Origin of the sequence: Ralstonia mannitolilytica (assembly GCF_905397375.1) — a bacterium.
In the GTDB taxonomy this organism is placed as follows: Bacteria; Pseudomonadota; Gammaproteobacteria; order Burkholderiales; family Burkholderiaceae; genus Ralstonia; species Ralstonia mannitolilytica.
Window position 1 is genome coordinate 114,151 of record NZ_CAJPVG010000003.1, and the last position, 111,737, is coordinate 225,887.

Consider the following 111,737-nt stretch of genomic DNA (forward strand, 5'->3'; position numbering starts at 1 on the left):
GTGTCGACCTGGGTGCCCAGGGCTATGCGCTGTACCGCATCAACAAGGTGCTGCCGCCGGCCAACGCAGATCAGGCGCGCCGTGCTGCCGATGCGCAGCAACTGGGGCAGGTGGCAGGTCAGGCCGAGTTCAACGCTTACTACGAAGCGTTGAAAGCCCGCTCGAAGGTGAAGATCAACAATAGCGTGATCGACGCCGCCAAGCCCGCCAACACGGCAGACGACGCGTCCTGAAAGCACGCTGCTGCGCCTAGCAGAAAAGCCCCCGTCGCAGGGGGCTTTTTCTTTTATGACGCGGCGGGTCCGGGCGCGCAAATCAATGGCCGCGTCCTCGCTTGAGCAGCGGCTCGAGCTTGGGCCACACGTTGTCGAGCATCACCGGCTGTGCCGCGGCAACCGGATGGATGCGGTCTTCCTGGAACCAGTCCTGGCGCTGCACAACACCGTCGAGCAGGAACGGGACGAGCGGCACATGGTATTGCTGGGCCAGCTTGCCGAACGTGGCGAAGAATCGCTCGCTGTAATCGGGCCCGTAGTTCGGCGGGATGCGCATGCCAACCAGCAGCACCTTGGCGCCAGCCGCCTGCGACGCCTCGATCATGGCCTTCAGATTGGTCTCGCTGGAGGCGAGCGACAGGCCGCGCAACGCATCGTTGGCGCCCAGCTCGAGGATGACGATGGCAGGCCTTTCGCGCGCCAGCACGGCGGGCAGCCGGGAGCGGCCGCCCGCCGTGGTGTCGCCGCTGATGCTGGCATTGGCGACGCTATAATCGAGCTTCCGTTCTTTGATGCGCTTGTCGAGCAACGCAACCCAGCCGGTGCCCTGAGCCAGGCCGTATCCAGCCGACAGGCTGTCGCCCAGCACCACGATTCGGCGCGATGTTGTCGCCTCCTGTGCTGCTGCAGGCTGCCCGACCGGCAGCACGCCAAACGCCATGCAGCCGAGCGCCGCTACCAACGCCTTCACGCTGCGCCTCTTACTTCCCACTCGTTCCATCATGTCGTCTTCCGCTACCTGGGTGATTGAAGTCGATTCGCTGCACAAGACCGTGCGCGATGCCACCGGTGAGTTGCCTATTCTGAGCGATGTTGCTTTCCGGGTGGAAGCCGGCGAGACGCTGGCCATCGTCGGTGCCTCGGGCTCGGGCAAGTCGACGCTGCTCGGTCTGCTGGCGGGACTGGATCTGCCGACCTCTGGCAGCGTCAAGCTGCTCGGCCACGAGCTCTTCAGCCTCGATGAAGACGGCCGGGCGGCCGTGCGGGGCAGCCATGTGGGATTCGTATTCCAGTCGTTCCAGCTGCTGCCGCACCTGACGGCGCTCGAAAACGTGATGCTGCCGCTGGAGCTGCAGGGCAGTGCAAGCGGCCCCGAGATGCGTCGGCGCGCCACCGTCCTGCTGGAGCGCGTGGGCCTCGGGGCGCGGCTGTCGCATTATCCGAAGACGCTGTCCGGCGGCGAGCAGCAGCGCGTGGCGTTGGCCCGCGCGTTCGTGACCGAGCCCGACATCCTGTTTGCCGACGAGCCGACGGGCAGCCTCGACACGGCCACCGGCGAGGCCGTCATCGCGCTGATGTTCGAACTGAACCGCAGCGCCGGTTCCACGCTCGTGCTGGTGACGCACGACCGCTCCGTGGCCGCGCGCTGCAGCCGCATTCTGACCATCGAGGCGGGGCACCTGATCGGCGACGAAACCGTCACCGAGCTCTGACCAATCAGAGCGCGGCCTTGGCGCGGCGGATCAGCGCGGCCGTGGACGCGTCATGCGCCACCGAAGCGGGCGCGCCTTCCAGTTCGGCCTGGATCGGCTTGGCGAGTTTCTTGCCGAGCTCTACGCCCCATTGGTCGAACGAGTTGATGTTCCATACCGCGCCTTGCACGAAGGTGCGGTGTTCTGCGCAGGCGATGAGCGCGCCCAGTGAGGCGGCATCGAGCCGCTCCATCAGGATGGTCGTGCTTGGGCGATTGCCCTCGAACACCATGTGCGGTACCAGGGCCTCGTCCGTGACGCCGCCCGCACGGACTTCATCGGCGGTCCGTCCGCGCAGCAGCGCCTCGCCCTGGGCGAAGCAGTTGGCGAGCAGCTTGGCGTGATGGCCGGGCAGGCTGCGCACCGGCTCCAGCGTGGTGATGAAATCGACCGGCACAATCTGCGAGCCCTGGTGGATCAGCTGGAAATACGCATGCTGGCCGTTGGTGCCGGCCGTGCCCCAGACGATGGGGCCGGTGTCTGTGTCGATCGTGGCGCCATTGCGCTGCACCGACTTGCCGTTGCTCTCCATCTCCAGTTGCTGCATGAAGTCGGTCAGCAATTCCAGCGGCGCACAGTAGGGCACCGTGCAGGCGCTTGCTGCATTGAAGAAGCCGCGATACCACACCGACAGCATCCCGAGAATGAGCGGCAGGTTCTCGCGCGGGGCGGCGGTGGCAAAGTGACGGTCCATCGCACGGGCGCCGTCGAGCATCGCCTCGAACTGCTGCGGCCCGATCGCCAGCACGATCGACAGCCCCACCGCCGACCACAGCGAGAAACGCCCGCCGACCCAATCCCAGAACGTAAACATGTTCTCCGGATCGATGCCGAACTGGACGACCGCCTCCCGGTTGGTGGAAACGGCCACGAAATGCTGCTTCAGCTTGTCTTCGGCCACGCCGTGCTCGACGAACCAGCGGCGCATGCTGTGCGCGTTGGCCATCGTCTCGAGCGTGGTGAACGTCTTGGAGCAGACGATGGCGAGCGTGGTGTCCGGGTTCAGGTGGTCCAGCGTTTCGGCCAGGTCCGTGCCGTCGACATTGGAGACGAAATGCACGCGCACCTGGGGCACAGCCAGATGCGCCAGCGCGCGGCACACCATGCGCGGGCCGAGGTCCGATCCGCCGATGCCGATGTTGACGATGTCGGTGATGCGCTGGCCGGAGTGGCCGGTCCACGCGCCGCTGTGCACGCGGTCTGCAAAGTCGCGCATCTGGGCGCGCACACGCAGGACCTCAGGCATGACGGCTTCACCGTCGGCGCGGTAGTCGTCTTCGGCGTGGCCGCGCAGCGCGACGTGCAGCACCGAGCGATGCTCCGTGTTGTTGATGCGCTCGCCGCGCAGCATGGCGTCGCGCAACGCGAGCACGCCGGCTTCGTCCGCGAGTTGCAGCAGAAGGGCGAGCGTGTCTTGCGTGATGCGGTTCTTCGAATAGTCGACCGTGAGGCCCGCGGCTTGCAGTGTGAAGGCGTGCACGCGCTGCTCGGCGTCCGGCGCGGCAAACCAGTCGCGCAGATGCGCCGCGCGGATCGATTCTGCATGTTGCGTCAGGGATTGCCAGGCGGGGAGGGCGATGGGCATACGGCGTGATATCGGCGTAAGGGAGAACGAAGGGGAATGCGCAGTATAGCGGCGCGATGGGACCGGTTCTATCGGCGAGCGTCCGACGCCACCAGCGCATTCAGCGCCCGGCGCGCGGGGGCGCAGAGTTCGCTCGCGTGCAGGCCGATGGGTCCGACGCCGGCTTGGACGAGGTCATCCGCTGCGCGGCCATGCAGCCACACGGCGGCGAGTGCAGCCTCGCGCGCGCCCATGCCCTGGGCCAGCAGCGCGCCGATCATGCCGGTCAGCACGTCGCCCGTGCCGCCGGTCGCCAGGCCGCCGTTGCCGGTCGGGTTGACGGCGGGCGGCATGTCGGGCGCCGCAATGATCGAGCCCGAACCCTTGAGCACCACGACGGCGCCCGTCCGGTTGACGAGGGCCTTGGCTGTTGCGAGACGATCTTGCTGGACGGTGCGCGCATCGCTGTGCTGCAGCCGTGCCGCCTCCAGCGGATGCGGCGTCAGGACCATCGGCACGCCACTTTCAGCAAGCTGCGTGAGCCGGGCCAGCAGAGCCGGCGCCTTGGCAAAAAGGTTCAGCGCATCGGCGTCGAATACGGCAGGCGTGCGGGTCGACAGCATGCGATCCAGCAGATGGGCCAGGGCCGCCTCCGACTCCTTGCCGGTGCCCATGCCCGGGCCGATGGCAAGCGCCTGCATGTCGGCCGCGTCGACCGTGCCCCATGTGTGCAGCATCAGTTCCGGCTGCGCGGGATCAACGCGGGGCGCATCGGCGGCAAGCGACACCACGTGCACTTTCCCGGCACCCAGGTACAACGCACCGCGCGCCGACAGCAGCGGCGCGCCCACCATGCCCTGCGCGCCGCCCACGACCGCCACGCTACCGTATGTGCCCTTGTGGCCATTGTGGCGCCGGCGCGGCACATGCGTGAGCCAGCGCGCCGGCGCGTTGATGCATGCATCGGCTTCGATCACGCCGTCGTGGGCCGGTTGTGCGGCCTGCAGGTCCGCCAAGGCGATATCGCCGGAGGCGTCGCGGCCGCTGCCGGTGAGCAGCCCCGGTTTGGGCGCCAGAAACGTGATCGTGCCGCGCGCTGCAATGACGGGAGAATCCGGCGCGGGCGGCTGCCCCGTGTCGCCATTGAGCCCGGACGGGATGTCGAGCGCGTAGACGGGCAGGCCGCTGGCATTGATGGTGTCGACCAGCGCGGCATGCAGCCCCGTCAGCGGCCGCGCCAACCCGACACCGAAGAGCCCATCGACGATGGCGGCTGCCGTCGCGGGCACCGAGGCGGGCGTGTGGAGCGTTTCGATCGGCACATTCGCTGCGCAGGCTTCGGTCCAGGCGCGGCGGGCGTCGTCGGGCAGCCGGGCCGGGTCCGCAGCCAGCCACACGGTCACGGCGCGGCCGCCCAGATGCAGCACGGTGGCGGCCACGAGCGCATCCCCGCCGTTGTTGCCTGGGCCGGCAACGAACAGCAGGTGGCCGTGCGGGGCACGCGTCTGCAGCCAGTCGGCGGCGGCTTCACCGGCCCGCGCCATCAGTGTGAAAGGCTCCAATGTGCGGTAGGCGGCAGCCTCCAGCGCGCGGATGCCGGCGGTGCCGAAGAGCAGGTCGGCGCCATGGTGCGCGGCCAGCGCGCCGTCGATGAGGATTTCCCGCCAAGTGCGGTGTTCAGGCATGAGAACTACGGATCCACCAAGACAGACATGACGATCTATTCTCTTACAATAGCCCGCGTTTTCCTTCCTTTCCCAGCTCCGTTGCAATGTCCAAGCCGCCGACCACCTCGAAAGCCGATGTCCCGCAAGCCGCCAGCCAGGGTGGAAAAGGTGGTCCGATCGTGTCTTCGTCGCACCTTGTATCGCTGCGCAGTCCGGAGCTGTCGGAGTTCGAATTTGCGCTGAACACGGCCTACAACGCCTACAACCGCTGGTGCGTGCGCTGCATGGCGGCGGCCGGGGTGCGCGACCTGACCTTCCTGGACGTGCTGGTGGTGCACCACGTCAACCACCGGGGCCGCGCCAAGCGGCTGGCCGACATCTGCTTCGTGCTGAATGTGGAAGACACCCACCTCGTCACGTATTCGCTCAAGAAACTGCAGGGCATGGGGCTGGTGGAGGGCACGCGCAACGGAAAGGAAGTCACATACACCACCACCGAGGCCGGCGAGACGGCCTGCTCCCGCTACCGCGAGATCCGCGAGCAGTGCCTGACCAGCAATATCTCGCCCGGCGGCGAAGAAAATGCCGAGATTGGCGAACTCGCGCGCCTGCTGCGCGTGCTGACCGGGCTCTACGAACAGGCAGCGCGCTCCGCAACGTCGCTGTGAAACGCGCGTTCCAGCCGCGGCAACGGCTGTTCATGGGCGATTTCAGGGTGATTTGACGGTCGGTAACAACGCTTGGGCAAGGTACAATAGCGGTTTTCCCGCGCACGCCGGGAAACCTCCTCTTCCTGCTACTGCCTGCCTTGCCCACCATGGCGCATTTCTCGTGCTTCCCCGGCGCTCTCGCGCTGTCCGCCTTCCGCCAGCAACGCCTGCTTTCCACCCTTAAGCGCATCGATCCGGACATCGATGCCGTCAGTGCCCAATACCTGCATTTCGTCGCCGCCGACACGCCGTTGTCGGCCGATGAGGCTGCCCGTGTGCAAGCGCTGCTGACCTACGGTTCGCCCGCCCCGGCCGATGTCGAGGGTGACCGCTTCGTGGTCATCCCGCGCTTCGGCACGATCTCGCCGTGGGCCAGCAAGGCGACGGAAATCGCCCGCCACTGCGCGCTGCCGCAGATCCACCGGATCGAGCGGGGCGTCGAATTCACCGTGACGTGCAGGAAGGGGCTGATCCGCAGCCTGACCGGTACTGCCAGGCACCTGGACGACGCCACCCGCGCCGCCGTCGCCGCACACCTGCACGATCGCATGACCGAAACCGTGGTCGACACGCGCGAGGCCGGCTACGGCCTGTTCGACGTGCTGCCGGCCAAGCCGCTGCGCTTTGTGGACATCGCCGGCGGTCGCCAGGCGCTGGAAGCCGCCAACGTCGAGATGGGCCTGGCCCTCTCCGACGACGAAATCGACTACCTCGTCGATGCTTACCGCAAGCTCGAACGCAACCCGACCGACGTCGAGCTGATGATGTTCGCGCAGGCCAACAGCGAGCACTGCCGCCACAAGATCTTCAACGCCGACTGGACGATCGACGGCGAGCAGCAGGACAAGTCGCTCTTCGCGATGATCCGCAACACGCACCAGCTTGCGCCGCAGGGCACGATCGTCGCGTATTCGGACAACGCCGCCATCATGGAAGGCGGCATGGCCGAGCGCTGGTTCCCGCGCGCAGGCACGGAAGGCGAGACGGGTGTGCCGCAGTACGGCCGCCGCGAAGCCCTCACGCACACGCTGATGAAGGTGGAGACGCACAACCACCCGACAGCCATCTCGCCGTTCCCCGGTGCGTCGACCGGCGCGGGCGGTGAGATCCGCGACGAAGGCGCGACCGGCCGTGGCGCCAAGCCCAAGGCCGGGCTGACGGGCTTCACCGTGTCAAACCTGCTGCTGCCCGACGCCGTGCAGCCGTGGGAAAACGCCCGCGATGCGGCCCAGCCCATGGCGCACCGCAATCCCGATGAAGCGGCACCGGGCCCCGTCGGCAAGCCCGAGCGGATCGCCTCGCCGCTGCAGATCATGATCGAAGGCCCGATCGGCGGCGCTGCGTTCAACAACGAATTCGGCCGGCCCAACCTCGGCGGCTATTTCCGCGTCTATGAGCAGAACGTGGGCGGCACCGTGCGCGGTTATCACAAGCCGATCATGATCGCCGGCGGCATTGGCAACATCGATGCCGGGCACACGCACAAGCATGGCCTGCCTGCCGGCACGCTGCTGGTGCAGCTGGGCGGCCCCGGCATGCGCATCGGCATGGGCGGCGGCGCGGCCAGCTCGATGGCCACCGGCACCAATACCGCCGACCTGGACTTCGACTCCGTCCAGCGCGGCAACCCCGAAATGCAGCGTCGCGCGCAGGAAGTCATCAACGCGTGCTGGGCGCTGGGCGAAGACAACCCGATCCTGTCGATCCACGACGTCGGTGCGGGCGGCATCTCGAACGCCTTCCCGGAACTGGTGGACGGCGCAGACAAGGGCGCACGGTTCGACCTGCGCCAGGTGCATCTGGAAGAATCGGGGCTCTCCCCGGCCGAAATCTGGTGCAACGAATCGCAGGAGCGCTACACGCTGGCCATCGCCCCGGGCGATTTCCCGCGCTTCCAGGCGATGTGCGAGCGCGAGCGCGCGCCATTCTCGGTGGTCGGCTTTGCGACCGACGAACAGCAGCTGCAAGTGGTCGACAGCAGCGCCCCGGCCGACAGCCCCGAGCACTTCCCGGTCAACATGCCGATGGACGTGTTGCTCGGCAAGCCGCCGCGCATGCACCGCGACGTTCGCCGCGTCGCGCAGGAGCTACCAGAAGTCGATGTCACCGGCCTGGACCTGGAAGTCGTCGCACGCGACGTGCTGCGCCATCCGACGGTGGCCAGCAAGTCGTTCCTCATCACCATTGGCGACCGCACCGTCGGTGGCCTGAACACGCGTGACCAGATGGTCGGCCCGTGGCAGGTGCCGGTGGCCGACGTGGCCGTCACGACGCTCGACTACAAGGGTTATGCCGGCGAGGCGATGACGATGGGCGAGCGCACGCCGCTGGCCGTCATCAACGCACCGGCATCGGGCCGCATGGCGATCGGCGAGGCCATCACGAACATCGCGGCCGCACCGATCGATTCGCTCACGCAGCTGAAGCTGTCCGCCAACTGGATGGCCGCCTGCGGCGTGAACGGCGAAGACGCCCGCCTGTACGACACCGTGAAGGCCGTCGGCATGGAGCTGTGCCCGGCGCTCGGCATCAGCATTCCGGTGGGCAAGGATTCGCTGTCGATGCGCACCAAGTGGGAAGACGACGGCGTTGCCAAGGAAGTCGTCGCGCCGGTCTCGCTGATCGTCTCGGCGTTCGCGCCGGTGACGGACGTGCGCAAGACGCTCACGCCGCAGCTCAAGCAGGTCGAATCGGCCAACGCGCCGGCAGACAGCACGCTGATCCTGATCGACCTGGGCCGCGGCAAGAACCGCATGGGCGGCAGCATCCTGGCCCAGGTCACGCAGCAGATCGGCAACAGCGTGCCCGACGTGGACGACGCCGAAGACCTCAAGCGCTTCTTCGCCGCCATCCAGCAACTGAACGCCAGCGGTTCGCTGCTGGCGTACCACGACCGCTCCGACGGCGGCCTGTGGGCAACCGTCTGCGAAATGGCCTTCGCCGGCCACTGCGGTGTGTCGATCAACGTCGACATGCTGACGCTCGACGGCGCGCATGAATCCGACTACGGCGACGCCAAGAACTGGGCGCAGCAGATCTCCGGCCGCCGCGCCGACCTGACGCTGCGCGCGCTGTTTGCCGAAGAACTCGGTGCCGTCATTCAGGTGCCGCTGGCGCAGCGCGATGCCGTCTTCGCGGTGCTGCGCGAGCACGGCCTGGCCGCCTGCAGCCACGTCATCGGCGCACCGAACGCCAACGACCACATCGAGATCTGGCGCGACGCCAGGAAGGTGTTCAGCGCCTCCCGCATCGAACTGCAACGCACCTGGACGGATGTCTCCTGGCGCATCGCCAGCCTGCGCGACAACCCGGAGTGCACGCAGAGCGAATACGACCGCATCCTCGACGCTGAAGACCCGGGCATCTCGCCCAAGCTCACGTTCGACATTGCCGAAGACGTGGCCGCGCCGTTCATCGCCACGGGCGCCCGCCCGCGCATGGCGATCCTGCGCGAGCAGGGCGTGAACTCGCAGATCGAAATGGCCTATGCGATGGACAAGGCCGGTTTCGACACCTACGACGTCCACATGAGCGACCTGCTGGCCGGCCGCACGAACCTCGCCAGCTTCAAGGGCTTCGTCGCCTGCGGCGGTTTCAGCTACGGCGATGTGCTGGGCGCGGGCGAAGGCTGGGCGAAGACGATCCTCTTCAACAGCATGCTTGCCGAGCAGTTCGCGGCTTTCTTCAACCGCACCGATTCGATCGCGCTGGGTGTGTGCAACGGTTGCCAGATGATGGCGAACCTCGCCCCGATCATCCCGGGCGCCGGCGCATGGCCGAAGTTCACGCGCAACCAGTCGGAGCAATACGAAGGCCGCCTGGTGACCGTGCAGGTGGAGGCATCCCCGTCGATCTTCTACGCGGGCATGGAAGGCAGCCGCATCCCCATCGTCGTCGCGCACGGCGAAGGCTATGCCGACTTCTCGCAGCAGGGCGACATCGGCAAGGTGGCCGTGGGCCTGCGCTACGTCGACAACCGTGGCGAAGTCACGCAGACGTATCCGCTGAACCCGAACGGCTCGCCGCAGGGCATTGCGTCGGTGACGACGCACGACGGCCGCTTCACCGTGCTGATGCCGCATCCGGAGCGCGTGTTCCGGGCCGTGCAGATGAGCTGGCATCCGAAGGAATGGGAGACCGCCGGCGACGGCAGCAGCCCGTGGATGCGGATGTTCCGCAACGCGCGGAAGTGGATGGGCTGACCTGTTCTGCCGCAGCAATGCAAAACGCGCCGGGGCCACTCGGCGCGTTTTTTTTGGCCCGTCGCCACGGGTACGCATCCACGCGGCCGGCCTGAGATGGCCGCGGCAATATTCCTTAGGCAAGTGTTATATTGCGCCCGCATGCGCCACGCTCTATCAGCCGAAGAATGCATCCACCCGGCGGCGCACCGGAAAGCGACAACACAAGAACGGGTCAACCGCGCCACGGTCATGCCTCTCCAAGATCAGCGCCGGGCCCATGGGTCTATGCAACGAGGGGATCGACATGAACCGGGTCTATCGGCTGGTCTGGAGCCGCACCTTGCGTGCGCCGCAGGTGGTGTCCGAATGCACAAAGGCGTCGCACGGGGGCGTTGACGCCGGTACCCACACAGCGCATGCGCGTCGGCGCGCTTCGCTCATTTCCATCGGTGTGTCGGTCGGCCTGGCGGGCACGGCGCTCCCAGGCTGGGCCGCCACGTGCTCGCCGACCACGATCGCCAATTGCAGCGCCGCGGGCGGCAACGGCATCCCGGATCGCAGCGGCAACGGCGGCAGCGGCAATGGCGGAGGCGGCGGTTCTTCGACGCTGGGCGGAGGCACTGCCACTGTCCAAGTCCCCGGCGGGCCAACCTCAGGCGGCACGGGTGGCACCGGTGCCACGAACGACAGCGGGCAGGGCGGCGTTGGAGGCTCGCCGGCCGTCGTACTCGCTGGCGATGCCGTGGTCAACGCAAACGCGCAGGGCGGCGCGGGCCAAGCGTACGACGGATTCAACTTTGCAGCCGGTGGGGGTGGCGGCGGTGCGGGCGTGTATTCCACGGGCACCAGCGTCACTGTCAGCAATGGCGCAACTGTGCAGGGCGGCGCGGGCGGAAACGGGGGGGCCGGCACATCGGGGGCCGCTTCCAACGGTGGAGGCGGCGGCGGTGGCGGCGCAGGCCTGGTGATGGTGACGCCGGTCGGCGAAGTGAACAACCAAGGCACGCTGGTTGGTGGCAATGGTGGCAACGGAGGCGGCGGCGGAAACCCGGGTGGCGGTGGAGGCGGCGGCGATGGGTTGCTGACCTTGGGGTCCGGCTCGCAGGTGACCAACATCGGGACGATCGTCGGCGGTGTTGGCGGCGCTGCCGGTGGCGCGGGCAGCACGGCCGGTGCCAGTGGCGCGGGCGTCAACCTGGCCGCCGCGTTCAACGTGCTGACCAACGTCGGCACGATTACCGGCGGCGCGGGCAACGGCGGTGCCGCGGGCGCGGGTGTCATTGCCAACGGCGCCGTCATCGTCAATGGCGGCACGATCAGCGGCGGATTGTCCAGCGACGGCGTGACGCGTGCGGCAGCCATCCAGTTCAACGGGACGAACAACACGCTGCAACTGGTGACGGGTTCCAACATCATCGGCAACCTCGAGGTGGCCGCGGGGGCGGCAGCCAAGATCACTGCCGGCACTGCAGGCCTCTCGCTCTCCAACAACGTCACGCTGGGCGACGCCACGTCGCGCGTCACGCTCGATTCGACCACGACGAACCTCGTGGTGTCAGGCGTCATATCGGGCGCGGGCGGCGTGGGCGTCACCGGCAGTCGAACGATCACGCTGACGGGCGACAACACCTACACCGGCGCGACCACCATCACCACGGGCACGCTGCAGATCGGCAACGGCGGCACCACTGGTTCGGTGGCCGGCAACATCGTCAACAACGGCACACTGGCTTTCAATCGCAGCGACGCGGTGACGTACGCCGGCACCATCAGCGGCGCCGGCAATCTGGTGCAGGCCGGGGCCGGCACGTTGACCCTCTCGGGCACGGCGGGCTATGCCGGCAGCACGACCATCAATGCGGGCACGCTCGCGTTGTCTGGCGCCGGCAGCATCGCGGCTTCGAGCGGCGTGGTGAACAACGGCACGTTTGATATTTCGGGGACGACCTCGGGCGCGACCATCAACGCATTGACCGGCTCCGGCATCGTCGCCCTCGGTGGCCGGACGCTCACGCTTGCGAACGCAGCCGGCACGTTCAGCGGCACGATCGGGGGGACGGGCGGCCTCACGGTCAGCGGTGGCGCGCAAACGCTGTCGGGCGTCAACGGCTTTACCGGCGCAACGACGATCGGCGGCGGCACACTCGCGCTGTCCGGCGCTGGCAGCATCGCGGCCTCCAGCGGCGTGGTGAACAACGGCACCTTCGATATTTCGGGGACGACGTCCGGCGCCACGATCAACGCACTGACGGGTTCGGGCATCGTCGCCCTTGGTGGCAGGTCGCTGACGCTCGCCAACGCAGCCGGCACCTTCAGCGGCGCAATCGGCGGCACGGGCGGCCTCACGTTGAATGGCGGCACGCAAACTCTGTCCGGCGTGAACACCTATGGCGGTGCAACGACGATCAACGCCGGCACGCTGGCGTTGACGGGTGCCGGCCGCCTGGCCTCGGGCACGACCGTCACGCTCACGGGCGCAACGTCGGCACTCGATCTGTCCGCAGGAGCCAGCCAGACGGTCGCCCATCTGTCTGGCGTCGCTGGCAGCCGCGTGGTGCTGAATGGCAGCGCGCTGACGCTGGCCGACGACTCGTCCCAAGCCTTCGGTGGCAGCCTGAGCGGCAACGGATCGTTGATCAAGCAGGGCACGGGCACGCTCACGTTGAACGGTGTCAGCAGCGGCTTCTCTGGGTCGACCACGGTGGCAGGCGGCACGCTGGCCGTCGGCGATGCGGCAAACGCCAGTGCCGTGCTTGGCGGCAATGTCCTGGTGAACGCGCTGGGCACGCTGCGCGGCCACGGCACGGTTTCGGGCGATGTGAGCAGCAGCGGGGTGGTGGCGCCGGGCGGCTCCATCGGCACGCTGTCCGTTGGGGGCAATTACACGCAAGCGTCGGGCGGGACGCTCGCCATCGAGGTCAGCCCGACGGACGCCTCGCAACTGCGCGTGGGCGGTGCCGCGGCGCTCGGCGGGTCGCTTGCCATCGTGTTCGATCCGGGCACCTACACCGCGCGCCGCTACACCGTGCTGAGCGCGGCCAACGGCGTGACGGGCCGCTTCGCCAACGTCAGCACCGCCACGGCCGGCGCCAGCCTCGGCACGCTGCAGACCTCGGTGGACTACGGAACGAATGCGGTCGATCTGCTGCTCGCGGAAGCAACGGCGCCCGGTGCACCCGGCGGCGGGACCGTCGTCGCCCCGACAAAAACCTCCATCTACACGGCGCTTGGCACGACGGCGCTGCTGCAGGCGCAAGGCGCCAACGCCGCGCTGCTCGGCCGGCTGTCCGGGCCGCAAGACGCGCTGGGCGGCGCCACCAACGTCTGGGCTACGGCCAGCGGATCCAGCACGAAGGTGGGCGGCACAGGCAATGCGCCGGGCTTCCTCACGCACGCCTACGGGTTCCTGGCGGGAGCGGAGGGCCGCATGGGCGCGGCCACCGTCGGCGCGGCGGGCGGCTACACGCACACCACGCTCGGCGAGGACACGACCGGCGCATCGGGCGCCATCGACACGTTGCGCGTGGCACTTTACGGCGCGCAGCCGATGGGCGCCATCAACCTGTCGGCCACGGTCGGCTATGGGCTCGATTTCTTCTCGCAGAAGCGGCCGTTCGGCAGCGTGGGCACCGCCGAGGGCGACCATCTCGCGCACGAATTCACGGCTGCCACGCAAGCCAGCTTGCCCCTGGAGATCGGCGGCCTCCGCCTCGCGCCGCACCTGGGCCTGCGCTACGCCTACGTGCGCGGCAGCGGCTTCGGAGAGGACGGCGCCCACGGCCAGAACCTCCAGGTCGGCCCGGACAGCGCGCGCAGCCTCCAGCCGTATGTGGGCGTCACGCTCGACAAGGCCTTCGGAGACGTGCGCCCCGTCAACGTGCAACTTCGCTTGGGCTATGCGCATGAGCTGATGAACGCCGGCCGTGTCGTCCAGGTGCAGAGCCAGGACGGCACCGTGTTCGCGGCCCCGGGCACCGATCTGCCGCGTTCGTTCCTGACGACGGGTGCGAGCGTCACGCTCCAGGCAGCCAAGGCGACCACGGTGTCCTTGGGTGTGGATACCACCATCAATACGAGCCACGTGTCTGCGCAGTCTGCGTACGTGCGGGTCAACCATCGGTTCTAACGGAAGCCGCGTGCTGAAAGAAAAAACGCGCCGACGTGATCTCGGCGCGTTTTTTTACCAGCACCAGCGGAGCGTCTAGCGGCCAAACTTCTCGACAACGCCGCGCCACAACGCATCACGCTCGGCGCCCAGGTGCGCGCCGCTTGCATCGCCCGACGCGTCCTGGCCCACCGCAAGATGGACCATGGTGAGCCCGGATTGCGGGTCCACGTAGATCGCCTGCCCATGGATGCCGAGCAGCACGAATCGCCGTGCTTGTCCCGGCAAAAGCCAGACCTGATAGCCGTAGCCGTAATAGCGGCTGCCGAGATACGTCATCTGCCCCGGGCGAAACGCATCGGGCTGGCGCGCTGCGTCGGTCATGTCGAGCAGGAAGTCGCGCGGCACGACTTGCCGGCCTTGCACCACGCCATCGTTGGCCAGCATCGAGCCGAGGCGCGCGTAGTCCCGCGCCGTTGCATTGAAGCCGCCCTGGGCAAACGCCGATCCGTCGGATTGGCGCAGGAGGTAGGTCGCCTTGCCTTCGGCCCCCATCGGCTTCCATAGCTTGTCGTCAACGAAGTCGCACAGGCTGCGGTGCGTCGCCGCTTGCAGCACGAGCGCCAACACTTCGGTTTGCGCGCCCGCGTAGTTGAAACGCGTGCCCGGCGCATCGGCGCGCTCGTTGACCTGGGCCGCGGCCGCGAGCACGCCTTGCTTTGCTGCCGTCTTGAGAAAACGTGCACGGTCGTCGGTGGGGGTGTAGTCCTCGACGTACTTCGCGCCGGAGGCCATGCGCAGCAGATCGACGATGCGCGTTTCACCGTACAGCGTGCCTGCAAGGTCCGGCACGTACTGGTCAACACGGTCGTCCAGCAAGTGCAGGCTTCCATCCTCCAGCGCCTTGCCGATGGCCAGTGCAACCAGCGTCTTGGCCATCGAGTTGGACAGCATGCGCATGTCGCGCGTGCGGTCGTAGCCGTAATGCTCGGCCAGGATGACGCCGTCCTGAACGATCAGCACAGCGGTCGCGCGCTGATGCTCCATGTAGTCGGCCAGCGTGTAGTCATGGTTGCGGAAGCGATACCGGACATCCGCCTCCTTGTCTGCGATCTTGAGCTGCACCGGTTGGTCGGCCGGCGCCAGTTCGCAAGACGGCGAGATGCGGTCCATGCCGCTGAAGGCCCCCACGATGTACTGGGCCTCGTGGATGCGTGCGGCGCTTGGCGCGAGCGGATAGCCTTGCGCCTTGCCGAGTCGATCTTCATCGGGCGAAGCGACGGCGACGCTGCAGGCGAGCAGCGCGCACATCGCGCAGTGTTGGAGAGCGTTCATTGGCTGGGTCGGGGGTGAGATTGCGGGCGGCGGCAAGCCGTGAGACTACACCGGCCGCAAGGCGGAGCGCCTACGCATTCGTGCCCAGCGGTTCCAGATACGGCTCCAGCAACTCGCTCATCCAGTTCATGAAGACCTGCACCCGAACCGGCAGGTTTCGCCGGTTGGGATACACCAGCGAAACCGGCATCGGCGGCGGCCGGAAGTCGGGCATGACGTCAAGGAGCGTACCGTCCGCAATCGCCGACGACAGCCCCGCGTACACCGGTGCCTGGATCATTCCGAGCCCCGCGCGGCACGCTGCATCGTAGCTCTCGGCCGAGCTGACGGTCACCGCGCCTTTCATCGGCCGGAACGCCGAGCGGCCGTCCACCGTGTATTCCCACCCCGGCGACTTCGTCCCCAGCGTCTGCACGTAATGGACGATGCGATGGTGGTCGAGGTCGTCGAGCGTTTTCGGCATGCCATAGCGCGCGATGTAACTGGGGCTCGCGCAGTTCACCTGATGCAGCTGGCCGAGCGGGCGGGCGATCAGGCTGCTGTCGGCCAGGTTGCCGATGCGCAGGACGCAGTCGAAGCCTTCGCGCACGGGGTCTACGCGGCGGTCGGTGCTGGACAGCTCGATCTCGAGGTCGGGATGCATCTCCAGAAACGCGGGCAGGGCCGGGATGACGATGCGGCGCGCCACGCCCACCGGCATGTCGACGCGCAGCCGGCCGCGCAGCGCCTGCGGGCTCTGGCGGAACATGGTCTGCAGTTCGTCCATGTCGGCCAGCAGATCCTGGCAGCGCTCGTAGAACGTCTGGCCGTCCTGCGTGAGCTGCACCTTGCGGGTGGTCCGGTGCAGCAGGCGCGTGCCGAGCATCGTCTCCAGCTGCTGCACCGCCACCGAGGCGGCCGGCTTGGGAATGCTCAAGGCTTCTGCCGCGCGCGTGAAGCTGGCAAGTTCAGCCACGCGCACAAAAACCTGCATGGCTTCGAGTTGGTTGGTGGACATGGCGGGCGGGCTAATTGTTATCTGTGAGCAAACACAGCGATAGGATAAGCGAGATTTATTCTTTGTTTGTCGCCCAATACCATGCTCTCACGGTGTTCGACAGCCATCCCAAACCCAACCGGAGAGCAAACATGACACAGACCCACACCCCCATTGCGATCGTCACCGGCGGTAGCCGCGGCCTTGGCAAGAACATGGTGCAGAAGCTGGCCCAGCGCGGCACCGACGTGATCTTCACCTACCGCACCAACCGAGCGGAAGCCGATGCCCTCGTCGCTGAACTGACTGCCCAGGGCCGCCGCGCCGCCGCCTTGCAGCTGGACGTCGGCAAGATCGCCACGTTCCCGGCTTTTGCCGAGGCCGTGCGCGGCGTGCTGGCGCAGTGGAAGGCCGAGCGCTTCGATTACCTCGTCAACAACGCCGGCGTTGGCGTGCATGCCACGGTGGCCGAAACCACCGAAGCGCAGTTCGACGAACTGATGAACGTGCATTTCAAGGGCGTGTTCTTCCTCACGCAGATCCTGCTGCCACTCATGGCGGACGGCGGGCGCATCGTGAATATCTCGTCGGGGCTGGCGCGCTTTGCGCTGCCGGGCTACGGCGCGTATGCGGCAATGAAGGGCGCGGTGGAGGTGCTGACGCGCTATCTAGCGAAGGAACTCGGCCCGCGCGGCATTGCCGTGAACGTGGTGGCGCCGGGCGCCATCGAGACGGACTTTGGCGGCGGTGCGGTGCGCGACAACGCGAGCCTCAATGCGATGGTGGCGTCCAATACGGCACTGGGGCGCGCTGGCCTGCCGGACGATATTGGCGGCGTGGTGGCCTCGTTGCTGTCGCCGGATAACCGGTGGATCAATGCGCAGCGGATTGAGGCGTCGGGCGGGATGTTCCTGTAAGCAGCGGCAGACCGCGACACTTGGCGGTCTGCCGTCCCGCTGTCGAGCTCTGAGCTCGGGGCGCCGAGGAAATAGATCTGCGTGTTGCGTTCGGAATTTGGAACTGGTGGCTTGATGGGTTGGCGCGGCGGCGCTGCGCTTGTTTCTCCCCCTGCCGGGGCTGAAACAAGGGATGCACCACAAGAAACAACCCAAACCCAACAACCCTTACGCCACCGCCTTAGCCGCAGCCCGCCCCCGCAGCCATTCAAACGTCAACAGCAGACACGTCGAAAACACAATCAGAATCGTCGCCAGCGCCGCAATCGTCGGCGAGATGTTTTCGCGAATCCCGGTAAACATCTGGCGCGGCAGCGTCACCTGATCGGCCCCCGCCAGGAAGAGCGTCACCACCACTTCGTCAAACGACGTGGCAAACGCAAACAGCGCGCCGGAAATCACGCCCGGTGCGATGACGGGCAGCGTAATGCGGAAGAACGTCATGACCGGGTTGGCACCCAGCGACAGGCTCGCCCGCACGAGGTTGTGATTGAAGCCCTGCAGCGTCGCCAGTACTGTCGTCACCACAAACGGCACGCCCAGCGCCGCATGCGCGAGGATCAGCCCGATATACGTGTTGGCCAGGCCCAGCGGGGCAAAGAACAGGTACATGCCGACGCCTACGACGACCACTGGCACGATCATCGGCGACACCAGCACCGCCATCAGCAGGCCCTTGCCGCGGAAGTCCGCCTTGTTCAGCCCGATGGCGGCCAGGGTGCCGAGCACCGTTGCGACGATCGTGGCGGCGGGCGCGACGATGAAGCTGTTCTTGGCCGCCATGCGCCATTCATCCGACGTGACGAGGTTCTGATACCAGCGCAGCGAATAGCTTGGAATCGGATACGACAGGAACGTGCTCGACGAGAACGACAGCGGCACGATCACCAGCACCGGCAGCACGAGGTACAGCAGGGTCAGCACGGCCAGGCCGCGCAGTGCGAAGTACCACAGGCGCTCGATGAGGGAGGTGTGCGGGGCGAACATCGGTTTGGCGAGTTTCATGTTCGATGGGCTCCGTTCAACCAACGCGGACCTTGGGCCGCGTGAAGCGTCCATACACGGCGTACAGCACCAGCGTGGCCAGCAACAGCAGCGCACCCAGCGCGCATGCCATGCCCCAGTTGATCGTGACGTTGGTGAAGTACGCCACGTAGTAGCTGACCATCTGGTCGTTTGGCCCGCCCAGCAGCGCGGGGGTGATGTAGTAGCCGAGCGCCAGGATGAACACCAGCAGCGCACCGGCGCCGATGCCCGGATACGTCTGCGGCACATACACGCGCCAGAAGGCGGCAAACGGATGGCTGCCCAGCGACACGGCCGCGCGCTGGTACGTCGGCGGGATCGACTTCATCACGCTGTAGAGCGGCAGGATCATGAACGGCAGCAGGATGTGCGTCATCGAGATGTACACGCCCACGCGGTTGAACAGCAGCGCCAGCGGCTCCTTGATGATGCCGAGGTCGATCAGGCCGTGGTTGATCAGGCCTTCGGTCTGCAGCAGCACGATCCACGCCGCCACGCGCACGAGGATGGACGTCCAGAACGGGATCAGCACCATCACCATGACGAGGTTGGCGCGGCGCTCCGGCAGCGAGGCGATCCAGTACGACAGCGGATAGCCCAGCAGCAGTGCGAACAGCGTCACCATCGCGCTGATGACGAAGGTGCGCACGAACACCGTCACGTAGATCTGCTCGTCGGGGTCGGTGGCTTCGATGTGGCCGAAGGCGTCTTGCCGGTGGTCCAGCGCGGCCAGCAGGTAGAACGGCGACGTGCGGCTGCTGTTCTTGGCAATGGCCTGCCAATACGCGACATCGCCCCAGCGCTCGTCGACTTCAAGCAGCTTGGCGCGGGTCTGGCTGGGCGTGAGCGTCGATGCCTTGCCCTGGTCATCGGCCAGCGGCATGGCGCGCGCGGTCTTGGCCACCAGCGAGCGGAAGCCTGAAATTTCTGTGTTGAGGCGGCGGGCCAGTGCGCCCATCGCTTCGCCTTCGCTCACGGTCGTGAGGTCGGCGGCGAGCGCGGCGTAGGCGGCGTCGGTCGGCGGGCTCTTGCGGTCCCAGCCCTTCAGGGCGACGACGGTTTTGGGCAGCGCGTCGGCCACCTCGGGGTTCTGCACGGCGCGTGTGAGCAGGGCGCCGATCGGCACGACAAAGATCAGCAGCAGGAAGATCGCGAGCGGCGCCACCAGCGCCAGCGCCATGGCACGCCTGCGCGCCTCAGCGCTCTTCAATTCGCGTTTGAGTTTGGCCGTCGATTCCGGAACCGATTCAGCCGCGATCGTCATGGTCTTCAATGCTGCCTCGCCATCGCTACGGGAATTCGTCCGGCGGATGCCTCGCCAAACCTGCAGGGCATCCGCGCGGTCACTGCGTTACACCGCGATGCGGTTACTTCGACGCCCAAGAAGCGAAGCGCTGCTCCAGCTCGTCGCCGTGGTCGGTCCAGAACTGCAGGTTCTGCAGCACCGCGTTCTTGCTGTTCTCGGGCGAGTTCGGCATGTTGGCCTGCGTCTTGGCATCGAGCGCCTTGATGGCGGCCACGTTGGCCGGGCCGTACGCGATGTGCTTGGCGTATTCCTGCTGCGGCTTCTGCGACAGCGTGTAGGCGATGTACTGCTCGGCCAGCGCCTTGTTGGGCGAGCCCTTCGGGATGGCCCAGTAGTCGAGGTCGTAGATGCTGCCGTTCCACACCACCTTGAGGTTCTTGCCTTCGCGTTGCGCGGCATCGATGCGGCCGTTGAAGGCGGTGGACATCACCACGTCACCCGCCACCAGGAACTGCGGCGGCTGTGCGCCGGCTTCCCACCACTGGATGTACGGCTTGAGCTGATCGAGCTTCTTGAACGCGCGGTGCTGGCCATCCTTGGTGGCCAGCACCTTGTAGACATCCTTGACCGGCACGCCGTCGGCCATCAGCGCGAATTCCAGGTTGTAGCGCGCGCCCTTGCGCATGCCACGCTTGCCCGGGAAGGTCTTCACGTCCCAGAAATCGGCCCAGCCCTTGGGGGCGGTCTTGAGCTTGTCGGCGTTGTAGGCCAGCGCGGTGGACCACACGAAGAAGCCCACGCCGCAGGTTTGCGGTGCTTCCGGGATCAGGTCGGTCTTCTTGGCGATCTTGCTCCAGTCGAGCTTCTCGAACAGGCCTTCGTCACAGCCGCGGCCGATGTCGCCGGATTCGACTTCCACTACGTCCCAGTTGACGTGCTTGGCTTCGACCATGGCCTTGATCTTGGCCTGCTCGCCGTTGTACTCGACCACGGTGACCTTGTTGCCGGTCTGCGCCTCGAACGGCTTGTTGAAGGCGGCCTTCTGCGCATCGCCGTTGGCACCGCCAAAGTTGACGACGGTGAGTTCCGCCGCATGGGCGCCCGACTGCGCACCGAATGCAATGGCGAACGCGCCGGCAAGTACGCTCAGACGCGTCTTCGTGATGTGTTTCATGTTGGCTCCTCTTTTGGCTTTAGCGTGTGGATACGGCTTTGTGGTCGTGTTACGGCTCAGACAAAAACGCGCAGGTGTTCAGGCGCGAACTCGAGCTGGATCGGCGCGCCGGGCGTAAAGCCTTCGAGCGCGCGCGTGCCCAGCGGCACCTTGACGAAGCATTCGGGTTGGTCTGGCAGGGCGCAGCGCATGCGCACGTGGTCGCCAAAGTAGACGAGGCCGCGCGTCTGCCCGGTGATCGCGTTGCCGGCGGCGGAGGTGCCCTCGGCCAGCCGCATGCGCTCGGGGCGGATGCAGCCCGTGGCCGTGGCCCCGACGTTGGCGCCGGCCACGTTGCGGCCGACCACGCGGGCGCCGTCGTTGAGTTGCAGTTCGCAGTACTCGCCGTCAACGCGGATGACGGTGCCGCGCAGCGTGTTGCTGTCGCCGATGAAGTTGGCGACGAACTCGTTGCAGGGGCGCTCGTAGAGGCTGTCCACCGTGTCGAGCTGCTGCACGATGCCCTTGTCGAACACGGCGACGCGGTCGGACATGGTGAGCGCCTCGCCCTGGTCGTGCGTCACGTAGACGAAGGTCACGCCCAGCTTTTCGTGCAGCGATTTCAACTCGTACTGCATGTGTTCACGCAGTTGCTTGTCGAGCGCGCCCAGCGGTTCGTCCATCAGCACGAGCTTGGGCTCGAACACCAGCGCGCGGGCCAGTGCAATGCGCTGCTGCTGGCCGCCCGAGAGCTGCGCGGGGTAGCGCTTGGCAAAGCCTTCCATGCGGACCATCTGCAGGGCCTTGTGCACGCGCTCGGCACGTTCGGCGGCGGGCAGCTTGCGCACGGTCAGCGGGTATTCCACGTTCTGCGCCACTGTCATGTGCGGAAACAGCGCGTAGTTCTGGAACACCATGCCGATGTTGCGCTTGTGCGGCGGCACGTTGTTCAGCAGCGCGCCTTCGAGGCGGATCTCGCCGCTGGTCGGGAATTCGAACCCGGCCAGCATCATCAGGCACGTGGTCTTGCCCGAGCCGGACGGACCGAGCAGGGTGAGGAACTCGCCCTGGTAGATGTCCAGGTCCAGGTGCTTGACCACGAGGGTCTCGCCGTCATACGTCTTGCGTACACCGCGAAAGCTGACGATCACGTCGTCGGTCTTCATTGCTGCTCCTCCGTCAACCGGTCGTGTTGTGACGATTTGTGAATGGACTATAGCGGCTCATGGTTTTATCAAGTGGACCCAATTCTGGCTATTTGATGGAGCCAATTTATGCGAGCTGAGCACCGCCCCAGTGAGCGCGGTACGCGTGGGCACCACAATAGGGAAAACCCCCGATGCCTTGCTCTAGCAGGCATCGCAGCCGATCAGCCTGGGGCACGCGCGCCGGCTCCTGGTCGCTGGCAATCTGTGGCGAACCGGCGGGCGTAACAGCGTCCGGATGGAACCAATTTGGCCGGAACAGGCCCGCGCGCCGTCTGCCTGGAAATGGTGCGCCGCGTCGTCACGCAAACGGTGCACGGGTGATCGGCGGACGGGGCACGGTGCAGTTGCCGATGTTGTCTTGCAGCAACCGCTGGCGTGTCGGATCAGGACGCCGCTTCGTCCGCAGGGGCGAGCGCCAGGCAGACGGTGACGGTCAGCCCGCCGCCAGGCGTGTCGGACAGCGCGACCGTGCCGCCATGCATGCGGGCGATCTCGCGCACGATGGCGAGGCCCAGGCCGCTGCCTTCGTGGCCCGCTGCCGCGGCTCCGCGGTAAAAGCGGCCGAACACCGCGTCACGTTCGAGCACGGCAATGCCGGGGCCGTCGTCTTCGACCTGGAGCACCCCCTGCTCGCCAAACGTCGCCATGGCGCGCCGGCTGACGCGCACAGTCACGCGTGAGCCATGGCCGGCGTAGCGCAGGGCGTTGTCAAGCAGGTTGCCGACCAGCTCCTGCAGCCATTGCGGGTCGCCAGCCACGATCACGGGCTCGCCTTCGAAGCCGAGATCGATACCAGCCTTGCGGGCCACGGGCGCGAGTTCGAGTGCAACGTCGCCGGCCAGCGCATCGAAGCGCAGCGGTTGCAACTGCGGTGTGTAGCCGCTGTCGGGCTCCAGGCGCGAGAGCGACAGCAGCTGCTGGACGCCCTTGGCTGCTTCGCGGACCGTGCCGTGCAGCGGTTGCAGATGGCGGCGGATGCGCTCGCCGTCGGGCTCGCGCAGGGCCAGTTCCGACTGCGCCTGGATCACGGCCAGCGGCGTCTTCAGTTGATGTGCGGCGTCGGCAAAGAAGCGCTTGCGGGCCTGCACCATGCGCAGCAGGCGCGCCACGTACTGATTGATGGCTTCGACGAGCGGCGCGACCTCTGCTGGCAGGCCTTGCTGCGGTAGCGGTGCAAGCTCATCGGTGCCGCGGCTGGCCACGGTTTCGCTCAACTGGCGCAGCGGCCGCAGGCCGCGCCGCACGCCCAGCCAGACGATGCCCACGGCCAGCACCACCAGCAGCACTTCCTGCTGCAATGAACCCGCCAGGATCTCGTGCGCCAGCGCCTCGCGCGGCTCCAGCGTTTCACCCACCAGCAGCCAGATGACCTGCGTTTGGCCCGACTGCGCATCGCGCACCGGCAGCGGTTGCACGGCCATGCGCACCTGCATGCCGCGAAACTGCGTGTCGTAGAACAGCGTGCGATAGGGCGTGGCGCGCTGCCCGCCGGGCATGGGCAGATCGTCGTAGCCGGTGAGCGTGCTGCCGCCGGCATCGACGATCCGGTAGAAGATGCTGCTGCCGGTTTCCGATTCGAGAATGTCCAGCGCGAGGTAGGGCAGGTCGATGGCGAATTGCTTGTTGCGCAGTCGCACGCCTTCGCGCATGGCCTTGAGCGAGGCCTCGAGCGTGCGGTCGAACGCGGCGTTGGCGGCTGTCATGGCGCGCGTGTAAGTCAGCCACGCATCGAGCGCGAGCAACCCCAGCAGCGGCAGCAGCAGCCAGAACGAAAGCTGCCGGCGCAGGCTCGACGGGTTCATGGGGCGGCGCCTTCCGTGGCTTCCAGCAGATACCCTAGGCCGCGCAGCATGACGATGGCGACGCCGCTGCCATCGAGCTTCTTGCGCAGGCGGTGCACATAGATCTCGATGGCGTCGGCGTTGACGGATTCGTTGATGCTGAAGATCTTTTCCGAGATGGCGGCCTTGTTGACGGCGCGACCGTCGCGCAGCATCAGGACTTCCAGCACGGCGCGCTCGCGGCCGGTGAGGGCGAGCAGTTCGCCATGGAGCGTGAAGGCGCCGCTGATGCCGTCGTAGTGCAGCGGGCCGCATTGCAGCTGCGTGCTTTCGTGGCCGTGGCTGCGTCGGATGAGCGCCCGGGCGCGGGCTTCGACTTCGGTCAGGTCGAACGGTTTCGCAAGGTAATCGTCAGCCCCGAGGTTGAGGCCGCGCACGCGCTCTTCCACGGCGCCATGTGCGGTCAGGATCATCACCGGCAGCGGGTTCTTGCGGGCGCGCAGGCGGCGCAGCACTTCCAGTCCGTCCAGGCGGGGCAGACCAATGTCGAGAATGGCCAGCGCGTAGTCCTGCGTGGAGAGCAGCAAGTCCGCCGCGTGGCCGTCATGCACGCAATCGACCGTGAAGCCGGCCTGGCCGAGGGCTTCTTCCAGCGTGCTGGCCAGCTTCAGGTTGTCTTCCACCAACAGGATGCGCATATCGGGACGTCTCTCAATCAGCCGCAGAGGAATACAGACATCGCCGCATGTTTTGAAGCTAGGGAAACCCCCGAGAACGCCGCGACACAGCCCCGCAATTTCCCGTCAATCGAAAGTGAACTGAAAGTGCATCCCTCATACGATCCGTCCCGCCCAACGGCCCTGTGACTGGGCCTTTGCGCAAGGACAACGAATAAGGGAGACCCGATGAACAAGACTTCGATGGCGCTGGCCGTGGTGGCGCTCGCCACCGCGACGACGGCTGGCACGGCCGCCGCACAATCCTCCAACGTGACCCTGTACGGGATCATGGATTCGGGCATCGAGTATGTGAACCACGCCGGTCCGAACGGCGGCAGCGCCACGCGCCTCGTCTCGGGCGGCAAGAACACATCGCGCTGGGGCATGCGCGGCACCGAAGACCTGGGCGGCGGCCTGAAGGCCGTGTTCAACCTGGAAAGCGGCATCGCCATCGACACCGGCAAGCTCGACACCGACAACACGCTGTTCGACCGCCGCGCGGTGGTGGGGCTGGCGGGCGGCTTCGGCCAGGTGGTCGCCGGTCGCACCTTCACCACGACGTACGACTTCATGCTGCCGTACGACCCGATGGGCTATGCGCCGAACTATTCGTGGGCCACATCGTCCACGGCAACGGGTGACCGCAAGGACGGCCTGTTCTCGCGCGCTTCCAACGCCGTGCGTTATGACGGCACGTTTGCCGGCCTGAAGCTCGGTGCCACCGTGGGCTTTGGCGAGGCAGCGGGCAACTTCAAGAGCAGCTCCAAGTACGACCTGGGCGTTGGCTACAGCGTGGGCGGCTTCTCGGCAGCCGTCACGTGGGATCGCCAGAACGGCGCAGGCACCAGCACCACGCCGGCAGACACGACTGATTACATCCAGGGCATTCACGCCGGCGCCAGCTACGACTTCGGCGCACTGAAGCTGTTCGCGGGCTACCGCAATTACAAGCGCGCGTTCACCACGGCCACCGCCAGCCTGCGCAGCGACATGTATTGGGCGGGTGCCAGCTACGACGTGACGCCGGCCTTCACGCTGTACGGCGCGGTGTACAAGCAGAACATCAAGGACGGCACGGATGCCGATCCGATCCTGTTCTCCGTGCGCGGCCAGTACGCGCTGTCCAAGCGCACGACGGCGTATCTGTCTGCCGGTTATGCCAAGGCCAAGAACGGCCAGAACGTGAGCCTGTCGCGCGACGTGGTGGGTTATGGCAACAACCAGGTCGGCGTGACGATGGGCCTGCAGCACCGCTTCTGATCGACGGCAGGCGCATCCAAGGAAAACGGGCACCCGAAGGTGCCCGTTTTTCATGGTGCGTTGAAACGCTGCGTGCGGCTTAGCCGAGGAGCAGGGCGTCGTCGTCCACCTTGGCGCCGCGCGTTTCCTCGAACTTCTGCAGCAGGTGCGGCACGTCCAGGCCACGGCGTTCCTCGCCTTGCACGTCGAGGATCACGTTGCCCTGGTGCAGCATCACCGTGCGGTCGCCGTAGTCGAGCGCCTGGCGCATGGAGTGCGTCACCATCATCGTCGTCAGCTTGCTCTCCGAGACGATCTTGGCGGTCAGCTCCAGCACGAAGGCGGCCGTTTTCGGGTCGAGCGCGGCAGTGTGCTCATCCAGCAGCAGGATGCGCGACGGCTGCAGCGAGGCCATCAGCAGGCTCACCGCCTGGCGCTGACCGCCCGAGAGCAGACCGATGCGGTCGGTCAGGCGGTTCTCGAGGCCGAGGTCGAGCCGGCGCAGCTGCTCGCGGAAGATCTCGCGCCACTTGCGATTGGTCGCAAACCTGAAGCCGCGACGCTGGCCGCGGCACATGGCCAGCGACATGTTCTCTTCGATCGTCAGGTTTTCGCAGGTGCCGGCCATCGGGTCCTGGAACACGCGGGCGACCTTGTCGGCGCGCTGCCATGCGGTCTTGCGCGTGACGTCTTCACCGTCGATCGTGATGCGGCCCGAGTCGACCATCTGGTCGCCGCTGATGGAGTTCAGGAACGTCGACTTGCCGGCCCCGTTGGAGCCGATCACGGCGACGAACTGGCCCGCCGGAATGTCCAGCGACAGACCGCGCAGCGCGCGCGTCTCGATGGGCGTGCCGGGGTTGAAGGTGAGGGTGAGTCCTTGTGCGCTCAGCATGTCAGTTCCCCTTGGTACCGTTCTTGGCCAGCTTGCCGAACACCTTGCGGCGCACACCGGGAAGCACGAGCGCGATCACCACCAGCGCGGCGGTCACCATGTTCAGGTCCTGCGCCTGCAGGCCGATGAAATCACTGTTGAGCGCCAGCGCGATGAAGAAGCGATACAGGATCGCACCCACCACCACGGCCAGCGTGGTCAGCACCAGGCGGCGTGCCGGGAGCACGGTCTCGCCGATGATGACGGCGGCCAGGCCGATCACGATCGTGCCGATCCCCATGGAGACATCGGCGCCGCCCTGCGTCTGCGCATACAGCGCGCCTGCAAGCGCCACGAGGGCGTTGGAAATGGCCATGCCCGCCAGCGTGGCCGCCCCGGTGGCGACACCCTGCGCGCGCGCCATGCGCGGGTTGGCGCCGGTCGCGCGCAGCGACAGGCCGATCTGCGTGGAGAAGAACCAGTCCACCAGCAGCTTGACGATCACCACGACCACGCCCAGCAGCACCGGGCGGAACACATAGTCGGGCATCCATTCGGGCTGCAGCAGCGAGAACACGGTCGGCTCGGAGATGAGCGGCACGTTTGGCTTGCCCATGATGCGCAGGTTGACCGAGTACAGCGCGATCATCATCAGGATGCTGGCGAGCAGATCCATGATCTTCAGGCGCACGTTGAGCCAGCCCGTGATGAACCCCGCCACGGCGCCGGCCAGCGTGCCGCCCAGCGTCGCCATGAACGGATCGTGTCCGCCGGCGATGAGGGTGGCCGCCACCGCGCCGCCCATCGGGAAGCTGCCGTCAACGGTGAGGTCGGGGAAATTGAGGATGCGGAAGGAGATCAGCACCCCGAGCGCCACGAGGCTGAAGATCAGACCGATCTCCAGGGCGCCGAGCAATGAAAACAGTGACATGGCAGAGGTGGGCGCGGTGGTTGGGTACCGGCCTGTAGGCAATGAACGGGGACGCTTGAGGGTAAAGCGCAGGCGCCCGAGCTTGATGCGGCGGATAGCCGCGTTCGGGCTCGGGCTGCCAGACCCGCGCCGGGACGGCTCCCTCGGGCGGAAGCCGACCCCGGCGCCTGCGCGTTACTTGATGACTTCCTTGGCGTCCTTCAGCAGGTCGGCCGTCAGCGTCGCGCCTTGCTGCTTCGCCGCCTTTTCGTTCACGAACAGTTCCAGGTCGGAGCTGCCGGCCGAGGCGATCGCGCCCGGCTTTTCGCCCTTCAGGATGCGCGCGACAACCTTGCCGGTCTGCTGCCCGAGCTTGTAGTAGTTGATGCCCAGCGCTGCGATGGCGCCGCGCTTGACGCTGTCGGTATCGCCGGCCACCAGCGGGATCTTCGCTTCGTTGGCCACCTTCACCAGCGACTCATACGCCGACACCACGTTGTTGTCGGTGTTCGTGTAGATCACGTCGACCTTGCCGATCAGGTTCTTGGCCGCGGGGGCGATGTCCACGGTGCGCGGCGCAGCCGATTCCACCAGCGTCATGCCTTGCGCCAACAGCAGCTTCTTCAGCTCGGTGACCACCACGACCGAGTTGGCCTCGCCCGGGTTGTAGACCATGCCCACGCGCTTGGCATTCGGCACCACGCGCTTGATCAGGGCAATCTGCTTGTCCAGCGGCAGCTTGTCGGACACGCCCGTCACGTTGGTGCCCGACGGCTCCCAGCTCTTCACCAGTTGTGCGGCCACCGGGTCCGTCACGCCCGAATAGACCACCGGGATGGTCTTCGTGGCAGCCACGACAGCCTGCGCCGACGGCGTGGCGATGGCGATGATGGCGTCCGGCTTGTCGCCGATGAACTTGCGGGCGATCTGCGCGGCGGTGGCGGTGCTGCCTTGCGCGCTCTGGTATTCCCACTTCAGGTTCTTGCCGGCGTCGAAGCCTTCGGCCTTGAGCTGCTCCTTGGCGCCGTCGCGGATGGCGTCGAGCGCCGGGTGCTCAACGATGGCGAGCACTTCGACCGTCTTGGTGGCCTGGGCCAGTGCCGGTGCGGCTTGCAGAAGCGCCATCGGGATGACGGCAAGCGCGGCAAGGCGGAAGGCGTGCTTGAGGCTGGACATAAGGATCTCCTGTTTCCTTTTGGGTGGTTTCGCTCTGGTGCAGGGCGGGATAGGCCCGTGCTGGCGCGGTTGGTCTTTCAAAGACTATTGACTCTTGAATGCACCGAAGCAGTGCAATGCCGGCGCATGTGGGCGCACATTATCCGGCAAATCGCCATGCTTTTCAGCAAACACTTCAAAAGAACATGGGGGGTGTCGGCGGGGGAGGACGGCGTGCAGCGCAGGCAGCGCCGCATCAAATCAAAAAGGGGCACGCGGCCCCCTTTTCTGATTGCCCCAACGGGCCGCTGCTTACTGGATCTTTGCCTTGTCGCGCAGGTCCTTGAGCATGGCCTGGAACTTGGTGCGTTGCCAGTTCTGGTCGCCCATCATCATCTCGAGCAGTTGCGGCTTGATCTCCTCGAACGACGGGATCTTGGCGTCGCGCGTGTCGTCCAGACGGATCACGTGCCAGCCGAACTGCGTCTTGACCGGCGTCTGGGTGATCTCACCCTTCTTCAGCGCCGTCAGGGCCGCCGAGAACTCCGGCACGTAGGTGCCCGGGTTCGCCCAGTCCAGGTCGCCGCCGTTGGCGCCCGATCCCTTGTCCTTCGATTGGGCCTTGGCGATGTCTTCAAACTTGGCGCCGGCCTTCAGCTTGGCGATGATGGCCTTCGCGTCGGCTTCCTTGTCCACGAGGATGTGGTGCGCGTGGTATTCCTTGCCGTTGCCGAATTGCGACTTGATCTTGTCGTATTGCTTGCGCAGTTCTTCCTCGGTGGCGGGGCTGTTCTTGACGTAGTCTTCGAACTCGGCTGCCACCAGCACGTTCAGTCGCGCCTGCGTCAGTTGTTCCTGCACGTCCTCGCGCTGCAGCAGGCCCCGCTTGAGCGCATCCTGCTCGAGCAGTTCGCGGTCAATCAGCATCTCGCGGGCGCGGTTGCGCAGCTCCGGCGATTCGGGCTGGCCCGACTTCTTGATCAGCGCGTCCACCTTGGCGCTCGGGATGGCTTTGCCGTTGACCACGGCGGCGTTCTGGGCCATGGCGGGAACAACGGTCGCGGCAAGGGCAACAGCCAGCAGGCTGGCGGTGAGGCTGGAAATCTTCATGGGATTGCGTTCGAGGGAAGGACTCAGACGTTTTCTTCGGGTGTGACCGCACGGATCGCCAAGGCATGGATGGCGGCCGGCCACAGCGTGCGCAGCGCATCATACACCATGCGATGGCGGGCAACGCGGCTCTTGCCGGCAAAGGCCTGGCTGACGATATCGACGTTGTAGTGCCCGCCGCCGGAAGCCGCGCCGGCATGGCCTGCGTGCCTGGCGCTGTCGTCTTCAACGACGAGGTGGATGGGCTGGAAGGCCTCGCGCAGGAGGCGTTCGATTTCGCGTGGATCGGCAGCCATCAGCGGTCGTCCCGGATGTTGGAATCGTTGGCCGCGCCGGCCGGGCGTTCCTGCATGTGGCGCGCCAGCCAGACGCTCTGTACGAGGATGAAGACCACCATCAGGCCCATCGAACCGAACAGCTTGAAATTGACCCAGACGTCGGTGTCGAAGTTGTAGGCCACGTACAGGTTCAGGCAACCCATGGCGAGGAAGAACAGCGCCCAGACCAGGTTCAGCCGGCCCCACATCGCCTCGGGCAGCGAGACCTGCTGCTCCATCATGGCGCGGATGAGGTTCTTGCGGACGAACACCGCGCTGCCCAGCAGAACGACGCCAAACAGCCAGTACAGCACCGTCGGCTTCCATTTGATGAAGGTGTCGTTGTGGAAGACGAGCGTTGCACCGCCAAACACGCCAATGATGAGCAGCGACAGCCACTGCATGGCGTCGACCTTGCGGTGCCTGAACCACACCCACGCGATCTGCAGGACGGTGGCGACCATCGCGACGGTGGTCGCCACATAAATGCCGGCCACCTTGAAGGCAGCAAAAAAGAGGATGACCGGGAACAGATCGAACAGGAATTTCATGCAGGACGCACTTGCGGCGGAAAGATCAAGCCTTGAAGTTTAGCGCAGCCGAGTTGATGCAATACCGCAGGCCGGTCGGCGCAGGGCCGTCCTCGAACACATGGCCCAGGTGCGCGCCGCAGTTCTTGCACTGCACCTCGATGCGCACCATGCCGTGCGAGTAATCGGTCTTCTCGGCGATCACCTCGCCGTTGATGGGCTGGAAATAGCTCGGCCAGCCGCAGCCGGCGTCGAACTTGGTCGACGATTCAAAGAGCGGCGTGCCGCAGCACACGCAGTTGTAGACCCCGCGGTCCCAGTGGTTCCAGTACTTGCCGGTGAAGGGGCGTTCGGTGGCGGCTTCGCGGGTGACGCGGTATTCGATGTCGGAGAGCTGGTCGCGCCATTCGGCGTCGGTCTTCTTGACGGTCATGGTGATGAGACTCCTGGTTGGTATTGCCGGCGGCCTCGTGGGCGGCCGGTGTGCGTTTGTCGTGCGCGGGCGGCGATCCTGACAGGCGCGGATTAGAGCATGGCCTCGCGCATCACGACGAGCAGCTCACCTCCAGCGACGAGGCCCAGTCCGGCGCCGGCTGCGCGTAGTGCTCGAACCCGGGATGCTCGTCGAACGGCCGGGCCAGCACGGCGCGCAGGTTCTCGACTTCGGAGAAATCCCTCTCCTTGGCGCGGCGGATGGCGATCTCGGCCAGGTGGTTGCGCAGCACGTATTTCGGGTTGACGCGGCGCATGGCGGCCGCGCGCTCGTCGTCGGATTGCGGCTCGGCCTGCAGGCGCTGTCGATAGGCCGCCAGCCACACGTCGGCGGCCGCGCGGTCGAAGAAATAGTCGCGCACGGTGCGCGCTTCGGCGGTGGCCGGCGTGTCGTCACGGCGCACCTGAGCAAGGTGGCGGAAGAACAGCGTGTAGTCGGTGCGCTGGTTGTGCAGCAGTTTGAAGAGGTCGCCGAAGAGCGTTTCGTCTTCGTCGTGCGCGGTCGTCAGGCCGAGCTTGGCGCGATAGCGCGCGTAGAACGCGGCGCTATAGACGTCGCGATAGGTCAGCAGCACGTTCTGCGCTGCATCGATGGCGGGCTGGGCCTGCGCTTCATCGGTCAAGTCGACGAAACGGGCGGGATCGTCGCCGAACAGCGGCAGCAGCGCCTGGGCGAGGCAGAAGAGGTTCCAGTAGCCGATCTGCGGCTGCTGGGCGTAGGCGTAGCGGCCGCCGGTGTCGGAGTGGTTGCAGATGTGGTTGGCGTTGAAGCCGTCCAGGAAGCCGAACGGGCCGTAATCGAGCGTGAGGCCGAGGATCGACATGTTGTCGGTGTTCATCACGCCGTGGCAGAAGCCGACGGCCTGCCAGTCGGCCATGAGTTCAGCGGTGCGGCGGGCGACTTCGCGCAGCAGCGCGAGGTAGGGCTGGGGCTCGGCGCGGCAGGTGCGGTAGAAGCGGTCGATGACGTAATCGGCGAGGGCGCGCAGCTGGGGCAGTTGCTCGCTGGCGGCAAAGTGCTCGAAGTGGCCGAAGCGCACGAACGACGGCGCCAGGCGCGTCACGACGGCGGCGGTCTCGATCTCTTCGCGGCGCACGGGGGCGTCGGTGCCCGTTACACACAAGGCGCGTGTGGTCGGGATGCCGAGGCCGGCCATGGCTTCAGAGCAAAGAAATTCGCGGATGGACGAGCGCAGCACGGCGCGCCCGTCGCCCATGCGCGAATACGGCGTGCGGCCGGCGCCCTTGAGTTGCACTTCGCACGGGCCGTCCGCGGTTTGCAGTTCGGCCAGCAGCAGCGCGCGGCCATCCCCCAATTGGCCGGCCCACACGCCGAACTGGTGACCCGAATAGACGGTGGCGAGCGGATCGCTCCACGCGGCGACGGCGTTGCCGCTGAAGACGGCCAGCCCGGCCGGCGTATCCAGCGCCTCGCGGGTAAGGCCCAGGGGCGCCGCGGCCTCGGGGGAAAAACCCACGAGGTAGGGCGCCCACGTTGCCGGCATGGGCATAGGCGGCAAGCGCGTCAGGAAACGCTCGCCCAGCGCGGAGAAGCCGGGGGCTGCCGCGGGCCGGCCGGGCCAGTCGAAGGCGCTCGCAAGGGAATCGTCAGGCAGAACGGCAGGGGAGGCGGACATAGGGCGGGGATCGATTAGCACAGGAGACGGCGCAAAAACAGTGCCGAATGGTCAAATCCTGGGCCTGTTGAAGTGCGGAAAAAGGCGCTCAGCGTAGGGGAAAACGCCATGTTGAGACGCAGCAACGCTATCGCGTATTGTACTTGCCAGTAAAGAAAGCTGCAGCCTGCGAAGCCTTGCACTACAACGGTTCGCAGAGTTTTTCAGATGGCCGGGTAAACATGGGGGCCGATGTGGCAGCGCACAACAATATCCCGTTGACGCGCTAGACGATCACGGGAACAATCGGCCAAAAAATAGAACGGTTGTTCAGTTTTTTCTAGGAGACACCATGGCCCTGATGGGACAAATGATGAGCACCCCTTTGCTCATCTCGACCATCATCGAACATGCAGCGCGCAATTCCGGTTCGACTGAAGTCGTGTCGCGCCGTGTCGAGGGCGATATCCATCGCACCACGTACCGGCAAGTGCGAGACCGTTCCAAGCAACTGGCAAATGCGCTGGCCGCGCTGGGCGTGCAGCCTGGCGAGCGCATCGGCACGCTGGCCTGGAACGGCTACCGTCACCTTGAAATCTATTACGGCGTGTCTGGCTCGGGGTCGGTGTGCCACACCATCAACCCGCGGCTGTTTCCGGACCAGATCGCCTACATCATCAACCACGCAGACGACCAGTACGTCTTCTTCGACCTGACCTTCGTGCCGCTGGTCGAAGGCCTCGCACCGCATTGCCCGAACGTCAAAGGCTGGGTGGCGATGACCGATCGCGCCCACATGCCGGCGTCGTCCAGCGTGCCCATGCTCTGCTACGAAGAGCTGCTCGATGCGCAGAGCGCCGACTACACCTGGCCGCAGTTCGACGAGAACACCGCGTCCAGCCTCTGCTACACGTCGGGCACGACGGGCAACCCCAAGGGAGCGCTGTATTCGCATCGCTCCACGGTGCTGCATTCGTATGCGTCGGCCATGCCCGATGCGCTGGGGTGCTCGGCGCAGGACGTGATCCTGCCGGTGGTGCCGATGTTCCACGTCAATGCATGGGGACTGCCGTATTCGGTGCCGCTGGTGGGCGCCAAGCTGGTCTTTCCGGGGCCGAAGCTGGACGGCGCCTCGCTGTACGACCTCTTCGAGCAGGAGAAGGTGACCTTCTCCGCAGGCGTGCCGACGGTGTGGCTCGGCCTGCTGCAGCACGTGCAGGCGAACAACCTGAAGTTCTCGACCTTCCGCAAGACGGTGATCGGCGGATCGGCCGCGCCGCCGGCCATGATCCGCACGCTCAAGGCGCTGGGCGTGGAGACGATCCACGCGTGGGGCATGACCGAGATGTCGCCGCTAGGCACCACGTGCAAGCTGATGAGCAAGCATGCCGACCTGCCCGATGAGGCCAAGCAGCAGGTGCTGGAGCGCCAGGGCCGCGCCATCTACGGCGTCGAGATGAAGATCGTCGATGCCGAGGGCCGCGAGCTGCCGTGGGACGGCAAGGCCTTCGGCGATCTCTATGTCCGTGGCCCGTGGACGATCCAGAGCTACTACCGCAACGACGTGTCGCCGCTCGTGGACGGCTGGTTCCCGACCGGCGACGTCGCCAACATCGACGCCGACGGCTACATGCAGATCACCGATCGCAGCAAGGACGTGATCAAGTCCGGCGGCGAGTGGATCTCGTCCATCGATGTGGAGAACGTAGCCGCTGCCCACCCCGCCGTACACATGGCGGCGTGCATTGCCTGTCATCACCCGAAGTGGGACGAGCGCCCGCTGCTGGTGGTGATGAAGAAGCCCGGCGTCGAGCTCACGCGGGAAGACATGCTGAAGTTCTTCGAGGGCAAGGTCGCGAAGTGGTGGATTCCGGACGACGTGGTGTTCGTCACCGAGATCCCGCTGACGGCCACCGGCAAGATGCAGAAACTCAAGCTGCGCGAGCAGTTCAAGGACTACCAGCTCCCGGCCGCGCAGGCGTAGGACCGACACACAACAAACAGAAACCGCCGCCCGTGCACCGGCACCCTGCCGGGCAACGAGGACGGCGGACGCAAGACAACCGGATCAGGGCCGGCCGCCGCGCGTTCGCGATGACGATGCAGCGGGATGAAGCCCGGACGCGTTGCAACCTGGAGACGCAAGCAGCCGCATGTCAGCTCTGACAGGCGGAGAGTGACTCGCCGGCGCCTCCACCACATGAAGGAGACACGCATGACGAAGTTCCGTCCGTTGGTTGTGGCTGTTGCATGTGTCGCGGCGATCGGTGGGGCGGCTGTGCCCGCTGCAGCGTCTGCCGCCGAAACCGTCAAGATCGCCTGGATCGACCCGTTGTCGGGGCTGATGGGCGCGCTGGGCCAGAACCAGCTGCGCAGCTGGCAGTACATCGCCGATATGGCCACGCAGAAGAACTGGGCCGGCGACGGCACGAAGTTCGAAGTCGTGGGCTTCGACAACAAGCTCTCGCCGCAGGAAAGCCTGACCGTGCTCAAGCAGGTGGCCGATCAGGGCATCCACTACATCGTGCAGGGCAACGGCTCGAGCGTGGGCATGGCGCTGGAAGACGCCGTGGGCAAGTACAACGAGCGCAATCCGGGCAAGGAGATCATCTACCTCAACTACGCGGCGGTGGATCCGGACATGACCAACGGCAAGTGCAACTACTGGCACTTCCGCCTGGACGCCAACTCGGACATGAAGATGGAGGCTCTGACCAGCTACCTGGCCAAGGATCCGAAGGTCAAGAAGATCTATCTGATCAACCAGAACTACTCGTTCGGCCACCAGGTCGCGCGTGCGGCCAAGGAATACCTCAAGCGCAAGCGCCCGGACATCGAGATCGTCGGTGAAGACCTGCATCCGCTGGCCCAGGTGAAGGATTTCTCGCCGTACGTGGCGAAGATCAAGTCGTCGGGGGCGGACACCGTCATCACCGGCAACTGGGGAAGCGATCTTGCGCTGCTCATCAAGGCCGGCAAGGACGCGGGCCTGAACGCCAACTTCTACACCTACTACGCCTCCACCACCGGCGTGCCGACGGCCATGGGCTCGGCCGGCGCCGATCACGTGAAGTACGTCGGCTACTGGAACGTCAACAACAACGGCTTCAAGGGCGCCGACATCGTCGAGGGCTACAAAAAGAAGTACAACGACGACTTCTACCTGATGGCCTCGTACACCGGCATCGCCCTGCTGGCCAAGGCCATCAAGGACACCAAGTCGGCCGAGCCGGCCAAGGTCGCCAAGGCCTTCGAGGGCATGAAGGTCGACAGCCTGAACGGCACGTTCGAGATGCGCGCGTCCGACCATCAGGGCCAGCAGCCGCTCTACATCGCCACCTGGAAGAAGGTCGACGGCAAGGACGTCAAGTTCGACCAGGAAAATACCGGCTATGGCTGGAAGACCGATGCCGTGCTGGATGCCTACGTGGCATCGCAGCCCACTTCCTGCCAGATGAAGCGTCCTCACTGAGCACGGCAGGTGGTGCGCCGAAGGGCCGCCCGATGCTATCGTGCGGCGGTGTTTTAAACGGGGCCATGGGCCGGCGCGTCCGGTTCATGCCCCGCTGAAAGGGCTGTAGCGTGGAATTCCTAGTCATCAATCTCTTGAACGGCATCAGCTACGGGCTGCTGCTGTTCATGCTGTCTTCAGGCCTGACGCTGATCTTCAGCATGATGGGCGTTCTCAACTTTGCGCATGCCAGCTTCTACATGCTGGGCGCGTATTTCGCCTACGTCGTCAGCGGCCATCTGGGCTTCTGGGCGGCGCTCATCGTGGCGCCGCTGCTGGTGGGGGCGCTGGGTGCGGTGGTCGAGCGCTTCGGCCTGCGCACGGTGCACCGCTACGGCCACGTCGCCGAACTGCTGTTCACCTTCGGCCTGGCCTATCTGATTGAAGAAGGCGTGAAGCTGGTGTGGGGCCTGCCGGCCGTGCCGTACCGCGTGCCGGAGGCACTGGATGGGCCGCTGTTCACGCTGTTCACCTCGTCGTTTCCGAAGTACCGCGCGTTCATGATGCTGGTGTCGCTGCTGATGCTGGTCGGCATCTTCCTGCTGCTCACCCGCACGCGCATCGGCCTCGTCATCCAGGCTGCGCTCACCCATCCGGACATGGTCGAGGCGCTGGGCCACAACGTGCCGCGCGTGTTCATGCTCGTGTTTGGCGGCGGCTGTGCGCTGGCCGGCCTGGCCGGGGTCATCGGCGGCAATGCCTTCGTGACCGAGCCGTCGATGGCGGCGGCGGTCGGCTCCATCGTGTTCGTGGTGGCGGTGGTGGGCGGCATGGGCTCGCTGGTGGGCGCGTTCATCGCGTCGCTGCTCATCGGCTGCATCCAGACCTTTGCCGTCACGCTGGACATCTCGGTGACGAGCATGCTCCAGAAGATCGGCGTCACGCTCAACCCCGACGTGCCGCTGATCTCGGTCTGGAACCTCACGATTGCGCAGGTTGCACCGGTGTTGCCGTATCTGCTGCTGGTGCTGATGCTGATCTTCCGCCCACGCGGGCTGATGGGTACGCGGGAGAGCTAAATGGAACGCGCCATGCCACAACAACAAACGCTGCCGCCCAACGATCGCGCGCGCACCATGAAGTTCAAGCCGGTCAACCTCGCGCGCTGGCTGATCTGGGGCGCGACCGCACTGGTGATGATCGTGCTGCCCCTAATCTGGCCGCAGGGCTTTGCCATCACGCTGCTCTCGCAGATGGGCATCATGATCATCTTCGCGCTGTCGTACAACATGCTGCTGGGCCAGTCCGGCATGCTGTCGTTCGGGCACGCGGTGTATTCGGGCCTCGGTGCCTTCATGGCCGTGCACCTGCTCAACAAGATCGGCGCGATGCAGACGCTCGGCATCGCGGGGCCGCTTGCGGTAGCGTTGCTGCCGATCGCCGGCGGGCTGGGCGGTGCGCTCTTCGGCGTGATCTTCGGTTACGTCACCACCAAGAAGTCCGGCACCACGTTTGCCATGATCACGCTCGGCATCGGAGAGATGGTCTTCGCCAGTGCGTTGATGTTCCCGGATTTCTTTGGCGGCGAGGGCGGTGTCTCGACCAACCGCAGCATCGGCGATGCGCTGCTGGGCGTCACCTTCGGGCCGGCGCGGCAGGTGTATTACCTGATCGCCGCGTGGTGCCTGATCTCCATGGCGCTCATGTACGCCTGGACGCAGACGCCGCTGGGCCGTATTGCCAACGCCGTGCGCGACAACCCCGAACGGGTGGAGTTCATCGGCTACAACACGCAGCGCGTGCGGTACCTCGTGGTGATCCTGTCGGCGTTCTTTGCGGGCATTGCCGGCGCGCTGTCGTGCATCAACTTTGAGATCGTGACGGCGGAGAACGTGTCGGCCGTACGCTCGGGCTCGGTGCTGCTGGCGGCGTTCATCGGCGGCATGGGCAGCTTCTTCGGGCCGATCATCGGCGCGGTGCTGACGGTGTTCTTCACCGTGGCGCTGTCGGGCATCACCAAGGCGTGGCTGTTGTACCTGGGCCTGTTCTTCGTGCTGATGGTCATGTACGCGCCGGGCGGCATCGCGAGCCTGCTGATGATGCACGTGCCGATCCTGCGGCGCGGCAAGCTCAAGACACTGTTGCCGGCCTACGGCATGGCGATCGTGCCGGCGGCCATTCTCCTGGTGGCGCTGATCTCCACCGTGGAGATGATCTACGCGGTGCAGGACGACAGCTCGGGTGGTGTGGCCACGCTGTTCGGCCTGGCCGTCGAACCCACGACCTTGAAGCCGTGGGCCATCACCGCCGTGCTGTGGCTGGTGGGCGCCTTCGGTCTGCGTGCGGCAGCGGGCAGGCTGCGCACGTCCTGGGACAACGCATTGCAGGAGCCGCAACCATGAGCCAACCGACCGCAGCACTGGAGTTGCGCGACGTCCGCAAGCGCTTCGGCGCGACTGAGATCATTCGCGGCGTCAACCTGACCATCGGCAAGGGCGAGCGCCATGCGCTCATCGGGCCGAACGGCGCCGGCAAGTCGACCACGTTCAACCTGATCTCTGGCCGCTTCCCCGCCACCTCGGGCAGCGTGAAGCTCAATGGCGAAGAGATCAGCGGCCTGGCGCCGTTCGAGATCAACCGCAAGGGCCTGTCGCGCAGCTTCCAGATCACCAACATCTTCCATCGGCTCTCGGTGTTCGAGAACCTGCGCTGCGCGGTGCTCTGGTCGCTCGGCTACAAGTATTCGTTCTGGCACAAGCTCGCCGAGCTGCGGGATGCGCGCGAACGTGCCGAGGAGGTGCTCGAGCAGATCGGCATGACGCACCGGCGCGATGCCGCCGCGGGCCTGCTGACGTATGCCGAGCAGCGCGCGCTGGAGATCGGCATCACCATCGCCGGCGGCGCCGACGTGATCCTGCTCGACGAGCCGACGGCCGGCATGAGCCGCTCAGAATCCGACCACGCGGTGGACCTCATCCGCAAGGTCACCGTCGGCAAGACGCTGGTGATGGTCGAGCACGACATGAGCGTCGTCTTCGGCCTGGCGGACCGCATCTCGGTGCTGGTCTACGGCGAGGTGATCGCCACCGACACCCCCGAGGCCATTCGCAACAACCGCCGCGTGAAGGAGGCTTACCTCGGCACCACGCTGGACGAACCTGCAGGAGCGCACTGATGGCGACCAATACTCCGATGCTGGAGGTGCGCGGCCTCCACGCGTATTACGGCAAGAGCCACATCCTGCACGGCGTCGACATGCACGTCGGCGAAGGCGAGATCGTCTCGCTGCTGGGGCGCAACGGGGTGGGACGCTCGACGCTGGCCAAGTCGATCATGGGCATGGTTCGGCACGAAGGCGAGATCCTGCTGCGCGGCAAGAACGTCAGCGGCCTGCGCACGTTCGAGGTGGCGCACCAGGGCATCGGCTACGTGCCCGAGAACCGCGACATCTTTCCCACGCTCACGGTGCGGCAGAACCTGCTGCTGGGCGAGAAGCGCAACCCGAACAGCCCCAAGCCGCGCTGGCAGATCGACGACATGTACCAGATGTTCCCGCGCCTGAAGGAGCGCGAGAACACCGCCGCGGGCGTGCTCTCGGGCGGCGAGCAGCAGATGCTGACGCTGTGCCGCACGCTGATGGGCGACCCGGATTTCATCATCATCGACGAGCCCACGGAAGGCTTGGCGCCGCTGATCGTCACGCTGGTGGGCGAATACCTGAAGACGCTCAAGGAGCGGGGGATTTCCGTGCTGCTCGTCGAGCAGAAGCTGGCGATTGCGCTGGACATCTCACAGCGTGTCTATGTGATGGGGCACGGGCAGATCGTGTTTGAAGGCACGCCCGCGCAGTTGAAGGCCGACGCCAAGGTGCGGCAGGAGTGGTTGGAAGTCTGACCCGGCAAGGCGCAGGATGGGCGCGGGCGTCCGTCCTTGCGCGCTAGCCGGTGGCTTCCTCGATGAGCAGGTCGAGCTGGGCGATGACGTTGCTGGTGTCGGGCTCGCCGCGCGTCTTGGCAAGTGCCGCCTTGAGCGTTTCGCGCAGCGCGATCAGCTCGCTGATGCTGCCGGCCTTCTCGACCTTCATTTCCAGCAGATAGCCGCGCAGGCCCAGATAGCGGCTGATGGTTTCGGTATAGAAGCGGTAGAGACGCTGATAGCCTTCGACACCCTGATCGCCCGGCGCCGCTACAACTGGCGTAGGGGCCGGCGCCGCCTTCGCCGCCACTGGGCTTCCGACATGGATGCGGATGTAGCCGCCTTGTTCCAGCTCGTCGAACACCGCCTGCGTCATGCCGAGCGGCTGCAGCTGGAGGAGGATGTCGTCGCAGGTCTTTTCGCCGTTGACCATCAGCAGCACCGCGCGATGCCGCTGGTCGAGACGGTTCGCGCGCGTGCGGATCTCGTCCTGGCCCTTTTCGGTCTTTTGGTAGATCGTGGTGGTCATGCTGTCTCCCTCGGCTGGCGCGTCTGCAAGGCACGCTCTGGCTCTACAATAGATCGATCATAACCGCCCGGGCGCGGCATGCGGCTCCGTCGCAACCCGGATAGCACAACGCGCAAGATCGCGCATCCACCAGAGCGAGACAAGCAACGATGCAGCAACGCGACAAGCTTTTCATCAATGGCAAGTGGGTGGCGCCGCAAGGCAAGGGCGTCATTGAAGTGATTCATTCGGCCACCGAAGAGGTGATGGGAATGATTCCCGAAGGCAGCGCCGCCGACGCGGAGGCCGCCGTGGCCGCCGCACGCACCGCATTCGACGCGTGGGCCGCCACGCCGGTGGCCAAGCGCGCCGAATACGTTCAGAAGATCGCTGATGGCCTCAAGGCCCGCAGCGAAGAACTCGCCCAGCTGATTGCCGGCGAAGTCGGCATGCCGATCAAGCTGGCGCGCGCGATCCAGGTGGGCGGCCCGGTCTACAACTGGGGCAATTTCGCCAAGTTGCTCGGCACGTTCGAGTTTGAAGAGCGCGTCGGCAATTCGCTGGTGGTGCGCGAGCCCGTGGGCGTGGTGGGCGCCATCACGCCGTGGAACTATCCGCTCAACCAGATCACGCTGAAGGTCGCCCCCGCGCTCGCGGCCGGCTGCACCGTGGTGCTCAAGCCGTCGGAAGTGGCGCCGCTCAACGCCTTCGTGCTTGCCGAAGTGATTGAGGAAGCGGGCCTGCCGCCCGGTGTGTTCAACCTCGTCACCGGCTATGGCCCCGTCGTGGGCGAGGTGCTGGCGAGCCACCCGGATGTCGACATGGTGTCGTTCACGGGCTCTACGCGCGCAGGCAAGCGTGTGGCCGAACTGGCCGCGCAGACGGTCAAGCGCGTCGCGCTGGAGCTTGGCGGCAAGTCGGCCTCGGTGATCCTGGATGACGCGGATCTGGCCGCGGCGGTGAAGGGCACGCTGTCGGCATGTTTCCTCAACTCGGGGCAGACGTGCTCGGCCCACACGCGCATGCTGGTGCCGCGCGCCAAGTATGAAGAAGTGAAGGCGCTGGCCGCGCAGTTCGCCGCCAGCTACATGCCGGGCGACCCCGCGCAGGAAACGACGCGCCTCGGACCGCTGATCTCCGCCGTGCAGCGCGATCGCGTGCTGGGTTACATCCGCAAGGGGCTGGAAGAGGGCGCGGAACTCATCGCCGGCGGGCCCGAGACTCCGGACGGTTTCGCCAAGGGCTTCTTCGTCAAGCCGACGATACTCGGCAACGTCAAGACCACCGACACCGTTGCGCGCGAAGAGATCTTCGGCCCCGTGCTGACCGTGATCTGCTACGACGACGAGGAAGACGCCATCCGCATCGCCAACGACAGCATCTACGGGCTGGGCGGCGGCGTGTGGTCGGGCGACGAGGCGCGGGCGATCCGCGTGGCGCGGCGCATCCGCACCGGGCAGGTCGACATCAATGGCGGGCCGTTCAACATGCAGGCGCCGTTTGGCGGCTACAAGCAGTCGGGCAACGGGCGCGAAAACGGCAAGTACGGGCTCGAGGAGTTCCTCGAGTACAAGGCGCTGCAGCTCAAACCAGTGCAGGCGTCCTGACGGCCCTGCGCCCAAACGAAAACCCGGCTTCGGCCGGGTTTTTTGCTTACTTGCGGCTGCCGTCGCGGTTGTAGCCCTGCGCGGTGCCCTCGGCCAGGATGCGCGTCCAGACCGCGTTGCGCTCTTCGTCGGTCATGAAGACCCAGTTGCTGACTTCGAGCTGGGTGCGCCCGCAGCCCTGGCAGACCTCGTCGAACAGGGTCGAGCAGATGCCGATGCACGGGCTGTCGGGGCGGCCGAGCAAGGTGCTGCCGGAAGCACGGGTTTCGTCGTCGGACATGGGAGTGAGCGCGGTCGATTCGGTCATGGGCGCGATTTTACCGGCTTCCGTCCAGCGCTCAGCCGGTGGTGCGCTGGCTGACATGGTCGGCCGCCGCCGACAGCGACAGCGCTGAATTCACCAGCGCAATATGCGAGAACGCCTGCGGAAAGTTGCCAACCAGCCGGCGCGCGCGCGGATCGTATTCTTCGGCCAGCAGGCCCACGTCGTTGCGCAGCGCGAGCAGCTTCGTGAACAGCGCGCGCCCCTCGTCGTGGCGCCCCTGCATGACGAGGTTGTCCACGTACCAGAAGCTGCAGGCGAGGAACACGCCTTCGCCCTGGGGCAGGCCATCGGCGACGGCCTCGGTGCGGTATCGGCGGACGAGCCCATCGACGAGCAGGTCTTCTTCGACCGCCTTGACCGTGCCGAGGATGCGCGGGTCGGAGGCGGGCAGGAAGCCCACCAGCGGCAGCATGAGCAGGGCGGCGTCGAGCTCCTCGCTGCCGTAGCTCTGCACGAAGCAGTTGCGCCGGGTGTTGTAGCCGTGCGCGCAGACCTCGGCGTGGATGCGATCGCGCTCGCCGCGCCAGCGCTCCACGGGGCCGTCCAGCTTGAATTGCTCGATGGTCTTGACGGCGCGGTCGAATGCCACCCACGCCATCACCTTGGAATGCGTGAAGTGCCGCGACGGGCCGCGGACTTCCCAGATGCCTTCGTCGGGCGTCTGCCAGATGCTCTCCAGGTGCGTCATCAGCGCAACCTGCAGGCGCCAGGACGCCTCGTCGCCATCCAGGCCGCCCTTGCGTGCGAGGTACAGCGCGTCCATCAGTTCGCCGTACACGTCCAGCTGAAGCTGCAGCGCCGCCGCGTTGCCCACGCGCACGGGCTGCGCGCCCTCGTAGCCCGGCAGCCACGGGACGACCCATTCGCCCAACCGCCGTTCGCCTGCAATCCCGTACATGATCTGCACCTGCGCGGGGCTGCCGGCAATGGCGCGCTCAAGCCATTCGCGCCAGGCGCGCGCTTCGTTGTAGTAGCCGGCGTTCATGAGGGCAAGCAGGGTGAGCGTGGCGTCGCGCAGCCAGCAGTAGCGGTAATCCCAGTTGCGCACGCCGCCGAGCTGTTCGGGCAGCGAAGTCGTGGGCGCGGCCACCACGCCGCCGGTGCGGTAGTAGGTGAGCGCCTTGAGCGTGATCAGCGAGCGCTCGACGGCTTCCGTCCACTCGCCCGCGCCCTTGCAGCGGCCGGACCACGCACGCCAGCGCGCTTCCACGTCGACCTGCGCTTCGATGGCATCGATGGAGCCCGGCAGCGGCAGGTGCGATGGCGAATGCGTCAGCACAAACGGCATCGCTTCGCCCTCGCTGACGGAGAAATCGGCCACGGTGGAGAGGTTCTCGCCGCGGATCGGCGCGGGCGTGCGCAAGGTCGTCATGTCGGGCCCGGCGATGGCTCGCAGCACGCAGTCCGGCATGTCGCACGGGCCGTCGGCCGGCACGCCGGTCGCCTCCGAGACGCGGCTGACCCACGGCACCGAGGCCCCGTAGTCGAAACGCAGCGTGAGGTCCATGCGCATGTCAACGGTGCCAGACAGGCCGCGGACGATGCGCACGAGGTCAGAGGTGTCGTCCCGCGCGCTGGTGGTGCCGGGCAGGCGGGCCGTCATGAAGTCGGTCAGGCTGACGGTGCCGGTGGCCGTTTCGAACACCGTTTCCAGCACCAGCGTGCCGGGCAGGTAGCGGCGGCGCACGGCGCGCACCTCGCCCTGCGGGGCGATGCGCCAGCGGCCGTGGTCGGGCGTGCCGAGCAGGGCGGCAAAACAGGCGCCGGAATCAAAGCGCGGCCAGCACAGCCAGTCGATCGACCCATCGCGCGAGACCAAGGCAGCGGTTTCACAGTCGCCAATCAACGCGTAATCTTCGATTTTCGAGGGCATTGCACTCCACTCCCAGCACTTTGACGAGGCCGTGACCATGCATGACAGCACCCGCATCCTGCTTGAATACAACGCCGGGCGCGATCCTGAAAGGCTCATCCGGAAGCTGGATGCCATCGCGGCCGACCCGTTTGCCTTCTTTCGCGGCACCAACAACCTGTATGCGGCCTCGCTGGCCGACGCTGCGCTGCTGCACGAAGCGCCGCGCACGCTCGTCTGCGGCGACTTGCATCTCGACAACTTCGGCAGCTTCAAGGGCGACAACGGCCTCGTCTATTTCGACATGAACGATTTTGACGAGGCCCTGGCCGCGCCGTTCACGGTCGATCTCGTGCGCGTGCTCTCGAGCCTGCAGGTCGCGGCCTACGGCTGGAAGCTCGCCGACGAAGACGCGCACAACCTGTGCCGCCGTTTCCTGGATACGTATGCAACCACGCTGGTGGACGGCAAGGCGCGCTGGGTGGAGCGCGCCACGGCCAGCGGCATCGTGCGAGACCTGCTGCGCGGCCTGCGCAAGCGCAACCGCGCCGCCTATCTCGCCGAGCGCACGGAGCGCAGCGGCAACCGGGTCCGCCTGCGCATCGACGGCCGCCGCACCCTGCGCGCAAGCAAAGACGAGGCCCGCCGCGCGCGCCGTATCCTGCAGGCCTACGGCGGGCAGGGCAACGGCCATGGCCAGCGTTTCGTCGCCGTGGACGTGGCGCGCCGCATCGCCGGCACGGGCAGCCTGGGGCTGGAGCGCTACACGGTGCTGGCGCGCCCGGAAGACGACCCCGCCACGCTGCGCCTGATCGACATCAAGCTCGCCGTGCCAAGCGTGTGGGCCGGCGTACTCGGCAGCGCGGGCAGCGTGGCGCCGTGGCCCAGCGAGGCGGCGCGCGTGGTCGGCATCCAGCGTATCTCGCAGGCCATCTCGCCGGCGCTGCTGCGTGGCGTGGTCTGTGGGGCCAAGCGGGAGGCGGCCAAGTCGTACGTGGTCAAAAGCCTGCAGCCGACGGCCGACCGCGTGGCGCTGGGCTCGGGCAAGCGCGTGGTGGCCGACCTGGACGACGCGCTCCAGACCATGGCCCGCGTGGCGGCCTGGTGCCATCTGCGCGGTTGCGGCCGGCGCGGCACCGATCTCGTCGACACGCTGCAGGACTATGCCGCCGGCACGGCGTGGCGAAAATCGGCACTGGAGCTGGCTGCGCATGGGCGCAAGGTATCGCTGCGGCAATGGGCGGACTACGCCGAGGACTACCGCGCGGCGCGCGGCACGAGCGGCCGCAAGGCGCGCTGAAAGCGGCTGGCCGGCCACGGCCATGCGCTGCAGCGCACATCAGCCCTCAAGTTCGGCCCGGCACGAACCGATAGTGCAGGTAGCCGGCCGCCCGGCGCGATGGTCGCGCCTGCGTGAAGCGCCGTGCACGCCACTCTCCCGCGCCCATGTCCGCTCGCCTGACCATCCGCACCCGACTGGTGCTTTCGGTTTCCGTCCTCTTCCTGCTTGCCTTGTTGATCGGTGTGACTGGCTTGCTGGGCCTGCGCGGTGCCAACCTGGCACACGAGGAAACCTTCACCAATCAATTCCCGTCTGCGCTTGCGCTGGGCGAATCGGATCTGAGCCTGACGCGTGCCCGCACCGCGCTCGACAAGGCGATGCTGTATCCGAATGACAAGGGCGCGATGAAGCTGCTCGATCGCACCGAAGAGCTGATCGCGCGGTCGGATGAAGCGTGGAAGACCTACCTGACGCTGCCCCGCAGCGAGGAAGAAGACCGCCTCGCCAAGGAGGTCGCCACCGCGCGCGAAGCCGCGGCGGGCAGCCTGCGTGACATCATCAAGGCACTGCGCGCGGGCGATCGCGCGACGGCTGACGACATCATGGAAAAGCGCGTGTCCAACGCCTTCCGCGATTCCAACGACAAGAGCCTGGCGCTGAGCAAGAAGCAACTGGCCTTCTCCAAGGCCAACTATGACGCGTCGCAGGAGGCGTATGCGCGCTTTCGTGTGATCGTGGCGGCGGCTATTGTCGTCGCGCTGGTGGTGGCGCTGTGGTGTGCGTGGTCGCTGCTGCGCGCGATCGTCGGGCCGCTGGATGCCGCGCTGGCACAGTTCGATCGCATTGCTGCGGGCGACTTGACCCAGCCCGTGCGCGTGGATCGCCACGACGAGATGGGCCGCCTGCTCGAAGGCCTGGCCCGCATGCAGGGCGCGCTCACCGACACCGTGCGCCGCGTGCGCTCGGGCTCCGAGTCGATCGGCGCGGCCACCAAGCAGATTGCCGCGGGCAATGCCGATCTGTCGCAGCGCACCGAAGAGCAGGCCAGCTCGCTGGAAGAGACCGCATCGAGTATGGAGGAGATGACCTCCATCGTCCGCCAGAACGCCGACAACGCACGCCAGGCCAGCCAGTTGGCCGACAGCGCTTCCGAAGTCGCCGCGCAGGGCGGGGCCGTGGTGACCGACGTGGTGGCGACCATGCGCGAGATCAGCGCGTCGTCGCGCACGGTCTCGGAGATCATCGGCGTGATCGATGGCATTGCGTTCCAGACCAACATTCTTGCGCTCAACGCCGCCGTGGAAGCGGCGCGTGCGGGCGAGCAGGGCCGCGGCTTTGCGGTGGTGGCCGGCGAGGTGCGCAACCTGGCGCAGCGCAGCGCCGCCGCTGCCAAGGAAATCAAGGAGATGATCGAGGCGTCGCTCTCCAAGGTGGAGGCCGGCAGCGCGCTGGCGGAGCGCGCGGGCAGCACGATGGAAGACATCGTGTCGTCCATCCGCCGCGTGACCGACATCATGGGCGAGATCGCGGCCGCCTCGAACGAGCAGAGCTCCGGCATCGAGCAAGTCAACAAGGCCGTCACGCTCATGGACGAAGCCACGCAGCAGAACGCCGCGCTGGTGGAGCAAGCCGCAGCGGCCGCTGAATCGCTGGAAGAGCAGGCGCAGGCGCTGAACGCCGCCATCGCGGCATTCCGGCTGGCCTGATCGCGTCGCATCGCTACGTTGCGTCGCCTGGAAGGGGACGGACGGGTACGGCAATCGCTTGCCTTGAACGCCGTTTTGGTGGATATCACCGGCTGGCTCATTCAAGGAATCGCACCATGCCGTTCATCCTTGCCGCGTTCGCGCTCGTCGGTCTGCTGGTTTATGGCGCGGCCCGCTTGTATCTCCAGGTCGCTTCAGCGTATGGGGCGGTGGTTGGGGCCGCGGCCGTGCTGCTGGCGGCTGGGTTGCTCGTGGCGCTCGCCCTGGCGCTGGTTCGGCGCCATCGCGCCATCCATGGCGTCAATGTGAAGGGGCAGCGCGTCGTCTCGCTCAGCGGCAGCTGGGGCCAGGTTGCCGTCGATGCCGAACAGAAGCGCGGCACGCTGAGCCTGCATGGGCAGAACGCCCGCTTTCTCTTTGCCGATATTGCCGGCGCCGATGCGGTCGAGCGCGAAGGCGCCTGGACGTTGGCGCTGCGGCTGAAGCATCAAGCGCAGCCAGAATGGCCGATCCCGATGCACAGTCGCCAGGAAGCGAAGCGCTGGGCGCGGATCTTCGACCTTGCGGCGGCCCAGGAGCTGTGACCGCTTATTCCGTCGTGCTCGGGTTCCAGAACGCCTGGGCCACGTGCGGCTGCGCCTGCAGCGACGCCACGATGCGGTCGAGTTCGGCCGCGTTCACCGCGGTCGACATCAGCATGGCTTCGATCTCCACGTGGTCTTCGCCAAACGGCTCGACCGACAGGTCGCTGATCGGGTAGCTGGCTTCTTCCAGCAGACGTTCCAGGTCGGCCAGCACTTCTTTCTGGCGCTCGCCGGTGGAGATGACGCACATCGTGTACGTGACTTCACTGGCCTGGTTGTCGAGTGGCGTACGGTTGATTCGGTCCACCACGGGCCGTAGCAGGATGTTCGATGCCAGCACAAATAGCGTAATGAGGATGGCCTGGCCCACCAGGTCCGACCCCGCCGCGGCACCCACCGCGGCCGAGCCCCACAGCGTGGCGGCGGTATTCAGCCCGCGCACGTTCAGCCCTTCCTTCATGATGGTGCCGGCACCCAGGAAGCCGACGCCCGACACCACGTAGGCGATCACGCGCGTGGTGTCCGATGCGGTGCCGATCTGCGCAGCCATGTCGACGAACGCCGATGCCGCGACCGCCACCAGCGCGTTGGTGCGCAGCCCCGCAGTCCGCTGCCTGACCTGCCGCTCGAAGCCGATCAACGACCCGAGCGCAAAGGCCGAGGCAAGGCTGATGAACGAATCGACCAGCGTGGCGACATTGAGATGGACGAGGGCTTGCAGCGTCATCGGCGGCTCCTTGTTCTTGGTTTTGCAGACCGGAGTCTTGGTAAAAGCGCCGATGGTTATAGCACGGCGCCATGACACGCCGTGCGGGCCGGGGAGGCCGGACGGCTACTTATAGTCCCACTGCATCTGCTCGGGAATCGGCACGTCGTCCGACGTCTCGAGGCAGCGGTCGAGGTAGGCCAGCAGCGAGCGCGGCTGGAAGCCCGTCTCCTGCACCAGCCGCGTGTTGTCGAACACGTAGCTCATGCTGGCGAACTTGGCATACAGGTGGATGCAGCGCGCGACCAGGCGCACATTGCCGTCGCCGGTCATGCTCAGGAATTTGCGGGCCAGCGCCTTTTCCGCGATCTTTTCCTGGTACACGTAGCCGGCCAGCGCCTGGGCGTCTTCTTCCGGCGTCTTGCAGCGCTTGAAGCGCGGATACAGGGTCTCAATGCGCTCGGAGTTCGCATCGCCCGCGCTGATGTGATACAGGTCGTACGCCAGCGTGGGCTTGGTCGACAGTTGCACGATGGCCTCGGCGCAGTCGTCCACGGGCAGGATGTCGACGCGGTCGCTCAGGCGGCAGCTGAACGTCTCGAGCATCGCCACCATGCGCAGCATCCAGAAGATGCTGCCCGACGGCTCGCACCCCAGCGTGCTGTGGCCGACCACGATGGACGGCCGCACCACCACCAGCGGCAGTTCGGGCACGGCCTCGCGCAGCTTCAGTTCGGCCATCCCCTTGGAGTACGTATACGGCACCGCGTGCTGCTCGATGGGCGGCACCTGCCAGCTTTCGCTGACGTGCCGATCGGCCAGCTGGCCGCACGACATGGCCGTGCCGATCTGCACGAAACGCTTCAGGCGTGAGCCCTGCGCCGCCAGCTTGCCCAGCGCCAATACGCCACCTACGTTGGTTTCCCACAACGACGGATGGTTCGAGAACGTGGCCAGCGCCGCGCAGTTGATGATGATTTCTGGATCGCCCAGCCTGGCTGCGCCAGCATCGCGCAGGTCGAACGGCACGATCTGCGATTCCGTGATGGCGTCCAGCGTGCCCGCGTCGAACTCGAACCGGCGCAGGTTGCTGCGCAGCCGCGCCAGCCCTTCGGCCGGGGTGTCACCGCGCACTGCAAAGCGTGTATCGGCCAGCAAACCTTTGGCAGCGAGGTTGGCGGCAATGGCGCCGCCCACAAAACCGGTCGCGCCGGTCAGCAAAATGCTCATGCGAGAAAACTCGAATTTCCTGAGTGCAAAGCGGGCGACCGACCCGCGTGCGAACAACGCTACCGCGCCCGCGCCGGCAAGCTCGCTGACAGCGCAGCCAGGGCCGGGGACGGACGATGGCGTCAGATGAAGGCGCGCATGCAAAACGGGCTTCGAGCCGCATGAACGGCCTGGTGCCGTACGGCCCGAAACGTGCGCAGAATCGGCGATTTATAAGAATGTAACCTTTCACGCGCCTTTCAGGCTCCCCCTCCGGCCAGAGGGTTGACTTCAGGCGGGCGGTACGGCGCAGTTCGACGCGGCATTGGCGGCGATCTCGCGCGCCGCCTTGGCGCCTTCCACCTGCAGGATCGTCGGCAGCGAGACGCCGTTCTTGGCTGCCGTCACCTCGGCCAGGATGGAGATGGCGATCTCGGGCGGCGTGCGGCTGCCGATGTAGATGCCGACCGGGCCGTGCAGGCGTGCCAGTTCCGCGTCGCTCAGGTCGAACTCCTTCAGGCGCTCGCGGCGGTTGGCGTTGTTGCGACGGCTGCCGAGCGCACCGACGTAGAACGCGGGCGTCTTGAGCGCCTCCATGAGCGCGAGGTCGTCGAGCTTCGGGTCATGCGTGAGCGCGATGACGGCGCTGCGCTCATCGAGCTTCATGGCCATCACCGTGTCGTCGGGCATGGTGCGCACCATCGTGACGCCCGGGATCGACCATTCCTCGCTGTATTCCTCGCGCGGGTCGCAGACGGTGACCTGGTAGTCGAGCCCCACGGCGATCTGGCACAGGTAGCGCGAGAGCTGCCCCGCACCGATGACGAGCATCCGGTAGCGCGGCCCATGGATCGTCACCAGGCGTCGTCCGTCGAACTGCAGGCCGTCGGTGGCGTTGGCGTGTTGCAGCACGGTGGCGCCGGTGGCCATGTCGAGCGTGCGCGCGACGAGCTGGCCGGCTTCCACGGCGTGCAGCAGCGCGTCGATGCCGCTGGCGGCGCTCAGCGGCTCCAGCACGAGTTGCAGCGTGCCGCCGCAGGGCAGCCCGAAGCGGTGGGCCTCTTCTGCGCTGATGCCGTATTTGACGGCTTCCGGCCTGGTTTGCTGCAGGCCCTCGCGGCGCACGCGGTCGATGAGGTCGTCTTCGATGCAGCCGCCCGACACCGAGCCGACGACCACGCCGTCATCGCGCAGCGCAAGCATGGCGCCCTCGGGCCGCGGCGACGACCCCCAGGTCTTGACAACGGTGACGAGCAGCACCCGGCGCCCTTGTTCCAGCCAGCGCGCGCTGGTTTTCAAGACTTCAAGATCGACGCTGTCCATGATGCGTTGGCTGCGCTTTCGCGCGCTTGAGTAATGTGTTGCGGGGGAAGGGCTCCGATTATGCCCCGTGATGCAGAAACAGGTAGGCCGCCGCCACGGCCACCACCGCAACGATGATCCACGGCCACGGGTTGCGCGTCTGCAGCGCCGGGCTGACCGCAGGCGCGGCCTCCCGCGCACCGTGCGCGCGCAGCTCGCCGCCGGCAAGATCAGGGATGGCCTGCTCCGCCGGCATGCCGTCGAGAGCGGGTGTCGCGCCGGCAGTGGAGCCGAACTCCGCCGAGAAACGCTGGAAGAACTCGTCGGCCAGCTTGCGCGCTGCCCCGTCGACCAAGCGCGAACCGATCTGCGCAAGCTTGCCGCCCACCTGCGCCGTGGCGGTGTAGGACAGCCGGGTGACGGTCGGGCCCTCGGGCGTGAGCTCGACTTTCGCCGTGCCCTTGCCGAAACCCGCTGCGCCGCCCTGGCCGTCGAAGTGCAGCGTGTAGCTGCGCGGCGGGGTGATGTCGGCCAGCTGCATGCGCCCCTTGAAGCGCGCCTTGACCGGGCCGACGGCGGCCTGCATGGCGATCTCGTAGGCGTGTTCGCCGGCGGCGGTCAGGCTCTCGCAGCCGGGAATGCAGCGCTGCAGCACGGCCGGATCGTTCAGGGCATCCCAGGCGGTCTGCAGGGGCACGGGCAGGAGGTGAGTCTGGGTCAGTTCCATGGTGCGAGAGCTGTGGCGTGGGCGGGGTGAGGGCGTGGTACGCGGCTGCGGCGGGCATGCGCCAGTTCCTGCTCCAGCGCGGCGAGGCTGTCGAAATGGTGCGCCGGCACCATCGCATCGACATGCGGCAGGATGGCTCGCACGCCGCGTGCCCGTGGCTCGAAGCCGGCGAAGCGCAGCAGCGGGTTGAGCCAGACGATGCGGTGGGCGAAGCGGGCCAGGCGGGCCATCTCTGCGTCGAGCACGTCGATGTGTTCGTGGTCGAGGCCGTCCGTCACCAGGAGCACGGTGGCGCGGCACGAGAGCGTGCGGCGGGCCCAGCGGCGGTTGAACTCGGCCAGCGCCGCGCCGATGCGCGTGCCGCCCGACCAGTCCGGCACGAGTTGCGCGATGGCCTGCACGGCGACATCCGGATCGCGCTCGCGCAGTTGCCGCGAGACGTTGGTCAGCCGCGTCCCGAACAGGAATGCCTGGATGCGCTCGCGCGACTGCACCAGGGCGTGGCAGTAGTACAGCACCGCGCGCGAGTAGCGGCTCATCGATCCGGAAATGTCCAGCAGCAGGACGAGTGGCGGCGTGCGGTCCACGGGCTGGCGGTACTTCCACCCGACCCATTCGCCGCCCGCGCGTACGGCCTGGGCGGCCGTGGCGCGCAGGTCCGGATGGCGGCCACGCGAGGCCGCCTTCAGCCGGCGCGTGCGTTCCTGCGCCAGATGCACGCGGCGCTGGCGGATCATGTGCTGCAGCGTGCGCCACTCGGCGGCGTCGAGCGTGTCGAAGTCACGCGTGCGCAGCGCTTCGTTGGCGGAAAACGCCAGCGGCGCGACGATGCCGTGGCGCTCGCCGTCGGGCGCGACAGCAGGCGGCAGGCTGCCCGAGGGCTGTGCCCGCAGGGCGTCGGCCAGGCGGTTGTTGCGCGGGGGCGGGATGCCGCCGCGCACCTTGGGCAGCAGCAGCGCGCGCAGCTTGCCTTCCCAGTCGGGGTCGCGCCAGAACACGTTGAAGGCCGCGTCAAACAGCATGCCCTCATCCGGGTGCGAGACGAGCAGGGCAGCGAGAGCCGCCTTCACGTCGCCGCGGCGGCCGATATCGACATGGCCCAACGCTTCAATGGCGTCCACCGCGCGCGACGGCGCCAGCGGCATGCCGGCGTTGCGCAGCAGGCGCACGAAGTGCGTCACGTTGCGGGCCAGCATCGGTAACGGCGTCGACACGGCGTCCATGGCTACTCCGGCAACGCAGGTGCGGCCAGCAGTTGCTCGATGGTCGGCGCATCCACGCGGCTGAGGTCATCCTGGTACTTGAGCAGTACGCCGAGCGTGTCATGCACCGATTGCGGATCGAGCTCCGTGACATTCAGGGCGGCCAGCGCGCGGCACCAGTCGATGGCCTCCGCAATGCCCGGAGCCTTGAAGAGGTCGATGCCGCGCAGACGGTGGACAAAATCCACGGCGCGCTGCTGCAGGCGGGCGGCGGTTTCGGGCGCGCGTTGCGCCACGATCTGCAGCTCGCGCGCCTTGTCGGGATAGCCGATCCATTGATACAGGCAGCGCCGCTTGAGCGCGTCGTGCACCTCGCGCGTGCGGTTGGACGTCATGATGACCAGCGGCACCACCTGAGCCCGCACGATGCCGAACTCCGGAATCGACACCTGGAAATCCGACAGCAGTTCCAGCAGGAAGGCCTCGAACGGCTCGTCGGCGCGGTCGATTTCGTCGATCAGCAGAACGCGCGGCGTATCGGGGCGGCCGGGGTTGACGGCATCAGGCAGCAGCGCCTGCAGCAGCGGGCGCTTGAGCAGGAATTCGTCGCGGTACAGCGTGTCGGCGCGCGGCGTCTCGCCGGCGGCTTCAGCCAGGCGCAGCGCCATGATCTGCCGCGGGTAATCCCACTCGTAGAGCGCACTGGCCGTGTCGAGCCCCTCGTAGCACTGCAGCCGCAGCAGCGACGTGCCGAGCAGCCCGGCCGCCGCCTTCGCGAGTTCGGTCTTGCCGACGCCGGGCTCGCCCTCCAGGAACAGCGGCCGCTGCATGCGCAACGCGAGGAACACGGCCGTCGCCAGCTCGCGGCTGGCGAAGTAGCCCTGGCCCTGCAACTGCGCGAGGCAGTCGTCGATGGAGTCAACCGGCATGCAGTTCCCCGCAGATGCGGCTAGTGATGCCGCGCCAATGCCTGCTCCACCGCGCGCGCCGCCAGCACCGGAATCAGGTGCGCCCGATACTCCGGCGACGCATGCAGATCGCCGAGCAGATCATCGGCCGGCACCACGACCTTGCGCGCCGCCTCGGAGGTGAAGCTGGCGGCCAGCGCCTGCTCCAGCGGCGTGCAACGGAACACGCACGGCGCCGCGCCCGTCACCGCCACGCGCACGTTGTTGCCCTTGCGGCTGATGAATACACCCACCAGCGCAAAGCGCGACGCGGGGTTGCGGAATTTCAAGTAGGCCGCCTGGTCCGGCACGGGAAACTGCACCTCGGTGATGAGTTCATCCGCAGCCAGCGCCGTCTCGTACATGCCGAGGAAGAAATCGTCCGCCGCAATATCGCGCCGCTCGGTGACGATGGTGGCGTTCAGGCCGAGCACGGCCGCCGGATAGCACGCGGCCGGGTCGTTGTTGGCAAGCGATCCGCCGAGCGTGCCCATGGCGCGCACCTGCCTGTCGCCGATGCCGCCGGCCAGCTCGGCCAGCGCGGGGAGCATGCGCCGCACCTCGTCGCTTTCGGCTACATCGGCGTGGCGCGTGGCGGCGCCCACGGTGATCACACCCGGCTGCGACCGGATGCCCGTCATGCCCGGAATCTGCGTGACATCCACCAGGGCAGACGGCTGCGCGAGCCGGAGCTTCATCGCCGCGAGCAGGCTCTGGCCGCCTCCGAGGTATTTGGCGTCCGCATGCGTCTTCAATGCCGTGACGGCGGTCTGGGCGTCGGTGGCTTTCTGGTACTCGAAGTCGTACATGGTGGGCTCCTCTGCCTAGGCCTTGGCCGCTTGAATGGCTTGCCAGACGCGGTGCGGCGTCGCGGGCATCTGGATGTCCTTCACGCCCAGTGGTGCAAGCGCGTCGACGATGGCGTTGATGAGCGCCGGCGGGGAGCCGATGGCGCCGGCTTCCCCGCAGCCCTTCACGCCGAGCGGATTGTGCGTGCACGGCGTGCCCTTGGCGGTTTCCACCGTGAAGCTGGGCAGGTCGTTGGCGCGCGGCATGGCGTAGTCCATGTACGAGCCGGTCAGCAGCTGGCCGTTTTCGTCGTACACGCACGCTTCGAGCAACGCCTGGCCGATCCCCTGGCCAAGCCCGCCGTGCACCTGGCCCTCGACGATCATCGGATTGATGATGTTGCCGAAGTCGTCCACCGCAACGAAGCGGTCGATGTGCACCTCGCCGGTGTCGGGGTCGACTTCCACCTCGCAGATGTATGCGCCGGCCGGGTAGGTGAAGTTAGTCGGATCGTAAAAAGCGTTTTCGTCCAGCCCGGGTTCGAGTTTGTCGAGCGGATAGTTGTGCGGCACGTAGGCGGTGAGCGCAACTTCGCCAAAGGTCTTGGTGCGGTCGGTGCCGGCCACGCGGAAGACGCCATCCTTGAACTCGATGTCTTCCGCCGATGCCTCCAGCAGATGCGCGGCGATCTTCTTGGCCTTGGCCTCGATCTTGTCGAGCGCCTTCATGATGGCCGAGCCGCCCACGGCAATCGAGCGCGAGCCGTACGTGCCCATGCCGAACGGAATGCGGCCGGTGTCGCCGTGCACGATCTCGATGTTGTCGATGGGCACGCCCAGGCGATCGGCCACCACTTGCGCGAACGTCGTCTCGTGGCCCTGGCCGTGGCTGTGCGAGCCGGTGAAGACGGTGACGGAGCCGGTCGGGTGCACGCGAATTTCGCCGGCTTCAAACAGGCCGGCCCGCGCGCCCAATGCCCCCGCGATGTTCGACGGCGCGAGCCCACAGGCCTCGATGTAGCAGGAATAGCCCATGCCGCGCAGCCGGCCCTTGGCGCGGGAGGCATCGCGTCGGGCGGCAAAGCCTTTTACGTCGGCCAGCTCAATGGCGCGGTCCAGGCACGGTTCGTAGTCGCCCGTGTCATACGTCAGGCCCACCGGCGTGGCATACGGGAACGTGCGGATGAAGTTGCGGCGGCGCAGCTCAGCCGGGTCGATCTGCAATTCGCGCGCGGCGGTTTCCACGAGGCGTTCGACCACATACGTCGCCTCGGGCCGCCCGGCACCGCGATACGCATCGACGGGCGCCGTGTTCGTGAAGACCGCTTTCACTTCGGCATAGATGGCTGGCGTCTTGTACTGGCCGGCCAGCAACGTTGCATACAGGATGGTCGGCACGCTGCTGGCGAACGTCGACAGATACGCGCCCATGTTGGCCGTCGTATGCACGCGCATGGCGAGGAAATTGCCCTGCGCATCGAGCGCCAGTTCCGCATGCGTGACGTGGTCGCGGCCATGCGCATCGGTCAGGAAGGATTCGGAGCGCTCGGCCGTCCACTTGATCGGTCGCCCGACCTTTTTCGATGCCCACGTGAGCGCCACGTCTTCCGGGTACAGGAAGATCTTCGAGCCGAATCCGCCGCCCACATCCGGCGCAATCACGCGCACCTTGGCTTCGGTCAGGCCCAGCACGAACGCCGACATCAGCAGGCGTTCGACGTGCGGGTTCTGGTTGGCGACGTAGAGCGTGTAGCTGTCGTCCTGGCGCGAATAGCTGGCATTGACGGCGCGCGGCTCGATGGCATTCGGGATCAGCCGGTTATTGACGATGTCGAGCTGCGTCACGTGCGCGGCTTTGGCAAATGCCGCGTCGGTGGCCGCCTTGTCGCCGTGGCCCCATGTGTAGCAGGTGTTGTTCGGCACGTCGTCGTGGACGGCGGTGCCGGCGGTATCCGCGGTGGCGGTGTCCACCACGGCGGGCAGTTCGTCGTATTCGACGTCGATCATCTCGACGGCGTCCTTGGCGATCTTCACCGATTCAGCCACCACCAGCGCGACCTGGTCGCCCACGTGGCGCACCTTGCCTTGCGCGAGCACAGGGTGGGGCGGCTCCTTCATCGGCGTGCCGTCGAGGCTGTGGATGAGCCAGCCGCACGGCAGGCCGTTCACCTTGTCGGCGGCCAGATCGTCGCCCGTGAGCACGGCCAGCACGCCCGGATGATTGCGTGCCGCATCCGCATTGATGTGCTTGATACGGGCATGCGCATACGGCGAGCGCAGGAATGCCGCATACGACTGGTGCGCCTGGACGACGTCGTCCGTGTACTGCCCGGCGCCGGTCAGGAAGCGGAAGTCTTCCTTGCGCTTGACGGCCGCGCCGATCAGCTGGTGGTTCGGTTCTGCGGGAGCGTTCATGGTGGTGTCCTCGCCTCGTCGGTCGCCTGATCAGGCAGCATGCGCGCGCGCGGCGGCCAGGCTCTGCACGGAGACGTCGTCGCCTTCGGCCTCGGCCATGGCTTCGGCGCCTTTCATGACGGCGCGCACGATGTTGTGATAGCCGGTGCAGCGACACAGGTTGCCGTCGAGCTGCTGCCGCACCTGCTGTTCGTCGGGATGCGGGATGCGTTCCACGAGGGCCGTCGCCGCCATCACCATGCCCGGCGTGCAGAAGCCGCATTGCAGGCCGTGGCATTGGCGAAAGGCTTCCTGCATCGGGTGTAGCTTGCCGCCCTTCGACAAGCCTTCGATCGTCGTCACCTCGGTGCCTTCGGCCTGCACGGCGAGGATGTTGCACGACTTCACCGCGCGCCCATTCATATGGACCGTGCACGCGCCGCATTGCGCGGTATCGCAGCCGACGTGCGTGCCGGTCAGGCGCAAATGCTCGCGCAGCAGTTGGACCAGCAGGGTGTGGGGTTCGACGTTGACGGTGACGGGCGCACCGTTGACCGACAGCTTGAGGCTGATCGCCATGGGAGTCTCCTTTGGGGGATGGTCGCCGGGGGCCACGTTGTGCGCCTGTGTTGCAGCGGAAATGCGCGCGTGGTCTCGGTATCGGTGTCGCGGCTCTACTCAGTAAAGCACAGGCCCGAGAGAAGACAACCGGCAGGCGGTTGAGGCAGAACGGAGGAGAAGGGCGATGCCGCAGCGCGCAAAAACACGCGCCGCAGACATGACAAAGGGCCGGAATCCGGCCCTCGATTGGCACCAGGCGGTCATGACCTGGCGGGTGTGGCGGCTGCTGTGCTGAGACACGGCCGGCGCACGGGTATTACGGTGTTGCGGTACTACCTACGGCTCGCATGGGCACACGCCCATCGACAATCAACAATGACGGCCTATCAGGCCTTGGCGGTGCGCTGCGGGCTGAACAGGTTCGCGATTGCCGAGAAGAACTGGGCAAACGAGAACGATTGGCCGTTCGGACGGCGGTAGTAGTAGATACCTTCGGACATTTCGCGTTCGATCAGTTCGCGTTCGAGTTGATCGGTCAGCTTCAGGTCGTTCGTGTTTTGCATGATTGGCCTCTTAGGGATTTCCCGGTTAGGGAATACCCTAATCATACACCGGATGATGCAATGCACCATACGTAGGCTTACGTATGCACCATCCCGTGTTGTGTGGCCACCACGGCAGCGTTGCTACGCACCAATGTGGTGCGCGCGGTACTGCGCTGCCTATCTGACGGGGATCGGCTGGCCCGCCGGAACCGGGACCGCCGTCACGCTGTTCTTGGGGCTGCCCGAGATGACGTTGTCGGAATACGTCAGGTACACCAGCACATTGCGCTTGCGGTCGACCACGCGCACTACGTGCAGCGTCTTGAAGACCAGCGAGAGCCGCTGCGTGAACATGTCGTCCTGCTGCGGAAGCGGCTTGGCGAAGCTGATGTCCCCGACCTGGCGGCAGGCGACGGCGGCTTCGCTCACGTCTTCGGCCACGCCCAGCGTGCCCTTGATGCCACCCGTGCGGGCGCGCGACACGTAGCAGGTGACGCCCTGCACGAGCGGATCGTCAAAGGCCTCGACGACGATCTTGTCGGAGCCGGTGATGCGGAAATTGGTGCTGACGCTGCCGATGTCCTCCGCGCGCGAGCACGCGGTGGCGCATAAGGCGAGGGCGGCAACAACAAGCGGAAAGCGGGTCAAGGGGCGCATGGGTTCGCGGCAATCCAGAAGGTTGGAGGGTCAGAGCAGGGATTCGGGCGGCCACGGCGCCGTCGCTTCGCCCAGGAAGGTGGACCGCACATCGGCGTGCTGCCGGGAACGTTCGATGCGGCGGTGCAGGGCGTCCATGAAGACCTTGACCTTGGCGGGCATCAGCCGGCGCCCGGGGAACACCGCGTACACGCGCATCGGCGGCGATTGGAAATCGGTCAGCACCTCCTGCAGCGCGCCCGAGGCCACCAGATCGGTGGCAAACACGGACGTGATCCGCGCGACGCCAAAGCCGGCGATGGCCGCCTGCATGCGCAGCTCACTGTTGGAGGTGCGCATGCGGAAGTCCAGCGGCAGGTTGAGGGTTTCGCCGCCGGGCGTGCGGAACTGCCATTCCGATTCGTTCGAGGTGCCGAGGCACGGCCAGTCGGCAAGCTGGTCGGGGTGGGTCAGGGGGCCGAGGCGTTCCACCAGTTGCGGCGCGACCACCACCGCCCGCCGCAGGTCGAACACGCGCTGGGCGACGAGGCCGGAGTCGGGCAGCGGGCCGCGCGGCACGGTCAGCATGATGTCGTAGCCCTGGGCGAGCGGATCGATCTGGCGCGGGGCGACGTCCACCTCGATGCGCAGGCCGGTGTGCTCGCGCATGACTTCCAGCACGACCTCGGCAAACTGCCGCGCCGCAAACTCATACGGCATGGCAATGCGCAGCGTGCCCGCGGGTGACTGAAACGTCGCGGCGGCGTCTTCCGAGACTTCGCGCAGCCGCTGGAACAATGGGCCGGCGTCGCGCAGCAGGGCTTCGCCGGCATCGGTCAGGCGCAGGCGGCGCGTGCTGCGCTCGAACAGCCGGACGCCGAGCTTGCCCTCCAGCCGCGATACCGCTGTACTGACCGAAGACTTGGGCAGCCCCAGCCGGTCGGCCGCGCGCGTGAAGCTGCCGAGCGTGGCCACGGTGCAGAAGGTGTCCCAATCGTTCCAGTCTGTCGTTCGCATGATTGAACAATGAATTTGTCGGAAGGCGATTTCCCCCGCTTTCAGGGCAAATTACCATCCCTGCATGAACACGCCAAGCCCAGACCACACGGTTTTGCCGCCCCCAGCCCCACGCCCCCAGCCCGCCCCGTCGACGGTGGGCAGCCGGATGGAGCTGCGCATGGTGGGCATGGTGATCGGCCTGGCGACGGGCGTGGATTACATGTCCAACCTGATGTTCTCGATTGCCGGGCCGCACATCGAAGGCGGCGTGCTGGCGTCGCAGGACGTCTACCTGTGGGCGGTGGCGGCGTATGCGGCGGCGGCCAGCCTGGCCATCCTCGTGATGGGCCGGCTCGCCGACCACATGACGTATCGCCGCCATACGCTGCTGTCGTTGCTGGTGTTCATCGTCGGCACGCTGATGTGCGCGGCGGCCGAGGGCGGCACCATGCTGATCGTCGGCCGGGCGGTGCAGGGCTTTGGCGGCGGGCCCATGCTTTCGACCTCGCGCATCTTTGTCCAGCATAGCCCCGCGCACGAACGGCGCACGATGATGAAGGGCATGATCTACGGCATCTTCGGGCTCAGTTGCGTGTCGCCGATGCTGTCGGCGGCGCTGACGGAGCAATTCGGCTGGCGCGCCATCTTCGTCGCGCAGCTGCTCGTGGCGGTGGTGGTGGCCGCGCTCGTCGCGGCGTTCTATCCGCACCCCCAAATGCATGAGCGCAAGGGCGATTTCGCCTCGCTCGACTGGCCCTCGGCCATTGCCTTCGGGGTCGCGGCGCTCATTGCGCTGCATGGTTTTCAGCAGGCGCGGTTCGTTCACCCGGATGGCTCGCCGGCGCAGGTGTTGCCCATCATCGCCGTGGCGGCGCTCATTGCCTGGGTCGGCATCCGCCAGACCGGCCACCCGCTGCCGTGGGTCGACTTGCGCGCCACGCTGCAGCGGCGCTTCCTGATGGGCATGGTCTTCTATGCCATCTATTACGTATTTGCGAGTGCGTGGAGCTTTCTCTCGTCGAGCCTGCTGCAGAACGGCCTGGGCTTTCGCTATGAGACCACGGCGCAACTCATGAGCCTGGGCGGGCTGGTGACGGTGGTGCTGGGCATCCTCAACTTCCAGTTGACGAACGTACTGCCCACCAAGCGCGTGCTGGTCTCCATCGGCTTCGTCCTGATGGCGGCGGCCCTGCTGTGGATGTCGCATGCGGCGATGCCGGGGGCCTCGGTGGCGGCGGTGGCGCCGGGATTCATGATCGAAGGCATGGTGGGGATGTTCGTGGTGATCCAGGTGGCCGGGCTGACGTACGTCGACCTGCCGGCCCGGGATTTCGGCCACGCCTATCAGTTCAAGGGGATCATGCGGGCCTGGGCGCAAGCTTTCGGGACGATGGGCGCCACGCTGCTGCTGCAGCACGGGCAGGCGCAGCACCGGACGGATCTTGTCGGACGTGTGAGCGCGTTTACGCCTGACTGGCAGTGGCCGCATGCGCTGCAGGGCGCTGAACTGATCCGGATTTCCGCGGAGATCGATCGGCAGGCGACGTTGCTGGCGGTGAAGGATCTGTTTGCCTGGGGGGCGATGGTGGCGGTGGGATGTGCTTTGGGGATTTGGTTGCAGCGGGCTTTGCGGTGACGTTTTTGTTTGACCCTCGGTTTCGTTCCCTGGCGAGGACGCCCCCTTCTAGGGCAGGAACGGCAACGACCACACCGGCAGCGCGCTCGTGTTGTCGCCGTTTTTCGTGCGTGGCAGTCAATCCAGCTTTTGTTCGGGGGCGGTGGCCTGGGGGAGCTTGCAGTTGAAGGCGGGGGCCTCGTCCTTCAGATCCAGGTGATTCATCAGCGTGGGGGCCAGGACCTTCAGGACCTGCACGGTCAGTGCGCTGGTGAATTTGTACTTGGCGGCGTCGGCGCCGGCGACGTAGGCGACGACGGTACCGAAGTAGCGGTCACCTAGATAGAACACGAAGGCGCCGGAGCGGCTGACGACGCGCTCGGAGATCAGCCCGCCGCCGCGGCTGAAGGTCTTGAAGCGGTTGTCGCCGGTGCCGGTCTTGCCACCGAGCGTGATGGGCCTGCCGTCTTTCCGGACGAAGGTGCCCGATATCCGCTTGGCGGTGCCGCCTTCGACGACGGCAGCGAGAGCGGATTTCACCAGCGGCGGGATCTCGGGCGGCAGCACGCGTTCGCCGGCGTGCGGGTCGCGGCACAGCATCACTTCGTATGGGGTGTTGGCGGCAAAGCGCAGGCGGTCGATGCGCACGGTGGGCAGGCGGATGCCGTCGTTCTCAAGGATGCCCATAAGCTCCGCCAGCGATGCCGGACGGTCTGCCGACGCGCCAATGGCCGTGCCGTACGACGGCACGAGCGATTCGAACGGATACCCAAGCCGCTTCCACATGGCGTGGATCTGCTGGAAGGCCTCGATTTCCAGCATCTGCTTGATGCGCTTGTCCTGCGCCCCCTTGCGCCTGGACTGCAGCAGCCACTTGTAGACGGCCAGCCGTTCCGTGGCGCTGGCTTCGTTCACCTGGGACAGCGTCGCCTGCGGATGCTCGCGCAGATAGGCCACCAGCCACAGCTCCAGCGGGTGCAGCCGCGCGATGTAGCCGCGGTCGGCCAGGTCGAAACGCTGCACCGAATAGGTGTTGTACAGCTTGGTGATGGCCGCGTCGTCGAGCTTCGTGCCCGGCAGGTAGGTGCGGAGGAAGGCGGCCAGCTTGTCGGGTCCTGCCTGCGGATCGATGCTGCGGAAGATGGTGGCGAGCCGCACCGGCGTGGCGTGGGTGCTCTGCACGAGGATCGCTTCACGCTCCTGGTCGGTCTTGCCCTTGTACTTGGCATAGAAGCGGCCCATGAAGAGCTTGCCTTCGCGGTCGGCAAAGCGCCGCAGGTAGATCTGGCGCTGCGGCGAGTCTGGATCGGTCAGCGCCTCGGCGCCGGCGCTTGGCAACTGATGCTGAAAGTAGCGCGAGATGTCGCGCATGATGCGCACGAAAACGAGGTTGACGGAGTGCTTGAGGCCCTCGCGCACCGTGAAGTTCTGCGTGCCTTCCCACTTCTCGAAGTTCTCGAAGCTCTGCATGCCGCCGCCGGTGGCAAACCATTCGCCGGCGTTGCCCGAGTATTTGCGCTCCATCGAGGCATCGAGCATGGCCGTGAGCGAGCGGTCCTGCGTGTGCGCAAGGTAATCGACGGCCCAGCGCTCGATCGGGTTCTGCACCGGAATGTTCAGCTTGCGCAATGCCGCCGCAGGCTGGCCGGCATAGCGCTCATGCAGCTCGGCCACGATCTGCAGATACGTCACCAGCGTGCGCAGCTTGGCGGTGGAGCCCAGGTCGAGCTTCACGCCCTCGTTGATGTCGAACGGCTTGTCGAAGGTGTCGGCCTGCACGAGCACGCGGTTGCCGCCGGGGGCGCGTTCGTACAGCGTGAAGCTGTAGGTCACGCCGCGCGGGTCGCCGTGTTCGAGCATCTTGTCGCCGACGAGGCCGGCGGCCTTGGCGCGCTCGGGGTCGCGCAGTTTGCGCAACTCGGTGGTGATATCGCGCTGCAGCGGCGCGTCGAGCGTACTGCTGGCCATCAGGTCTAGCCGGTCGAGCGCATACATGCGCGAGACGCCCAGCATGCCCGCCAGGTTGACGCGCACGGCGTTGGTGCCTTTGTGCTCGAGGGGAGGCGCCGGCACGCGCGTGTTCAGCGCCTGCTGCTTGAGCGACTGCGCAATCGCGGCATCCCGCAGGGCTGGCGCAATCACGCCCGATGCGGCGAGCACCCGCAGGTAGGCGTTGGTCAACGTTTCCAGCTCGTCGAGATTCTCGAGGTAGTACGACGGCCGCCGCTGTGACACCAGGAGGCTCAGCGCTTCCTTGTATGCCAGCGCGCGGTCGGCCAGCGGCGCCTCCGATGTGGGCGACAGCAGGGCGTTCACCTGCGCGAAGTCGCGCCCGTACCAGACCCACAGCGCATCGCCGATCCCCTGGATTTCGCCAAACCCGGCGCGGGCGCCGAGCGGCACGGTGTTCAGGTAGGCGACCACGAGCTGGTGCCGCGTGGCCGTGGTGTCTTCTCCGTTGAGATACGCGCGTGCGGAGGCCGAAGCCATCTGGCGCAGCTTCTCAGCCGGCGAATCGGTGCGGCCTTCCGGCGAATGGCGGTACTTCTCAATCTGCGTGGCGAGCGTGCTGCCGCCGGGCGACTCGTGTGCGGCGTTGACGGTATGCAGGGCGCGGTCCCATACCGCGCGGGCCAGGCGCGTCCACTCCACGGCCGGATTGCGCTTCGGGTATTCCGTCTGCAGCAGCGTGCGGTTCTCGATGGCCAGCAGCGAGCTGACCAGCAGCGGCGGTACGGCGTCGAAGCGGTCGTACACGCGCTCGGGATGGCGCGCGCGGTAGATCGGGCGCCCCTCGACGTCCAGCAGTTCGAGGCCGGCCTGGTCCTTCTCGTGATACGGCGCGTTCATGCCGCGGTCCATCCACGCAACCATGTCGTTGGACGGCACGGCCTGCTGCGCGACGATGTAGCCGCGTGCGCGCAGGCGGTCAAGAAAGACGGGCAGATCGTGATAGCCCAGCCGTTCGTCGTAGGGGCCGGAATTCGGAAAGCGCGCCGAGGTGTTGGGGCCCGGCTTGACAGGAAAGGTCTGCGACTGCGCGAGCTGTGCGAAGTAATGCGCTTGCCACGAAGACGTGCGGAACTCGCGGGCGACCAGCCATGCGGCCATTGCAAGGACCAGCGCCGCAAACACGGCCAACTTGATGACGCGGCGGCGTTTTCTTGTCACTCGCTACGCTCCAATCGCAGGCGGATCAACGCCTCACTTCAATCTAGCCCATGCGCATGCCGTGTCCAGCGGCGTGTAACTTTGGGCTGCCGTTGCAAGCCTTACGAAGGGGCGTAATACGGAATCTGCTGCTCGTCGTACAGCCGGTAGATCAGCGCCAGCATGGCCCGGATGTCTTCCGACTCATCCAGCAGGCGTGTGCTGAAGATGATGGGCGACACCAGTTGCGGGTCATCGAGCTCCAGGTAGCAGACGTCCTCGCGCTTGAGGCCCGCCACGCTGCGCGGTACGACAGACACCCCTTCGCCGGCCGCCACCAGCCCCAGGGCGATTTGCAATTCCCGTGCCTCGTAGATCTTGCTCGGCTCGAGCGCGCGGTCGTGAAACAGGGCCAGAACCTGGTCCGCGTAGCTTGGGCGTGGCGCGCGCGGGTAGATGATGAGCGTCTCGCCCACGAGGTCGCGCAGCGATGCGGCCGGCTTGGCGCCCAGCAGCGGGTGGCCCGAGGGCAGGGCGACGATCAGGCGCTCGTCGCGCAGCAGGATGCGGCGCACGTTCGGGTCTTCATAGCGGATGCGGCCGAAGCCGACGTCGATGCGGCCGTTCTTGAGCGCCTGGATCTGGTCCATGGTCGTCATCTCGTGCATGGTCAGATCGACCATCGGGTACTCGGCCCGGAAGCGCCGGATGACCTTCGGCAGCATGCCGTACAGCGTTGAGGCAACGAAGCCGATCGACAGGCGCCGCTCGATCTGTCCCACGCGCTGCGTCATCGAGGCGAGCTCGGCCGTCTGCGCCAGCAACTGGCGTGCGTGGGCGTGGAAAAACCGCCCGGCTTCGGTCAGCCGCAGCGGCCGGCTGCCGCGCTCGAACAGCACGACGCCGATTTCCTCTTCGAGCTGTTGAATCTGTCGCGAGAGCGGCGGCTGCGCGATGTGCAGGCGCTCGGCCGCACGCGTGAAGTTCAGCTCCTCGGCAACGGCGACGAAGTAGCGCAGGTGGCGCAGTTCCATATCCAACCTTGTAGGTATGAAGCCGATACTAAATCAGTGTTGGACGCAATAAATTGCGCTGCGTAATCTGATTTCCACGTTGATCGCTGTCCATTCTGATACCTGGAAAACATGATTCGCTCGATCGAGGCCATTCTAGTGGATGTGCCCACCATCCGTCCGCACAAGCTGTCTGTCGCCACCATGCACACGCAGACGCTCGTCCTCGTGCACGTGTGCTGCGAAGACGGCATCGAAGGCTGGGGCGAGGCCACCACCATCGGCGGCCTGAACTACGGCGAAGAGAGCCCCGAGAGCATCAAGGTCAACATCGACACGCACATCGCGCCGCTGCTGATCGGCATGGACGCGCGCAACGTGGCGGCTGCCATGGCACGCGTGCGCAAGACCATCCAGGGCAACCGCTTTGCCAAGTGCGCGCTGGAGACGGCGCTGCTCGATGCGCAGGCGCGCCGGCTGGGCGTGCCGCTGTCCGAGCTGCTCGGCGGCCGCCTGCGTGATGCACTGCCGGTTGCCTGGACGCTCGCCAGCGGCGACACCGCAAAAGACATTGCCGAGGCAGAAGCGATGCTGGCCGAGCGCCGTCACCGCATCTTCAAGCTGAAGATCGGCCTGCGCCCCGTGGCCGAAGACGTGGCGCACGTGCTCGCCATCAAGCGCGCGCTGGGCGATGCCGTGAGCGTGCGGGTGGACGTCAACCAGGCCTGGAGCGAGCTGGACGCCGCCAATGGCATCGCCGCGCTGCAGGCCGGCGGCATCGACCTGATCGAGCAACCGGTGCGCGCAGAAAACCGCGCCGCGCTGGAGCGCCTGGCGCGCCAGTTCGCCGTGCCGATGATGGCCGACGAGGCGCTGCACGGTCCACTTGATGCGTTTGAACTTGCGTGCTCGGCCGGCGCCGATGTCTTCGCCGTGAAGATCGCGCAATCGGGCGGCCTGGTTCCCGCCATGCAGGTCGCGGCGATCGCGCAGCTTGCGGGCATCAGCCTGTACGGCGGAACGATGCTGGAGGGCGCGGTCGGCACTGCCGCCTCCGCGCACGTCTTTTCGACCTTCAGCGATCTGCAGTTCGGCACGGAGCTGTTCGGGCCCTTGCTGCTCACACAGGAACTGCTGACCGAGCCGTTGCGGTACCGCGATTTCACGCTGCAGGTGCCCACCGGCCCCGGCCTCGGCATCGAGATCGACCGCGACAAGCTTGCACGCCTGCGCCGCCAATAACGACAACCAGACCCAGACAACCCACCAAGGAGACCACGATGCTCTTCCACGTCCGCATGGATGTCCGCCTGCCTGCCGACATGCCGGCCGATGTCGCCGACGAGATCAAGGCCCGCGAGAAGGCCTATTCGCAGGATCTGCAGCGCAGCGGCAAGTGGCGCCACATCTGGCGCCTGGTCGGCGAGTACGCGAACGTCAGCATCTTCGACGTGCAGAGCAATGCCGAGCTGCACGAGATCCTGACGGCGCTGCCGCTATTCCCGTACATGCAGATCGCCGTGACGCCGCTGTGCCGTCACCCGTCCTCGGTTCACAGCGACGACGCCTGAGACATTCCCCCAGAAAACCCGAGGAGACATCCATCATGAACGTGCGCGTATTCCAGACACAAGAAGTACAGGAGCTGCTGAAGGCCGCTGCCAACCTGGAAGGCAAGGACGGCAATGTCCGCTTGAAGCAGATCACTCACCGCCTGCTTGCCGACCTGTTCAAGGCCATCGACGATCTCGACATCACGCCGGACGAGGTCTGGGCTGGCATCAATTACCTGAACAAACTCGGGCAGGACGGCGAGGCTGCGCTGCTGGCGGCGGGGCTGGGCCTCGAGAAGTACCTCGACATCCGCATGGATGCCGCAGACGCGGCGCTCGGCATCCACGGCGGGACGCCACGCACCATCGAAGGCCCGCTGTACGTGGCGGGCGCCCCGGTGCGCGACGGCGTGTCGCGCATCGACATCGATCCGGACCCGGCGGCCGGACCGCTGGTCATCCACGGCACGGTGATGGGCACCGATGGCGAGCCGGTGGCGGGCGCCGTGGTCGAGTGCTGGCATGCGAACTCGAACGGGTTCTACTCGCACTTCGACCCGACCGGCGGGCAGAGCGCGTTCAACCTCCGCGGCGCCGTGCGCACGGGCGCGGATGGCCGATACGAATTCCGCACCCTCATGCCAGTCGGGTACGGGTGCCCGCCGCACGGCGCGACGCAGCAGTTGCTCAACGGGCTGGCCCGCCATGGCAATCGTCCGGCGCACGTGCACTTCTTCGTGAGCAGCGAGGGGCATCGCAAGCTGACGACGCAATTCAACATCGAAGGCGATCCGCTCATCTGGGATGACTTCGCCTACGCCACCCGCGAAGAGCTGATTCCGCCCGTCGCGGAAAAGACCGGCGGTGCCGTCCTGGGCCTCAAGGCCGATGCGTACAAGGACATCGAGTTCAACTTTGTCCTCACGCCGCTGGTGCAGGGCAAGGACAACCAGCGCGTGAACCGCCTGCGCGCTTCGGCCCAGGCATGAGGTTGCAACGTGGAGACGACCATGTCCGCCCTGATCGACAAAGCCGGCGAACTCGAACAACTGCTCTCAACGGCGGTGGTGGATGACGAAGAGGCCGGCATCTTCCGCTGCCGCCGCGACATCTTCACCCACCCCGACCTGTTCGCGCTGGAGATGAAGCACATCTTCGAGAACAACTGGGTGTATCTCGCACACGAAAGCCAGATTCCGAACAACAACGATTACTACACGACCTGGATCGGGCGTCAGCCCATCGTCATCACCCGGGACAAGACCGGCGAGCTGCATGCCGTCATCAACGCCTGCGCGCACAAGGGCGCCATGCTGTGCCGCCGCAAGCACGGCAACAAGGGCAGCTTCACGTGTCCGTTCCACGGCTGGACGTTCTCCAACACCGGCAAGCTGCTCAAGGTGAAGGACGAAAAGACGACCCAGTACCCGGTGCAGTTCAACACGCACGGCTCGCACGACCTGAAGAAGGTGGCGCGCCTGCAGAACTATCGCGGCTTCCTGTTCGGCAGCCTCAATGCGGACGTGCAGCCGCTCGAGTCGTACCTCGGTGAAGCGCGCGTGATCATCGACCAGATCGTCGACCAGGCGCCGGACGGGCTCGAAGTCCTGCGCGGCAGCTCGTCCTATATCTACGAAGGCAACTGGAAGATGCAGATGGAGAATGGCTGCGACGGCTACCACGTCAGCACCGTGCACTGGAACTACGCCGCAACGATGGGGCGGCGCAAGGAGGGCGGCACACAGGCGGTGGACGCGAACAGCTGGAGCAGATCGGTGGCGGGCGTCTATGGCTTCGAGCACGGCCATATCCTGCTGTGGACGAAGACGATGAACCCGCAGGTGCGGCCCGTCTATGCGCACCGTGACGAAATCGCGGCTCGCGTGGGCGACACCCAGGCCGACTTCATCGTCAACCAGACCCGCAACCTGTGCCTGTATCCGAACGTGTTCCTGATGGATCAGTTCAGCACGCAGATCCGCGTGGTGCGCCCCATCAGCGTCGACCGGACGGAGGTGTCGATCTTCTGCTTTGCGCCAAAAGGCGAGAGCGCGGCCGACCGCGCGACGCGCATCCGCCAGTACGAGGATTTCTTCAACGTCACCGGCATGGGCACGGCGGACGACCTGGAAGAGTTCCGCGCGTGCCAGAACGGTTATGCCGGCACCACGGCCCTGTGGAACGACCTGTCGCGCGGCGCGCCGTTGTGGGTGCGCGGCCCCGACGAGAACGCCGCCAGGATGGGCCTGAAGCCCCTCATCTCGGGCGAGCGCAGTGAAGACGAAGGCCTGTTCGTGTGCCAGCACGCGTACTGGGTGCAGGTCATGCGCGAGGCCCTGAAGAAGGAATGCGCAGGGGTGCCGGCATGAGCTTCGATTACCAAACCATCTGCGCCGCCCTGTACCGCGAGGCGCGCCTGCTCGACGACCGCCAGTGGGATGCGTGGCTCGACTGCTACGCCGAAGATGTCACGTACTGGATGCCTGCCTGGGATGACGACGACCAGTTGACTGATGACCCGCAGAGCCAGATCTCGCTGATGTACTACGCGAACCGCTGCGGACTCGAAGACCGCGTCTTCCGCATCAAGACCGAGCGCAGCGGTGCGTCAACGCCGGAGCCGAGAACCAGCCACAGCATTGCCAACGTGGAAGTGCTGGCCGAGCGCGACAGTGAAGTCGACGTGCGCTACAACTTCCACACGCTCAGCCACCGCTACAAGACCACCGACCAGTTCTTCGGGACGATGTTCGTCACGTTGCGCCGCGCCGGTGACGGCTACCTGATTGCATCCAAGAAGATCGTCCTGAAGAACGACTACATCCGGCAGGTGCTCGACGTCTACCACGTCTGACCGTGTCCACGTACCCAAGCGAGGCAGTGGAGGCTTCCATGTCCAGTTTCAACGTTGCACTGAATTTCGAGGACGGCGTCACGCGGTTCATCGAATGCAAAGCCGGCGAGAAGGTGCTCGATGCCGCCTTCCGCGCCAAGATCAACCTGCCGATGGATTGCTCCGACGGCGTGTGCGGAACGTGCAAGTGCCGCGCCGAAAGCGGCAGCTACGACCTCGGCGACGACTACATCGACGACGCGCTGACCGAAGACGAGAAGAACGCCGGCCTCGTCCTCACGTGCCAGATGGTGCCGCACAGCGATTGCGTGATCGCCGTGCCGACCTCATCGACCACGTGCAAGACAGGGCAGAGCCGCTTCGTCGCCACGCTGTCGAAAATCGAGCTGCACAACGATGCCGCCGTCGTGCTCGAACTGGACGTCGACGCCACCGCGCCCGTGTTCCTGCCCGGCCAATACGTCAACATCGGCGTGCCGGGCAGCGGGCAGCACCGCTCGTATTCGTTCTCTTCGGCGCCCGGCGAATCCAGGGTGAGCTTCCTCATCAAGAAGATTCCGGGCGGGGTGATGAGCACCTGGCTCGAAGCCGCCCGGCCCGGCGACAGGCTCGAGCTGCACGGGCCGCTCGGCAGCTTCTACCTGCGCGACGTGCAGCGGCCGCTGCTGTTCCTTGCCGGCGGCACGGGGCTGGCGCCGTTCCTGTCGATGCTGGAGGTGCTGGCGCGCAGCCATTCGCAGCAGAAGGTGCACCTCGTGTATGGCGTGACGCGTGATCTCGACCTGGTGCAGGTCGAAGCGATCGAAGCCTACATGACGAGGTTGCCGAATTTCAGCTACGCCACCGTCGTCGCCGACGCTGCTTCGCGTCATCCGCGCAAGGGCTGGGTGACCCAGCACATTCCGGCCGACGCGCTCAAAGATGGCGATGTGGACGTCTATCTGTGCGGTCCGCCGCCGATGGTCGATGCCGTGCGCCAGTACTTTGCCGATGCAGGCGTGAAGCCCCACAGCTTCCACTACGAGAAGTTCACGCCCAACGGGACTGCCATCACCCACGCGACGGCAAAGGCGGCATGACCATGCAACGATTCTCAGGCAAAACCGTCATCGTAACGGGGGCGGCGCAGGGCATCGGCCGCGGCGTTGCCATGGCGGCAGCGGAAGAGGGTGCCCAGGTGCTGCTGGTGGACCGCGCGGCGCTGGTCGACGAAGTGCAGGCGGAGATTGCCGCCGCGGGCGGCCAAGCCCGAGCCGCCACGGCGGATCTCGAAACCTACGCCGGCGCGCTGCATGCCGTGCAGGCCGCGCTCGACGCATTCGGCCGCATCGACGTGCTGGTCAACAACGTCGGCGGCACGATCTGGGCCAAACCGTATCAGCACTATGAAGAAGCGCAGATCGAGGCGGAGATTCGCCGCTCGCTGTTTCCGACGCTGTGGTGCTGCCGGGCGGTGCTGCCACACATGGTGGAGCGCAGGCATGGCGTGATCGTCAACGTGTCGTCGATCGCGACGCGCGGCATCTATCGGATCCCGTATTCGGCGGCCAAGGGCGGGGTCAATGCGCTCACCGCCAGCCTGGCCTTTGAGCACGCCGCCGACAACATCCGCGTCAATGCCGTCGCCACGGGCGGCACGGAAGCGCCGCCGCGCCGGATCCCGCGCAACATGGCGCCCATGTCCGACCAGGAAGCCGCCTGGTACCAGGGCATCGTCGAGCAGACGCTCGCCAGCAGCCTGATGCACCGCTACGGCACGATCGACGAGCAGGTGCGGGCGATCCTGTTCCTGGCTTCGGACGAGGCTTCGTACATCACCGGGACGGTACTGCCGGTTGGAGGCGGAGACCTGGGCTGACACGCCGGCGCGCCATCGGTTGAAGAAACCCACCCAGCAAAAGAGAGAGGCGCCCACGCCTTCGCGGACCCCAGAGGAGACCATCCATGCGTCAGATCGACCTGCACGCCGTAGCAGACCACGCCCGCTTCGGCCGTTTTCACGCCACTACGCTGTTCTGGTGCGCGCTCATCATCATCTTTGACGGCTACGACCTGGCCATCGCCGGCATTGCATTGCCATCCATCATGAAGGAGATGGGCGTCACACCCACCAGCGCCGGCTTCATGGTCAGTGCGGCGCTGTTCGGGATGATGTTCGGTGCGATCGTGCTCGGCACGATTGCAGACCGCATCGGCCGCCGCTGGGCGATTGCCGTGTGCATCGTACTGTTCAGCGTCTTTACGGCAGCAGCGGGTTTTGCGACCGACCCCATTGCGTTCAGCGTGACGCGTTTTCTCGCAGGCCTGGGCATCGGCGGCGTGATGCCGAACGTCGTGGCGCAGATGACGGAGTACGCGCCGCGCCGGCTGCGCAGCACGCTCGTCACCCTGATGTTCAGCGGCTATTCGGTCGGCGGCATGCTGGCCGCATTGATCGGCAAAGGGCTGCTGGAGCGCTACGGGTGGCAATCGGTGTTCGTTGCCGCGGGCCTGCCTGTGCTGCTGGTCCCGGCGATTCTGCGGTGGCTCCCCGAGTCGATGCCCTTCCTGTTGCGCACGGGCAGGATCGATGCGGTGCGCGATATCGTGCGTCGGCTCAGCGGCAGCGCTGCACGACCGGAGGGCACCTTCGTCCTGCCAGAGGCGGACCGCGGTGACGACGCCCCGCTGGCCAAACTGTTCCAGGACGGGCGCGGGTTGAGCACGGCCATGTTCTGGATCGCCTTTTTCATGTGCCTGTTCATGGTGTACGCGCTCAGTTCATGGCTGACCAAGCTGATGGCATCGGCCGGCTACAGCCTCGGTTCCGCACTTACCTTTGTGCTGGTGCTGAACTTCGGGGCGATGCTCGGTGCGATTGGCGGCGGCTGGTTGGCAGATCGTTTCAACATCAAGTACGTGCTCATGGCGATGTACGCCCTTGCGGCAGTGTCGATCGCACTTCTGGGCATCAAGACGTCGACCGAGACGCTGTACCTGCTGGTGGCCGTGGCCGGCGGCTGCACCATCGGCACGCAGATCGTGACCTATGCGTACGCCGGCCAGTTCTACCCGATGAGCATCCGCTCCACGGGTATCGGGTGGGCGTCCGGGGTGGGACGCAGCGGGGCGATTCTTGCGCCGATCGTCATCGGCATGCTGGTGGGGATGGCGCTGCCTCTGCACCACAACTTCTTCGCCATGGCCGTGCCGGCCGTCATTGCGACGATTGCGGTGGCGTTCATCAACCATCGGCGATCCGCCTGCGCCGTCGCAAGCTGATGGGCGAGCCGGCGCGGCTGCGCAAAATAAAAACGGCGCCAAGGCGCCGTTTTGTCGTTGCGGTTCGCTGTGGCAGCGATCGCTGGCTCAGCCCAGGTACGAGCCGGATTTGCCCACCACCTCTGCGTACGGCAGGTTGTCGTCCCAGCCCTTGCGGAAATAGTTGAGGATGGCGCGCAGCAGCGACATACGGGGAGCGGCCTGCACCTGGACCTGGCCGGCGAACTTCGGGGTGTAATAGGCTTGCTGAATCATGATGTCGTTCTCGATCTAGGGGTTTTCCCGAGTATAGGGTTATCCCTAGGATGGAGCAACGGCGCATCCCGTACTGCCGGTACATTCTCAGTATCACGGGAGGCTGATACGCCCCTGGCGCCGGTCGCCTGCTTCTCAAAGCGGCTTTCTCTTCACAAAATTTGCGCAGAGCAAAAATTTTTTCGGCACAAGATCACCGCAGGACGGGGCATGTCCGTAGGAAAAGACGCGAACATCGCGCTTCGGATGGGATTGTGCCGGCAAAAAGCAATGATCTGCTCGCTTGTCGTTTGATCGGCAAGCCACCTACCATACGCCGCCATGTGCCGGCTCGCCTTGCTGCATGCTGCGGGCCGGTTTGTTGACTGGAGGTTCGTATGGCGTATCCCCCCATCCCGGTGCCGGCTGACGGCGCGTGCGGTGCCCGATCGGCCAACAGTGCGTGGCAGGCGCGCAGCCGGGCGGCCGTGTGGCACCCGTGCACCCAGAATGCCCGGCTCGATGCCATGCCGCCGCTGCCGATCGCTCGCGGGCAGGGCCCGTGGCTGATCGACTTTGACGGCAAGCGCTACCTCGACGGCACCAGCTCCTGGTGGGTCAACCTGTTCGGCCACGCCAATCCGCATATCAACGCTGCGCTCAAGACGCAGCTGGACTCGCTGGAGCACGTGATGCTGGCCGGCGCCACGCACCGCCCGGCCGTGGAGCTTGCCGAACGTCTGATCGACCTGACGGCCGGTGTGCTGGGCCACAGCTTCTTCGGCTCCGATGGCGCATCGGCCGTCGAAATCGCGCTCAAGATGAGCTTCCACGCGCATCGCAACGCAGGGCAGGGCGCACGCAACCGCTTCGTCTGCCTGGAGCACGGCTACCACGGGGAAACGCTCGGCGCCCTTGGCGTGACCGATGTGGCGATCTTCCGCGATGCGTACGACCCCCTGATCCTGCAATCGCACCGCGTGGCATCGCCCGATGCCCGCCTGGCCGCCCCCGGCGAGACCGCCGCCGACGTCGCCGACCGGGCGCTGGCTGCCTTGCGCGCCTGCCTTGCCGCCAACGCCGGCACCATTGCCGCCGTCATCATCGAGCCGCTGGTCCAGTGTGCGGCCGGCATGGCCATGCATGATGTGAGCTACCTGCGCGGCGTGCGGGCGCTGTGCGACGAGTTTGGCGTGCACTGGATCGCCGATGAAATTGCCGTCGGCTGCGGGCGTACGGGCACCTTCTTCGCATGCGAGCAGGCCGGCGTGTGGCCGGACCTGCTGTGCCTCTCCAAGGGCATCAGCGGCGGCTACCTGCCGCTGTCGATCGTGCTTTCGCGCGATGCCATCTACGAGGCCTTCAACGACGATGCGCCGGTGCGCAGCTTCCTGCATTCCCATTCGTACACCGGCAACCCGCTGGCGTGCCGCGCCGCGCTGGCCACACTCGATCTGTTTGCCGAGCACGACGTCTTGGCACGCAACCGCGTCACCGCCGCGCGCATTGCGCAGGGCCTCGCGCCGCTGTCGCACGATGCCCGCGTCGCACACCTGCGCCAGACCGGCATGATCACCGCCTTCGACGTGCACCCCGACGTGGCCGGCGCACGCTTTGCCGAGCGTTTTGCGCTCACGGCGCGCACGCATGGGCTGCTGCTGCGCCCGATCGGCCACACCGTCTATCTGCTGCCGCCCTACGTGCTGAGCGACGAAGAGACCGACACGCTGGTCGAACGCACGCTCCAGACGCTGGAAGACACCCTCGCCCAGACCACGGGCGAAACCGAAGGACACACCTATGCGATTGCTTGACGACCTGCAGGCCGGCCTGGATGCCATCGATGCCGCGCACCTGCGCCGTGTGCGCCGCACCGCCTACACCCCGACCGACCGCAGCCAGCGCATCAGCGTGCCCGGCGGAGAGCCACGCGACGTCCTGGGCTTCTGCGGCAACGACTACCTCGGCCTGGCCGCGCATCCCGCGCTTGCCGAGGCCGTGGTGCACGGCGCGCGGCAGTACGGCTTCGGCAGCGGCGCATCGCACCTGGTGAGCGGCCATTCGGTCGCGCACGCGCGGTTGGAGGCCCGTATGGCGGCGCTGCAGGCCGCTCATATTCCCGATGCGGATGCGCTGTTCTTCTGCACGGGATACATGGCCAACCTGGCCGTGGTGAGCGCCATGGCGCAGGCGGGCGGCATTCGCCCGGCCGAGGATTGCACGATCTTTTCAGATGCGCTGAACCACGCCTCGCTCATCGATGGCGCCCGGCTGTCGCGGGCGCCCGTGAAGGTGTATCCGCACGTCGACATGGCGGCACTGGAGGCGCTGCTTGCCGCCAGCACGAGCCGCAACAAGCTGATCGTCACCGATGGCGTGTTCAGCATGGATGGCGATATCGCGCCGCTGCCGGCGCTGCTCGCACTGGCCGAGCGCTACGACGCGTGGCTCATTGTGGACGACGCGCATGGCCTGGGCGTGCTGGGCGAAGACGGTGCCGGCGTGTTGTCGCACTTCGGGCTGCGCTCCGAGCGCATCGTCTACGTGGGCACCTTCGGCAAGGCCGCGGGCGGGTCCGGGGCGGCCATCGTCGCGCATCGGCTGGCGATCGACTGGCTGGTGCAGCGCGCCCGCACGTACATCTTCACCACGGCCACACCGCCGGGCATCGCGTGCGCGGTGGAGGCGGCGCTCGACCTGATCGCGAGCGAGGAGGGGGCGGCGCGGCGCGCGGTCCTGAACCGGCACATCGCCGCGTGGAGCGCGCATGCCCAGCGCCTGGCCGCGCGCTTTGGCTGGCGGTGGATGCCCTCGCAGACGGCCATACAGCCCATCGTGATCGGCGAGAACGCGCCGGCACTGGCCCTCGCGGCCGCGCTGGAGCGCGAAGGCATCCGCATCGCCGCCATCCGCCCGCCGACGGTGCCGGTGGGCACGGCGCGCCTGCGCATTACGCTCTCGGCCGCGCACACCGACGCCGATATCGAGCGCCTCGCCCTCGCGCTCGAAGCGGCCGGCCAATCGCTCCAACCCGCCAAGGCTGCCTGACATGCCCCCGCGTTTTGATTGCTTCATCACGGGCACCGATACGGAGATCGGCAAGACGCTCGTCAGCGCCGCCTTGCTGACCAAGCTCGCAGATGCCGGCTACCGTGCCGCCGGTCTCAAGCCCATTGCGGCCGGCACCCTGGCCGGCACCCCTGCGCGCACCAACGAAGACGTCGAACAACTGCGCGCCGCTGCGTCGATCAGCCTGCCGCTTGCCACGGTCTGCCCGTGGCTGCTCGATGCACCGATGTCTCCGCACCTGGCCGCCGCGCGCGAAGGCGTGACGATCACGCTGCCGCCCATTCTCGACGCGCTCGCGCAGGCAAAAGCGTGCGCCGACGCCGTGGTGGTGGAGGGCGTGGGCGGCTTTCGCGTGCCGCTGTCGGATGACTTCGACACCGCGCAGATGACCGTCGCGCTGGGCCTGCCTGTCGTGCTGGTGGTCGGCCTGCGGCTGGGGTGCCTGAACCATGCCGCGCTCACGGCGGAAGCCATCGCCGCGCGCGGGCTGCACCTCGTCGGCTGGGTCGGCAACGTGGTCGATCCGGCCATGGCCGGGCTGGACGAGAACGTCGCCACGCTGCGCCGCTGGATCAGCGCGCCGCACCTGGGCACGATTCCCCGATTGCCGTGTGCGCAAGCGCGCCTTGCGGCAACGTATCTCGACATCGCACCGCTGCTGACGCGTTGATGCTTCCCGGCCGGCGCTACACTGTTCCGATCTCAACAGCGTCGATGGAGAGGGCTGTCATGCGCGCGATGCGTTGGCTGGCGACGGCAATGGTGGTCGCGGCCATGTCGGGATGTGCGGTATTGGAATCCCCGGTGACGAAGGGGCAGCGGCTGGTGGGCGCAGACGAGTCCGCCGTGCAGGCGCGGTTCGGCCCGCCGCGCGAGACGTACCCGCTGGACGGCGGCACGCGGTGGCTGTATCCGACCAAACCGTACGGCCAGTTCACCTATGCGGCCGACTTCGATGCCCATGGCAGGCTCGTCGCGTTCAAGCAGGTGCTGAGCAGTCTCGAGTTTGCGCAGGCAAGGGTGGGCACCTGGACGCAAGACGACGTGCTGCGGCACTTCGGCCAGCCGGTCGAGACGTCGTACTTCCCGCGCATGGACCGGCTGGTCTGGTCATACCGGTTCAAGGCCGACGACGTCTGGCCGTCCTTGATGCATTTCTACTTCGACCGGGCTGGCGTCCTGCAGCTCACCCAGGTCACGCCCGACCCGTTGTACGACCCAGACCGGCCGCGCTTCTTCCGGCACTGAGACGTCATGCCCAATCGGCTTGTGCGCTCAGGGTTCCTCCTGCATTGCCACCTTCGCGCGGCGACCTAAGCTAGAAGCAGGGGAGGCAGACGCCGCCCGGCGCCTGCCGGAGCAACCCGTCATCAGAACGGGCGCGCACGGGGGTGCATCATGCTCACGCATCACTGGGTCGACATCGACCCGATTGCGGCGGAACATCATCGGCTATACGGCATCGCCGGATGGTTGCCTTGGGTCTTGGCCATGGCTATTGCCGGGCCGACGTGGGTGTTCTGGCACGGCCTGTCCATCGACGCAGTGAAGCTCGCCGGCGCCGACCTCTTCAACGCCACCACGCCGGGCAGCGGGGCGATCAACCTGACTATGCTGGTGTACCTGATCTCGTGCGCGACAGTGCTGGTGCTGGCCACCACGCACGACAGCGCGTTCCGGCGTGCCACGCTGGTTCACATGGCGGTGCTGCCGCCGATGATCGGCTTCATCCTCATGGCCGGCGACCTGCCCGGCGCACGCTCGACTTTCATCGAGGGCGTGGCCGTTGCCGCTGCGCTGCTGTTGACGTGCGGCGTCTATCTGCAGGTGTCGCGCCGTGTGCGCGTCACCTTCGAGTTGCGCGACTGGGCGCCCGGTGAGCATGCGTGGTTCAAGCGCCGCCACGGCGCCGCACCGAGCTGAGCGCTGTCAGGATCGTTCAGTCGATCCGCGCAAAGCGTGGAACCTGGCGACCGTCGACTTCGACCATCTCGTGGAACATCGTCGATGGGCGCGTCCAGATCGTGCCGTTGGCCGCGCGGTAGACCGTCATCTTGATGGTCGGATCGGGTTCGTACGTGGCTTCGCACAGCCACTCGTATTCGCCGCCCTTGTAGTGGCGGTAGCGGCGGGCAGGGGTGTTCTGCATGGCTGGCTCAGTGCTGCGTGGGCTTGTCTTCGTCGTCGACGTACGGCGTGTGCTTGCCTTCCTGCGTCTGTGCGCCGAGCTTCGCGTTCTCCATGGCGTCCTGATACGCCAGCATGGCCGCGGCCACGGCCTCGGGCTCGCCGTTGAACGAAATCACGCTCTCGCCGCAATTCGGGCATTCGCCGCCAAAGATCGCGCGGATGCCGGGCATGTCGCGCGGCTCCATGCCTTCGAACTCCGTAAAGGCGGTCTGGCATGCGCCGCAGACCAGCTTTTCCGGTCGCAGGGCATCGAGCCGGGCGTGCGCCTGTGAAATGCGGTCGGCCTGCGAGCCGCGTCGTTTGGCTTCGCCCATGGTGTGCTTCCTCTTCAGATGATTGGAGGGTGGATCATACCGAAGGCGCAGGCCGGCGTTCCTGAATCGGGCCGGGGGTGTTCGGGGCTGGTGGATGTTTTATTTAACATAATGCAAAGAGCTAGAGCCCGTCGAATGGCTCAACGGCGCGGCTTCGGCGGGTGAGGGTGTCACAAAATTTGTGACACCGAGGCCCAGCGCCACGAGGACGGCGACTAGGCCGCTATGAGCCATCCTCGGCGAAAAAACTTCCCACAGTGACCGTTGGCCAGCGCGTTCCGCGCGGTCGAGATCAGCCGCCATGATGATCGGCAGTGGGTTTTCCATGCCGAGTTCGCGTGCGACTTGCAGGCACTTTTCGTTATCCATGAAACGGATGCCGTTGCGGTAGTTATGCACGGCGCCATGGGACCAGCCCATGTGCCGGCAGAGCTCCGCGTCGTTTTTTAATCCGCGTGCGCGGATCAAGTCGTCCAGATATTTCACGCTTTTCACGAGCGCCTCCCTTGCAGAATCTACGGCCGTTGATTACTCTACGCCCGTAGAGTTCCACGGCCGTGGAATTTTCAGAAATATAATCGGTTTACCCGGGGAGGGGCTAACGATGACGTGCTTAGGCGACATGTGGCATCTGGGGTGTGGGGTCGGGGGTTGTCCACTCTGTCACTACCGCGCCGATGAGGAGCATGGCCAGCGCGCCGCCGCTCTCGTTGCGCAGATCGTTCGCTTTATTGAGGAGACCGGTGATGGTGGCTTCCCGGATTTCCTTGGGGAGGCGCTTCACGGCATGGCCGAAGTGCGTGCCTACCGTGAGCACATCTCCGATGTCCAGGACCGCGCCGCTACGAATGAGGTCAACCGCTTCGCTAAACAGGGCCTGGCCCTGAGCGTGTTGGTCCCTGAAGATCTGCGAGCTCGTCTTGATTCGCTTCGGCATGTTGCTGTGACGGTTGTTTTTCCTGGTGAGGGAGCATAAGCGATGCAGCAGAGAGACCACAGGCAGCTCGATCTGTTTGGCGGCCACGCCCATCCCCATCGGGCTCAGCTTATCCACCAAGCGCAGCTCGTGCGCGGCATGCAAAACGGGGGCATCAGGAACGGTCGTTGCCCCGCAGCTCGTCGCATTGCAGACCTGGCATACAACGCCACGGTGATTTATCCGGTGCGAGGTGCACGCTGATGCGCCTCCGTCCCTCCCCAGCTCGTTATCTCGATCCCACCAGCGCCGCGTACGCGGTGCATGGCGCTTTCACACGTAGTGCCGTGGAGGAGGGCGCCTGCGCGTCGCGGGACGGAGCGTCAGCGACGGACGCGCGTCGCGCGGGCGCTTCCCCCCGTCCGGTAATACGGGGGGAAAGTGCCAAACGGCAGGCAGGGGCGATCGTTGACTGGTTGCGGTTCACGTTCCTGCCTGACGGCAGCATCGGCGATGCCCTGGAGCAGCTGCGCCGGTACTTTCACCTCTGGTTTTCGATCCCCGTGACGATGAAGCCGAGCGTGCGCGGCTTCCGGGGCTACGAGTTCAGCCATGACCTGATGGCGTTCGTGAACGGCGAGGAGATTCGCCTCGGCATCGTTGCGTGCGGCGGGGAGAGCGTCGGCGGCACGATGCTGGTCGATCTGTCGGGGCAGGGCTGCGTGGTTGTGCAGGACTGGGCGGCGGTGTACGCGACGATGCAGGACCTCGATGCGCGCATCACGCGCTGTGATTTGGCGATGGACTTCTGTCAGGGGGAGGTCAGCATGGACCAGGTGGAGCAGATGTATTTTGCCGGCGAGTTCAACGCTGGCGGTCGGATCCCGAAGTACCGCCGCGTTGAGAGCGGCGTGGCCAACGCAGAGGCCTCCGGGGGACGCACGTTCGAGATCGGGCGGCGCGTCAACGGGAAGATGCTGCGGGCCTATGAGAAGGGGCGCCAGCTCGGCAAGCAGGACAGCGAATGGGTCCGTATCGAGATCGAGTTCGGTAACAAGGATCGCGTGATTCCGCACGCGATCGTGATGGAGCGCGACCGGTACTTTGCCGGTGCGTACAAGGCCTTGGAGGCCTTCATGGCGGCAGACCCGCAACGGGTGCCGACCGATCAGCGCGAAGCGCTGGAGAACCAGGACGCCATCGTCCTCGAGCGAAAGCTCGCCCACATGAAGCAGCAGTTCGGCCCGACCGTGGACTACGTGCTGCGCGTCACAAACGAAGACTTCGCCGCACTCGTCGTAGCGATCCGCCGTCAGGGCGTTCCGGCGCAGCTGCACAAAACCGCCTTGGCGAGGCACGTGTACGGCACGCACGACCCTGTGCCGAGATACCAGGAGTGAGCAATGGAAATGAAAGCACGCGTCACGGTTCGTGGCGCCAAGACGTGGGTAGGGAACATGGAAGGCAAGCAGCTCGATACCGGCACGATCTACGCCGATGTGGAGCTGCGTGGCGAGGGCTCGAAGGGCTGCTTCACGCAGGCCTTGAAGTGCGAGAACTCCGAGGTGGTGAAGAAGATCATCAACAACCCGTTTCCGTTCCTGGCCGAGATCAGCATGGTCGTGACCAGCAACGGCAAGCAGGACGGTGAGCAGAAGCTGGTGACGCAGATCGTTCCGTTGCAGCGCGTGGTTGAAGGCGAGAAGGCGAAGTGATGCTGCTCCGCCTTCTGGCTTACCTAGGTTGCGTTCGAGCTGCTCGTCGGCTGGATCGTAAGCGCTTTGCGCGCAAGTACGTGGTTGCGATCAGGGGGCGGTGATGGCTCAGTGCGTGCAGCTCGTCAACGGTCAGTTTCAGCTCGATGGCTCGCCTGCATCGTCATGCACGGGCTATCTGGTGCTGACCGCTGATGAGGTGGCGCTGTTGCATGCGTTGCCGCCGCTGTCTGTGAGCGACGGTGCGCTGATTGGAAGCGCGATGCTCGGTCTCTGGGGTCTCGCTTTCGTGTTCCGGTCCGCTGTGCGGGCCATTTATCAACGTGAAGAGGAGTAGAGCCATGAAGGATTTTCTGAAGAAGGTTGGTGCTGGTGCTGTTGCTGTGATCGCTTCGGGTGCGGCGATGGCGCAGACGAGCGGTAGCACCGTGGATGTGACGGCGGTGACCGAGACGCTGAAGGGTGGTCTGACTGCCATCGGTGCCATCGGTATTGCGATCCTGGGCATCGCTGCTGTGGTGGCGATCTACAACTGGGTCAAGCGCCCGATCAAGTGATCGAGCCCGGGGGTATCCCCGTGCCAGGTGTGCGACGGGGACTTCGGTCCCCGTTTTCATTGGAGGGTGTGATGGAAGGCTACTTCGTTCTCGTTGCGATAGTGGGTGCTGGATGGATTCTTTTCTCGTGAGGGTGGTGAGCTATGCCCTGGTCATTTTTCTTTCGTCCTGCGCGCAGCTGGATCGCTCTCCGCCTGGGTCGTGTGCTACTGGCTTTAGTGCTTGCCTGTGGCCCGAGTATGGTTTTTAGTCAGACGGCCGGTGACGGTCATCAGTGGTGCTATGTGGGCGGGAGTGGTGTTTATGCGTGTGGCCCTACTGCTGACGCTGCGTGTTCGGCTGTCATAGGCGGCGCTGGCTTGACATATGTGGGGTTGAATCCATCGGACGATCCGACGTACGCGTGGTGCATGTACAAGCTTCCTAATGGGACTTTTTTTGATGGGTCTTCGGCGGTTAAGAAGTTGAGTTCGTGCGTTCCCGGCTACACGTTGCAGCCCGACGGGACGTGTAAAAAGGAGCAGCCGAATTGCCCTGCTGCGGGTCAGCCTCCTCCTGGTGGTAACAGTGCGACGGGCACCAGTCCGACGCAGACCATCTTGAATCCGCAGGTGTGTGTTGGAGGGTGTGCCTACACGTACAGCTCGTATTGGACCGGGGCCAAGCCTGGGCAGAGTGGTGGTTATCCGGCGCAGTACATAGGTCTCAGTTCAACAGGGAATGCGTGCAGTGGTGACGGCACGCCGTCGGCGTCTCAGTCGTCTCCAACCGATCAGCCAAAGCAGTGTGGTGTTCGTCAGTACTCGGGGACGGTGAACGGTGTCAGCGTGTGTATCGACTATCCGACGCAGACGACAGGCAGCACGAGCACATCGACAACGACGGATGCGCCGGCGAGCGGTGTGCCTGCGACTACGAACAGTTCGACGACGACGAGCACGACGTGCGACGGTACGACCTGCACAACGACAACTGTTGTTGCGGTAGGTGGTGGTGGAGCTGGTGGGTCCGGTGCGGGCAGTGGTGCGAGCGGTGCCGCTGCGAGTCCATGCCAGAGCGGGCAGGCCAGTACGGGTGCAAGCGTGCAGGGTGGGGCGGTTACGTGCACGAGCACGACGAGTGAGCCGCAGGACAGGTACTGCGAGAAGAATCCTGCGGCGGCGCAGTGCAAGAAAGACAGTGCGAGTGGTGGTGGTTCCTGTGATGCGCCTCCAAGCTGTGATGGTGATGCGATCAGCTGCGCGATCCTTCAACAGCAGTGGAACACGCGGTGTGAGCTGCAGAAGCACGATGACTCAACGGACCTCGGCGCGAAGCTCGCCAACGGTCAGGACCCTCTTGCGGGGAAGTTGCCTACGCCTGGTGGGGCCGATCAGGTTGACATGAGTCAGAAGTTCGCGAACGTTGATGACATGGGTTTTGCAGCGCAGTGTCTTCCTGATGTGAACGTGAACCTGCCTTTGCCGGGTGGCTCGTGGAATCTGCACATGGACATGACGCCGTTGTGTGATCTCGGGAAGCTGTTCGGCTATCTCAACATGCTGAGCACGTTGATGCTTTGCGCCTACATGCTCAAGGGGAGTTTCTGATGCCATTTGCCGCTCTGTTGGCTTCGGCCATTGTTGGTTTTCTCGCGCAGGCCTGCGTGTCTCTGGTGGGTCGTGTGTTGGTTGCGCTGGGTATCGGGTTCGTGATGTTTACGGGCGTCGATGCGATGATGACTGGTGTGAAGACCTTGTTTCAGCAGTACGTTGCTGGTACGGGTACGTTGCCATGGAACGTGGTGGGCATCCTCGGTGTGTTGAAGGTCGGCACGTCGATGAACATGATTCTGACCACGCTCGGTGTTCGCGCTTCGTTGTCGGGCCTCACGGGTGGCTCGGTGCGCAAGATGATCCAGAAGTGAGGGTGACATGCTGACGCTCATCACGGGTCAACCCGGCAACGGCAAGAGCCTCTACACGATTTCGTTCGTGGAGGCGAAGCGGCAGGCCGAGAGCAGGCCGGTGTTTTATTACGGCATTCCTGAGCTCACGCTGCCTTGGACGCAGCTGGAGGACCCTACGAAGTGGTACGAGTGCCCTGAGAAGTCGATCATCGTGATCGACGAGGTTCAGAAGGTCATGCCGCCGAGGCCTTCGAGCTCGAAGCCGCCGCAGCATGTGTCGGAGCTCGAGACGCACCGGCACAAGGGCTTCGATCTGTTCTTCATGACGCAGGATCCCAGCCTGGTTGACAACCATCTGAAGAAGCTTGCAGGCGAGCACATCCACCTGATCCGGCAGTGGGGCCGCCAGAAGGCGGACCTGTACAAGATGCAGAAGGTGCAGGATCCGACGAACGCGAACTTGAAGCGGGCGTTGCACAGCACGTTTCCGTATCCGAAGAAGGTGTTCGACTGGTACAAGTCGGCGGATGCACACACGCACAAGAAGTCGATCCCGAAGAAGTACTACCTGCTGTATGCCTTGCCGGTGGTGGCGGTTGCGGCGCTGGTGTTGGGCGGGCGGATGCTGTGGAAGATCTCGCATCCGGAGACGGCCAAGCCTGCTGCCTCAGCTGGTGCTCCTGGTGGTGTGCCCGGTCTGACAGGAGGAGCGAGCGCAGCTGCTGCTCAACGAGCTCCGCTGACGGCCAAGGAATACGTGGCGAGCTACGTGCCACGTGTTCCTGGTCTTCAGTACACGGCGCCGGCCTACGACGAGCTCACGAAGCCGGTGCGGGTGCCGGTGCCTGCGGCCTGTGTGCGGATTCGCGGTGAGTGCGAGTGCTGGACGCAGCAGGGCACGCGCCTGGAGACGACGCCGCAGGTTTGTGAGCAGGTGGTCAAGCGCGGTTTCTTCGAGTCGTTCGATGCTGATGCTCGCGCGCCGAAGGTGCAGGAGCGCGTGCAGGCCGTTCAGCAGCCCGCCGCAGCTCCGGCTGCGCAGCCGCAGGAGGTGCGTATGGTGGTAGACGTCGCAAGGCCGTCAGAAACGCCGCAGGAGCCTCGCAAGCGCACGGTGATAGGTTCGGGTAGGCCTCGCCGTGTCGATGAGCTGGAGGCCTTTCCTGAGGGTTAGCGTCTAGCGTCGGGAGTGTCCGCGCCATTGACGAAGGGTAGAGGGGGCCCCTCCGGGGACACAGGAGCGTTGACCAGGTGCAGGGCGGTTGTCGCCTGGAAGGCGGCTCGCGGGACCGAGCAGCGGGTTCGACCGGGTACGTACATACAGGGCCGACCACATGCAAACACCCCCTCTCTTGCAAGCCCGCTTTTCGCTGCGGCTGTGGTCCAGGAGCAATTTTGTTGCGTGCAGGCGGGCAAAAACCGCCGACCTGGTCGAAGGCCTCGGCTCGTTCGACCGCAGGAAGTTGCGCCTCGCGGATCTGCTGGCGCAATTTTCTGTCACCGCTTTTCTTCTATGTCTTTTCGCAGTGATTTGCGGCGAGCTGGTCGTCGAGCATTTTCACGACGCTGTTCATCAGTACGCCTGCGCGTGGATTCCATGACTGCTCGGTCGCTGTTCGGAGTGCATCAGCTCGTGACTTCGTGAGTTGGGCGCAGCTGGCTTGTCGTTGTTCCTCGCGCTGTTGCTTCGCAGCTCGTTCGGCTGGCGTGCCGAACTCTATGGTCGCTTCCATTGCGCGGTCGCACGGCTTGTCCGTGATGACCGTCTTGCCGTTGATCTTGCACGTGTTGACGGTCTGTGCCACGGCCGTGGGGAGTGCGAGGCAGACCAGGAGCGGTAGGATTGTGCGCATATCGTCGCCTAGGCTGTTAAATCGACGCAACAATATCACGAAGGGGTCGAGTGTCCGAAGACGTTGACGTTCGGGCGCTGGCGCGGGAGATCAGGCACTTGTACTGGCACATCCGGACGCTGCGCCGAGGGCTTCAAGATGCGGCTCGCCGCCGCTACTACAGGAAGATCGCGAAGAAGAAAAAACGCCTGCTCGAGGCAGGCGTTTCAAAGAGGGAGGTGTTGGACTTGCTGATGTGTTGCCGGTCACGCGGGTGCCGGTTCCGGGCATGCCTGGATTGCACGCAGCGCCTGCTGTAGACGGGCCCACAGTCGGCGCCTAGATTTAACATAATGCAAATTATGCGCAAAACAACCGGCGCATCCGCACACCCACATTTCATTCAGCAAGCCCAGGCACCGGCTCCAGCCGCTTCGGCACGCCGGCCACGATGGTCGCGACCGCAATGGCCAGCACCACGGCCGCGCAGACGAACACGCCCGCCGCGCCGTTGGCGTCGAACACGATGCCGCCCGCCGCCGCACCCGTGGCGATGGCAAGCTGCACGGCCGCGACGATCAGCCCGCCAGCGCTTTCGGCTTCGTCGGGCACCGTTCGCGTGACCCACGTCGACCAGGCCACCGGTACGCCGCCGAACGCCATGCCCCACAGGGCGACCAGCACCGCGTCCACCATCGGCGCACGCCCGATGGCGACAAGCGCGATGCCAAGCACGACCATCAGCGCGGGCATGGCGATCAGCATCGGACGCAGCCGGTGTTCGAGCACGCGGCCGGCAAGCGACGTACCGATGAAGTTGGCGATGCCGTAGCCCAGCAGGATGCCCGACAGCCCGTTCACCCCAACGCCTGCCACCTGCTCGAGGAACGGCCGCAGATACGTGAAGAACGCGAAATGCCCCGTAAAGACGAGGATCGTGGCAAACATCCCGAGGCCCACGGTCGGACGGCGCAGGACGTCGATGAGCGTGCGCAGGCGCGTCGTGCCGCTCGGGGGCATCGAAGGCAGCGTGATCCACTGGGATACGAACGCGGCGCCGCCCAGCGCGGCCGCGATCAGGAACACGTTGCGCCAGCCGATCAGGTGCCCGAAGTAGCTGCCCATGGGCGCCGCGGCGATGGTCGCGACGGCAACGCCGCTGAAGATGATCGACAGGGCGCGCGGCACCATCTCTGTCGGCACGAGGCGCATGGCGGTGGCCGTCGCCATGGTCCAGAAGCCGCCCAGCGCAATGCCGAGCACCACGCGGCCGATGAGGATCATCGGCAGGTTCGTCGCCAATGCGACGGTCAGGTTCGAGGCCACCAGCAAGGCCGAGAACGCGAGCAGCACACGCCGCCGGTCGATCGTCCGGGTCGCGGCGGCGGTCAGCAGGCTGGTGACGAGCGCGACCGTTGCGGTGGCCGTCACGGCCTGCCCTGCCACGCCTTCGGTCACGTTGAGGCTTTCGGCCATGGGGGTGAGCAGGCTCGCCGGCAGGAATTCGGCCGTGACGAGCCCAAAGACGCCAAGCGCCATCGCGAAGACGGCGCCCCAGGCCGGTTCGCGGGGCGTCGCCATCGATGCGGCGGTAGAGATTCCGGGATTCATGCGTCGTTCCGTATTGGAAAAAAGGATGCAAAGGATTGCCAGTAGCGGCGTATCGTACGGAACGGCGGCAGGACGGTCTATGACATACAATCCGTTATTGTTGATCAATCGTCCGAAGCCGATGTCCAAGCCCCTCCCTCCTCCCACGCCCGACACGCACGACCTCGTCAGCGAGCTGCTGCTCGGCATGCGGCTGAGCGGCGTCCAGTACCGGCGCATCCAGGTGGCGCGGCCGTTTGGACTCAGCTTCGGCCACGCGCCGGGGCGTGCGCAGTTCCACTTCGTCGGGCGCGGGCCGGTGCTGCTGCGTGACGCGGCAGGCACGATGGTGCAGCTCGAAGCAGGCGACGCGATCCTGCTGCCGCACGGCAACACGCACGCGCTGCTGTCCGACCCCGACGCACCGTGCCGCGAGATCGCGGCCTTCGAGGCAGCGAAGATCTGCGACTCGGTGGCGGCGGTCGAAGCTGCCGCCCCGTGCGCCTCGGCAGAGCCCGGTGCGGGCGACGCACTGATCTTCAGCGCCTGCATGGAACTCGACCTGGGCGGCATGCAACCGCTCGTGGGGACGATGCCGGAGTTCATGCACGTCGGCACCCTGCTCGCGCGCTACCCGGAAATCCGCCCGATGCTCGATGCAATGGAACGTGAGTCGTGCTCCGAGCGCGCGGGCTTTGCGGGCATTCTCGCGCGGCTCGCGGACGTGGTGGCCGCGTTCATCGTGCGCGGCTGGGTCGAATGCGGATGCGGCGATGCCACGGGCTGGGTGCAGGCGCTGCGCGAGCCCAAGCTCGGCCGCGCGATCGTCGCGCTGCATCGCGACCCGGGCCGCAACTGGAGCGTTGCAGAGTTGGCCGCCGAAGCCGGGGTGTCGCGCTCGGTGTTCGCCGAGCGTTTCCTGGCGGCCACGGGCATGACGCCCGTCCGCTACCTCACCGAGCTACGGATGCGGCTCGCCGCGCAGTGGATCGCGCGCGATCGCGAGGCGATCGAATCGGTGGCATACCGGCTCGGCTATGGCTCGCTGGCCGCGTTCAGCCGTGCATTCAAGCGCGTCGTCGGGCGCCCGCCCGGCGCGGTGCGGGCCGAGGCCCCCGTGTAGGTCAGCGGGGCCGATAGCGCTGCGCGAAGTGCCGAATCTCCTTGCAGAACTCGGCGCAGACGTGCGTCATCAGGTCAGCCGATCGATAGACCAGGTAGACGTTGAAGTCGGGCAGCTCATCTTCCATCGGCAGCACCTCGAGTGAGCCAGGAGTCGTGCGCAGCGGCCCCAGTGCGCTGGCGAAGACGAACTCCGACCACATGCTGATCAGGTCCGTCTTGGTGGCCAGCTGCAGCCCGAGCAGGTTGGACCCGCTCTGCACCACACTGCGCGGCATCTCGAGCCGATGCAGCCGCATCAGGCTCGCCAGCGGGCTGCCCGGATCCTCGAGGGGGTCGAGCACCAGCCAGTCCGCATCGAGCAGCGAGCGCACCCGGCGCGTACGTCGCAGCGGATGGCCGGGGCGCACGGCCAGGCGCATCGGCACCGAAAACAGCGGCTCCCACTGAAAGCTGCTCGTGCCCGGCCCGCTGTTGGTCGAGATCAGCCCAAGGTCGAGCCTGCCTTCGCGCAGGCCCTCCTGAATCTGCTGCGAGCGCTGCTCGAAACCACGCAGCGCCACATTCGGGAAACGCGTGCGCAACGCGGCCATGGCATCGGGTAGCGGGCCGCTCGACGCCACGGCGGTAAACCCGATGTTCAGCTCGGCTTCGGCATGGCCGCGGATCGCTTCGATGTCTTCCAGCGCGTGACGCAGTTCCTGCTCGACCACGCTCGCGCGCTTGACCAGCGCCGTGCCGTAGGCAGTCAGGCTCACGCCGCGCACCGAGCGCGACAGCAGCGTCACGCCCAACTCGCGTTCGAGTTCCGCAATCGCCTTGGACAGCGCCGGCTGTGAGACATGCAGCCCGCGCGATGCCTCGTGGATGCTGCCGTGCTGCGCCACGGCCAGCAGCATGCGCAATTGATGCAGCTTCACTTGCCCTGCCTCCTCTTAGGCTCTTTTCGGGCTTTCCCCGATGGCGGATGTGAGCCGGTTATGACGGCGATTCTATTTGGTTATCGGGATGAATATTTGCGATTTTTTCGTCGTGCGCGTTCCCGGAATACTCCGTTGCGAAGGGCTCGCAGAAGCTCCCACCCGACCTCTGGATGGAGAACCCCATGAACGACGTCACCCTGCAGCCGGCCCTGTCCGCTTCGGTCTCCGCTGCATCCAGGCCCGCCACGAGCCAGGCCCGCCTGATTGCCGCGTGCTCGATCGGCAATGCGCTGGAGATGTACGACTTCACGGTCTACAGCTTCTTTGCGCTGATGATCGGCAAACTGTTCTTTCCGACGGACACCGCCTATGGCTCGTTGCTGCTGGCGGTGGCGACGTTCGGTATCGGCTTTGTGATGCGGCCGCTGGGCGGCTTCGTGATCGGCAACTACGCCGACCGCCACGGCCGCAAGGCCGCCATGACGCTGACGATCGGCCTGATGGTGGCAGGCACGCTGTGCCTGGCGATTGCGCCGACGTACGCCACCGCAGGCCTGCTCGGGCCGCTCGTCGTTCTGGCGGGACGCCTGCTGCAAGGCTTTTCGCTCGGCGGGGAGATTGGCGCATCGACCGCCATGCTGATGGAATCCGGCGGCATCAAGGGACGCGGCTTTCGCGTCAGTTGGCAGCTGGGCAGCCAGGGCATTGCTGCCCTGTGCGGCGCGCTGACGGCGGCCATCCTGTACGGCAGCCTCTCGCCGGAAGCGCTGCAGAGCTGGGGATGGCGTGTGCCGTTCTTCCTCGGTTTGCTGATCGCGCCCGTCGGCTTCTACATCCGCTCGCATCTGGACGAAACCCACACCGCCGAGTCGCATGCGCCGAGCCCGCTCGGCACGCTCTTCCGCGAGCACGGGGGCCTGGTCGTCAAGGGCGTGCTGACCATCATCGGCGGCACGGTCGGCACGTACCTGGTGATCTATTTCATGCCGACGTACATGATCCGGGAACTGCATCTGCCGGCCTCGCTGTCGCTGCTGGCGGGCTGCGTGACGGGGTTCACCAGCTTTGCCGCGTCGCTCGTGTCGGGTTGCCTGGCCGACCGGCTCGCACGCCGCAAGCCGCTGGTGGTGGGCGCCATCCTGTTTACCGTGGCGGTGCTCTATCCGGCCTTCTGGCTGATGACGCACTACCCGAGCGTGCCGCTGGTGCTGGCGCTCTCGGCGCTGCTCACCACCAGCCTCTACCTCGGCACCACGCCGCTGTTGCTCATGATGATGGAGCTGCTGCCCATCAAGGTGCGCGCCAGTGGCCTGTCGGTCATCTACGCGATCGGTGTGACGGTGTTTGGCGGCTCGTGCCAGTTTGTCGTGACGTGGCTGCTCGCCCGCACCGGCAATCCGCTCTCCCCCGCGTTCTACATGATGGCGTGCAGCGCCGTGACGCTGCTGACCGTGCTCAGCGTGCGCGAAGTGCGCGAAGCCCATTGACCCCTTCCAGCAAGGAGCCCCACCATGACCCAAGCCCCCGCGCTCGTCCCCTTCCAGTTGCTGCCGCATCTGCTGCCCCCCGTGCCTATCGACGCAGAAACGTTCGTCAACATCCGCCGCCAGATCCACGCGCAGCCGGAGCTCGGCTTCGACGTGGGTGCCACGGGCACGCTGGTGGCCGATCTGCTCAAGCGTTGGGGCTATGAAGTGCACACCGGCATCGGCAAGAGCGGCGTAGTCGGCCAGTTGAAGCTGGGCAACGGCAAGCGCCGGCTCGGCATTCGCGCCGACATGGACGCCCTGCCCATCGTCGAGGCCACCGGCCTGCCCTACGCCAGCCGCAACCACGGCAAGATGCACGCGTGCGGCCACGACGGCCACACCGCCATCCTCCTTGCCGCGGCCAAGGCGCTGGCCGACAGCCGCGACTTTGACGGCACGCTCAACCTGATCTTCCAGCCCGATGAGGAAAACCTCTGCGGCGCGCGCGCCATGATCGAGGACGGCCTCTTCGAGCGCTTTCCGTGCGACGCCGTCTTTGCCCTGCACAACATGCCCGGCGTGCCGGCCGGCAGCTTCCGCGTGCTGCCGGGCCCGGTGAGCCTGTCTTCCGACGTGGCCGACGTCACCATCAAGGGCATGGGCGGACACGGCGCCATGCCGCACCGCGCGCGCGACCCGATCGCCGCATCCGCCGCCATCATCACGGCGCTGCAGACGGTGGTGGCACGCAACGTGGCGCCGGACGACACGGCGGTCGTCTCGGTCGGGTTCATTCGCGGGGGCGCCACGCACAACGTGATTCCCGAATCGGTGACGATTGGCATCAACGTGCGCGCCGCGCGGCCGGAAACACGCGCGCTGGTGGAGCAGCGCATCCGCGAGATCGTCAGCCTGACCGCGCAGGCGCATGGCGTCGAGGCCCACATCGACTACCGGCACCTGACGCCGCCGATGGTCAACACCGAGGCCGAGACGCAGCTCATGCAGCAGGTCTGCACCGAGCTGGTGGGTGCCGAGAACGTCGTCACGCAGGCGCCCAAGGGGCTCAACGGCAGCGAAGACTTTGCGTGGATGCTCAACGAGGTGCCTGGCTGCTACCTGATCCTCGGCAATGGCGAGGGGGAGTTCGGCGGCTGCATGGTCCATAACCCCGGCTACGACTTCAACGACCAGGTATTGCCGCTGGGCGCCGCGTGCTGGGTGCGCCTGGCGCAAACTTACCTGAGCGCCTGAACGCGGATGCCGGGCATGCAAGCGAACCGTCCTACGGCTGCCGCCGCCGACACTGCGCACGAGATCGTGCAATGGAGCGCGATCGAGCTGTCACGGCGCATCCACACGCGCGATGTGTCGTGCGTGGAAGTCATGCAAGCCTTTCTCGCGCAGATCGATCGCCTCAATCCGACGGTCAATGCCGTGGTGGCGCGCATCGATGCCGAATCGGCCCTCGACCAGGCGCGGGAGCGCGATGTGCTGCTGTCGCGGGGGCTGTCCGGCGGCTGGATGCACGGCTTTCCGCAGGCGCCGAAGGACCTGGCGGCCACCGCGGGCATCGCAACGACGATGGGCAGCCTCGCCATGGCGCGCCACGTGCCGGCGCACGACAGCATCGTCGTCGAGCGCATCCGCCGCCGGGGCACGGTGCTGATCGGCAAGACCAACACGCCGGAATTCGGCCTCGGGTCGCACACGTACAACCGCGTGTATGGCATCACGCGCAATGCCTGGAACGCCGGGCGTTCGGCCGGCGGCAGCAGCGGCGGCACGGCTGTCGCGCTGGCGCTGCACATGCTGCCGGTGGCCGATGGCAGCGACATGATGGGCTCTCTGCGCAACCCGGCGGCCTGGAACAACGTCTACGGCCTGCGCCCCAGCCTCGGGCGCGTGCCCTACGGCCCCACCGGCGACGTCTTCTTCCAGCAGCTCGGCACCGAAGGGCCGATGGCGCGCAATCCGCAGGATCTCGCCTGGGTGCTTGCCACGCAGGCCGGTTACGACCCGCGCGCCCCGCTATCGTTGAGCGACGATCCGTCATGCTTCACGCAGCCGCTGCACCGTGATTTCCGGCAGGCGCGCATCGGCTGGCTTGGCGACTTCGGCGGCTACCTCGCCGTGGAGCCGGAGGTCCTGGCCGTCAACGAGAACGCGCTCGACACCTTCCTTGACCTCGGCTGCCACGTCGAACCCGTGCAGCCCTTCTTCCCGATGGATGCGCTGTGGGACTGCTGGTGCACGCTGCGCTCGCACATCGTCTCGGGCAACCTCGGGCCGCTGTACGCCAACGCGGCGACGCGCGATCTGCTCAAGCCCGAAGCCATCTGGGAAATCGAGCAGGGCCAGCGGCGCAGCGTGGCCGACCTTCACCGCGCCACCGCCACGCGGTCGAGCTCGTACCAGGCGCTGCTCGCCCAGTTTGCCAACTACGACTTCCTGGTGCTGCCGTGCAGCCAGATCGCGCCATGCGCCGCAGAAACGCATTGGCCCACGACGGTGGCCGGCCGGGCGATGGACTCGTATCACCGTTGGATGGAAGTGGCGATCGGCGCCACGCTGGCAGGCGTGCCGGCCGCGAGCCTGCCGTCGGGCTTCACCGCCGACGGCTTGCCGCTGGGCCTGCAGGTGATGGCCCCGCCGCGCTCGGAGTTCGGCCTGCTGCAACTCGCGGCGGCATGGCACGATGCCTTTGCGCCGGCGCACCGCTGTTCACCGCTGTTGGGCTGAACGACTCGGCTGCCTGAAGATTGCCGATGACGGCGGCCAGCAAGCGCGCCGCCTCGACGCCGGTCGCCACGCGGTGGTCGAGCGTCAGGCGCAACGGCAGCACACGGTGGATGGCCGGCGCGCCGCTGGCCGCCACGACTGTTCGTGAATGCGCCGGGCACCCAGGATCGCCACGGTGGGCGGCACGACAATCGGTGCCGCGTACTTGCCAGCGACCATGCCGCAGTTCGACAGCGTGATCGTGTTGCCGCGCAACTTTTCAGGCGGGATCCTGCGGGCCTTGTTGCCGGCGCGCATGTGCTCGAAGCCCGCGCGCAGGTCTGGGGCATCGCGATGGGCGACGTCGCGCAGCACAGGCACGAACAGGCCGTCCGGCAGGTCCACCGCAATGCCCACGTCGATCTTGGCCATGACGTGACGGCGCCCCGCATTGCCATCGAACCAGCCATTGAGCCCGGGCTCCGCGCGGCAGCCGGCGACGAGCGCGCGAATCAGCCGGATCTTCACATCGGTACCGGGCGACCAGGGGGGCTGTCGGCGTCCTCGATGACGGTGGCGGCGGCGGCTTCGTTCTGCGCGCGTGCCATGTTCTGCGATGGCCCCGCGTTCAGGTTTTGCGATGCGGCGAATCGCCGCGCGATGCGCGCAGCCAATCCCACACGCTGCGCACCGCGGCCTCCTCCAGGCGTGCAGCGGGCGCGATCGCCCAGAACGCATAGCGGCGGAGGACGGGCGCCTCGAACGGCTGCACGAGCGCGCCCGAGTCCAACGCATCGCGCACCAGCGGCAGGTTCGCCAGGATCACGCCCTGCCCTGCCAGCGCCGCAGAGATGGCGTGCCCGTCGTCGGAGAGCACGATGCCCGCGTCGGTCTTCAGCGCGCCTTCGATGCCGGCCGCACGGGCCCACATCGGCCAGCCGATCGGTTGCGGCAGGGTGCGCTGCCATTCGGAGTGGATGAGCGGCACGCGCGCGAGATCGGCATGCGAACGGATGTTCAAACCCGGATGGCAGACGGGCGCGTAGGCGTCGTCAAACAGGTGCTCGGCGACGAGCGCGCCACCGAGGACGGGCGTATCGCCATATCGCACGGCCAGGTCGGCGCTGCCGCCATGCAGGTCGACCACCGTGTCGGACGCGTGGATGCGCAAGTCGACCTGCGGATGCCGCGTGGCGAATTCCCCCAGCCGGGGCACCAGGCAGCGTGCGGCCAGCCCCAGCGGCGCCGTGAGCGTTACGCGCTGGCGCAGCGGCTGTGCCTCGGGCGTGCGGATGGCGTCGATGGCCTGCGCAAACGCGTCGAAGCCTGTATTGAGCACCGGATACAGCCGCTCGCCGGCCTCCGACAGCCGCAGCGCACGCACCTGCCTCTCGAACAGCGCCACGCCCAGCGCATCTTCGAGCCGCCGGATCTGGTGGCTGATGGCCGTGGGCGTGACCGACAGCTCGTCGGCCGCACGCTTCATGCTGAGGTGGCGCGCCGTGGCTTCAAACGCCCGCAGCGCGCTCAGGGGTGGCAGTTTTCGCATGCGCGGGATTGTGTCATGGGCGCATTTCCCGCGTGGGCGGCATGGATGAATCCATGTCAGCCATCGCGCGTAAAACATGTCGTTTGTCGCAGTGCAGCGCGGTTCGTAGAGTGGGCACACCTCCACTCATCAACGATTCAACATGACTCGTCTGCTACATCTCGATTCCAGCGCCCGGCCGGGCAGCTCCGAGACTTCGCGCCATGGCTCGCACACGCGCCGGCTCTCCGCGCGCTTCGTGCAGCGCTGGCTCGAGCATGAGCCCGACGCGCAGGTCGTCTATCGCGACATCGGGGCCGAACCGCCAGCCCCCGTGGATGGCCGCTGGGTCCATGCCGCGTTCACGCCGCCCGCGCAGCGCGAACCGTGGATGCACGACCGGCTTGCGCAAAGCGATGCACTGATCGACGAATTGCTGGCCGCCGACGTGATCGTGGCCGGCGTGCCGATGTACAACTTCGGCATGCCCGCGCAATTCAAGGCGTACATCGACAACATCGTGCGCGTGGGCCGCACATTCGGTTTCGACCGCAGCCGCCCCGGCGAGCCCTATTGGCCGCTGCTGGCCGGCATGAAAAAGCGCCTCGTCATCCTCAGCGCGCGCGGCGATTTCGGCTACGGCCCCGGCCAGCGCATCGCCCACATGAACCACGTGGAAGGCGGCGTCGCCACGGCGTTCGGCTACATCGGCATCACTGATGTGGCGTCCGTCGCCGTCGAATATGACGAGTTTGCCGACGAGCGGTTACGCGCGTCCATCGCATCGGCGGAAAACGACGTCGATGCACTGGTCGCGCGGATGGCCGCTGCCGTGGAAGCGGCTTAGTCGATCAGCCGCCCGTCCGGCTCGAAGAACGGATGCGGGCCATCGAATTGCCCCACGTAGGCGAGGTGGCTCACCAGGCCCTGCCTCGGCACCCACGCGTGCACCTTGTAGGCGGGCGGTTCCATGACGAAGCCGGGCGCCGCGTCCGGGTCGAGGTCCAGCGCCACCTGGTGCGCCGGCGACGGGCAAGTCGATGCCACTGTGCCTGCAAAGCGCACGTCGATCGAACGGTGCAGGTGACCGCAGAGGATGCGCTCGACGTTGCCGGCGGCACGCACGATCTGCGCGAAAGCCGGGATGTCTTCTGCGGCGAGCGATTGCACGTCCATGTGGCCGATGCCCGTGGCAAACGGCGGGTGATGCATCGCGATGACGGTCGGGCGCTGCGTTTCATGCGCCAGTGCCTCGGCCAGCCAATCCAGGCGCTGCACGCCCAGGCGGCCGCCCGGATGGCCGGTGTCGAGCGTGTCGATCGCGATCAGGCGAACGTCGCCAATGTCGGTCCAGTACTGGAAGGCGTGCGTGTCTTGCGCATCAGCCGGAATGGGCGCGAGCCAATCGGCAAAGGCTTCGCGCGCGGCGTCACGGCCATCGTGGTTGCCGAGCACCGGCAGCATGCGGATACCAGCCGCATCGAGCGGTGCCAGCACCGCGCGCAGGTGCGCATATTCCTCGGGCGCGCCGGCGTCGACCAGATCGCCGGTCAGGACGATGGCGTCCGGTTTCTCCGGCTGCGCCAGGATATGCGCCACGCAGCGCGCCAGATACGCCGCCGAATCCACGCGCCGATAAGCCAGTCGCCCCGGGCGCTTGATATGAAGGTCGGTCAGTTGCAGGAAGTGCATCGGCATCAGGCTTGCAAGGTCAGGAGGCGGTCTGCCGGGATATCGAAGCCGACCGCATGGCCGGGCGCAAAGTGCTGGCGGCCGGGCACATCGATAAAGAGCGGCGTGGCGGAGACGCCCGCCACGCGCACGCGGGTGCGGAAGCCCAGAAACACCGCCGATTCGACCGTGCCCTTGAGCGCCGCCTGGGCCGGGTCGGCCAGCACGGCATCTTCGGGGCGGAAGAAGATCGCATTGCCGTCGCCGTCCGGCACGGGTACGCGACCGCCCGCGCAGACGAATGCGCCATTCTCGCGCGTGCCGTCAAGCCGGTTCATGATGCCGATGAAGTCCGCCACGTGCCGGTTGGCCGGCTGGAAGTAGATTTCACGCGGCGTGCCGATCTGCGCGATGCGGCCGGCTTCCATGACGACGATGCGATCGGCCAGCGCCATCGCTTCTTCCTGATCGTGCGTCACGTAAATCGTCGTGATGCCGAGACCGCGCAGCAGGCGGTCCATCTCGGCGCGCACGGATTCACGCAGCTTGGCGTCGAGCGCCGTGAGCGGTTCGTCGAGCAGCAGCACGCGCGGTTCGGGCGCCAGCGCGCGCGCCAGGGCCACGCGTTGGCGCTGCCCCCCGGAAAGCTGCGCCACACCGCGATCCGCATACGGCGTCAGGTGCATCATCTCCAGCAGCGTGTTTGCCCGGGCGCTGATCTGCGTGTCGGACAAACCGTTCTGCCGGCGCTGGATGCGCAGGCCGTATTCCACATTGCCGCGCACGCTCAGGTTGGGGAACAGCGCGTAGTTCTGGAACACCATGCCGACGCGGCGGCGCTCGATCGGGCGTGCGGTGACGTCTTCATCGCCAAAGTGCACGGTGCCGCCGGCATCCGGCGCCTCCAGCCCCGCGACGATGCGCAGCGTGGTGGTCTTGCCGCAGCCCGAGGGGCCGAGCAGCACGACGGTCTCGCCGGCGGCGATGTCGAGGTCCATCGACTCCAGCACGCGCTGGTCGCCGAAGTGTTTGCCGCAGCCACGCAGCCGGATCGGCACGGGCGCGAGATGTAGAGGTTCGGTACTCATCGGGAAGCCTTTCCGTTATTCACCCGCAGGCCGCCAAAGCGCTGCATCAGCACCAGCAGCGGCACGATCATGACGAAGAAGATCAGTGTGTAGGCGCTGGCGATTTCCAGGCGCATCGACGCATAGGTATCGGCCAGGCCGACCGGCAGGGTCTTGGTTTCGGGCGTGTGCAGCATCCAGGTGAGGTTGAACTCGCCCACCGAGAGCGTCACCACCGTCAGCGCGCCGGCCAGGATGCCGGGCTGCACGTTGGGCAGCACAATCGTGCGAAAACGCTGCCAGAACGACGCGCCCAGGCTGGCGGCGCCCTCTTCCAGCGTCTTCAGGTTCTGGCCTGCCGCCACGGCTGCGACCGAGCGCACCATGAACGGCAGCGTGAATACCACATGCCCGACGACGATGAACCAGAGGCTCTCGCGAAAGCCGCCAAAGCCGCCGTAGGCCACGATCAAGCCCAGCGCCGTCGCCAGGCCCGGCAGCGCCACGGGCAGCGTCAGGAATTCTTCGATCAGGCGGCTTGCACGGCTCTGACGCCGCGCCAGTACATAGCCCGCCGGCACGCCGGCCGCGAGCACGATCACCAGCGTGCACAGCGCCACCAGCAGCGACATCCAGATCGACGCGTGATACATGTCCCACACCTGGGCGACCCAATCCAGCGTCCAGCCGCTCTTGAAACCGCGGATGTAGTTGCGCGTCAGGCCCACGGCCATCGACAGCACAACCGGCACGATCAGGAACAGGCACAGCAGCAGCGTGATACCCCACTGGGCAATAGACAAAGCGCGCTTCATGCTGCCGCCCCCGTCGGGCTACCGCTCGCAGTACGCGCAATCGCCAGCACCAGCCACGTCACCACGCCCAGCACTACCGACAGCGCCGCTGCCATCGCAATGCCGGCGTTGAGCGTGAACTCGGTATAGATCGTCATCGGCAAGACGTCGATATCGGTGGCGAGGGTGAAGGCGGTGCCGAATGCGCCCATCGACGTGGCAAAGCAGATCGCGCCCGAGGCGATCAGCGCTGGCGCCAGCCCCGGCACCAGCACATCGCGCGTCACCTGCCACGACGATGCGCCCAGCGAGCGCGCCGCCTCTTCCAGTGAACGATCGAGCTTTTCCGCCGCCGCCATCACCGTCAGCACCACGCGCGGGATCGAGAAATACAGGTAGCCCAGAAACAGCCCGCCGATGGAATAGGCGAAGACCCATTTCTCGCCGACGAGCTTGTGCGTGACGTCGCCCACCAGGCCCTGGCGCCCGGCCAGCAGGATCACCATGAAGCCGACCACCACCCCGGGAAACGCCAGCGGAAACGTCAGCATGGCGGTAATCATCCGCTTGCCCGGCACGTTGTGCCGCACGAGGAACAGCCCGGCGATGGTCGAGAGGATGAGCGTCGCCAGCGTGACTGCCGCCGACAGCACCACCGTCGAAAACAGGCTGCCCAGATAGCGCGACGTGGTGAGCGCCGCTGTGTAGGTGGCAATCACGCCTTCGCTGCCGCTCACACGCAGCAACGCCGCCATCGGCAGCAGCCAGAACGCGCAGAACAGCGCGACGGCCGGTGCCAGCAACGCCACCCGCCACCGAGCGGGCAACACCGCATCGTCGGGCAAGGTGGATCGGGTGACGGTGCTCATGCTCAGCGGACCTCGTTCAGGTAGCGCGTGCCAAACGCCTGCTGGCCGGCTGCCATCTTGTTGAAGTCGACCGTCTTGGCGCGGGCGTATTCGCTGGCCGGGAGGAAGCGCGAGGCGGCCTCCTTGCTCATGGCATTGGCGCGCACGGGGCGCAGGTAGGCGTTGGCCCACAGCGTCTGGCCTTCGTCGGACAGCACGAAATCCAGCACCTTCTTGGCGTTGTCGGCGTGCGGTGCACCGGCGGTCAGGCTCATCACGTACGGCACGGCAATGGTGCCTTCCTGCGGAATCACGAATTCCACATTCGCGTGGTCTTTGTACTTGGCGCGGTAGGCGTTGAAGTCGTAGTCGAGCAGGATCGGGATCTCACCGGCCACGACGCGCGCGTAGGCGGTTTGCTTTGGCACGATCGGCGCGTTCTTCTTCAACTGCTTGAACCATTCGACGGCGGGGCTGAAGTCGTCAAGCGTGCCGCCCAGGGCCTGGTTGACCGCCACGGCGCCCACGTAGCCGACGAAGGCGCTGCTCGGGTCCAGGTAGCCGACCATGCCCTTGTATTCGGGCTTGAGCAGGTCTTTCCAGGAGCGCGGCACGGGCTTGCCTTCCAGCGCGTCCTTGTTGACGAAAAAGCCCAGCGTGCCGGAGTGGATCGAGAAGAACGCACCGTCCGGGTCCTTCATGCCGGCCGGAATGTCTTCCCAATGCTTGGGCTTGTAGTTGGCGACCAAGCCCTTTTCCTTGGCCTGATACGCAGACGTGATGCCCAGGTAGGCCACGTCAGCCACGGGGTGCGACTTCTCGGCCAGCATCTGCGCGATGGCCTGGCCGGAGTTCTTGTTGTCGAACGGCACGGTAATGCCGGTCTTGTCCTTGATGGCCTTGATCTGGCTGGCCCAGTCGGCCCATTCGGGCGGGCAGTTGTAGCAGATGGCGACTTGCTGGCCGGCCGGCTGTGCCTGCACTGGCGCAGCCACGGCGAATGCGCCGGCAGCTACGAGGCCGCACACGCGCAGCCATTGAACGAGACGTTTCATCGAGACGCTCCTTGCGTATCAGACGTGAGGGAAGAAACAACGGAGAGAGACGCTTCCGCCGGCGCACGGGCCAGCGTGCCGCCCGCCAGCAGGCGGTGCGGCAACGTAATCGAGGGCACCACCTCGCCGGCGATGCGGCGGCCCAGCGCCGTGGCCGCGTCGGCGCCGATCCGGCGGTGCGGCTGCGCCACGGTGGCCAGCGTCGGCGAAAGCCACTGCCCCATCGCCAAGCCATCAAAGCCGACCACGCTCACGTCTTCAGGCACGCGCAGGCCCATCTCGCGCAGCGAGCGGATGGTGAGCAAGGCAAGGCGGTCGTTGCTGCAGAAAATGGCGGTCGGGCGTGGCGGCGCCAGCAGGCGGGCCAGCTCGGCCGGCAGCATGGCATCGGCGTTGAAATCAATTTCGACGGGCGGCTGCGGTGCAATGCCGGCTGCTTCCAGCGCTTCGCGGTAGCCGTCGTGGCGCAGGGCCGCACGGTCCGACGCCGCCAGCGTGCCCGTCAGCATGCGGATCTGGCGGTGGCCCTGTGAGAGGAGCGCGCGAATGGCGTCGCGTGCGGCGGCGCGGTTGTCGACGGTCACGCAGCAGCGGGCGGGAATGCGCGCCTGGCCGACCGTGTCGTTGTAGACCAGCACGTAGGGCACGCCTTCTGCGTCGAGGCGATCGAGGTGCGCGTTGGCGGCGGCATCGGCCACCGTCAGGATCAGGCCATCGACGCGCTGCTCGAGCATGGTTTCGATGGCGCGCGCTTCGCGTTCGCGGTCGTATGCGGTCGTCATCAGCATGACGCGCTGACCCGTGACGGAGGCGGCCTCCTCGATGCCCTGCATGCATTCGGCAAACACCGGGTTGGCGAGCGACGGCAACACCACGCCCAGCAGGCCCGTGCGCTCGGCGCGCAACTGCCGGCCCAGGGCATTGGGGCGGTATTGCAGCGCATCCATGGCGGCCTGCACACGCGCGAGCGTCGCGGCGCTCACCCGTTCCGGCGAATTGACCGCGCGCGATACGGTGGCAATCGAAATGCCGGCATGCGTTGCCACGTCCTTGATGCTGCTTCCCACGGTGTTGTCCTGCCGGTGTAAACGTTTACATCCTAGGTGCCAGGCATGACCTTTTCATGACAACCGATGCTGCGCTGCGGTGGCCGCCGCAATGAAGCATCGCCGTTGTTGCGCATGGCAAAGTTGCAAAGCTCGCATATGCTTCTTACGAATTCGGGCGGGCTCCCTACACCAGCAGGCGCGTCGCGGCATGGTCCGTTTGCTGCTGTGTCGTGCTCGCCGCCTGCCTTGGAGACACCATGCGTGTATCGCCCGTATTCGACGTACCCGCCCACGCCCTGCCCGAATTGCTGCAGTACTACGGCGTAGTCCGGGCGCAATCGCTTGCGCTGGCTGCGCCGCTGTCCGACGCCGATGCCACCGTCCAGTCGATGGACGATGCCAGCCCAGCCAAATGGCACCTCGCCCATACCACGTGGTTTTTCGAGGAGTTCGTGCTCGGCCCCAACGTGCCCGGCTACCGGTCACCCGATCCGCGCTATCGCTACCTGTTCAACTCGTACTATGAGACGGTGGGCGCGCGGCACCCGCGTCCGCGTCGGGGCATGCTGACGCGCCCGACGCTCGACGAAGTGCGGGGCTATCGCGCGCATGTCGATGCGGCCATGCAGCGGCTGCTGGCCGGAGGGGTCTCCGCCGACGTGGGCCGGCTCGTCACGCTGGGCCTGCATCATGAGCAGCAGCATCAGGAGCTGTTGCTGACGGACGTACTTCACCTCTTCGCGCAGAACCCGCTGTGCCCCGCCTATGCCGATACGCCGGTGCCGCGCGTCCATGCGGCGCCGGTGCAGCCCGGCTGGGTCGCGTTCCAGGGCGGAGCCGTGCAGATCGGCAAGACGGACACGGGCGCGGGGTTCATGTTCGATTGCGAGGGCCCGCGCCACACGGTGTGGCTGGAGCCCTACGCGCTCGCCACGCACCCCGTCACCAACCGGGAGTGGCTTGCCTTCATGCAGGACGGCGGATATCGCCAGCCCACGTTGTGGCTGTCCGACGGCTGGGCGTGGGTGCAGCGTGAGGGCATCGAGGCGCCGCTCTACTGGCGCGCCGGCCGCGACGAAGCCGAAGGCTGGCAGCAGATGTCATTGCACGGCCTGCAGCCGGTCGATCTGGACGCGCCCGTCACGCACATCAGCTTCTACGAGGCGGACGCCTACGCCCGCTGGGCCGGCGCACGCCTGCCGACCGAAGCGGAATGGGAGCATGCAGCCGAAGGCCTGCCGGTGCAGGGCAACTTTGCCGGGCCAGGCGCTTCATCGGCGCCATTGAGGCCGCTGCCCGACCACGGCATCACCGAGGCGGGCAGCCTGCGCCAGATGTTCGGCGACGTATGGGAATGGACGGCGAGCCCCTACGGCCCCTACCCCGGCTTCGAGCCCGCCGAAGGCGCCGTGGGCGAATACAACGGCAAGTTCATGTGCAGCCAGATGGTGCTGCGCGGCGGGTCTTGCGCGTCGCCCGAGGGGCATCTGCGGGCGACGTATCGCAACTTCTTCTATCCGCACCAGCGGTGGCAGTTCACCGGGGTGCGGCTCGCGCGGCGGGCGTAGCCGGCGTATCGGGCAACCGGCAGGCGCCTAGCGGTTGCTGTCGAACAGCATGTTGGTCGGGGTGCCGATCGTCTCCTGGCTGCCGGGCGCGGCCGCGGCCGGTTTGGCTGCCGGCATCGGCGCGGGCACGTCTGGCACGGCCGATCTGGCAGGCTGAGCGACGGCCGCCGGTGTTGCCGGTGCCGGCGCATGCGGGGGTTTGCCGGCCTGCTCGGCGAGCTTGCGGCGGCGCGATTCGAGCCCCGCGGCAATCTCGTCCTGGTGATACCGCCGGGCAAAGTCGATCACGTCCATCTTCTGCTGGTTGCGCAGCTCCATGTCGGCGCCTTCGTCCAGCAGCAGCTTGACCGTCGTGATGTGGCCGTTCATGGCCGCCATCATCAGCGGCGTCGTGCCGTTGGGGCTTTCCGCGTCAATGTAGGCAGCGTGCTCGATCAGGTATTTGACGATGTCGTCGTGCCCGTTGGTGGCGGCGTAGTGCAGCGCCGTCCAGCCGGTCTTGTTGACCTCGACGTCGTACGTTTCCACCATCAGCTTCACCAGCGGCAGCAGACCCTGGTAGGCCGCCATCATCAGGGCATTCTCGCCGGCGGCGTTCGTGCGCTCGAAGTCGATGTGCTTGGCGCGGATCAGCGCCTCGGCCACTTCGACGTTCCTGTCCTTGAGCGCATCCACGAGCAGCGGCGTGCCGTCGCGCGTGGTCAGATTCGGGTCCACGCCCTGCGCGACATACTTCTGCACCAGCACCGGCCGGTTGTACTCCACCGCAGTGCGCAGGTCGTCCTGCGGCGTGGCGTATGCGGCGCCCGACAGCGCCATCGCCAAGCCGGCGGCCAGTGTGATTTTTCGCATGTTGTGCTTCACGTGATACCGCAACTTATCGCGGTATTTTGTTGAATAGATTGAAGAAATTCTCGGTGGTGGCACTAGCGATGCGCTCCAGCGGCTCGCCGCGCAGCGTGGCCAGGAACTCACCGACGTGCCGCACGTAGGCCGGCTCGTTGGTCTTGCCGCGGAACGGCACCGGCGCCAGGTACGGCGAATCGGTCTCGATCAGCATGCGGTCCAGCGGCACCTTCCGGGCGGTTTCCTGCAGATCCACCGCATTCTTGAATGTGACGATGCCCGAGAACGAGATGTAGAAGCCCAGGTCCAGCGCTGCCTTGGCCACGTCCCAGCTTTCGGTGAAGCAATGCATGACGCCGCGCGCGGCCTCGGCGCCCTCTTCACGCATGATGGCCAGCGTGTCGTCAGCGGCGGAACGCGTATGGATCACCAGCGGTTTGCCCGTCTGCCTGGCAGCGCGGATGTGCGTGCGGAACCGATCGCGCTGCCACTCCATGTCGGCCACGGTGCGATCGCCCAGCCGGTAGTAGTCGAGCCCCGTCTCGCCGATGCCGACCACGCGCGGGTGATCGGCCAGGGCGAGCAGGCGCTCCAGCGTGGGCTCTTCGATGCGGGTGCCTTCTTCGACGTCCGCTTCGGCATCGGGATGCACGCCCACGGTCGCGTACACGTTCGGCTCCTGCTCGGCGATCTCGAGCACGCTCGGGAAATCTTCCAGCGTGACGGAGATGCACAGCGCGTGCGTGACGCGGTTCTCGCGCATGCGCGTCAGCAGTTCCGGCAAGCGAGCGCGCAGGTCGGGGAAGTTGATATGGCAGTGGGAGTCGACAAACATCGAATAATCAGCGTGTTACGGCACAAAGTCGATGCGCCGTCTCAGAAGAAGGTCAGAGGGTTTGGGTCGGGCGCTGCGAGCCAAGCTGCTTGCCGAGCAGCTCTTCGATCACGCGCCGCAGGTTACGGCACGGCTCGTCCTCGCCGAAATGCACCCCGATGCCCGGCGTCTTGTTGGGCGTGCCCACGGGCGTGATCCAGGCCACCCGGCCGGCCACCTGGTATTTCTGCGGACGGTCAAGCAGCGATAGCACGAGAAAGACCTCTTCCCCGATGCGGTACGGGCGCTGCGTCGGCACAAAGATGCCGCCGTTCTTCAGGAACGGCATATAGGCCGCGTGCAGGCCGGCTTCGTCCTTGATGGCCAGCGAGACGATGCCCGGGCGGCTGGGCGCCCCCGTGGCGGTGCCTGGCGTCTGCATGCCGGGCGTGATGGGAGTGGCAGGCGTGCGAAGAGGTGCAGTGCTCACAGGGATTCCAGAGGTTCAGGTTCAGGCAGCGGGAAACAGCTGCCGGTAATCCAGCAAAAGACTCTCGATGACGAGCCGCGCCGCCAGTGGATGCTGCTCGGTGCGGCGGCGCTCCGGCAGCGTACGCGCAAAACGCTCCAGGCGCTCCAGCGGGATCGCCCGTGCGCAGCGCTGCAGCGCTTCACGCTCGGCCGGGAAGTACCGCGGGCGCCCCGCCAGCCTCGCCGCCATCAGGTCAAAGACCCAACGGTGCATGGTACTGAGAACGGCAGGGACCGACAATTTCTGCAGGTGGTCCGCCGTGGCCAGCGCATCGAGCTTTGCACCGTGGCCCAGCTGTTCCAGCAGGAATTGCAGCAACGGCCGGTCCTCCGACTCCGCAGCGGCCAGCGCGGCCAGCGGTGCGTTGCCGAATTCCGCCAGCAGATTCTGCGCGTGCGGCACGCCCTGCTGCTCCAGCCACTGGCGCGCTGCCTCGGGCTGCGGCGGCTGCAGCGGAAACTGCCGGCAGCGCGACAGGATGGTCGGCAGGATGCGGTCGATGCGATCCGTTACCAGCAGGAAGACGGTGTTCTGCGGCGGCTCTTCCAGCGTCTTGAGCAGCGCATTGGCACCTTCGGTCTGCAGCGCGTCGAGCGGGTACAGCACCACCACGCGCAACCCCGCGCGGTGCGTGCCGACGCCCACCGCATCGATCAGGTTGCGCACCTGTTCCATGCGGATGATCTTGCTGGGCGCCTTTTTCTTGCCGTCGGCGTCTTTCTCCGTCTCGGGCGCGTCTTCCATGGCCTCCGGGCGTACGAGGTGGAAGTCCGGATGATTGCCCTGGGCGAACCAGTTGCAGGCGGCGCAGGTGCCGCACGGCTGCCCGTCCGCGGCCGGCGTGTCGCACAGCAGGCCTTGCGCGACATGCATGGCGAAATCGCGCTTGCCGGTGCCGGCCTGGCCATTGAGCAGGATGGCGTGCGGCAGTTTGGCCCGCATCGCCTGCAGGCGGGCCCAGTCAGCGGATTGCCAGGGATAAAGCATCATGAATCAATAAGTTACGTCAGATTGTTGATGCGGATTCGCGCCATGAAACCATTGTTTCGGTATCGGAAATTGCGTGCAAAATCAAAGTGTTGCAAGCAGATTCTCCAGGTCTTTCTGGATATCACTGCGGTCGCGGTTGGCGTCCAGCACGACAAAGCGGCCCGGCTCGGCCGCAGCACGGCGCAGGTACTCGGCCCGCGTCCGCAGGAAGAACTGGGCGGACTCAGCCTCGAACTTGTCAGGTGTGCGGGCATCGGCCAGGCGGGCTGCCGCAATCTCCGGGGCCAGGTCGAAGAGGATGGTCCTGGTCGGCTGCAGACCTTGCTGCACCCACTGCTCCAGCGCTTCGAGGCGCTCGATGGCCAGGCCCCTGCCCCCGCCCTGGTAGGCGAAGGTGGCATCGGTGAAGCGGTCGGAGATGACCCAGTCCCCGGCGTCGAGTGCGGGCTGGATGACCTCGGCGATGTGCTCGCGACGGCTGGCAAACATCAGCAGGGCCTCGGTTTCGAGGTGCATGCGTTCGTGCAGCAGCACTTCGCGCAGGCGTTCGCCCAGCGGCGTGCCGCCCGGCTCCCGCGTGACGACCACCTTCTTGCCCTGCGGCGCCAGCCTAGCCTGCAGTTGCTGCGCGAACCAGGCGATGTGTGTGCTCTTGCCCGCACCGTCGATGCCTTCGAATGTGATGAACTTGCCGCTCATGGTTGGCCGCGCTGGTATTTGTTGACGGCCCGGTTGTGGTCCGTCAGGTTGGTCGAAAACTGGCTGCTGCCGTCGCCGCGCGCCACGAAGTACAGCGCGTCCGACGGTGCCGGGTTCAGCGCCGCCTGCAGCGACGCCATGCCCGGCAGCGCGATCGGCGTGGGCGGCAGGCCCGTGCGGGTGTAGGTGTTGTACGGCGTGTCCGTCTGCAGGTCGCGCTTGCGCAAATTGCCGTCAAAGCCGGGGCCGATGCCGTAGATGACCGTCGGGTCGGTCTGCAGGAGCATGTTCTTGCGCAGGCGGTTGACGAACACGGCGGCAATCATCGGGCGCTCGAGCTTTTGGCCCGTCTCCTTTTCGATGATGGACGCCATGGTCAGCGCTTCGTACGGCGTCTTGTACGGCAGGTCGAGGGCGCGCTTGGCCCAGGCGTCGTTCAGGCGCTTCTGCATCGCCTGGTAGGCGTGGCGGTACAGCTCCACATCACTGCTGCCCCGCGCGAAGAGATACGTATCGGGAAAGAACAGCCCTTCCGGGTTCGCCTCGGGCGCGCCGATCTTGCGCATCAGGTCCGCGTCCGACAGGCCGGCAGTGTCGTGCTTGAGCGCGGGCTCGGCATCCACCACCGCCCGCATCTGGCGCATGTTCCACCCTTCGATGATGGTGACCACGTAATGGGAGACCTCGCCGCGCGCCATCTTGTCGAGGATCGACATCGGCGTGGCGCCCGTTTCCAGGGCGTAGCCCCCTGCTTTCAGGCTCTTGGCATTGCCGGTGGCACGTGCCAGCAGCGTGAACAGCTGCGGCTGCACGCCCACGCCGGCATTGGCCAGTTGCCTGCTGACCGAGGCCACGCTCGAGTTCGGCTTGATCACCACTTCCAGCGGCGAGGCCGTCAGGCTCACCGGTTGCTGGGCCCACCACACCACGCCGCCTGCCGCCGCGAGCGCAAGCAGGATCGTCAGCAGGATCAGGCGCTTGAAGAAAGAGAACATCGTGTTTGGATCTGCCGCGCGCAAGCCGCCAGCACCGGCGATATGCGCACGCTTGAAATGGATGGACAGGACGCAAACTGTCGCTGGAGCGTGTCATGCACCTGGCTTGCGAAATCCATCAAAAAGCCGTACGGCTGCGTTGCGGCTCGCCACACCCGGCGTTGCCCTGCGACTGTTTGATGCGCTTCGCACGCCTGTCCAGTTGCACAACGCGCGCCAAGACAGCCCAATATAATACCGGGTCACACTCAGGCAGCCCGCACACCATGAATGATGTCTTTCACGATTTCGTCGATACGCTGAGCTTTCCACCGCTCGACGTGCAGTTCGATGCCGCCGCGCGCGGCAGCGTGCTGTGTGCACCGACCGACCTCGCCCGCATCGCCGTCGAAGGTGCCGATGCTGCCGAGTTCCTGCACAACCAGCTGACCAACGCGGTGACGGGCCTCGGCCTGAACCAGGCGCGCCTGGCCGGCTACTGCTCGCCCAAGGGTCGGCTGCTCGCCACGCTGCTGATGTGGCGCCAGGCCGAGACGATCGTGCTGCAGACCGACAAGCGCGTCGCGCCGCCGCTGACCAAACGCCTGTCGATGTTCGTGCTGCGCGCCAAGGCCAAGCTGCGTCCGATGGACGAATTCATCGCCATCGGCGTCGCCGGGCCCGATGCGGCCGATGCGCTGCGCGAAGCCGGCGCCGTGCTCCCCGAGCCCGACGCGGTGTACTCCGTGGCGCAGCAACCGGCAACGGTCGGCCAGCAGGTCGGCGCCGTCATCCGCCTGCCCGACGCCGAGGGCCGCCCGCGCTACCAGTGGATGGTGCACGCCGAGCACTTCCAGCATGCCTGGAATACCCTGTCGTCGCGCCTGTCGCTGATCGGCACGGAAGTCTGGGACTGGCTCAGCCTGCAGGCAGGTGTGCCGCACATCACGCTGCCCACGCAGGAGCAGTTCGTGCCGCAGATGGTGAACCTCGAACTCGTGGGCGGGGTCGACTTCCGCAAGGGGTGCTACCCCGGCCAGGAGGTCGTGGCCCGCAGCCAGTATCGCGGCACGCTGAAGCGGCGGATGCACCGGGCACATGTCAACGCCCCGACCTCCGCCGGCGCCGAGGTCTACAGCGAGGCAGACCCGAACCAGCCGTGCGGCATGGTGGTCAACGCCGCCATGGCGCCGGACGGCGGCACGGACCTGCTGGTCGAGCTGAAGCTGGACGCGGTGGATTCCGTCATCCACCTGGCCACGGCAGATGGCCCTGTGCTGACCCTGCAAAGCCTGCCGTACACCATCCCCACGCCCGAAAACGCCTGACGGCACCGAGCAATCATGGCCGACCATCTGTTCGTCTACTTCCGCGTCGCCGAGCGTGACGCCCAGGCCGCCCTGCCGCGCTGGCAGGCCTGGCTCGACACCGTGGAAGAGGCGACCGGCGTGGCCGGCACGTTGATGCGCCGTCCCGAAGTGCGCGACGGCGTCGTCACATGGATGGAGTGCTACCACGACATCCCACCCGCCTTTGCCGCCACCTTAGCCGGCCTGTGGGAGACCGGCGGCCCGCGCGACATGATCGCCGGTGAGCGCCACGCCGAGCTGTTTGTCGATCTGGAAAACGGCTGACGGCGCTGCGCCGCAATCGACATCGCAAAAATTCGGCAGGCTGCTATGCTTGGCCGAAGCCCGCGCAACACAGGTCGTCACATGGATCGACCGCGTGGCGTTTTCAAAGGAAGCTGTTATGTGTTTGATTCTCACGGCCTGGCACGCCCACCCCGCCTACGCGCTGGTGGTGGCCGCCAACCGGGACGAATTCTATGACCGCCCCGCCGCGCCGCTGGCGTGGTGGAGCGATGCGCCGAACGTGCTCGGCGGGCGCGATCTGGCACAGGTCGTCGGCCACGCAGGCACGTGGATGGGCATGACGCGCGACGGCCGCTTTGCCGCGCTGACCAACTACCGCGCACCCTCCGAGCGCCGCCCGGATGCGCGATCGCGTGGCGAACTGGTCGCCGATTTCCTGACAGCGGACGACGTGTCCATCCCGGCCTATCTCGACAACCTCACGGCCCGCAACCGCGCCTACAACGGCTACAACCTGCTGACCGCCACCCGCGATGAACTCTGGTGGACGAGCAACCGCGCCGAGGCGCCGCGCAAACTGTCGCCGGGCCTCTATGGGCTGTCGAACGCGCTGCTCGATACACCTTGGTTCAAGGTGCGGCACCGCATGGCCGCCTTTGCCGAAGCGCTGGCCGCCGATACGGGCCGGCATGGCAATGCGGTGGATGTCGGCCGGTATCTGGCGCTCTTGTCGGAAACCCGCGAAGCCCCGGCCAGCGCGCTGCCCTCCACGGGCGTGGCGCCGGAATGGGAAAAGCTGCTCTCCGCCGCGTTCATCCGCTCGCCGCGCTACGGCACGCGCGCCAGCACCGTGGTGCGCATTCGTCACGACGGCTGCTTCGACGTGACGGAGCGCCGCTTTGACGCTCAAGGCCAGATTGGCGAGACGCGCTATCTCGGCGTGCTCGACACAGTCACCCACGCCGACACCTGACGCTCAGGCGGCTTCCCGACTTGCGCCCGGGGCCGCGTCCACCTCCATTTCCGTGACCGCCGTACCGCCCGGGCGCAGCGCCGAATGCTCGCGCCGCGAGTGCACCAGCGGATAGAACATCTGGGCTGTCCACCGCTCCGGGCCGAACAGCGCGTCGTCCTGCAGGCCGATTTGCGCCGGGTACTTGCGCGTGATGTGCGCCGTGCCGAACAGCACATCCCAGAAGAACAGCAGGTTGCCGAAGTTGCCCTTGTAATGGCCGATGCCATCGGCGTTGGTCAGCGCGTGGTGCGCCCAGTGCGTGGCCGGCGTGGAAATCGTGCGTTCGACCACCCACATCACCGGACGCAGCGCGCGAATGCGGTACAGCGGTGCATCCCACGGCCACGCGCAATGCGCGCCGATGATGACCGCCAGCTTGACCACCACGTACGCCGCATAGACGGGCCCGAAGCCCAGGTACACCGCCACGCCGCCAATCCACAGGCCCGGCATCATCAGGTAATAGAAGAAGTTGTTGCGGTACGTGATGCGCACGCTCATGTAGGGCGCACTGTGATGTGCGCGGTGCAGCGGCCACAGCAGCGGCGTGTGCGATGCGCGGTGCCACAGATACTGGGTCAGGTCGTCCCCGACCAGCAGCAGGCCCGTCATGGCCCACCACGGCAGGTTCGCCCACGCGTTGTGCTGCGCCGGGATGAGCCACTTGCACAGCGCATTGCTGCCCAGCATTGCGATCGGCTGCGTCACGGCGATGAGGCTCACGAACATCAGCGCCTCGAGCCAGGCATCGTTGGCGGTGGCGCGCCCGCGCACGGTGGCCTGGTAACGCCGCGTGACGAATTCCATGGCGGCAAAGCCGAGGATGCAGGCAGCTATCAG

At 66.3% G+C, this 111,737-nt stretch carries 105 protein-coding genes and 1 pseudogene (2 of these 106 only partly in view); 48 read left to right on the plus strand and 58 right to left on the minus strand.

The genetic code is table 11. The features are described from left to right. Positions 1–233, plus strand: partial view of a SurA N-terminal domain-containing protein gene (locus KHN96_RS08620; RefSeq protein WP_045786896.1) — the 3' end only. 1,714 nt of this gene lie to the left of the window's left edge; only the last 233 of its 1,947 coding nucleotides appear in the window; the start codon falls outside the window, past its left edge; it ends in the stop codon at positions 231–233. 82 nt (positions 234–315) lie between these two features. Here KHN96_RS08620 and KHN96_RS08625 read toward each other — a convergent pair whose 3' ends face one another. Beyond that, positions 316–936 (minus strand): arylesterase, encoded by a 621-nt coding sequence (locus KHN96_RS08625; protein WP_045786895.1) that lies wholly within the window; start codon positions 934–936, stop codon positions 316–318. 61 nt (positions 937–997) lie between these two features. On the opposite strand from KHN96_RS08625, the gene KHN96_RS08630 reads away from it, so the two are divergent. Beyond that, on the plus strand, positions 998–1,708 hold the full coding sequence (locus tag KHN96_RS08630) for an ABC transporter ATP-binding protein (RefSeq protein ID WP_062738534.1): 711 nt from the start codon (positions 998–1,000) through the stop codon (positions 1,706–1,708). A gap of 4 nt (positions 1,709–1,712) precedes the next feature. On the opposite strand, the gene pgi is transcribed toward KHN96_RS08630, so the two are convergent. After that, the gene (gene pgi / locus KHN96_RS08635) at positions 1,713–3,332 is read right to left on the minus strand and encodes a glucose-6-phosphate isomerase (RefSeq protein ID WP_062738523.1); all 1,620 of its coding nucleotides are present in this window, start codon (positions 3,330–3,332) and stop codon (positions 1,713–1,715) included. Between the two features lie 68 nt (positions 3,333–3,400). After that, a complete protein-coding gene (locus KHN96_RS08640; RefSeq protein WP_062738524.1) occupies positions 3,401–4,996 on the minus strand; it encodes a bifunctional ADP-dependent NAD(P)H-hydrate dehydratase/NAD(P)H-hydrate epimerase in 1,596 nt (531 codons plus the stop codon). Positions 4,997–5,082: 86 nt separating this feature from the next. On the opposite strand from KHN96_RS08640, the gene KHN96_RS08645 reads away from it, so the two are divergent. The 3 genes from KHN96_RS08645 to KHN96_RS08655 all read left to right on the plus strand — a co-directional run bounded on the left by KHN96_RS08645 (position 5,083) and on the right by KHN96_RS08655 (position 13,998). After that, entirely contained in the window at positions 5,083–5,646 is a 564-nt protein-coding gene (locus KHN96_RS08645; RefSeq protein WP_062738525.1) for a winged helix DNA-binding protein, read from the plus strand. 149 nt (positions 5,647–5,795) lie between these two features. Next, on the plus strand, positions 5,796–9,890 hold the full coding sequence (purL, locus tag KHN96_RS08650; protein ID WP_062738526.1) for a phosphoribosylformylglycinamidine synthase: 4,095 nt from the start codon (positions 5,796–5,798) through the stop codon (positions 9,888–9,890). Between the two features lie 286 nt (positions 9,891–10,176). Beyond that, positions 10,177–13,998 (plus strand): autotransporter domain-containing protein, encoded by a 3,822-nt coding sequence (locus KHN96_RS08655; RefSeq protein ID WP_115043907.1) that lies wholly within the window; start codon positions 10,177–10,179, stop codon positions 13,996–13,998. 75 nt (positions 13,999–14,073) lie between these two features. Here the strand turns inward: KHN96_RS08655 and KHN96_RS08660 are convergent, their stop codons facing one another. Both KHN96_RS08660 and KHN96_RS08665 read right to left on the minus strand, forming a co-directional pair. Next, on the minus strand, positions 14,074–15,312 hold the full coding sequence (locus KHN96_RS08660; RefSeq protein WP_238587564.1) for a serine hydrolase domain-containing protein: 1,239 nt from the start codon (positions 15,310–15,312) through the stop codon (positions 14,074–14,076). A 70-nt stretch (positions 15,313–15,382) separates the two neighbouring features. Next, positions 15,383–16,309 carry a LysR family transcriptional regulator gene (locus tag KHN96_RS08665; protein ID WP_062738537.1) on the minus strand — a complete coding sequence of 309 codons (927 nt, stop codon included), beginning with the start codon at positions 16,307–16,309 and terminating at the stop codon, positions 15,383–15,385. Between the two features lie 131 nt (positions 16,310–16,440). Between KHN96_RS08665 and KHN96_RS08670 the strand changes: the two genes are divergently transcribed. Next, positions 16,441–17,205 carry an SDR family NAD(P)-dependent oxidoreductase gene (locus KHN96_RS08670; RefSeq protein ID WP_045786887.1) on the plus strand — a complete coding sequence of 255 codons (765 nt, stop codon included), beginning with the start codon at positions 16,441–16,443 and terminating at the stop codon, positions 17,203–17,205. A gap of 207 nt (positions 17,206–17,412) precedes the next feature. Here the strand turns inward: KHN96_RS08670 and KHN96_RS08675 are convergent, their stop codons facing one another. The 6 genes from KHN96_RS08675 to KHN96_RS08700 form a co-directional block, all read right to left on the minus strand. Then, the gene (locus tag KHN96_RS08675) at positions 17,413–18,249 is read right to left on the minus strand and encodes an ABC transporter permease (RefSeq protein WP_027681397.1); all 837 of its coding nucleotides are present in this window, start codon (positions 18,247–18,249) and stop codon (positions 17,413–17,415) included. Positions 18,250–18,265: 16 nt separating this feature from the next. Next, positions 18,266–19,534: an ABC transporter permease gene (locus KHN96_RS08680; protein ID WP_062738557.1), complete on the minus strand. Its 1,269-nt coding sequence runs from the start codon at positions 19,532–19,534 to the stop codon at positions 18,266–18,268. Between the two features lie 103 nt (positions 19,535–19,637). After that, positions 19,638–20,690 (minus strand): ABC transporter substrate-binding protein, encoded by a 1,053-nt coding sequence (locus KHN96_RS08685; RefSeq protein WP_062738538.1) that lies wholly within the window; start codon positions 20,688–20,690, stop codon positions 19,638–19,640. A gap of 56 nt (positions 20,691–20,746) precedes the next feature. Then, the gene (locus KHN96_RS08690; protein WP_045786885.1) at positions 20,747–21,835 is read right to left on the minus strand and encodes an ABC transporter ATP-binding protein; all 1,089 of its coding nucleotides are present in this window, start codon (positions 21,833–21,835) and stop codon (positions 20,747–20,749) included. Between the two features lie 425 nt (positions 21,836–22,260). Then, positions 22,261–23,679 carry a sensor histidine kinase gene (locus KHN96_RS08695; RefSeq protein ID WP_045786884.1) on the minus strand — a complete coding sequence of 473 codons (1,419 nt, stop codon included), beginning with the start codon at positions 23,677–23,679 and terminating at the stop codon, positions 22,261–22,263. After that, the gene (locus tag KHN96_RS08700; protein WP_045786883.1) at positions 23,676–24,356 is read right to left on the minus strand and encodes a response regulator; all 681 of its coding nucleotides are present in this window, start codon (positions 24,354–24,356) and stop codon (positions 23,676–23,678) included. The genes KHN96_RS08695 and KHN96_RS08700 overlap by 4 nt, the downstream gene beginning before the upstream one ends. A gap of 207 nt (positions 24,357–24,563) precedes the next feature. Between KHN96_RS08700 and KHN96_RS08705 the strand changes: the two genes are divergently transcribed. Next, positions 24,564–25,637 (plus strand): porin, encoded by a 1,074-nt coding sequence (locus tag KHN96_RS08705; protein WP_062738539.1) that lies wholly within the window; start codon positions 24,564–24,566, stop codon positions 25,635–25,637. A 79-nt stretch (positions 25,638–25,716) separates the two neighbouring features. On the opposite strand, the gene KHN96_RS08710 is transcribed toward KHN96_RS08705, so the two are convergent. The 8 genes from KHN96_RS08710 to KHN96_RS08745 form a co-directional block, all read right to left on the minus strand. Beyond that, entirely contained in the window at positions 25,717–26,511 is a 795-nt protein-coding gene (locus tag KHN96_RS08710; RefSeq protein WP_045786881.1) for an ABC transporter ATP-binding protein, read from the minus strand. A gap of 1 nt (position 26,512) precedes the next feature. Next, on the minus strand, positions 26,513–27,421 hold the full coding sequence (locus KHN96_RS08715; protein ID WP_045786880.1) for an ABC transporter permease: 909 nt from the start codon (positions 27,419–27,421) through the stop codon (positions 26,513–26,515). A 174-nt stretch (positions 27,422–27,595) separates the two neighbouring features. Further along, positions 27,596–28,576, minus strand: a complete 981-nt coding sequence (locus KHN96_RS08720) for an ABC transporter substrate-binding protein (RefSeq protein ID WP_062738540.1) — start codon at positions 28,574–28,576, stop codon at positions 27,596–27,598. A 291-nt stretch (positions 28,577–28,867) separates the two neighbouring features. Beyond that, positions 28,868–29,665 carry a peptidylprolyl isomerase gene (locus KHN96_RS08725; protein WP_045786878.1) on the minus strand — a complete coding sequence of 266 codons (798 nt, stop codon included), beginning with the start codon at positions 29,663–29,665 and terminating at the stop codon, positions 28,868–28,870. Positions 29,666–29,688: 23 nt separating this feature from the next. Further along, the gene (locus KHN96_RS08730; protein ID WP_045786877.1) at positions 29,689–29,961 is read right to left on the minus strand and encodes a BolA family protein; all 273 of its coding nucleotides are present in this window, start codon (positions 29,959–29,961) and stop codon (positions 29,689–29,691) included. Beyond that, positions 29,961–30,533, minus strand: coding sequence for a septation protein A (locus KHN96_RS08735; RefSeq protein ID WP_062738541.1), 573 nt, complete (start codon positions 30,531–30,533; stop codon positions 29,961–29,963). The genes KHN96_RS08730 and KHN96_RS08735 overlap by 1 nt, the downstream gene beginning before the upstream one ends. 25 nt (positions 30,534–30,558) lie before the next feature. Beyond that, positions 30,559–30,945 (minus strand): peptide-methionine (R)-S-oxide reductase MsrB, encoded by a 387-nt coding sequence (gene msrB, locus KHN96_RS08740; protein WP_045786875.1) that lies wholly within the window; start codon positions 30,943–30,945, stop codon positions 30,559–30,561. Between the two features lie 112 nt (positions 30,946–31,057). After that, complete coding sequence (locus tag KHN96_RS08745; RefSeq protein ID WP_062738542.1) at positions 31,058–32,641, minus strand: protein adenylyltransferase SelO; 1,584 nt, start codon at positions 32,639–32,641, stop codon at positions 31,058–31,060. A 331-nt stretch (positions 32,642–32,972) separates the two neighbouring features. On the opposite strand from KHN96_RS08745, the gene KHN96_RS08750 reads away from it, so the two are divergent. From KHN96_RS08750 to KHN96_RS08775, 6 genes are all read left to right on the plus strand, one after another. Further along, positions 32,973–34,604 carry a 3-(methylthio)propionyl-CoA ligase gene (locus KHN96_RS08750; protein WP_062738543.1) on the plus strand — a complete coding sequence of 544 codons (1,632 nt, stop codon included), beginning with the start codon at positions 32,973–32,975 and terminating at the stop codon, positions 34,602–34,604. Positions 34,605–34,835: 231 nt separating this feature from the next. Further along, positions 34,836–36,092: a branched-chain amino acid ABC transporter substrate-binding protein gene (locus KHN96_RS08755; RefSeq protein ID WP_045786872.1), complete on the plus strand. Its 1,257-nt coding sequence runs from the start codon at positions 34,836–34,838 to the stop codon at positions 36,090–36,092. Positions 36,093–36,202: 110 nt separating this feature from the next. Then, positions 36,203–37,150, plus strand: coding sequence for a branched-chain amino acid ABC transporter permease (locus tag KHN96_RS08760; RefSeq protein ID WP_045786871.1), 948 nt, complete (start codon positions 36,203–36,205; stop codon positions 37,148–37,150). After that, complete coding sequence (locus KHN96_RS08765; RefSeq protein WP_062738544.1) at positions 37,151–38,473, plus strand: branched-chain amino acid ABC transporter permease; 1,323 nt, start codon at positions 37,151–37,153, stop codon at positions 38,471–38,473. It abuts the gene before it with no gap. Next, positions 38,470–39,246, plus strand: coding sequence for an ABC transporter ATP-binding protein (locus KHN96_RS08770; protein WP_045786869.1), 777 nt, complete (start codon positions 38,470–38,472; stop codon positions 39,244–39,246). The genes KHN96_RS08765 and KHN96_RS08770 overlap by 4 nt, the downstream gene beginning before the upstream one ends. Beyond that, positions 39,246–39,965 (plus strand): ABC transporter ATP-binding protein, encoded by a 720-nt coding sequence (locus KHN96_RS08775; protein WP_062738545.1) that lies wholly within the window; start codon positions 39,246–39,248, stop codon positions 39,963–39,965. The genes KHN96_RS08770 and KHN96_RS08775 overlap by 1 nt, the downstream gene beginning before the upstream one ends. A 43-nt stretch (positions 39,966–40,008) precedes the next feature. Here the strand turns inward: KHN96_RS08775 and KHN96_RS08780 are convergent, their stop codons facing one another. Beyond that, complete coding sequence (locus KHN96_RS08780) at positions 40,009–40,515, minus strand: hypothetical protein (protein WP_045786867.1); 507 nt, start codon at positions 40,513–40,515, stop codon at positions 40,009–40,011. 149 nt (positions 40,516–40,664) lie between these two features. On the opposite strand from KHN96_RS08780, the gene KHN96_RS08785 reads away from it, so the two are divergent. Next, positions 40,665–42,101, plus strand: a complete 1,437-nt coding sequence (locus tag KHN96_RS08785; protein ID WP_062738546.1) for an aldehyde dehydrogenase family protein — start codon at positions 40,665–40,667, stop codon at positions 42,099–42,101. A 46-nt stretch (positions 42,102–42,147) separates the two neighbouring features. Here the strand turns inward: KHN96_RS08785 and KHN96_RS08790 are convergent, their stop codons facing one another. Continuing rightward, positions 42,148–42,408: a DUF1289 domain-containing protein gene (locus KHN96_RS08790; RefSeq protein ID WP_045786865.1), complete on the minus strand. Its 261-nt coding sequence runs from the start codon at positions 42,406–42,408 to the stop codon at positions 42,148–42,150. A gap of 31 nt (positions 42,409–42,439) precedes the next feature. After that, on the minus strand, positions 42,440–44,338 hold the full coding sequence (locus tag KHN96_RS08795; protein ID WP_220214876.1) for a glycoside hydrolase family 15 protein: 1,899 nt from the start codon (positions 44,336–44,338) through the stop codon (positions 42,440–42,442). Here KHN96_RS08795 and KHN96_RS08800 point away from each other — a divergent pair. The 3 genes from KHN96_RS08800 to KHN96_RS08810 all read left to right on the plus strand — a co-directional run bounded on the left by KHN96_RS08800 (position 44,337) and on the right by KHN96_RS08810 (position 47,850). Further along, on the plus strand, positions 44,337–45,578 hold the full coding sequence (locus KHN96_RS08800; protein ID WP_062738548.1) for a DUF2252 family protein: 1,242 nt from the start codon (positions 44,337–44,339) through the stop codon (positions 45,576–45,578). The genes KHN96_RS08795 and KHN96_RS08800 overlap by 2 nt on opposite strands. Positions 45,579–45,724: 146 nt before the next feature. Then, positions 45,725–47,266 (plus strand): methyl-accepting chemotaxis protein, encoded by a 1,542-nt coding sequence (locus KHN96_RS08805; protein ID WP_062738549.1) that lies wholly within the window; start codon positions 45,725–45,727, stop codon positions 47,264–47,266. A gap of 116 nt (positions 47,267–47,382) precedes the next feature. After that, positions 47,383–47,850 carry a hypothetical protein gene (locus KHN96_RS08810; protein ID WP_062738550.1) on the plus strand — a complete coding sequence of 156 codons (468 nt, stop codon included), beginning with the start codon at positions 47,383–47,385 and terminating at the stop codon, positions 47,848–47,850. 4 nt (positions 47,851–47,854) lie between these two features. Here KHN96_RS08810 and KHN96_RS08815 read toward each other — a convergent pair whose 3' ends face one another. The 12 genes from KHN96_RS08815 to KHN96_RS08870 all read right to left on the minus strand — a co-directional run bounded on the left by KHN96_RS08815 (position 47,855) and on the right by KHN96_RS08870 (position 59,884). Beyond that, positions 47,855–48,577 (minus strand): MgtC/SapB family protein, encoded by a 723-nt coding sequence (locus KHN96_RS08815; protein ID WP_082062902.1) that lies wholly within the window; start codon positions 48,575–48,577, stop codon positions 47,855–47,857. Between the two features lie 105 nt (positions 48,578–48,682). Next, the gene (locus KHN96_RS08820; protein WP_062738551.1) at positions 48,683–49,786 is read right to left on the minus strand and encodes an SDR family oxidoreductase; all 1,104 of its coding nucleotides are present in this window, start codon (positions 49,784–49,786) and stop codon (positions 48,683–48,685) included. A gap of 270 nt (positions 49,787–50,056) precedes the next feature. After that, entirely contained in the window at positions 50,057–51,088 is a 1,032-nt protein-coding gene (locus tag KHN96_RS08825; RefSeq protein ID WP_045786860.1) for an XdhC family protein, read from the minus strand. Between the two features lie 58 nt (positions 51,089–51,146). Beyond that, a complete protein-coding gene (locus KHN96_RS08830; protein ID WP_045786859.1) occupies positions 51,147–51,794 on the minus strand; it encodes an SRPBCC family protein in 648 nt (215 codons plus the stop codon). Continuing rightward, the gene (locus KHN96_RS08835) at positions 51,785–53,017 is read right to left on the minus strand and encodes a vWA domain-containing protein (protein ID WP_115043909.1); all 1,233 of its coding nucleotides are present in this window, start codon (positions 53,015–53,017) and stop codon (positions 51,785–51,787) included. The genes KHN96_RS08830 and KHN96_RS08835 overlap by 10 nt, the downstream gene beginning before the upstream one ends. A 2-nt stretch (positions 53,018–53,019) precedes the next feature. Then, entirely contained in the window at positions 53,020–53,925 is a 906-nt protein-coding gene (locus KHN96_RS08840) for an AAA family ATPase (protein WP_062738553.1), read from the minus strand. Between the two features lie 20 nt (positions 53,926–53,945). Continuing rightward, the gene (locus KHN96_RS08845) at positions 53,946–54,752 is read right to left on the minus strand and encodes an FAD binding domain-containing protein (protein ID WP_045786856.1); all 807 of its coding nucleotides are present in this window, start codon (positions 54,750–54,752) and stop codon (positions 53,946–53,948) included. A 15-nt stretch (positions 54,753–54,767) separates the two neighbouring features. After that, positions 54,768–57,146 carry a xanthine dehydrogenase family protein molybdopterin-binding subunit gene (locus KHN96_RS08850; RefSeq protein WP_062738554.1) on the minus strand — a complete coding sequence of 793 codons (2,379 nt, stop codon included), beginning with the start codon at positions 57,144–57,146 and terminating at the stop codon, positions 54,768–54,770. Between the two features lie 30 nt (positions 57,147–57,176). Next, the gene (locus KHN96_RS08855; protein WP_062738555.1) at positions 57,177–57,704 is read right to left on the minus strand and encodes a (2Fe-2S)-binding protein; all 528 of its coding nucleotides are present in this window, start codon (positions 57,702–57,704) and stop codon (positions 57,177–57,179) included. Between the two features lie 368 nt (positions 57,705–58,072). Beyond that, the gene (locus tag KHN96_RS08860) at positions 58,073–58,249 is read right to left on the minus strand and encodes a hypothetical protein (protein WP_164491036.1); all 177 of its coding nucleotides are present in this window, start codon (positions 58,247–58,249) and stop codon (positions 58,073–58,075) included. A gap of 159 nt (positions 58,250–58,408) precedes the next feature. Then, positions 58,409–58,888 carry a CreA family protein gene (locus KHN96_RS08865; RefSeq protein WP_115043911.1) on the minus strand — a complete coding sequence of 160 codons (480 nt, stop codon included), beginning with the start codon at positions 58,886–58,888 and terminating at the stop codon, positions 58,409–58,411. A 30-nt stretch (positions 58,889–58,918) separates the two neighbouring features. Beyond that, on the minus strand, positions 58,919–59,884 hold the full coding sequence (locus tag KHN96_RS08870; RefSeq protein WP_062738556.1) for a LysR family transcriptional regulator: 966 nt from the start codon (positions 59,882–59,884) through the stop codon (positions 58,919–58,921). 64 nt (positions 59,885–59,948) lie between these two features. On the opposite strand from KHN96_RS08870, the gene KHN96_RS08875 reads away from it, so the two are divergent. Beyond that, the gene (locus KHN96_RS08875; RefSeq protein WP_104610219.1) at positions 59,949–61,502 is read left to right on the plus strand and encodes an MFS transporter; all 1,554 of its coding nucleotides are present in this window, start codon (positions 59,949–59,951) and stop codon (positions 61,500–61,502) included. A 117-nt stretch (positions 61,503–61,619) separates the two neighbouring features. Here KHN96_RS08875 and KHN96_RS08880 read toward each other — a convergent pair whose 3' ends face one another. Further along, a complete protein-coding gene (locus KHN96_RS08880) occupies positions 61,620–64,592 on the minus strand; it encodes a transglycosylase domain-containing protein (protein WP_373994662.1) in 2,973 nt (990 codons plus the stop codon). 161 nt (positions 64,593–64,753) lie between these two features. After that, positions 64,754–65,665: a LysR family transcriptional regulator gene (locus tag KHN96_RS08885; RefSeq protein WP_045786849.1), complete on the minus strand. Its 912-nt coding sequence runs from the start codon at positions 65,663–65,665 to the stop codon at positions 64,754–64,756. Positions 65,666–65,776: 111 nt separating this feature from the next. Between KHN96_RS08885 and KHN96_RS08890 the strand changes: the two genes are divergently transcribed. The 8 genes from KHN96_RS08890 to KHN96_RS08925 all read left to right on the plus strand — a co-directional run bounded on the left by KHN96_RS08890 (position 65,777) and on the right by KHN96_RS08925 (position 73,312). Then, positions 65,777–66,886 carry a muconate/chloromuconate family cycloisomerase gene (locus KHN96_RS08890; RefSeq protein ID WP_045786848.1) on the plus strand — a complete coding sequence of 370 codons (1,110 nt, stop codon included), beginning with the start codon at positions 65,777–65,779 and terminating at the stop codon, positions 66,884–66,886. Positions 66,887–66,924: 38 nt separating this feature from the next. Beyond that, positions 66,925–67,215 carry a muconolactone Delta-isomerase gene (gene catC, locus KHN96_RS08895; RefSeq protein WP_045786847.1) on the plus strand — a complete coding sequence of 97 codons (291 nt, stop codon included), beginning with the start codon at positions 66,925–66,927 and terminating at the stop codon, positions 67,213–67,215. A gap of 35 nt (positions 67,216–67,250) precedes the next feature. Beyond that, the gene (gene catA / locus KHN96_RS08900) at positions 67,251–68,186 is read left to right on the plus strand and encodes a catechol 1,2-dioxygenase (protein WP_062739214.1); all 936 of its coding nucleotides are present in this window, start codon (positions 67,251–67,253) and stop codon (positions 68,184–68,186) included. Positions 68,187–68,207: 21 nt separating this feature from the next. Continuing rightward, the gene (locus tag KHN96_RS08905) at positions 68,208–69,566 is read left to right on the plus strand and encodes a Rieske 2Fe-2S domain-containing protein (RefSeq protein WP_045786845.1); all 1,359 of its coding nucleotides are present in this window, start codon (positions 68,208–68,210) and stop codon (positions 69,564–69,566) included. Continuing rightward, positions 69,563–70,051, plus strand: a complete 489-nt coding sequence (gene benB / locus KHN96_RS08910) for a benzoate 1,2-dioxygenase small subunit (protein ID WP_045786844.1) — start codon at positions 69,563–69,565, stop codon at positions 70,049–70,051. Before KHN96_RS08905 ends, benB begins: the two co-directional genes overlap by 4 nt. 38 nt (positions 70,052–70,089) lie before the next feature. After that, on the plus strand, positions 70,090–71,130 hold the full coding sequence (gene benC, locus KHN96_RS08915) for a benzoate 1,2-dioxygenase electron transfer component BenC (protein ID WP_062739213.1): 1,041 nt from the start codon (positions 70,090–70,092) through the stop codon (positions 71,128–71,130). Continuing rightward, positions 71,127–71,909, plus strand: a complete 783-nt coding sequence (locus KHN96_RS08920; RefSeq protein WP_045786842.1) for a 1,6-dihydroxycyclohexa-2,4-diene-1-carboxylate dehydrogenase — start codon at positions 71,127–71,129, stop codon at positions 71,907–71,909. Before benC ends, KHN96_RS08920 begins: the two co-directional genes overlap by 4 nt. Before the next feature lie 86 nt (positions 71,910–71,995). Next, on the plus strand, positions 71,996–73,312 hold the full coding sequence (locus KHN96_RS08925; RefSeq protein WP_045786841.1) for an MFS transporter: 1,317 nt from the start codon (positions 71,996–71,998) through the stop codon (positions 73,310–73,312). A gap of 87 nt (positions 73,313–73,399) precedes the next feature. On the opposite strand, the gene KHN96_RS08930 is transcribed toward KHN96_RS08925, so the two are convergent. Further along, positions 73,400–73,567 carry a hypothetical protein gene (locus KHN96_RS08930; protein ID WP_181817397.1) on the minus strand — a complete coding sequence of 56 codons (168 nt, stop codon included), beginning with the start codon at positions 73,565–73,567 and terminating at the stop codon, positions 73,400–73,402. A gap of 377 nt (positions 73,568–73,944) precedes the next feature. On the opposite strand from KHN96_RS08930, the gene bioA reads away from it, so the two are divergent. The 5 genes from bioA (at position 73,945) to KHN96_RS08955 (ending at position 78,538) form a co-directional block, all read left to right on the plus strand. Then, complete coding sequence (gene bioA, locus KHN96_RS08935; protein WP_045786840.1) at positions 73,945–75,360, plus strand: adenosylmethionine--8-amino-7-oxononanoate transaminase; 1,416 nt, start codon at positions 73,945–73,947, stop codon at positions 75,358–75,360. After that, on the plus strand, positions 75,347–76,594 hold the full coding sequence (bioF, locus tag KHN96_RS08940; protein WP_062739212.1) for an 8-amino-7-oxononanoate synthase: 1,248 nt from the start codon (positions 75,347–75,349) through the stop codon (positions 76,592–76,594). The genes bioA and bioF overlap by 14 nt, the downstream gene beginning before the upstream one ends. Position 76,595: 1 nt before the next feature. Then, positions 76,596–77,285, plus strand: a complete 690-nt coding sequence (gene bioD, locus KHN96_RS08945) for a dethiobiotin synthase (RefSeq protein ID WP_045786838.1) — start codon at positions 76,596–76,598, stop codon at positions 77,283–77,285. A 59-nt stretch (positions 77,286–77,344) separates the two neighbouring features. Further along, on the plus strand, positions 77,345–77,863 hold the full coding sequence (locus KHN96_RS08950) for a hypothetical protein (RefSeq protein ID WP_045786837.1): 519 nt from the start codon (positions 77,345–77,347) through the stop codon (positions 77,861–77,863). 150 nt (positions 77,864–78,013) lie between these two features. Then, positions 78,014–78,538, plus strand: a complete 525-nt coding sequence (locus tag KHN96_RS08955) for a hypothetical protein (RefSeq protein ID WP_045786836.1) — start codon at positions 78,014–78,016, stop codon at positions 78,536–78,538. Between the two features lie 16 nt (positions 78,539–78,554). Here the strand turns inward: KHN96_RS08955 and KHN96_RS08960 are convergent, their stop codons facing one another. The 4 genes from KHN96_RS08960 to KHN96_RS08975 form a co-directional block, all read right to left on the minus strand. Continuing rightward, a complete protein-coding gene (locus KHN96_RS08960; protein ID WP_045786835.1) occupies positions 78,555–78,764 on the minus strand; it encodes a DUF1653 domain-containing protein in 210 nt (69 codons plus the stop codon). 7 nt (positions 78,765–78,771) lie between these two features. Next, positions 78,772–79,119 (minus strand): hypothetical protein, encoded by a 348-nt coding sequence (locus tag KHN96_RS08965; protein WP_062739211.1) that lies wholly within the window; start codon positions 79,117–79,119, stop codon positions 78,772–78,774. 99 nt (positions 79,120–79,218) lie between these two features. After that, entirely contained in the window at positions 79,219–79,605 is a 387-nt protein-coding gene (locus tag KHN96_RS08970; RefSeq protein WP_244855858.1) for a hypothetical protein, read from the minus strand. 127 nt (positions 79,606–79,732) lie between these two features. After that, the gene (locus KHN96_RS08975) at positions 79,733–80,176 is read right to left on the minus strand and encodes a hypothetical protein (RefSeq protein WP_115077078.1); all 444 of its coding nucleotides are present in this window, start codon (positions 80,174–80,176) and stop codon (positions 79,733–79,735) included. 122 nt (positions 80,177–80,298) lie between these two features. Here KHN96_RS08975 and KHN96_RS08980 point away from each other — a divergent pair, with 122 nt between their 5' ends. The 8 genes from KHN96_RS08980 (at position 80,299) to KHN96_RS09015 (ending at position 85,796) form a co-directional block, all read left to right on the plus strand. Continuing rightward, positions 80,299–81,435 (plus strand): replication initiation factor domain-containing protein, encoded by a 1,137-nt coding sequence (locus tag KHN96_RS08980; protein ID WP_115043916.1) that lies wholly within the window; start codon positions 80,299–80,301, stop codon positions 81,433–81,435. Positions 81,436–81,438: 3 nt separating this feature from the next. Next, positions 81,439–81,750 (plus strand): hypothetical protein, encoded by a 312-nt coding sequence (locus tag KHN96_RS08985; RefSeq protein WP_115043918.1) that lies wholly within the window; start codon positions 81,439–81,441, stop codon positions 81,748–81,750. Positions 81,751–81,865: 115 nt separating this feature from the next. Beyond that, positions 81,866–82,087, plus strand: coding sequence for a phage coat protein (locus tag KHN96_RS08990; RefSeq protein ID WP_244855859.1), 222 nt, complete (start codon positions 81,866–81,868; stop codon positions 82,085–82,087). Positions 82,088–82,091: 4 nt separating this feature from the next. Next, a complete protein-coding gene (locus tag KHN96_RS08995) occupies positions 82,092–82,307 on the plus strand; it encodes a major capsid protein (RefSeq protein WP_115043922.1) in 216 nt (71 codons plus the stop codon). Positions 82,308–83,689: 1,382 nt separating this feature from the next. Further along, complete coding sequence (locus KHN96_RS22780) at positions 83,690–83,896, plus strand: virulence factor TspB C-terminal domain-related protein (RefSeq protein WP_244855860.1); 207 nt, start codon at positions 83,690–83,692, stop codon at positions 83,894–83,896. Further along, positions 83,896–84,213: a DUF2523 domain-containing protein gene (locus tag KHN96_RS09005; RefSeq protein ID WP_115043926.1), complete on the plus strand. Its 318-nt coding sequence runs from the start codon at positions 83,896–83,898 to the stop codon at positions 84,211–84,213. Before KHN96_RS22780 ends, KHN96_RS09005 begins: the two co-directional genes overlap by 1 nt. A gap of 7 nt (positions 84,214–84,220) precedes the next feature. Then, positions 84,221–85,369: a zonular occludens toxin domain-containing protein gene (locus tag KHN96_RS09010; RefSeq protein WP_115043928.1), complete on the plus strand. Its 1,149-nt coding sequence runs from the start codon at positions 84,221–84,223 to the stop codon at positions 85,367–85,369. A gap of 160 nt (positions 85,370–85,529) precedes the next feature. Then, positions 85,530–85,796 (plus strand): hypothetical protein, encoded by a 267-nt coding sequence (locus KHN96_RS09015; protein WP_147282532.1) that lies wholly within the window; start codon positions 85,530–85,532, stop codon positions 85,794–85,796. Positions 85,797–86,426: 630 nt separating this feature from the next. Here KHN96_RS09015 and KHN96_RS09020 read toward each other — a convergent pair. Next, on the minus strand, positions 86,427–87,638 hold the full coding sequence (locus KHN96_RS09020; RefSeq protein WP_062739210.1) for an MFS transporter: 1,212 nt from the start codon (positions 87,636–87,638) through the stop codon (positions 86,427–86,429). Positions 87,639–87,717: 79 nt separating this feature from the next. Here KHN96_RS09020 and KHN96_RS09025 point away from each other — a divergent pair, with 79 nt between their 5' ends. Beyond that, the gene (locus KHN96_RS09025; RefSeq protein WP_062739209.1) at positions 87,718–88,740 is read left to right on the plus strand and encodes an AraC family transcriptional regulator; all 1,023 of its coding nucleotides are present in this window, start codon (positions 87,718–87,720) and stop codon (positions 88,738–88,740) included. Between the two features lies 1 nt (position 88,741). On the opposite strand, the gene KHN96_RS09030 is transcribed toward KHN96_RS09025, so the two are convergent. Next, on the minus strand, positions 88,742–89,659 hold the full coding sequence (locus KHN96_RS09030) for a LysR family transcriptional regulator (protein ID WP_045786832.1): 918 nt from the start codon (positions 89,657–89,659) through the stop codon (positions 88,742–88,744). Between the two features lie 185 nt (positions 89,660–89,844). On the opposite strand from KHN96_RS09030, the gene KHN96_RS09035 reads away from it, so the two are divergent. Genes KHN96_RS09035 through KHN96_RS09045 form a run of 3 tightly spaced genes read left to right on the plus strand, consistent with a single transcriptional unit; the run spans position 89,845 to position 93,873 of the window. Further along, positions 89,845–91,149: an MFS transporter gene (locus tag KHN96_RS09035; RefSeq protein ID WP_062739208.1), complete on the plus strand. Its 1,305-nt coding sequence runs from the start codon at positions 89,845–89,847 to the stop codon at positions 91,147–91,149. A 24-nt stretch (positions 91,150–91,173) separates the two neighbouring features. Continuing rightward, the gene (locus KHN96_RS09040) at positions 91,174–92,385 is read left to right on the plus strand and encodes a M20 aminoacylase family protein (protein WP_062739207.1); all 1,212 of its coding nucleotides are present in this window, start codon (positions 91,174–91,176) and stop codon (positions 92,383–92,385) included. A 15-nt stretch (positions 92,386–92,400) separates the two neighbouring features. Then, complete coding sequence (locus KHN96_RS09045) at positions 92,401–93,873, plus strand: amidase (RefSeq protein WP_115044404.1); 1,473 nt, start codon at positions 92,401–92,403, stop codon at positions 93,871–93,873. Positions 93,874–93,880: 7 nt separating this feature from the next. On the opposite strand, the pseudogene KHN96_RS09050 reads toward KHN96_RS09045, so the two are convergent. Together KHN96_RS09050 and KHN96_RS09055 are read right to left on the minus strand one after the other, a co-directional pair. Beyond that, positions 93,881–94,469 (minus strand): annotated as a pseudogene (locus KHN96_RS09050) (2-oxo acid dehydrogenase subunit E2); the annotation flags it as partial. 11 nt (positions 94,470–94,480) lie between these two features. Continuing rightward, entirely contained in the window at positions 94,481–95,401 is a 921-nt protein-coding gene (locus KHN96_RS09055) for a LysR substrate-binding domain-containing protein (protein WP_104610196.1), read from the minus strand. A 142-nt stretch (positions 95,402–95,543) separates the two neighbouring features. Between KHN96_RS09055 and KHN96_RS09060 the strand changes: the two genes are divergently transcribed. Beyond that, positions 95,544–96,227, plus strand: a complete 684-nt coding sequence (locus KHN96_RS09060) for an FMN-dependent NADH-azoreductase (RefSeq protein WP_062739206.1) — start codon at positions 95,544–95,546, stop codon at positions 96,225–96,227. Here the strand turns inward: KHN96_RS09060 and KHN96_RS09065 are convergent. The 6 genes from KHN96_RS09065 to KHN96_RS09090 are packed head-to-tail and all read right to left on the minus strand — an operon-like array spanning position 96,224 to position 101,882. After that, positions 96,224–97,072 (minus strand): phosphodiesterase, encoded by an 849-nt coding sequence (locus KHN96_RS09065; protein ID WP_062739217.1) that lies wholly within the window; start codon positions 97,070–97,072, stop codon positions 96,224–96,226. The two genes, KHN96_RS09060 and KHN96_RS09065, sit on opposite strands and share 4 nt — an antisense overlap. A 5-nt stretch (positions 97,073–97,077) precedes the next feature. Beyond that, complete coding sequence (locus KHN96_RS09070) at positions 97,078–98,139, minus strand: ABC transporter ATP-binding protein (RefSeq protein ID WP_062739205.1); 1,062 nt, start codon at positions 98,137–98,139, stop codon at positions 97,078–97,080. Then, positions 98,136–98,933, minus strand: a complete 798-nt coding sequence (locus KHN96_RS09075; protein WP_045786827.1) for an ABC transporter permease — start codon at positions 98,931–98,933, stop codon at positions 98,136–98,138. Before KHN96_RS09075 ends, KHN96_RS09070 begins: the two co-directional genes overlap by 4 nt. Further along, positions 98,930–99,781: an ABC transporter permease gene (locus tag KHN96_RS09080; RefSeq protein WP_062739204.1), complete on the minus strand. Its 852-nt coding sequence runs from the start codon at positions 99,779–99,781 to the stop codon at positions 98,930–98,932. The genes KHN96_RS09075 and KHN96_RS09080 overlap by 4 nt, the downstream gene beginning before the upstream one ends. A 2-nt stretch (positions 99,782–99,783) precedes the next feature. After that, entirely contained in the window at positions 99,784–100,815 is a 1,032-nt protein-coding gene (locus tag KHN96_RS09085; RefSeq protein WP_062739203.1) for an ABC transporter substrate-binding protein, read from the minus strand. Beyond that, the gene (locus KHN96_RS09090; protein WP_062739202.1) at positions 100,812–101,882 is read right to left on the minus strand and encodes a LacI family DNA-binding transcriptional regulator; all 1,071 of its coding nucleotides are present in this window, start codon (positions 101,880–101,882) and stop codon (positions 100,812–100,814) included. Before KHN96_RS09090 ends, KHN96_RS09085 begins: the two co-directional genes overlap by 4 nt. A gap of 239 nt (positions 101,883–102,121) precedes the next feature. On the opposite strand from KHN96_RS09090, the gene egtB reads away from it, so the two are divergent. Next, on the plus strand, positions 102,122–103,432 hold the full coding sequence (gene egtB, locus KHN96_RS09095) for an ergothioneine biosynthesis protein EgtB (protein WP_062739201.1): 1,311 nt from the start codon (positions 102,122–102,124) through the stop codon (positions 103,430–103,432). 27 nt (positions 103,433–103,459) lie between these two features. On the opposite strand, the gene KHN96_RS09100 is transcribed toward egtB, so the two are convergent. From KHN96_RS09100 to mltG, 6 genes are all read right to left on the minus strand, one after another. Further along, entirely contained in the window at positions 103,460–104,284 is an 825-nt protein-coding gene (locus KHN96_RS09100) for an ankyrin repeat domain-containing protein (RefSeq protein ID WP_045787857.1), read from the minus strand. A gap of 25 nt (positions 104,285–104,309) precedes the next feature. Beyond that, positions 104,310–105,113 carry a TatD family hydrolase gene (locus KHN96_RS09105; protein WP_062739200.1) on the minus strand — a complete coding sequence of 268 codons (804 nt, stop codon included), beginning with the start codon at positions 105,111–105,113 and terminating at the stop codon, positions 104,310–104,312. A gap of 52 nt (positions 105,114–105,165) precedes the next feature. Continuing rightward, the gene (locus tag KHN96_RS09110; RefSeq protein WP_180964251.1) at positions 105,166–105,534 is read right to left on the minus strand and encodes a PilZ domain-containing protein; all 369 of its coding nucleotides are present in this window, start codon (positions 105,532–105,534) and stop codon (positions 105,166–105,168) included. A 69-nt stretch (positions 105,535–105,603) separates the two neighbouring features. After that, positions 105,604–106,614 carry a DNA polymerase III subunit delta' gene (locus tag KHN96_RS09115; protein WP_062739199.1) on the minus strand — a complete coding sequence of 337 codons (1,011 nt, stop codon included), beginning with the start codon at positions 106,612–106,614 and terminating at the stop codon, positions 105,604–105,606. Between the two features lie 81 nt (positions 106,615–106,695). Next, positions 106,696–107,313: a dTMP kinase gene (gene tmk, locus KHN96_RS09120; protein ID WP_045786819.1), complete on the minus strand. Its 618-nt coding sequence runs from the start codon at positions 107,311–107,313 to the stop codon at positions 106,696–106,698. Beyond that, positions 107,310–108,308 carry an endolytic transglycosylase MltG gene (gene mltG, locus KHN96_RS09125; protein WP_062739198.1) on the minus strand — a complete coding sequence of 333 codons (999 nt, stop codon included), beginning with the start codon at positions 108,306–108,308 and terminating at the stop codon, positions 107,310–107,312. Before mltG ends, tmk begins: the two co-directional genes overlap by 4 nt. A gap of 266 nt (positions 108,309–108,574) precedes the next feature. Here mltG and ygfZ point away from each other — a divergent pair, with 266 nt between their 5' ends. The 3 genes from ygfZ (at position 108,575) to KHN96_RS09140 (ending at position 110,855) form a co-directional block, all read left to right on the plus strand. Beyond that, positions 108,575–109,615, plus strand: a complete 1,041-nt coding sequence (gene ygfZ / locus KHN96_RS09130) for a CAF17-like 4Fe-4S cluster assembly/insertion protein YgfZ (RefSeq protein ID WP_062739197.1) — start codon at positions 108,575–108,577, stop codon at positions 109,613–109,615. 15 nt (positions 109,616–109,630) lie between these two features. After that, positions 109,631–109,921 carry a DUF4936 family protein gene (locus KHN96_RS09135; RefSeq protein ID WP_045786816.1) on the plus strand — a complete coding sequence of 97 codons (291 nt, stop codon included), beginning with the start codon at positions 109,631–109,633 and terminating at the stop codon, positions 109,919–109,921. A gap of 118 nt (positions 109,922–110,039) precedes the next feature. After that, complete coding sequence (locus KHN96_RS09140; protein WP_045786815.1) at positions 110,040–110,855, plus strand: NRDE family protein; 816 nt, start codon at positions 110,040–110,042, stop codon at positions 110,853–110,855. A 3-nt stretch (positions 110,856–110,858) separates the two neighbouring features. On the opposite strand, the gene KHN96_RS09145 is transcribed toward KHN96_RS09140, so the two are convergent. Then, positions 110,859–111,737, minus strand: the 3' portion of a protein-coding gene (locus tag KHN96_RS09145; protein WP_045786814.1) for a sterol desaturase family protein. Its footprint extends 24 nt past the window's final position; only the last 879 of its 903 coding nucleotides appear in the window; its start codon lies beyond the right edge, outside the window; the stop codon is at positions 110,859–110,861.

Excerpts from the sequence above, each read along its gene's own strand:
- KHN96_RS08705 (WP_062738539.1), top strand. The coding sequence starts at position 24,564 with ATGAACAAGACTTCGATGGCGCTGGCCGTGGTGGCGCTCGCCACCGCG.
- KHN96_RS08670 (WP_045786887.1), top strand. The coding sequence starts at position 16,441 with ATGACACAGACCCACACCCCCATTGCGATCGTCACCGGCGGTAGCCGC.
- KHN96_RS08690 (WP_045786885.1), bottom strand. The coding sequence starts at position 21,835 with ATGAAGACCGACGACGTGATCGTCAGCTTTCGCGGTGTACGCAAGACG.
- KHN96_RS08920 (WP_045786842.1), top strand. The coding sequence starts at position 71,127 with ATGACCATGCAACGATTCTCAGGCAAAACCGTCATCGTAACGGGGGCG.
- KHN96_RS08810 (WP_062738550.1), top strand. The coding sequence starts at position 47,383 with ATGCCGTTCATCCTTGCCGCGTTCGCGCTCGTCGGTCTGCTGGTTTAT.
- KHN96_RS08840 (WP_062738553.1), bottom strand. The coding sequence starts at position 53,925 with ATGCCGGTTGACTCCATCGACGACTGCCTCGCGCAGTTGCAGGGCCAG.
- KHN96_RS08750 (WP_062738543.1), top strand. The coding sequence starts at position 32,973 with ATGGCCCTGATGGGACAAATGATGAGCACCCCTTTGCTCATCTCGACC.
- KHN96_RS08780 (WP_045786867.1), bottom strand. The coding sequence starts at position 40,515 with ATGACCACCACGATCTACCAAAAGACCGAAAAGGGCCAGGACGAGATC.
- KHN96_RS09080 (WP_062739204.1), bottom strand. The coding sequence starts at position 99,781 with ATGAGCACCGTCACCCGATCCACCTTGCCCGACGATGCGGTGTTGCCC.
- KHN96_RS08860 (WP_164491036.1), bottom strand. The coding sequence starts at position 58,249 with ATGCAAAACACGAACGACCTGAAGCTGACCGATCAACTCGAACGCGAA.
- KHN96_RS08730 (WP_045786877.1), bottom strand. The coding sequence starts at position 29,961 with ATGGCTGCCGATCCACGCGAAATCGAACGCCTCCTGCGCGAGGCCTTC.
- KHN96_RS08815 (WP_082062902.1), bottom strand. The coding sequence starts at position 48,577 with ATGACGCTGCAAGCCCTCGTCCATCTCAATGTCGCCACGCTGGTCGAT.
- KHN96_RS22780 (WP_244855860.1), top strand. The coding sequence starts at position 83,690 with ATGAGTCAGAAGTTCGCGAACGTTGATGACATGGGTTTTGCAGCGCAG.
- KHN96_RS08805 (WP_062738549.1), top strand. The coding sequence starts at position 45,725 with ATGTCCGCTCGCCTGACCATCCGCACCCGACTGGTGCTTTCGGTTTCC.
- KHN96_RS09100 (WP_045787857.1), bottom strand. The coding sequence starts at position 104,284 with ATGCGAAAAATCACACTGGCCGCCGGCTTGGCGATGGCGCTGTCGGGC.
- KHN96_RS08640 (WP_062738524.1), bottom strand. The coding sequence starts at position 4,996 with ATGCCTGAACACCGCACTTGGCGGGAAATCCTCATCGACGGCGCGCTG.
- bioD (WP_045786838.1), top strand. The coding sequence starts at position 76,596 with ATGCCCCCGCGTTTTGATTGCTTCATCACGGGCACCGATACGGAGATC.
- KHN96_RS08965 (WP_062739211.1), bottom strand. The coding sequence starts at position 79,119 with ATGGGCGAAGCCAAACGACGCGGCTCGCAGGCCGACCGCATTTCACAG.
- egtB (WP_062739201.1), top strand. The coding sequence starts at position 102,122 with ATGCGTGTATCGCCCGTATTCGACGTACCCGCCCACGCCCTGCCCGAA.
- pgi (WP_062738523.1), bottom strand. The coding sequence starts at position 3,332 with ATGCCCATCGCCCTCCCCGCCTGGCAATCCCTGACGCAACATGCAGAA.
- KHN96_RS09020 (WP_062739210.1), bottom strand. The coding sequence starts at position 87,638 with ATGAATCCCGGAATCTCTACCGCCGCATCGATGGCGACGCCCCGCGAA.
- KHN96_RS08880 (WP_373994662.1), bottom strand. The coding sequence starts at position 64,592 with ATGGCCGCATGGCTGGTCGCCCGCGAGTTCCGCACGTCTTCGTGGCAA.
- KHN96_RS09055 (WP_104610196.1), bottom strand. The coding sequence starts at position 95,401 with ATGCGAAAACTGCCACCCCTGAGCGCGCTGCGGGCGTTTGAAGCCACG.
- KHN96_RS08785 (WP_062738546.1), top strand. The coding sequence starts at position 40,665 with ATGCAGCAACGCGACAAGCTTTTCATCAATGGCAAGTGGGTGGCGCCG.
- KHN96_RS08820 (WP_062738551.1), bottom strand. The coding sequence starts at position 49,786 with ATGAGCATTTTGCTGACCGGCGCGACCGGTTTTGTGGGCGGCGCCATT.
- msrB (WP_045786875.1), bottom strand. The coding sequence starts at position 30,945 with ATGACCGTCAAGAAGACCGACGCCGAATGGCGCGACCAGCTCTCCGAC.
- KHN96_RS09105 (WP_062739200.1), bottom strand. The coding sequence starts at position 105,113 with ATGTTTGTCGACTCCCACTGCCATATCAACTTCCCCGACCTGCGCGCT.
- KHN96_RS08770 (WP_045786869.1), top strand. The coding sequence starts at position 38,470 with ATGAGCCAACCGACCGCAGCACTGGAGTTGCGCGACGTCCGCAAGCGC.
- KHN96_RS08905 (WP_045786845.1), top strand. The coding sequence starts at position 68,208 with ATGTCCGCCCTGATCGACAAAGCCGGCGAACTCGAACAACTGCTCTCA.
- KHN96_RS08790 (WP_045786865.1), bottom strand. The coding sequence starts at position 42,408 with ATGACCGAATCGACCGCGCTCACTCCCATGTCCGACGACGAAACCCGT.
- KHN96_RS08830 (WP_045786859.1), bottom strand. The coding sequence starts at position 51,794 with ATGGAACTGACCCAGACTCACCTCCTGCCCGTGCCCCTGCAGACCGCC.
- KHN96_RS08710 (WP_045786881.1), bottom strand. The coding sequence starts at position 26,511 with ATGCTGAGCGCACAAGGACTCACCCTCACCTTCAACCCCGGCACGCCC.
- KHN96_RS08865 (WP_115043911.1), bottom strand. The coding sequence starts at position 58,888 with ATGCGCCCCTTGACCCGCTTTCCGCTTGTTGTTGCCGCCCTCGCCTTA.
- KHN96_RS08885 (WP_045786849.1), bottom strand. The coding sequence starts at position 65,665 with ATGGAACTGCGCCACCTGCGCTACTTCGTCGCCGTTGCCGAGGAGCTG.
- KHN96_RS09065 (WP_062739217.1), bottom strand. The coding sequence starts at position 97,072 with ATGCACTTCCTGCAACTGACCGACCTTCATATCAAGCGCCCGGGGCGA.
- KHN96_RS08735 (WP_062738541.1), bottom strand. The coding sequence starts at position 30,533 with ATGAAATTCCTGTTCGATCTGTTCCCGGTCATCCTCTTTTTTGCTGCC.
- KHN96_RS08700 (WP_045786883.1), bottom strand. The coding sequence starts at position 24,356 with ATGCGCATCCTGTTGGTGGAAGACAACCTGAAGCTGGCCAGCACGCTG.
- purL (WP_062738526.1), top strand. The coding sequence starts at position 5,796 with ATGGCGCATTTCTCGTGCTTCCCCGGCGCTCTCGCGCTGTCCGCCTTC.
- KHN96_RS08950 (WP_045786837.1), top strand. The coding sequence starts at position 77,345 with ATGCGCGCGATGCGTTGGCTGGCGACGGCAATGGTGGTCGCGGCCATG.
- tmk (WP_045786819.1), bottom strand. The coding sequence starts at position 107,313 with ATGAGCGGCAAGTTCATCACATTCGAAGGCATCGACGGTGCGGGCAAG.
- KHN96_RS08725 (WP_045786878.1), bottom strand. The coding sequence starts at position 29,665 with ATGAAGATTTCCAGCCTCACCGCCAGCCTGCTGGCTGTTGCCCTTGCC.
- KHN96_RS09075 (WP_045786827.1), bottom strand. The coding sequence starts at position 98,933 with ATGAAGCGCGCTTTGTCTATTGCCCAGTGGGGTATCACGCTGCTGCTG.
- ygfZ (WP_062739197.1), top strand. The coding sequence starts at position 108,575 with ATGAATGATGTCTTTCACGATTTCGTCGATACGCTGAGCTTTCCACCG.
- KHN96_RS09035 (WP_062739208.1), top strand. The coding sequence starts at position 89,845 with ATGAACGACGTCACCCTGCAGCCGGCCCTGTCCGCTTCGGTCTCCGCT.
- KHN96_RS08630 (WP_062738534.1), top strand. The coding sequence starts at position 998 with ATGTCGTCTTCCGCTACCTGGGTGATTGAAGTCGATTCGCTGCACAAG.
- KHN96_RS08930 (WP_181817397.1), bottom strand. The coding sequence starts at position 73,567 with ATGATTCAGCAAGCCTATTACACCCCGAAGTTCGCCGGCCAGGTCCAG.
- KHN96_RS09070 (WP_062739205.1), bottom strand. The coding sequence starts at position 98,139 with ATGAGTACCGAACCTCTACATCTCGCGCCCGTGCCGATCCGGCTGCGT.
- KHN96_RS08745 (WP_062738542.1), bottom strand. The coding sequence starts at position 32,641 with ATGTCCGCCTCCCCTGCCGTTCTGCCTGACGATTCCCTTGCGAGCGCC.
- KHN96_RS08675 (WP_027681397.1), bottom strand. The coding sequence starts at position 18,249 with ATGAAACTCGCCAAACCGATGTTCGCCCCGCACACCTCCCTCATCGAG.
- KHN96_RS08715 (WP_045786880.1), bottom strand. The coding sequence starts at position 27,421 with ATGTCACTGTTTTCATTGCTCGGCGCCCTGGAGATCGGTCTGATCTTC.
- KHN96_RS09025 (WP_062739209.1), top strand. The coding sequence starts at position 87,718 with ATGACATACAATCCGTTATTGTTGATCAATCGTCCGAAGCCGATGTCC.
- mltG (WP_062739198.1), bottom strand. The coding sequence starts at position 108,308 with ATGTTCTCTTTCTTCAAGCGCCTGATCCTGCTGACGATCCTGCTTGCG.
- KHN96_RS08925 (WP_045786841.1), top strand. The coding sequence starts at position 71,996 with ATGCGTCAGATCGACCTGCACGCCGTAGCAGACCACGCCCGCTTCGGC.
- KHN96_RS09015 (WP_147282532.1), top strand. The coding sequence starts at position 85,530 with ATGCAAACACCCCCTCTCTTGCAAGCCCGCTTTTCGCTGCGGCTGTGG.
- KHN96_RS08985 (WP_115043918.1), top strand. The coding sequence starts at position 81,439 with ATGGAAATGAAAGCACGCGTCACGGTTCGTGGCGCCAAGACGTGGGTA.
- KHN96_RS08835 (WP_115043909.1), bottom strand. The coding sequence starts at position 53,017 with ATGGACGCCGTGTCGACGCCGTTACCGATGCTGGCCCGCAACGTGACG.
- KHN96_RS08875 (WP_104610219.1), top strand. The coding sequence starts at position 59,949 with ATGAACACGCCAAGCCCAGACCACACGGTTTTGCCGCCCCCAGCCCCA.
- KHN96_RS08980 (WP_115043916.1), top strand. The coding sequence starts at position 80,299 with ATGCGCCTCCGTCCCTCCCCAGCTCGTTATCTCGATCCCACCAGCGCC.
- KHN96_RS08695 (WP_045786884.1), bottom strand. The coding sequence starts at position 23,679 with ATGAACCCGTCGAGCCTGCGCCGGCAGCTTTCGTTCTGGCTGCTGCTG.
- KHN96_RS08765 (WP_062738544.1), top strand. The coding sequence starts at position 37,151 with ATGGAACGCGCCATGCCACAACAACAAACGCTGCCGCCCAACGATCGC.
- KHN96_RS09045 (WP_115044404.1), top strand. The coding sequence starts at position 92,401 with ATGCAAGCGAACCGTCCTACGGCTGCCGCCGCCGACACTGCGCACGAG.
- KHN96_RS08645 (WP_062738525.1), top strand. The coding sequence starts at position 5,083 with ATGTCCAAGCCGCCGACCACCTCGAAAGCCGATGTCCCGCAAGCCGCC.
- catA (WP_062739214.1), top strand. The coding sequence starts at position 67,251 with ATGAACGTGCGCGTATTCCAGACACAAGAAGTACAGGAGCTGCTGAAG.
- KHN96_RS09060 (WP_062739206.1), top strand. The coding sequence starts at position 95,544 with ATGACTCGTCTGCTACATCTCGATTCCAGCGCCCGGCCGGGCAGCTCC.
- KHN96_RS08775 (WP_062738545.1), top strand. The coding sequence starts at position 39,246 with ATGGCGACCAATACTCCGATGCTGGAGGTGCGCGGCCTCCACGCGTAT.
- KHN96_RS08855 (WP_062738555.1), bottom strand. The coding sequence starts at position 57,704 with ATGGCGATCAGCCTCAAGCTGTCGGTCAACGGTGCGCCCGTCACCGTC.
- KHN96_RS08665 (WP_062738537.1), bottom strand. The coding sequence starts at position 16,309 with ATGTCCACCAACCAACTCGAAGCCATGCAGGTTTTTGTGCGCGTGGCT.
- KHN96_RS08870 (WP_062738556.1), bottom strand. The coding sequence starts at position 59,884 with ATGCGAACGACAGACTGGAACGATTGGGACACCTTCTGCACCGTGGCC.
- KHN96_RS08995 (WP_115043922.1), top strand. The coding sequence starts at position 82,092 with ATGAAGGATTTTCTGAAGAAGGTTGGTGCTGGTGCTGTTGCTGTGATC.
- KHN96_RS09140 (WP_045786815.1), top strand. The coding sequence starts at position 110,040 with ATGTGTTTGATTCTCACGGCCTGGCACGCCCACCCCGCCTACGCGCTG.
- bioA (WP_045786840.1), top strand. The coding sequence starts at position 73,945 with ATGGCGTATCCCCCCATCCCGGTGCCGGCTGACGGCGCGTGCGGTGCC.
- KHN96_RS08825 (WP_045786860.1), bottom strand. The coding sequence starts at position 51,088 with ATGGACAGCGTCGATCTTGAAGTCTTGAAAACCAGCGCGCGCTGGCTG.
- KHN96_RS08625 (WP_045786895.1), bottom strand. The coding sequence starts at position 936 with ATGGCGTTTGGCGTGCTGCCGGTCGGGCAGCCTGCAGCAGCACAGGAG.
- KHN96_RS08720 (WP_062738540.1), bottom strand. The coding sequence starts at position 28,576 with ATGTCCAGCCTCAAGCACGCCTTCCGCCTTGCCGCGCTTGCCGTCATC.
- KHN96_RS08845 (WP_045786856.1), bottom strand. The coding sequence starts at position 54,752 with ATGTACGACTTCGAGTACCAGAAAGCCACCGACGCCCAGACCGCCGTC.
- KHN96_RS08890 (WP_045786848.1), top strand. The coding sequence starts at position 65,777 with ATGATTCGCTCGATCGAGGCCATTCTAGTGGATGTGCCCACCATCCGT.
- KHN96_RS09010 (WP_115043928.1), top strand. The coding sequence starts at position 84,221 with ATGCTGACGCTCATCACGGGTCAACCCGGCAACGGCAAGAGCCTCTAC.
- bioF (WP_062739212.1), top strand. The coding sequence starts at position 75,347 with ATGCGATTGCTTGACGACCTGCAGGCCGGCCTGGATGCCATCGATGCC.
- KHN96_RS09135 (WP_045786816.1), top strand. The coding sequence starts at position 109,631 with ATGGCCGACCATCTGTTCGTCTACTTCCGCGTCGCCGAGCGTGACGCC.
- KHN96_RS08850 (WP_062738554.1), bottom strand. The coding sequence starts at position 57,146 with ATGAACGCTCCCGCAGAACCGAACCACCAGCTGATCGGCGCGGCCGTC.
- KHN96_RS08660 (WP_238587564.1), bottom strand. The coding sequence starts at position 15,312 with ATGAACGCTCTCCAACACTGCGCGATGTGCGCGCTGCTCGCCTGCAGC.
- KHN96_RS08685 (WP_062738538.1), bottom strand. The coding sequence starts at position 20,690 with ATGAAACACATCACGAAGACGCGTCTGAGCGTACTTGCCGGCGCGTTC.
- KHN96_RS09040 (WP_062739207.1), top strand. The coding sequence starts at position 91,174 with ATGACCCAAGCCCCCGCGCTCGTCCCCTTCCAGTTGCTGCCGCATCTG.
- benB (WP_045786844.1), top strand. The coding sequence starts at position 69,563 with ATGAGCTTCGATTACCAAACCATCTGCGCCGCCCTGTACCGCGAGGCG.
- KHN96_RS08955 (WP_045786836.1), top strand. The coding sequence starts at position 78,014 with ATGCTCACGCATCACTGGGTCGACATCGACCCGATTGCGGCGGAACAT.
- KHN96_RS08800 (WP_062738548.1), top strand. The coding sequence starts at position 44,337 with ATGCATGACAGCACCCGCATCCTGCTTGAATACAACGCCGGGCGCGAT.
- benC (WP_062739213.1), top strand. The coding sequence starts at position 70,090 with ATGTCCAGTTTCAACGTTGCACTGAATTTCGAGGACGGCGTCACGCGG.
- KHN96_RS09085 (WP_062739203.1), bottom strand. The coding sequence starts at position 100,815 with ATGAAACGTCTCGTTCAATGGCTGCGCGTGTGCGGCCTCGTAGCTGCC.
- KHN96_RS09110 (WP_180964251.1), bottom strand. The coding sequence starts at position 105,534 with ATGCAGACGCCAGGCACCGCCACGGGGGCGCCCAGCCGCCCGGGCATC.
- KHN96_RS08680 (WP_062738557.1), bottom strand. The coding sequence starts at position 19,534 with ATGACGATCGCGGCTGAATCGGTTCCGGAATCGACGGCCAAACTCAAA.
- KHN96_RS08655 (WP_115043907.1), top strand. The coding sequence starts at position 10,177 with ATGAACCGGGTCTATCGGCTGGTCTGGAGCCGCACCTTGCGTGCGCCG.
- catC (WP_045786847.1), top strand. The coding sequence starts at position 66,925 with ATGCTCTTCCACGTCCGCATGGATGTCCGCCTGCCTGCCGACATGCCG.
- KHN96_RS08755 (WP_045786872.1), top strand. The coding sequence starts at position 34,836 with ATGACGAAGTTCCGTCCGTTGGTTGTGGCTGTTGCATGTGTCGCGGCG.
- KHN96_RS08795 (WP_220214876.1), bottom strand. The coding sequence starts at position 44,338 with ATGGTCACGGCCTCGTCAAAGTGCTGGGAGTGGAGTGCAATGCCCTCG.
- KHN96_RS08960 (WP_045786835.1), bottom strand. The coding sequence starts at position 78,764 with ATGCAGAACACCCCTGCCCGCCGCTACCGCCACTACAAGGGCGGCGAA.
- KHN96_RS09115 (WP_062739199.1), bottom strand. The coding sequence starts at position 106,614 with ATGATGCTTTATCCCTGGCAATCCGCTGACTGGGCCCGCCTGCAGGCG.
- KHN96_RS09005 (WP_115043926.1), top strand. The coding sequence starts at position 83,896 with ATGCCATTTGCCGCTCTGTTGGCTTCGGCCATTGTTGGTTTTCTCGCG.